Raw genomic sequence first — 115,343 nt, forward strand, 5'->3', positions numbered from 1 at the left:
TATATTTCAGAGCAGCGGCGGCTTCTCCGGGAAGCACGCTGTGAATGGATTTATTGCCCGCCTGCCTGCTATTTTTAGCCGCTTCGTTTCGGCATTTTCTCTACTGCTTCGTACGCTTAATCCTCAGCTTTTACTTTAAATTTAACGTTCTTCGTCGAACGCTAGCGAACTCCTGCAGCGCCCGGCTATTTTTGGCATAGCCCTGTCATTTCCTGCGCTTTCCCGGAAAATAATTCAGTCCGCAGCGTCATTTCCCGGGGTTCTCCGGTAGACCGGGAAGGTGCAGAATTCCTCTGCCAGCAGCGTATTCGGGAAGATCTCCTGCGCTTCCTTCAGCAGCGGAGCGAGCTCCTCCTGCGAAGTGTAACGCGAGCTGAAGTGGGTCAAGATCAGCTCAGCCCCGCCTGCATCCCTTGCCAGCTCCGCAGCCTGCTGTGCAGTGCTGTGATGATATTGATGAGCCATTTCTGCTAGGCCATGGGCAAATGTCGCCTCATGAATAATCAGATCGGCATCCTGCGCCAGCGGCAGTGAGCCCGCACAAGGCCGGGTATCTCCCAGAATAACTACGATACGTCCGCGCTTGGGTGCATGAATCACCTCGGCCGCCCGGATCAGCACGCCTTCATCAGTCGTGATATCCTCGCCTTTTTTTAACCGGCCATATAGCGGTCCCGGCTTCAGTCCATAGCTCTTCAGCAGCTCCGTATTCAGGTTACCCGGACTGTCCTTCTCCGTAACCCGGTAGCCATAGCTGTCAATCCGGTGCTCCAGCAGTCCTGCTTCCACCTTGAAGGTCTCATCCTCAAAAATCAGCCCGCCGCTGTGCTCCACAATCTCCAGCTTATAAGGAATGCGGGACTGGCTGACAGACAGCGATATGTCCAGATATGCCTTGAGCCCGGGAGGTCCGTACACCGTAAGCGGTGAAGTCCCGCCCTGGTAGCCCCTGCTGGAGATGAGTCCGGGCAGGCCAAACAGATGATCACCGTGCAGATGGGTGATAAATAGCTTCTCCAGCTTGCCCAGCCGCAGCGGCGAGCGCAGAACCTGATGCTGTGTCCCTTCCCCGCAGTCGAACATCCAGAAGGTTCGCCGTTCTTCAAGCAGCCGGAGTGCAACCGACGTCACATTGCGCTGCAGCGTCGGCACCCCGGCATTCGTTCCGAGAAAATAGATTTCCATTATGCCCCTCCTCTCTCTCGCCCTGATGTCTTCCTTATTTTTTGTGATCTTGTCTGTTCTTATGACAAGAATTCTACTCTGTTTTTGCTGCAAAAGCATCTTTTGCAGCAAAAAACCTCCCGGTAACGGGAGGTTCCGAAAAGTCGGGGCATAGCCCCTTCTGACCGGTAAGCATGCGGAAGGCTCAGAGCTTCTCCACATTGAAATACTGCGCTTCCGGGTGGGCAAAGACCATCGCCGAGACCGAAGCCTCCGGCTCCATCATGAAGCCCTCGGTAAGCTGCACGCCGATATCCTCAGGCTTCATGAGCTTGAATAACGGCCCCTGATCCTCCAGATCCGGGCAGGCCGGGTAGCCGAAGGATACACGGATGCCCTGGTAACGTGCGCCATGTCTTTGCTTCATAGTCATATCTGCCGGGTCCGGGAATCCCCAGGTATCGCGCATCATATGATGGACACGTTCAGCCAGACCTTCTGCGACCTCAAGAGCGACTGCCTGCAGAGCATGGGAACGGAGATAATCACCCTTATCCTTAAGTTCAGTCGATAATTCACGGACCCCATGGCCCGCAGTAACCACCAGGAAGCCCACATAGTCCATGACTCCGCCCTCCACTGGCTTCAGGAAGTCAGCAAGGCAGAGATACGGCTCCACATTCTGGCGCGGGAAGGTGAAGGTATGCAGCACCTTGGCCTGATCCTGCGGATCATAGATCAGAATGTCATTCCCGCGTGACTGGGCCGGGAAGAACTGGTACATCGCATGCGGGACGATCGTACCTTCGAGCATCGCCTGATGCAGAATATCGTCCACGGTCTCTTTCAATTCTACCGTACGCGGGTCCCGCGCTGCCAATTGCGCCTCTACAGAGCCGCGCAGACCGAGATGATGGCCGAGCAGCATCTGCATATTCACATAAGGAATCACATGTCCCAGCGGATAATTCCGCAGGACATGACGCTCCAGATCAGGCGGGATGAACACCGGGGCATCTGCCGAGATTTTGGAGCGGACTGCGCGCGTAAGTTCGGGAAGCGGCGCTTGCGGAGCGACAGCTACGGCAGCCTCAGCCTCCTCGCGGACTTCCTCCTCAATCTTCACCCGCTCCAGCGGGTTCATCAGTCGGTTGGCGATATCCAGACCGTCCATGGCATCCTTGGCATATAAGACGAGCCCGTCATACTCCGGACGGATTCGGGTCTTGGTGAATTTGCGGGTCAGTGCCGCACCGCCCACCATAATCGGCACATCAATCCCGGCGGACCGCAGATCCTGCGCAGTCAGCACCATCTGCTGCGCCGACTTCACCAGCAGTCCCGACAAGCCGATGGCGTCAGCCTTTTCCTTGCGGAAGGCTTCAATAATATTCTCTGGCGGAACCTTGATCCCCAGATTGACGATCTCATAACCGTTGTTGGAGAGAATAATCTCGACCAGGTTTTTACCGATATCATGCACATCACCCTTGACGGTCGCAAGCATGATTCTCCCCTTAACCGAGGTCTCATCCTTCTGCATGAACTGCTCCAGATGGCTTACTGAGGCCTTCATGACCTCCGCACTCTGGAGCACCTCTGCCACGATTAATTCATTGTTATTGAACAGCCGTCCGACCTCAGACATCCCCGCCATCAGCGGTCCATTAATGATCTCCAGCGGAGGCGAGGTCTTCAGCGCTTCATCCAGATCCGGGATCAGCCCCTCCTTAGTGCCTTCTACCACATAGGAAGCTAGGCGCTCCTCCAGGGAGAGATTGGAGATCTTCTCCTTCTTCTCGACCTTTTTGCCGCGAAAAGCCGCCACGAACGCAGACAAGGTATCGTCATTCGTATTATAGATCAGCTCTTCTGCGAGCTTGCGCTCCTCTTCAGGGATCGATGCGTACCGCTCCACCTTCTCGGTGTTCACAATGGCATAATCCAGACCGGCCTTGGTGCACTCGTACAGGAATACCGAGTTCAGCACCTCGCGGCCGGCTTCCGGCAGACCGAAGGAGACATTACTGATACCGAGAATAGTGTGAACAGCAGGCATAGCCTCCTTAATCAGACGGATGCCGTCAATCGTCTCCTTCGCGGAGCCGATATACTGCTCATCCCCGGTTCCTACAGGGAACACAAGGGTATCGAAGATCAGATCCTCGGGAGCCAGACCGTATTTGTTGACAAGCAGATCGTAGGAACGTCTGGCCACCTCAAGTTTGTCCTTAGCCAGGATGGCCTGACCGGTCTCATCGATAGTGCCAACTACAATCGCTGCTCCGTATTTATGAATCAGTGGCGTGACAAGCTCGAACTTCTCTTCACCATCTTCAAGGTTAATGGAGTTAATGATCGCTTTACCCTGACAATACTGCAAGGCCAGATCAATGACCTTCGGGTCCGTCGTATCGATCATTAACGGCACCTTGACCTTCTTCACCACCAGCTCCAGGAACCGCATGATATCTTCCGTCTCATCCCGGTCCGGGTCCTGCACGCAGACATCAATAACCTGTGCGCCGCTCTTCACCTGGGCACGGGCTATCTCCGAAGCTTCCTCATATTTCCCCTCGACGATTAGACGCTTGAACTTCCGGGAACCGAGGACATTGGTCCGTTCACCGACCATATACGGACGGTTCTCACTCTCCACGTACACCGGCTCTATCCCCGATAAGGCCGGAGGATGCTGGCCGTCCAGCTTACGCGGCGGGTAAGCCGCCATCACTTCAGCCATCGCCCGGATATGATCAGGAGTCGTTCCGCAGCAGCCGCCGGCAATGTTCAGCCAGCCCTTCTCAGCGAAGCCGCCCAGCTTACGGGCCAGAGAATCCGGGGATTCATGATAATTCCCGTTCTCATCCGGCAGACCTGCGTTCGGGTAACAGCTGACGGCCGCTGAAGAGATCGCGGACAGCGAACGGATATGATCCCGCATGAACTCCGGTCCGGTAGCACAGTTCAGTCCGATGGACACCGGCTTCAGATGCTCCAGCGAAATATAGAAGGCTTCTATATTCTGACCGGCAAGTGTAGTTCCCATAGGTTCAATCGTTCCTGAAATCATCACCGGCAGCGTAATTCCGCTCTTCTCGAAGGCGTTACGGATGCCAATGCTTCCAGCCTTCACGTTCAGGGTATCCTGGGATGTCTCCAGGAGCAGCGCGTCCACCTTGCCGTCGATCAGGGCAACCGCCTGTTCTTCATAGCTGTCAATAAGCTCCTTGAAGGTGACTCCACCGGTAACGGAAAGCGTCTTGGTGGTCGGTCCCATAGCTCCTACAACATAACGCGGGCGCTGCGGTGTATCATATTTATCAGCGGCATTACGTGCAAGTCTGGCGGCCGCAAGGTTAATCTCCCGGGCACGGTCCTGAATATCATATTCGGCAAGCACCACTGAAGTGGCACCGAAGGTATTCGTCTCAATCAGATCTGCACCGGCCTCCAGGTATTTCTCATGAATGTCCTGAATAACCTCCGGCCGGGTCAGGACCAGCATTTCATTACAGCCATCCAGGTCATCCCCGCCGAAATCCTCACCGGTGAGCGGCACCTGTTGAATCATGGTACCCATAGCTCCATCCAGTATCAATATGCGCTGCTGCAAGCTCTCAGCAAGTGTGTATTTAGCCACTTTCCATCCCCCCAGTGAAACATTAGAGTAATTTTAGCAGAATAAAGGGATTTCGGAAAGCCTTCCTTTCCACCCTGCATTATTTGTATTTCCATTGATTTCATTTCTTTTAAGGCGCTACCACAAGTTTCTTGCTTGGCATGGAATGCTGCGTCCGGGCAGTCACATGTGAAGTGACATTGAATTCGCCTGCCTCTTCAAAGGTATATTCCCCGACATAAGCCCCTTCTCCAGCACTTTCACCCGTGATTTCAACCTTCCGGGTCTTATCCGCTGCCTCGTTGACTTCGAACATTACTTCTCTCGCATCATCAACCGGTTCACCGTCCTGTGTCACCACAGCCTTGAAGCTAACTGCCGTACCTGCGGTTACTTCCTCCGGGGTCCAGCTCAGCTCCACCTTAATCGGTGACATGGAGGAATTGGCCGCAGCATGCATCTGCATCTCATCTTCCTTATTCCCCGAGCATCCGGCTAGCGTCATCCCCATTATAATGCATATAAGTCCCCTGCGTATCCTTGGCTTCATCATCTGAAGTCCTCCCGGTTCATAGGTAGATTCTTCTTCATCCACGAACATATCCATTCTATATTACAATGAAAGTCAGATCGCTACTCTTCTTATTATACACATTTTATTCAATTTGCCTTAAAGAAGCTGCATGATTCACTCGTGAACATGAGAATAGTCATATCTTTATAAAAAATGCCAATATCCTAAAATAGGATACTGGCCTCATAGAATTCAATTATAGGGAGTCTACCAGCGGCAGAAGCTCCGAGAGATGGCTGATCTGGTAATCCGGCGTAATCTCCGGGTCCGAAGCTTTCGCGTTGCGGTTGATCCAGACCGTGGTCAGTCCGGCAGACAAGCCCCCAAGAATATCTGTCGTAAGCTTATCGCCCACCATTATCCCTTGCTCTGGAGTAATATCCAGCAGTCCGAGCGCATGCTCGAAGATTCCTTTGTCCGGCTTGCCTTTGCCGAAGCTTCCCGAAATCACAATGTGGTCAAAATATGGGGTAAGCTCCGGCACACCATCCAGCTTCTCCTGCTGAAGGGCCGGGCAGCCGTTCGTCAGCAGCAGCAGCTTCACCTTACCGCGCAGCTCGTCCAGCACCTGAAGTGTCTCCTCATAGATATAGGGACGGCCGCGGCGCTCTGCGGCGAACTTGTCAGCCAGCTGTGCAGCCAGCGCTTCATCCTCTACCCCGAGTGAGGCCAGGCCGCGGCGCCAGGATTCCTTACGGTAGACAGGGGCAAGCTGTTCCAGTTGACGGAACTCAGGCTGCTCACCGGCAGTGAAGTTCGCCCACAGCGCTTCATACGGGTTAATACCGATCAGCTTCGTGAACGGATACGTCTCATAGGATTCGTACAGTGTACGGGCTTCCCTGCGAACAGCAGCTTCCAGCTCCCCGGGATCAACGGAATCTCCAGCAGCCTCACAAGCATAGCGGAAGGCTTCTTCCACACTGCGGTCATCCCACAGCAGAGTATCGTCAAGGTCAAATAGTACGGCGGTAATCGGCATTTGTTCTTCCACTCCCTATATGCTGGTCTGTCTTCCTATTCGTGCACAACCTCAATGTTGTTGTTCTTGGCGAACTGCTCCAGGCGTTCCCCCATCGCAGCAGTGTCATATCGGTTAATCAGCTTGGAGAAAATCCACTGCTTGCGCTTACCCTTATACTTAATAGTAACTACACTGCGCGATAAAGTGATCTTCTCAATATCCGCCGCAGCCAGGAAGCGTTCGCGGTTATATTTAATAGTAGAGATACGCGCACGCTCAACCTTAAGGAACGGACGGCGGAAGAACAGCAGCGCAGCAAGCAGGAAGTACAGCACCACACCCAGCCAGTTGGCCAGAATCCCGCTTCCTTTGGCTTCGTCAATTGAGCCGACCACCCAGAACATGATGCCAAGCAGCATCAGTACAACGGGGAATACAATATTGCGGCCTTTGAAAATATCGATGCTTTTCGCGGCAGTCTTAGTGCTGGAAGTGTAAATGGAGTCCTTCCCCTGCTTCTTTCTTTGCTGGTTAATTTGCTTGGTGTTGCGTTGAACCATTCTTTCCCAAGAACGGGCCATGTAAGTTCCCCCTAGTCATCCTGTATTATCTATGAAAAGGCAACAGGCTAATGCTTAAGTCCGTTATTGCCTTCTTCATGCTCCGGATTGTCCACAATTTCGATAGTATCAAGCTGGGCCCGAAAGTTAGTGCGGATATTCCCCAGGTAAATCTCGCGGAGCTTGGCACGTTCAGCCAGTTCCTCTTCATTCAGGCCGCCGTTCTTAGCTTTGCGTGCCAATTCATTGATACGTGCGACCAATTCGTCAATATTCAATACGTTTCCCTCCCTCTAAATTCATTTTAACTTTGCCATGAGAAAAAGAGCTTGTCAAGGTCTACCCCCTGAAAGCTCTCCGAGTCGATCATTAGCATGACACATTCCTTCAATATACAGGTAAAGTCAGAATATCTCCGGCCTTAATGACGCTGTTCTCCAAATGATTACTCTTCATTATTCCTTCTATATATACGGCTGTCTTCATGTCCTCAGGCTTGTTGCTTAACGCAATACTCCATAAGGTATCCCCGCGTTCGACTACAATCCGCTTATCCGGCTTCATCGACGAGACCGAACCGGCAAAAACATTCCCCACCACAGTGAATCCCGAAATAACAAGCATCAGCACCAGGAGAATCTTCATCAGGCTGACCTGACGGAATAGTGATGAGAGCGCAGCGACACTATGAAGAATCGCGTCCTTGATCTTGGTTACATTACTATGAGCAGTTGGATTACCGGGAGCGGACACCTCGATATCCTCATTATTGTAGATGCTGTTGTATGTACTATACTTTAACATGATTATCATCCTCCAAACACATGTTCTTGCTTTCGAAAATAATATAACACGAACATGTGTTTCGATCAATAGTTTTTTCGGAACATTTGTTCTCTTTATTTCCGTTCTCTTATTTCCCTCATTTTAGAACTTATGTTTGTACGAACGGAAGTTCTATGTTATAATTTTCCCAAACATAGTATATGGGGTTGATACCGATGTCAAAGATTTCTAGTCGTCAGCTGGCGATCCTGGAATTTATACGTAATGAAGTCCGCAGCAAGGGTTATCCTCCGTCCGTCCGCGAGATTGGCGAGGCTGTCGGACTGGCCTCCAGCTCCACCGTGCATGGTCACTTGGACCGGCTTGAGAAGAAGGGCCTGATCCGGCGTGACCCAACGAAACCGCGTGCCATTGAATTACTCGGCCAGGAAGATTCAGAGAATGTGCATCAATTCGTCCAGACCGTTACCCGCATCCCGGTAGTGGGTAAGGTTACAGCTGGTGTTCCTATTACAGCTACAGAGAATATTGAGGATTACTTCCCATTACCTGCTCACTACGTAGGCGATAACAAGGTATTTATGCTATCTGTCCTTGGTGACAGTATGGTGGATGCCGGAATTATGAACGGGGATTATGTCATCGTACGCCAGCAGCAGACTGCCGACAATGGCGATATTGTTGTAGCGATGACCGAAGAAGATGAAGCAACTGTCAAGACCTTCTACAAGGAACGGGATCATATCAGGCTGCAGCCGGAGAATCCGGCGTACGAGCCTCTCCGCCTTAACCGCGTTACGATTTTGGGCCGGGTCATCGGATTATTCCGCGATATCCACTAATCTACTCCCCGCTTAACAACAGGCTGCTCCGCACCATGCGAAGCAGCCTGTTTTATGTTCATTTTACTTCGTGTAGTGGCCAAAAAGCTGTATACAAACATTTGTTCGCATTCGGCTTTTTGGCCATTTTTTCTGCGAACCGCTGCATAGCTCCGCACATATCCTGTTACAAAGGAGTGCTGATCTGTATGCCCAATTACCGAATTATCGTCGATCTGTCACAGCGCATGCTGTACCTGCTGGATAATGACGTTGTCACCAGAGGCTTCCCTGTCGGCATCGGCAAAATGTTAACCGTCTCGCCTGTAGGCGAATACACCATCATTAACAAACAGCCCAATCCGGGCGGTCCGTTCGGTGCCTTCTGGATGGGACTGTCCAAGCCGCATTACGGCATCCACGGAACCAATGACCCATCCTCCATCGGCCACATGGTCTCACACGGCTGTATTCGTATGTATAACGCAGATGTTCTGGCTCTAGCCGCCCTCGTTCCCATAGGTACCCGTGTCACCATCCGGGAATAGGAACGTCGCAAAAACCCTTGAGACGCCAGATTGCGTCCCAAGGGTTCCTGTGACTCATATAAATTAGAGCGGATACAGACTACAGCACACTTCTCAACAGACGGATAGCCACCGTATTCAAACGGATGGCCTCGCGGATCGATTCTCTGGCTGCCAGCAGTTCTCTTCTGGCCCGCGAACCTCTAGGCACCCTGCGCAGATTCTCATTGATTTCTTCCAGTCTCTCCAGCAGGATTGCCCGCTGTGTCAGCAGGACATTAATGGCTCTGCGAATCCGGTTACGTTCTCTTTGGCTCATCTTTACACCTCTTTTACACTTGGATAGTATAAGAGATGCCAAGAATGGCTCCAAAGATTGTGTGATTCGGCAGTAATGTTAGTTAGAGCTGCAGGTAGTGGGCAGCGAATCTGCTTACTTCTTGTTCAATCGTACCCGGAATTCAAATTCATCGCGTCTATAAGTCATTCCGGCCAGCACAATGTACTCCGGTGTCCATTTCTGTACAGGTCCGGCATAATCAGCAATCACATGCGGTTTGCCATCAACCAGCTGAACGACGTAGACCTGTACCTGTGCCAGTGCGGCAGCGAATAGATCAGCATCACTGGACAGTACTTTATAAGCCGTATTCAACTTCGTTCCTCCTTGTTCCACAACCATATTAAAGATTCCGTCTCGAATCTATTCAATTATACCGGGTCATGGAACAATATGTAAACCATATTTACAGCTTAATAAACAGGATTTTGAACAATCCGATATACTTCTTCGTGGCCCCGCCATCCCGGGTAAAAAAATTGGTATTCTTAAGGTCCGGTACACTGAATACAGAAAACAAAATGTAGTTATCCCTCACGGTCAAAGACTCAATTAAAGGCTGGGCCACCTGCTTGGTAATTCCGTCGCCTATTTCCTGACCGAGCGTATTTTCCAGATTCTTTACAGAATATTCACTGAATGCTTCCTTTCCCGGATTCGTAACCGCCATCACAATCAGAACAAGGATAAGAACCAGTAACGACTTACCGCCCGATCTCCTGCGGACTCTGCGTGCAGGACTTGGCGTATCATAACGCGAATTCATTCTTTTCCCCCTCAACTACAGAATATATATTATCTCTTGCAGCAAGACCCCCAGCGGATTCAACATCATCCGGTACAAGAACAGCATCCCACCTGTAATTCCACTGGCCCCGACATCAACACTGCTCCAATCCCACACCGGCAGAGCCGGCGCATCCAGCCCATATTGCTCCATAAGCCTAGTTTGGGTCTCCGCTGGCACAGCCACTCCTTCCGCCCCAGCCACCGGACATGTTAGCGCCAGGATGAGCATCAGCGAAAGCATAATCTTATATGTATTCTTCATCATCCGCTCCCATGTCTGCCACTAGAATTCTCTTCTGGTTAAGTATATAGGAGATGGAATAGTATGTAAAATGAATTGATCTGGAGTTATAATTCCTTTATATTATGTTGTAAGGGTTTTGCTCAGTCTTCATCTTCAGTCTCTCCCCCGCACTAAAAATCGGGAGAGTTTTTTTATTTAGGAGGTAAATGTATGAACGGAAATAAGGTTATCCTCATTCTTCTGTCCCTATCCATACTGGGTATACTCCTTTACTTTGGATTAGCTTATGGATTGCTATGGTATATCATCCGGCCCCCGATTCCTCTCGAAGAATAATCTATTAAACCTGGGAGGAAACGTTGAATGGATTTTCGCTTAAGGCAATGCCGCTCATCCAAGGCGTTCTGATCACCGAATATTCGCCAGAGATCCTCGCTACGATTAACCAACTTACAGGCCACTAGGCACATACTACGTTTGGTGGGAGTAGGCGCCTTTTTTTATAAACATACTTCGGAATAACTTATATACTAATGTAGCAGATCTTCCGCCCCCCGTTTGACTTTGAACAATAATCTTAGAACTACACCATCTAAGTAATGTCATCATGTTAAGATCACTTATAATCAAAAAGCACCTCCAAAATATATATTTCATGAGATAAACTTATAGAATCGTGATATTATTTGGAGGTGTACTTATGCGAAATATAGATTATACAAACTATTATTGGCAAGATGATGAAATTAGATTGCGTTCAATAGAGGCTGAGGATTGGGAAAGTATATATTTAACTGCATTCGATACCCCTGCCCGTCGTTTTCTGGAATGTACTATTGAATTGCCGCCTACAATCTCGGGTGCGAAGAAATTCGTTGAAGAGAACGTTGAATTTTCGTCCACTAATGGCCGAATCATGTTTACTATTGAAAATATGAACGGTGAAACGGTAGGTGGTATTAATCTAAACAGCATTGACGAGAGGAATGGTACTTTCAGCATAGGTATTGTAATTGATCATGCCTATCGAGGTAAGGGTTACGGTACCAGGGCAGTGCACATGCTTTTAAAATATGCATTTTTCGAGCGTAGACTTAATAAATTTAATGATTATGTTCTGGACGGAAATAAGGCATCGGCTGCTATGCTTAGAAAAGTAGGATGCGTTCAAGAAGGAGTCCGACGTCAAATTTTCTATATCAATGGTAAATATCATGATTCTATGTTGTTTGGTTTAACAAAGAATGAATATAGGGATCTTCTTCATGAGCAACACCAAAATATATAATCATGCATTAACCTAATCAGAGACGTTCAGTTCCATATACCAACAGCAGTCCGGGATTTATTTCTCGGTAAAAGAAAGCTGTTGGTTTTTTATATTAGAGTGCTCCTTGGCATGACTGTTGTGCTAGCTTTAGGAAGCCTGCTTTTTGGGTATGTCTTCACCACAATCTAACTAACCCTTCGCGGCCGCCAATTGTGTTCGGTTTTTTGTATACATCTTGAATCCCACATACGTAAGAGCACTAGATCCCCGGACAGATGTAAATCATACTCTCTAAAAAATATAAAAAGCCCCCGGCGCGAATAGCGCCAAGGGCTGCTGTATCCTAGTAAAGCGTCATGTACTGATCTCTTTCCCACTCGTGGACCTGGGTGCGGTAGATGTCCCATTCGATTTCCTTCAGCTCGTAGAAGTGGGCCAGGGCGTGTTCGCCGAGGGCTTCTGTGATCACGTGGCTGCGGATCATTTCGTTCAGGGCTTCCTTCAGATCGGCTGGCAGACTTGGGATGCCTTCTTCGATCCGCTCTTCTTCGGACATCACATAGATGTTACGGTCGATAGGAGCCGGAAGATCAAGCTGACGCTTGATTCCATCCAGACCTGCCTTCAGCATAACAGCGAGTGCAAGGTAAGGGTTAGCCGCCGGGTCCGGGTTACGAACCTCAACGCGTGTGCTGAGTCCTCTCGAAGCCGGAATACGGATCATCGGGCTACGGTTACTTGCAGACCAGGCTACATAGCAAGGTGCTTCATAACCAGGCACCAGACGTTTGTAAGAGTTGACAGTCGGGTTAGTGATCGCTGCAAAAGCACGTGCGTGCTTCAGAATCCCGGCCATGTAATAACGGGCAGTCTTGCTAAGGCCCAGCTTATCGCTCTCATCGTAGAACATATTCTCTTTGCCTTTGAACAGGGATTGGTGAGCGTGCATACCAGATCCGTTCATACCGAACAGCGGCTTAGGCATAAAGGTTGCATGCAGGCCGTGATGGCGGGCTACCGTCTTCACGACAAGCTTGAAGGTCTGAATCTGATCCGCTGCCTTGATGGCATCGGCATATTTGAAGTCAATTTCATGCTGGCCGGAAGCCACTTCGTGGTGGGAGGCTTCAATTTCAAAGCCCATCTCTTCCAGTGTCAATACGATTTCGCGGCGGCAGTTCTCCCCAAGATCCATTGGCGCCAGATCGAAATATCCACCCTGGTCATTCAGCTCGGTTGTCGGATTGCCCTTCTCGTCTGTTCTGAACAGGAAGAATTCCGGCTCCGGTCCAACATTCATAGCTGTAAAGCCCATTTCTTCCGCTTCCTGCAGACAACGCTTGAGGATACCACGCGGGTCTCCGGCAAACGGTGTGCCATCCGGCATGTACACATCACAAATCAGACGTGCCACACGGCTGTCAGTCACCCAAGGGAAGATAACCCAGGTGCTCAGGTCCGGATACAGATACATATCGGATTCTTCAATCCGCACATAACCTTCGATGGACGAGCCATCGAACATCATTTTATTGTCGAGTGCTTTTTCAAGCTGGCTTACCGGAATCTCAACATTCTTGATCGTTCCCAGCAAATCGGTGAATTGCAGGCGAATAAACCGGACGTTCTCGTCCTTGGAAATGCGCAGAATATCCTCTTTAGTAAAGCTCACGTTACCCTCTCCCTTTCAACAGCTCTATATTATTTATTAAAAAACCGGGATAGCTCACCTTGGATCAGAGACACTTGTCCCGGTCTTTTACCGGAAACCAGCTCCTGCTTCAGCAGACGGTGAAGCTGCGAATCAGACAACTCTCTACGTCTCACCTCTGTGTCAGGGGTAATAACCGTAGCTTCTTCAGATTCCTTCGAGACAGGATTCATCACCTGCTTAATGCCGGCAATATTAACACCCTTCTCAATCAACGCCTTGATCTCAAGCAGACGTTCCACATCATTAAAAGAGAACAAACGCTGGTTGCCGGAGGTACGCGCAGGTACGATCAGGCTGTGCTGCTCATAATAACGAATTTGTCTGGCGGATAGATCTGTTAACTTCATTACGATTCCAATCGGAAATAATGCCATATTTCTGCGGATTTCATCACCCATGACTCATCCAACCTTCCAATGATCTTTTTCTCATCTCATTGTACATTTCCTTATATGGCGTGTCAATGGTATGTGAGTTTTTCTCACAAGATTTCTTTCACCCATTGTGAGATTAACAGATCAAAGTGTCCGATGCATGGGATTTGGTTCCCCGAAGTATATCACAAAGAGCAATCCGCAGGCAAAATCCGCCCACATAACAGGGCTTTAGTTCCGATGACGAAATAGGTGCTTTGCGGGGGCCTTAAAGGCTTACTGTACATGTTTCATGGCATGTCACGCTTCAACGACCCATTCCCCTTCTCCAGCCGGAGTCTCGAATCCGTTCAGGAAACGGGTCAGAATCTCCTCGGTAATGGTGAATGCCGCATTGGCATCCATCCGCTCGCTTCTTAACAGGAGCCGCCGCCGTAGCTCTTCAGGCTGTACCTTGAGGAAGATCACAGCCCATTTCCCGCCATACTCCCCGATCAGCTGTTTGTAATCATCCCGGCGCTGCCGCTGCCAGAAGCTGAAATCCACCACCACATGACGCTTCGCCTGAACCAGCTGCACCAGCTCTTTGCGCAGCTTGCGTTCCGACTGTTCCTTCAAGGATTCGTACTCCTCCTCAGGATAATCTATCCCGTAGCGGCCATATGTACTCCAGATATCCTCATCGATGGACAGCCGGACGAACCCCTCATGCTCCAGCTTAAGCGCAAAAGTCGTTTTGCCCGAACCCGCTACTCCGCACATCATGACGACTAGTGGAGCCTTGTCCGCACTCCTTTTCTGCAACAATCCCTCGATTGCTTCTGCTTCGTACATCGGCCTCTGCCTCCTATGTGTTCGAGAACTACAGCAGCTTGCGCTCCCTCATGCTCTGAAGAGCCATTAATACCCCGTATTTGACATGAGAATAGGTTAATCCGCCTTGCATGTACCCGATATACGGTGCGCGGATGGGCGCGTCGGCTGACAGCTCCAGGCTTCCGCCCTGGATGAAGGTCCCGGCAGCCATGATGACTGGATGCTCATATCCCGGCATGTCCCAAGGCTCAGGCACGACGTGGCTGTCTACCGCTGCTGCGCGCTGGATACCTTGTACGAAGGCAATCAGATGCTCGGGTCCGTCAAAAGCCACCGCCTGAATCAGATCCGTACGCGGCTCATGCCAGGCAGGCTTGGTGGTGAAGCCGCAGCGCTGGAATACCGCCGCTGCGAAGATACTTCCCTTCACAGCCTGTCCCACCGTATGCGGGGCCATGAACAGGCCTTGATACAGGCCGCGCGTCGTGCCGAGCATCGCTCCTACCTCACCGCCGATTCCAGGGGCAGTCAGACGGTAGGCCGCCAGCTCCACCAGCTCTGCACGGCCGCAGATATAACCGCCAGTCTCGGCGATTCCGCCGCCGGGATTCTTGATCAGCGAACCGGCGACCAGATCAGCGCCAACCTGCGGCGGCTCCAGCGTCTCTGTGAATTCTCCATAACAGTTATCCACGAATACGATCACATCCGGCTTAATGGCTTTTACCCGTGCTGCCATCTCGCCAATCTCAGCGACCGTGAAGGAAGAACGCCAGTCATAGCCGCGCGAACGCTGGATTCCGATGACCTTAGTCTTGTCATTTATTGCTAAGGCGACCTCCTCCCAGTCAACCTTACCCTCTTCTGTCAGCGCTGTCTCCCGGTAGCCGATGCCGAAATCCGCCAGAGAGCCTGTCCCGTCTCCTGGCTTCCCCACCACCTTGTGCAGCGTATCATAGGGGCGCCCTGTAATGTACAGAAGCTCATCTCCGGGCCGCAGCACACCGAACAGAGCGGTAGATATGGTATGAGTTCCTGAAGCGAAATGCGGCCGGACTAGCGCAGCTTCCGCACCGAATACTTCAGCATAGACCAGATCCAGCACCTCACGCCCCCGGTCATTGTAGGCATAACCGGTAGAACCTGCGAAGTGAAAATCACTCACATGCTGACGCTGGAAGGCTTCGATCACCTTCCACTGATTATGATCCACAATCCGGTCCAGCGCCTTGACCGCACCTTCGATTTCTAGCTCTGCAGCTTCCGCCGCTTGTAATAAATCCTCTGCAAATCCTGCCATGTCCCCTTCATCTCTCCTAACATTCTGTATAATGATGCCCCGCTTCCGCAAGTGATGTACAGCCTGATAGGCATCGATTCCTGGAAAACCCGCACAACAAAGCCTGCCTGGATCAATATCCGAAGCAGACTGTTGCTATGCGGGCTATGAATGCTTCCTATCTTAGCGGTTCATGCCAACTCCCAGCGGGTCAGATAAGCCATTATTGCGGCTCCACGAATTCAGCCAGCTTGTAGCTCCATTTATCGTAGTCCTCTTTATTCAGTCGCACGTTATAGAGTACATCGCTTCCGTCATAATCCTGTTCAAGCACCTCGCCCACCCGATAGAGCAGAGAGGACAGATCCCCGCGGTCACCGGGAATGCGGAAGATCAGAGTATCCCCGGCCAGCTGATCGCTGATGATCTCCGTGATCCGTGAGAGGTCCTCCTCATTAAAAGCACTGATCTTCAGGAAGCCCTCACCGGTAGGGAGCATCTCCAGCTGCTCCGGCTGACACAGATCGATTTTGTTGAACAATACGATCTGCGGCTTGCCTGCCGCGCCCAGATCCTGCAGAATACTCTGAACGACCTCCATCTGCTCCTCACGCATCAGAGAAGAGGAATCTACCACATGCAGCACCAGATTGGCTTCATTGACTTCCTCCAGCGTAGCGCGGAAGGAGGCTACTAGATCATGCGGCAGATTCTGAATGAAGCCGACGGTGTCCGTAAGCACGACCTCCTTGCTGCCCGGAAGCTGAAGCACACGCGAGGTCGGGTCAAGGGTAGCGAACAATTGGTTCTCGATGTACACATCGGCATCGGTCAGCTGCTTCAGCAGCGTGGATTTGCCCGCGTTGGTATAGCCTACCAGTGCCACCTGAACCGCACCGCTCTTGCGGCGGTGTTCACGGTGCAGCTCACGGGTCTTGACCACCTCATCCAGCTGGCGCTTCAGCTCGGTAATCCGGTCACGGATATGCCGGCGGTCCGTCTCCAGCTTGCTCTCTCCGGGACCTCTCGTACCAATTCCGCCTCCCTGACGCGACAGATTCTTGCCTTGCCCGGACAGACGCGGCAGCAGATAAGACAGCTGGGCCAGCTCTACCTGGATGATCCCTTCCCGGGTCTTCGCGCGTCCGGCGAAGATATCGAGAATCAGCTGTGTACGGTCAATGATTTTGAGATCTAGCGCCTCTTCCAGATTACGCACCTGCGCCCCGGACAGCTCCTGATCGAAGATCGCGGTATTCGCGCCAAGCCCGTCAGCGGCCATCCGAAGCTCTTCCACCTTACCTTTACCGATAAACCATCTTGAATCCGGGGTCTCCTTATTCTGCCGTAATACATCCAGCACCTCTACCCCGGCGGTCTCTGCTAATTGTACAAGCTCCTGGAGCGAGAGCTCAGGGTCGATCCCGGTGCGTTTGATCTTGTCAGTTACCAGACTGACAAGAATCGCCCGGTCCTGCACTTCTGTCTCTGTGTCATGTGTTGTAGTTGCCATTCATTCCATGCTCCTCATCTATTCTTCCTGGACTATCCTTTTAAATCCTCGGTCCGCAGCGTCATCAGCTCCTGCTTGCCCGGACTTGTACTCTCATACTGGTTCAAGAGCCGCACAGCCTGTGCGCGTACCGCCTTCTCAATACTGTTGCGTACATACCTTGCATTGCTGAAAGCATGCAGACTCTCTGTCTTCTCCATAAGCAAATGCTGCTTGAGTCTGAGTATGGCCTGCGGCATCAAAATATAATCACGGTCCTTGGCCATCAGCTCGGCAATCTGCAGCAGCTGGTCGATGGTATAATCGGGAAATTCAACCTGGATCGGAAACCGCGAGGGCAGACCCGGATTGCTCATCAGAAAATAGTCTATCTCGCCGGAATACCCGGCCAGAATCAGGACAAACTGGCTGCGGTGGTCCTCCATCGATTTCACTAAAGTGTCGATGGCCTCCTTGCCGAAATCCTTGTCTCCGCCGCGGGCCAGACTGTAAGCTTCATCGATGAAGAGAATACCGCCGAGCGCTTTTTTCACCAGATCCCGCGTCTTCTGGGCAGTATGTCCGATATATTCGCCTACCAGATCTGCGCGCTCTACTTCAATCAGATGCCCTTTGCTGAGCACACCCATCCGCTGGAACAGCTTCGCCACAATCCGTGCAACCGTGGTTTTGCCAGTCCCCGGATTGCCCTTGAATACCATATGGTAGGCCTGGCCTCCGGTGGCAAGTCCGGCTTCACTGCGCATCTGGGCCACCTGCAGCAGGGCATAGATCTCGAAGACCAGCTCTTTGATGTTATCCAGACCTACAAGTGCATCCAGCTCCCGGCTCAGCTCCTGGAACAGTCCGCTATGGCTGCCGGGCTTGGGAGCTGCCGTGCCGCCTGCGCTATCAGCCGGCAAGCCGGACACCGGGGCCGGAGCCTGATTATTCAGCACAATGTTAATCTGCCTGGACGGTCTGCGTTCTTCCCGTCCGCTGCTTGCCGCCGCTACATGTCCGTTCACCTAGTTCACCTCATTATACAGGTCTGACTTGCTCTAACCAGTCTATTCCAGTATAAAAGGCGTTATTAGCAGTTTTGGAAATTAGCAGATTTACAGCGACAGCTCCTGCAACTTCCATTTGGTGTAGGCCAGAATCTCGCGGGACTTATACTTAAGCATCGACATCACTTTAGACTCTGTGACGCCAAGCTCCGGGTTCTTGTACCCCAGCTTATGCGCAATTTCCAAGGCGCGGCGGCCATGGAAATCATGGGTAATCACGACGGCTGAAGACAAGCCCTCCTGCTGCATGACTGTCTTGCTGAAGAGCAGGTTCTCGTAAGTGCTGGTAGACTGGTCCTCCAGATAGATCACCTTATCCGGTACTCCATGGGCAACCAGATACCTCTGCATGCCTTCGGCTTCTGTGTACTTATACTCCGGCTGATCCAGCCCTCCAGAGACAACAAAATGGCTGAATGCACCAGACTTGTACAGCTCAAGCGCATAATCCAGCCGTTCCTTCAGCCCGGGACTCGGTTCATCCCCCCACATCGACATCCCCAGAATAACTCCGGCGTCCGCCTTCACCATGGGCGAGGTGGTTGCTGCACTGTTAATTCTGTTAAAAGCTACTCCGCACCAGATGAATCCGGCCACAATCAGTACCAGCAGCGAAACCGCCAGCACCCGCTTTGTACGGTGATGGCGCTTGCGCGACACTTTACGGATCGGGGATGAACCCCGATGATAGACATACCAATCCATGATCTACTTCCTCCTAAATTCTCCGTGATGAAACAATTCGGCACGATGCTTCAGTGAAAGGGAGAAATACGGAAAGGCATGAGCGTCTATCGCACGCAGTATTGCATTGGCTGTTGACCAGGCTAACTGGTAATCACTGTCCGTGATATCTTCCCGCTCCAGCGCTTCCTCCAGCTCATCCTCATCCAGCAAAAACACTTCACCATTCCACAGTACGACAACATCCAGATACAGATCGTCGAACCAGGGAACCCCTTGATCGGTCACACCCTGGACCTTGCAGGTATCAATGTACCACTGCACAATATTTTGCCGTTCATCAAACATGGCCGTCACAATATAGTGGCTGTCCTTGGGAAAATACTGCAGCCATGAATATCCCTTGTCCGCAATGCGGTATGTATGCCTGCCGTAACTCTTCCATAGCGGCTCCTTCAGCCCGTATATAGTGTAGAGTGTGATATAACCGCTGAACTCCCGGGTCTCCACATAGCGGCAGGCAAAATGGCGGCGGGTAATCCTGCGCCAGTTGGCCCGGTCTCCGAATTTACGTTTCATATGAATAACCCTCTTCTGATAATGGTGCATTCAGCTTAACACATTTTGCAGAGACACTCAAAACAAGAAAACCCCGACATCCGGCAATTCTGCATCGCGCAGAGCTCCCGGAGCTGTCAGGGTAATCGTTCATGCTATGAATTTGACTTCAAGTCAGTCTAATGCACATTGCCGGGTCCTTCGACAAAACCGCTGCCCGGATCACTTGCCGGATCGGTTCCGGCATTCGGGTCAGGGATGATTCCGGGATCAACCGTACCGGTTGTCGCCTCCGGTGTCGGTAACGGCTCTGTCGTGGCAGGCGCAGGCGGCGGTGTTATCTCAGGCGGGGATGTGGCGGCTCCGCTGCCGTTATCCCCGCCTTGACCATTGCCGTTATTACCTGGACCGTGATTGCCTGGACCATTATTACCTGATCCGTTATTCCCAGGTCCATTGTCTGGCGGATTGCCGCCGTTCTCTCCAGTTCCGGAATCGCCGCCGTTATCGGGGCTATCCGTAGGCAGATTCGGGTCAGGCGTCATCTCCGGCTCAGGGGTCTGAAGCTCATCCTGAACGGACACCGTTATAGTCTCAGAAGGCTCGCTCTCCTGATCTAGTTCCTGATAATACGCGGTAACATAATACTCGTAAGACAGTCCCGGCATCGCACTGATGTCCCCTATATTAGATGCCATGGTATTCATGAGCGAAGTGAATTCCGCCTCTGACGTCTCGCGGCGGTATATACGGTACTCTACCCCGCTGGCCGCAGCAGGATTCCAGCTCATATTGACCGTCATCGTGGATGGATCATACGCAGCCTGGAAGCCCGTTACCGCCGATACCGCTTCAGGCGTCGGCGTAGCCTCTACCTCTGGAGCAGCGCCCTTCGGTACCGGGAACTGTTTGGCAGGTACACCTTCGAGCGCCTTCTCCATGACCTTGCCCCAGAAGGCAGCGGCCAGCGGACTGCTGTTCTTCAGCAGATGGGTCTTGCTCGGCTTGTCGTAGCCCATCCATACCGCTGCCGTCCATTCCGGCGTATAGCCGACGAACCAGACATCACGGTTCGAGCTGATGCCCTTATATCCGCTTTGTGTTGTACCGGTCTTACCGGCTACCGGACGGTTAATTTTCGCTTTTTTACCTGTACCGTCCTGTACAACACGCTGCATCATCTCTGTCATCTGATAGGCCGTCTGTTCACTCATCACACGGTCTGCCTTGGTGTTCGCCTTGTAGACGGTCTTGTCATCAGCGTCAGCTATAGACTTGATCGAGTATGCCTCCCGCAGTTCTCCCCCGTTAGCAAAGGCACTGTAGGCCTGGGCCATCTCCATCGTGTTCGTTCCCTCACTCATCCCGCCCAGGGCGAGCGACAGGTTCTTGTCTTCATCCTTCAGGTTGATGCCCAGCTTCTTGGCGAACTGGAAGCCGGTATTCACGCCGATCTCATTCAGCAGCCAGACCGCCGGAATATTCTCCGACTTCGTCAGCGCATCGCTCATACTGATCGACTTCGAGTATCCGTGCAGATTGTTCGGACAATATTTGCCGAAGCACTGCTTCTCATTGCTCAGCATGGAATCATTTGTGAATTTGCCGGATTCCAGTGCCGGTGCATAGGATACCAGGGGCTTGAAGGCAGAGCCCGGTGAGCGGCGGCTGCCGTCGATCCGGCTGTAGCCTTTTTTCTCATAATTACGTCCGCCCATCAAGGCTACAACGCTGCCGTTCTCCTGATTCACAATGGTCATCGAGCCTTGTACCAGCTCATCGTCCACACTTTTCTCGAAGTTATCACTGTCGGCAAAAGCATCCTCAATCGTCTCCTGGGCATGCTTATCCATAGTTGTGTAAATCTTATACCCGCCGATGTTGAGATCATCCTCGGTCAGCCCGAATTTGTCCTCAGCCTCACCAATCGCATAATCAATGAATGCCTGGTAGCGCTGCTTCTTCTCAGGCGGCTTGTAGTTATAATCCACAGCCTTCGCCTCGTCCATCTGCTCCTTGGTAATAAGCTTCTGCTCATACATGAGTTGAAGCACTACGCCCCGGCGTTCCTTCGACAGCTCAGGGTTACGCAACGGATTATAGCGGGACGGCCCTTTGGGCATTGCAGCCAGAGTGGCTATTTCCCAAAGCTCAAGTTTATTCAGATCACTTTCCCCGAAATAACGGATGGAAGCGGCCTTAATCCCATAAGTGGTTCCGCCGAACGGAATCCGGTTCAAATACATCGTGATAATACTCTCTTTGGATTCTTGCTTCTCCAGTGCAACGGCAATCGACACCTCGGTCGCCTTACGGAAGAAGGTCTTGTCGCGGTTCAGAAAGATGTTCTTCGCCAGCTGCTGGGTAATTGTACTCCCGCCTTCTACCATACTGCGGGCCGCAATATCCTTAACGGCCGCGCGTCCGATGGACCAGAGGTCCACCCCGTTATGCTCGAAGAATCGTTTATCCTCGGTGGCTACGAATGCTTTAACCAGCATCTGGGGAAGATCCTCATATTCCACCGGATCGCTTTTCTCCAATGACAGCTCGCCGATCAGGTTCCGGTTCCGGTCAAAAATCTGTGTCGGCGGATTGATCGTCAGCTTGTCCCTGTTCTCATCCAGCAGCTTCTGCCCGTTCAGCATGATGAACAAATAACCGCCCAGCGCACAAAAAATAGCTAGCGCAATTGAAAAAAACAAACTCCACAGCACACGTTTTTTGGTTAAGAATCTTTTCTTTTTTTTCTTCGGCTTCCCTTGGGAGCTTGGCGGCTGACTTCCTCTGTTTCTGTTGCCGCCGCTCCGGGTTAACTGGTCTCTGGACATGCTGCCTCCTGACTCCCTTAACGGAAAAAACGTAAATGATGTTCACGAATGAAAAGAACAACCTTCGCAGGTTGCTCTCTCGCACTCTCTATTCAAACGATTTATAAACAAAAAGGTTTCGCTTCAAGACGGTAAAATCTTAATTCTCGTTATTGTTGTCCTGCATCAGTGATACGCTCCGCTGCGGCGTAAATGTGGAGATCGCATGCTTGTACACCATCTGCTGGCGCCCGTCACTGTCGATGACAATGGTGAAGTTGTCGAACGCTTTGATAATTCCCCGGATTTGAAAGCCGTTGGTCAAATATACTGTAGCAGGGATATTCTCTTTGCGCAGCTGGTTCAAGAACGTATCTTGAATATTAATGGACTTGTTCATATGACGTACCCCCAATGGTTCAATTAGATTGTTCAGAAGTATATTCAAGACCTGTAAGAAACTTTCCTGCTATTATACCATTTAATTTTGCAAAATTCTCAGAAAAGTTTTGGCTCTCCAGGACGTCAATCCACTGAATCTCCTTCATGTGGCGAAACCATGACAACTGACGCTTGGCAAACCGGCGGGTATCACGCTTCAGCAGCACCACGGCTTCCTCAAGCGTCATCTCCCCCTCCAGGTAGGCGGCAATTTCCTTATAGCCCAGACCCTGCATAGACACAAGACTCCTGCCGTAGCCTTGATCCAGCAGCCGCTGCACCTCAGGCACGAGGCCCTCCGCCAGCATCTGATCGATTCGCTCTTCAATACGTTTATATAGTATTTTCCGGTCCATTGTCAAACCGATCAGGCATAAATCATATGGAGACTCCTTATTCTGGCCGGCCAGCGAGTCGGATAACGGGACGTTCGTCTGGTGAAAAATCTCCAGCGCGCGGATGATCCGCCTGCGGTCATTGGGATGCAGCCGCTCCGCGCTGGCCGGGTCTACCGCTGCCAGACGGGCATGCAGGGCATCAGCCCCATGCTCCTCGGCGTAGGCCTCCTGCTGCTCGCGGAAAGCCTCGTCAGCCACCGCTTCGGAGAAGCGGAAGCCGTAGCATAACGATTCAATATACAGTCCAGTTCCGCCCACAATAAAAGGCAGCTTGCCTCGCGCACTGATCTCCTCAATCAGCCGTGCTCCCTGCTCCTGGAATTCAGCCGTGGAATAGGCATCCTGCGGATCATGAATATCAATCAGATGATGGGGAATGCCCTTCATCTCGGCAGGCGTGATCTTGGCCGTACCGATATCCATCCCGCGGTAGACCTGCATCGAATCCCCGGAGATGATCTCGGCTCCGTGAGCCTCGGCCAGCTCCAGACTCAGTCTGGTCTTGCCGACCGCTGTCGGACCCAGCAGTACAAGCACTTTGCGTTTCTTCTTAGTTGTCAATGGTAATCACCCCGTACGATGTTTTGGCATTGGCCCGCAGCAGCTCCTTGAAGCCCAGCCGGGTGAACTCTCCGCTCAGCGCCTTCTCCTTCAGCAGCACAGTCTTGCGCGCAACCCTCGTTGCCTCAGCCACGCTATCAGCTGACAATGCAGCCGGATTGGCGAATTGCCGCAGCGGCGAGATCGCCGCCGAATCCGTCAGCGGCACCCGGAACATCGGATCGAAGTATACGATGTCGATGCTCTTGTCGGGCTGGGCCCGCAAATATTCCAGATGGTCCCCGTGCTGCACATCAATACGGCGCAGCGCTTCGTTCACCTTCACCTGGCCAGAGACATACCCGCTCATCCCTTCCAGCAGGAGAGCATACAATGGCAGCGAGCTCTCCAGTGCCGTCACCTTGGAGGTCTCCCCTCCGGTGACTGCGAACAGCAGCGAATCCGCTCCGAGTCCGGCCGTGCAGTCCAGCACGCTGTCGCCGGGGAGCATGCCTGCGGCATCAATCATAGGGTCCGGCTCGCCTCTTAAGATTCTTTTGGCGCGGACAAACCCCATGCTGGGATGGAATTCCATCGGCGGCATTCCCGGCGTAATCAGCCGGACGGCCTCCTGCAGAACCACCAGAATCTGTTCGTCCCCGTAATGCTCCACCAGCTTGCCCATCGAGAATTTCGCTCTCGGAGCATAGGCACAGCCTGTGCGGTCCGCAAGCTCCCGGGCCCGGGCCACCACTTGCGGTATCGGGTCAAAGCCCGTCGTTATAATCATGTTGCCTCCGTTCTGCACTCTATAAATGTACAATATAGCCACTACATAACGCGCTTAAACAGCTTCTCCAGATCATAGGCCGAGAACGACACAACGATCGGGCGTCCATGCGGGCAGGTATAAGGCTGACGGCAGGCCGCGAGCCTGCTGAGGAGCGATTCCACTTCCAGCTCTGTAAGCTTCTGGTTGGCTTTGATCGAAGCCTTGCAGGAGCAGAGAATGGAGGATTTCTCGCGCAGCTTGGCGAGGTCAATCGACCTTTCGCTCAGCACCCACTCTGCCATCTCTTCAATTACCGCCTTTTCGTCCCCTTCCGGGAACCAGTATGGCAGAGAACGTACCAGGAAGGTCTGTCCGCCAAAATGCTCAAGCACGACCCCCGCCTGCTCGAACCAATGCAGCCGTTCGCTAAGCTGCCTGCTCTCCGAAGGCGTGAACTCCAGCGTAATCGGCAGCAAAAGCTCCTGTGAGGCATCTTCAGGCTTGCCGAATTTCTCATAATAAAATTCATAATTCACCCGCTCATGCGCAGCGTGCTGGTCAATCAGGTACAGTCCGCTGTCATTCTGGGCGATAATATAGGTTCCGTGATGCTGGCCGATATAATTCAGCTCGGGAAACTGCGGAAGACCGGAGCCGATCTGCTCCACAGGAGCGTATAGCTCCCCGGCCGCCTGCTGTTGCCCCCGGCCAGCCATAGCTGCCTCTGGGCGGTAGCTTTCGCGGGGACCGGAGGACGGCTGGCGGTATGAACCCTGGGCGGCGTTCCCGCCGCTGTATGCAGCGGCCGTCTCTCTGGCCTGCTGCTGCTCCTGTGCATTGCTGCCGCTATAAGGCCGGGTATTCCCGGGTGCTTGGGCAGCCGTATAAGGGCCTTCTGCGGCTGGAGCGGCAGCGTCCGTTAATGGACCAGCGCTGCCGGAGAACGGAGCGCCGCTCCCTCCGCTGGAAGGCAGCTGGTTGCCCGCTGCGACGCCAGCACCGCCAGGCATTCCCTGGCCGTAGCTGCGCGGATCTGCTGACTTGTCCGCACCGCCCGCTTCCGTACCTTGCTGGATATTGCCCGGAGCTGCGCCTTTGGAGAAGGCGAATTGCTCCTGAATGAATGAGCTGCTGTTCTTGCCGCCGATGATCTCCTTGGTGGGGCGCGGAATCAGGCTCTGGCCCATCAGCAGCGAGCGGAGCTGCTGCTCTATGAATCCGTACAGCTCGGGTTCCTTGCTGAAGCGTACTTCAAGCTTGGCCGGATGCACGTTGACATCCACCAGCGACGGGTGCATCTCCAGCTTCAGGACCAGCAGCGGATAACGGTTAATCGGCAGCAGCGTATGGTAAGCGCGCATGATGGCCGCGTTCAGCCCGTTGCTGCGGATGTAACGTCCCCCGACCAGCGTCGTCACCGCATTGCGGTTCGAGCGTGTCCACTCGGGACGGCTGATATAGCCGGAGATCCGGAAGTCCGGATCTTCCGCCGACACCGGGAGCATAGCCTTGGCGGCTGAGGTGCCATACACAGCGGCAATTACCTGCAGCAGGTCTCCATTGCCCAGCGTATGCAGCAATTGATTGCTGTTATGTTGCAGGGTGAAGGAGATATCCGGATGGGCCAAGGCCATCCGGTACATGGCATCCGAGATATGGCCCAGCTCGGTCTGGATGCTCTTCATATACTTCAGGCGGGCAGGCGTATTATAGAATAACTCCCGTACGGTGAGATCGCTGCCCTTGCCGGAAGCTGCATCTTCATTACGGATGAGCCTTCCGCCCTCGATGTCCAGCACCCGTCCCTTCCCGTCGTCTCCGCTTGCGGTCAGCAGCGTCAGCTTCGATACCGCTGCGATACTCGCCAGCGCTTCTCCACGGAAGCCGAGGCTGGTGATCAGGAAGAGATCACGGCCGCTCGCAATTTTGCTCGTGGCATGGCGGTAGAAGGCGGTCTCGCAATCCTCCGGTTCGATACCCGAGCCGTTATCCTTCACCCGGATGCTCTGCAGTCCCCCCTCTTCCACAGAGACTTCAATACGGGTGCTGCCCGCATCGATCGCGTTCTCGACCAGCTCCTTCACCACAGAAGCAGGACGCTCGACTACCTCCCCGGCAGCAATCTGGTTGGCAATATGCTCATCCAGCACATGAATTTTAGCCATATTCGTTCACCCCGCATGTATTTATTTTATAGATAATATTGAACATTAACGAACTGTAAAAAACGGACTGTAAAAGCCTTATCCGGACAAGTAGAAACGGAATTGCCGTCCTTTGCTGTCCTTTGCGGTCCTTTTAAAGGACGTACCGTATCAGAGAGATAATCATTCTAACGGATGAATAAGATTACCTTCGCGCGAGCACCATGTATGCTGTTTTTCACATACATTCAGGCCGTGTGCCTGCTTGCGAGCACCATGTATGCTGTTTTTCACATATATTCGGGCCGTGTGCCTGCTTGCGAGCACCATGTATGCTGTTTTTCACATATATTCGGGCCGTGTGTCTACTTGCGAGCACAATGTATGCTGTTTTTCACATACATTCAGGCCGTGTGCCTGCTTGCGAGCACAATGTATGTTGTTTTTCACATATATTCGGGCTGTGTGCCTGCTTGCGAGCACAATGTATGCTGTTTTTCACATATATTTGCTACTTATTCCGCTGTAACAGCCAATCGTATTCGGTTTTAAGCACACCTTCAACGGCAGCAGTTCCGCTGAACTACAGCTCCCTTGCCTTAAGCTTCAGCTCATTCAGCAGGCCCATCGCCTGCAGCGGCGTCATGTTCATCAGATCCGCGCCTTGCACGGCGGTGATTAGCTCTTTGAGCAGCGGATTGTCTTTGACGGCAGGTGCCACGGCTCCGCCCTTGCGGTTCTTGCGCGGCTCTTCCTCGCCAAAGATAGACAACTGTACCACTTCATTGTCCTCTTCCTCTACAGGAGAAGCAAGGGATACGGCAGCCTCCCGCTGTCCGGCAGCCATAGAAGCTGCTGCTTCGGAATACGGGTCCGGATGTACTGGAGCTTGCGCGGTGCGTTCAGCCGAATAGGAGTGGCTGCCTGAGGCAGCTCCTTGTCCGGCATCCGGCGTCTGCGCAGCGGTAGCCTGATGCTCCTGTATAACCGTTCCGCCCCCGCTCCGGTTACTGTAACCCGTACCGTAATTCAGCGCTGCGGCGCCCGGCGGAGAAGCCTGTTCAATGCTCTGGAGCAGCCCGTAGGCCCGGTCAATAATTCCTTCTGGCAATCCAGCCAGCCTTGCACAATAGATCCCGTAGCTGCTGTCCGCAGCTCCCGGCACAAGCTTGCGGAGGAAGTTCACCTTGTCGCCGCTCTCCTGGACCGCCATCGAATAATTCCGCAGACCGCTAAGGCTCTGCTCCAGATGGGCCAGCTCATGGAAATGTGTGGAGACCAGTGCCTTGCAGGCAATGGTATCATGCACATATTCGATCACCGCCTGGGCAATCGCCATCCCCTCACTGGTCGAGGTCCCCCGGCCCAGCTCATCGATGATGATCAGGCTGCGGGCGGTGGCTTTCTCGGTCATGACCTGAATGTCGGCCATCTCGACCATGAACGTGCTCTGGCCGCCGATCAGGTCATCCGCTGCACCGATCCGCGTGAATATGCGGTCGATCAGCGCCACCTCGGCGCTGGCTGCAGGCACGAAGCAGCCGATCTGGGCCATGATGCAGATGAGCGCCACCTGGCGCATATACGTGCTTTTGCCGGCCATGTTCGGTCCTGTAATCAGCAAGATATTGCCCTCGTCCTTGCTTAGCGTGCTCCCGTTCGCAATGAATGCCGAATCCTTCAGCACCGCCTCCACAACCGGATGGCGTCCGCCTTCAACCCGCAGATCATAGCTGTCGGACAGCTTGGGCTTCACGAACCGGTGTTCCGCGCTGACGGCTGCGAGGCACTGATACACATCAATCTCTGCCACCTTCTCGGCCAGCGCCTGCAGGCGCGGAACTTGGCTGCTGATCCGCTCGCGCAACTCGGTGAACAGACTGTATTCCAGATCTGTCATCTTATCCTGGGCCTCCAGGATCAGCGCTTCCTTCTCCTTCAGCTCCGGGGTGACATACCGCTCGGCATTAGCCAGTGTCTGCTTGCGCTCATAGCGGCCTTCCGGCAGCGCGGACAGATTGGAGCGGGTGATTTCTATATAATAGCCGAAGACTTTGTTGTAGCCGATCTTGAGGGATTTGATCCCGGTCACCTGGCGTTCCTTCGCTTCAAGCTCGGCAATCCAGCGCTTGCCGCTGCTGCTGGCTTCCCGCAGCTCGTCCAGCCGCTCATGGTAGCCCGCGCGGATGATTCCGCCGTCTCGCACGGACACCGGTGCATCCTCCACAATCGCCCGCTCGATATCCTCACGGAGCTCCGCGCATTCATCCATGGAAGCACCGATCTCCCTTAAGGTGGACGAGCCAGAGGTCAGGCACATCTCCTTCAGCGCAGGAATCTGAGCCAGGGACAGCCTCAGTGCGTTCATATCGCGCCCGTTCGCGCTGCCGAAGGCAATCCGCCCGACCAGCCGCTCCAGATCGTAGATCTCCTTCAGCGCCCCGCGCAGATCCTCGCGGACGATGAACTGGTTATACAGATAATCGACGGCTTCCAGACGGCGCTCAATCGGCGCGCGCTGCAAGAGCGGCTTATCGATCCGGCGGCGCAGCAGGCGGCCGCCCATCGAGGTCTCGGTTCGGTCCAGGAGCCAGAGCAGAGAGCCTTTTTTGGAGCGTTCCCTCACGGTCTCGGTCAGCTCCAGATTCCGCCGGGTGAACGGATCGAGAATCATATAATTCCCCGGCTCGTAAGGCGAAATCTGGGTAAGCTGTCCCAGTGAACGGCGCTGGGTCTCGCTGAAATAGGAGATCAGCAGCGCCAGGGCACGGCCGCGCTCCTTCTCCAGCCGGACCCAGGCCGCTTCGCCGAACTGACGGCGGGCCAGCGCCTCCTCCTGCTTGTCCCACGGCGTATAGACCACAGGCTTGGCCAGCAGGGAAGCTTCACTGCGCAGCTCCTCCAGCAGGGCTGAATCCCCGATAATCTCCGCAGGCTCGTAGATGCCAATCTCATCGCGCAGCCACTCGGTGCTTGAGAGAACCGATGTGACATACAGCTCACCTGTCGTCAAATCGCAGGCGGCCAGCGCCATCATCCCGTCTTCCTCTGTTACGCAGACGAGGTAGTTGTTGCTTTTGTCCGAAATAATCTTACCGTCCATTACCGTACCCGGTGTTACGACCCGGACGATATCACGGCGGACCATCCCTTTAGTCACCGCAGGATCATCCAGCTGCTCGCAGATCGCCACCTTGTAGCCCTTCTCGATCAGTCGCTGTATGTACCCCTCGGCGGCATGATACGGCACTCCGCACATTGGAATCTTCTCACCCACTCCGCCGTCGCGGCCTGTTAATGTAATCTCAAGCTCTTTGGATGCCAAGAGGGCATCCTCGAAGAACATTTCATAGAAATCGCCCAGACGAAAGAAAAGGAAAGCGTCTTTCGCCCCTTCCTTGACTTTGAGATACTGCTGAATCATCGGCGTATAGTTTGCCATCGTCTACCTCCATACCTACTTCATACTGTTCTCTATTATAGCAGAAACTCCGCTCCCCGGGTTACCCCCGGCACGCCCGCAAAGGTTCCTAAAAGTTGGTGGGGGTATTCAGGGGGATTTCGGGTGGGCTGGCGCTTGGGGATTAGGGGTTTGTGAGGAGGAGTGTCAAGTGTGCGTGTGGGAGATGTATGGGTCTGGGGTGGGAGGAATGTGGGGATGTTGGGGCGGGTGTAAAGGGCGGGGTGAGACGGGATGCTGGGGCGGGCGAGGATGTGGAGAGCGTAAGTAACTTGGGGGGATTCGAGTGTTAGGGGCTGAGTGAGGCGGAATGCGGGGCGGGGCAAGGATGTGGGGAGCGTAAGTAACTTGGGGGGATTCGAGTGTTAGGGGCTGAGTGAGGCGGAGTACGGGGCGGGGCAAGGATGTGGGGAGCGTGAGTAACTTGGGGGGATTCGAGTGTAATGTGTATGTGGAAGAATGTTGGTCAATAAAATCAGTATGGGATGTGGGTGAGCAGTAAGAGCGGCTGAGAATGTTTGGTCAGAGTGCGGGCTATATGTGGTGGGAATACAGGTGAAAATACTTGGTCCAGATGCGTATACGCGAGTGCGAGTGCGGAGTGGCAAATGCGGATGCTTGTGTGAGTGCGAAATATGGTGACGGAGGCTCAGGCAAGCATAGTCAGGTATGGTGATGAGAGTTCCTGGCAGGTTTTTTATTCTATTGTAGTTTGTGCATTAGATGGCCCTGTAATTGTCTGAAAAATAGGATCTATTGCACTTCGTACATTAGAAATCCTTAAAAGGAGAGTTTTCGGACCAAATCCCACAAATCTAATGTACGAACTACATCAGAATGGATCTCAGTGCTGGCAAACGGCGATTCTGCTGTAGTAAATACAATCACTCAGATAATCAGCTTTGTTAATCACTTCGTTAATTACTTCAACAGACCCATATAGTTGCGATAGCGGGATTAGAATAGTAAGTTGTATTGGGCGTTAAGCTTAATTGTAATTCATACAACTAAATCGTCCGATATTCCACCAATGCTCCGTTTAGTTGTAGTTTGTACATTTAAAAATCCATCTGTACTCGGGTTCACGCCATTCGGGCAAATTTAGTTGTACAGACTACACTTAGAAGAGAAAAAGCTTCTTTTGGAGTGCGTTTAGTTGTACAGAATACACCTATGGCTGAATGTTCACTTCGAACGAAACTTCATGAATGGGCGCACGTTTGAAGTGAGGATTGGTTGAGTAACTTAGATAATGGAGAGTAAGCCAGAGTAATTGAAGTACTTGAGTACGATTGTTTGTTTAAAAATATAGCCGCCATAGCTACAGCTTCCCACACCTAGCGGTGCAGAAAAGCTGTAACTGGCGGCTATCGGGACTTGACGGGCGGCGGGCTCTATTGATATGCATCCGCCCGCCCGGAAGGTAGCGCCCCGGAGTCCGGCGGGGCGCTCCGTACCCAGGAGCCGCGGATATCCCGCGACTCATCCCAGCTCTGCTGCTCCGCTATGGCGCGCAGCAGCGGATCAATCCACCGGGCGGCGGCTGCGTAGCCGCCCAGTGCGCGCAGCTGCGCCTCCAGGGGAGGCCAGGCTGTGCGCAGAGGAGATTTGCCGCCGCTGTAGAAGGCGGCATGCAGGTCTTCCCGGTCGAGTGGGCGCAGCGGCAGGTCTTCATAATGGCTCACGATCAGGTGAGCCAGACAGACCGCGCCTTTGGCGATGACCGGGGAGACCAGGAAGCTCGGCAGGGTCCGGTACTCGAAGCCGCCATGCGGCTGAGGGCGGAAATCGCCGAGCACGCCATAGCGGGGACGCCGGGCCGCAGCCCGGATGTCCTCCAGCAGGAACAAGGGCAGCGCCAGATAGTTATCTAGCGCGCGCAGGAGCGGCGCACACAGCGTGACGCCGCTGAAGTGCAGGTGGCCGCCGAGGGCCCAGCCCCGCAGCGGCATACCTCCCGCCCGCCAGCAGAGCGAGCGGTCGGCAATGAGCCGGTCCGCCTCGCGTGCGGCGGACATCAGCTGCGCCAGCAGCGCGCGCGGTTCCCCGCGCGGCGCGGGGCGCAGCTCCGCCACCGGGAACACGCCGCGCGTTCCCGGGGGTCCGGCGTCGCAGCCCGCGACGCCGTCCATGGGCAGGTACCGCGACGCCGGCACGACGCGGCCCGAGGATTCCCGGAGCAGCAGGAACTCCGGGTCCATGCCCATGAGCAGCCCCGGCCGGCCCGGCTGCTCACTGTCAAGCATCCGCGCAAGCGCTGCGGATGCTGACCGGTACGGCTCAGGCAGCGCTCCTGCGGGATCAGGCAGCACCGGAGTGATGCCTGTCACCATATACCGCCGCCCGCCCATGGCCCGCAGCTCCACCTCGCCGCTATCCAGTCCCAGGCTATACAGCGCCCGTACCGCAGTGGTCCGCAGAACCCCCACAGACCCCCTCAACTCACTTCTCCCTCCACCTAAACTGCCAAACTCTCCCCCTCCACTCCCATACTCACCCTGCCCCCCAGCTCCTACTCCACCACTCCCATACTCACCCTGCCCTCCAGCTCCTACTCTACCACTCCCACACTCACCCTGCCCTCTAGCTCCTACTCCACCACTCCCATACTCACCCTGCCCCCCAGCTCCTACTCCACCACTCCCATACTCACCCTGCCTTCCAACTCTTCCACCACCACTCCCATATTCACCCTGCCCCCCAGCTCCTACTCCACCACTCCCATATTCACCCTGCCCCCCAGCTCCTACTCCACCACTCCCATACTCACCCTGCCCCCCAGCTCCTACTCCACCACTCCCATACTCACCCTGCCTTCCAACTCTTCCACCACCACTCCCATATTCACCCTGCCCCCCAGCTCCTGCTCCACCACTCCCATAATCACCCTGACCCCCAGCTCCTACTCCACCACTCCCATAATCACCCTGCATTCCAGCTCCTGCTCCACCACTCCCATAATCACCCTGCATCCCAGCTCCTACTCCACCACTCCCATACTCACCCTGTCCCCCAGCCCCTCCCCCACCATTCCCATACTCCTCTTGCCCTCCAACTCCTACCCCACCACTCCCATTCCCGCCTTGCCCTCCAGCTCCTACTCCACCACTCCCATTCTCCCCTTGCTCTCCAACTCTTCCCCTGCCACTCCCACCCCCACCCAACCATCCAGCCCCAAGCCCCCCGCCCATAGCCGCCCCCGCTCCAAGCGGCTGGCAGTCCAGCACGGCCAGATTGAAAATAAGCACGCGGTAATGCTGTCTGTAGCTTGCGGGGTCTTGTCCATCCGAGTGGTTTTGGGTGTCTCTTGTATCTTGTCGCCGCGACCCTCTGCCTATAGAAATGGAGTCGGCCTCAATCCCGCAGCGCCGGAGCCTGCGTTCGATCTGCTCCGGCGCCAGCTGCCGGAATACGTTCAACCCTTCATTCATGTCTAATGCCTCCGCCCATACGAAATTCCTCAGGGCCGTATCCCCTCGCGCACCATCCGGTTACCGGACAATACCCTTTGAGCGATAAGCCGCTGAGGAAGCCTGACCCCCAAATTATCAAATGGAATAACACAATCATCCTTACAAAGACCCTGTCGCACTACACTTGAACATTCGAACGCTGCCCTGTTTAATATTCCTGATGAATGACGCTTCTCCAGCTCCAGCATCCCCCTCCGCTTCATTTCGCCTTGAAGGATACTCAACAGCATGAAGCCTACATCCTTACCATTCAAAAAAAAATTATATTTTAAAAAAAAGAGGGCATTCGCCCTCTACGCCGCTGCCCTCTCATCATATAATGGATCATAACCCACACAGTACTTCAGGCAGCGGCGCATTCCTTCCTAGAGCTCATCATCCAGAGCGTCAGGGTCCATATCATCGTAATCATAGTTCTCGCCTTCAAAATCATAATCCTTGTCTTCCAGATCGTCACTCTGATCACTGACAAACACGCGGAGCTTGGTCTCAGCCACCAGTTCCGCATCGAACTCGCGTTCCACCCGGAGTGTCACACTGCCTCCGCCCGGCGATACCCCGGCTTCCACACAATTGGGTTCCTGCGTTGCCTCCGCAGAGACCTGTGCCGTGGAAGCACGGTGTCTCGGGTCGAGGTACGACAATGGAATAAGCTCCACATAGGAGACCGTTTCCTTGGCAACCTCGGTCTGCTTGTTTTTGTCGTACGAATACCAGATGTTCACATCATAGGTACCGATTACTTCGATTCCGTTCCCGGCGGCAACCGCTTCGTACTGGTGGTTAATGATCCAAGCCCCCAGAATACTAGTCGGATGATGTGGCGGAGTCACGGTATGGGTTGCTGTAGAGAACTTACGACCTTTGCCGCAAATTGCCTTCGTAATGATCTCCCTTGTTTGACGTTTATGGCTTAATGACATCTTTGAACCTCCTCCATACAATCATTCACTATCAAGTGTATGCACGTTCTGGGCATTTGTTGATTGTTAGAGTAGAAATAAATTTGGGTAAGCCCTCAGATGCCGTAACTGAAGCCCTTTGCTTCATTTTATTGCCGGATTTAGTCCATTATGAGTCTCCTGACCTGAAAAAAAACAAAAGTAGCGGCTCCCCCAAACCGGGAAAACCGCTACTTTTTGTTGTGCCAACATCTTAAGCCGGGAAGAGCAGAGGCCCCCTGCTAGGAAAGTACACGTACGATGCCAAGCTGCCGGTGGCGGCTGAGATCGATGAAGTCCTCACCGATGTTCACCAGCGGACGCAGCGGGTCATGGGCCAGAATCATAATGATTTTACCGATCTGCCCGTCCGTCAGGAGCACCTCATTGCCGATCATCGACTGCATCAGCTTATTAATGAACACACTGCAGATATACGGGTCCAGCTTGCCGTAGACGTTCTCGTCCATCTGCTTAAGCACCTCATACAGCGGCGCGGCTGTTCGATAGAACCGATCTGAAGTCATCGCGTGGAAAATATCCGCCACCGCCACGATCTTGCTGAAATCCGTAATCCGGTGGCCAAGCACGCCGAAGGGGTAGCCGCTGCCGTCCATCCGTTCGTGATGCTGCAGCGCCACAAGCGCCTGCATATGATTGGTGCCCACCGTATCGCGAATCATCTCATAGCCATAGGTGGTGTGCTTTTTCATCAGGGCATATTCATCCTCACTCAGCGGACCCGGCTTAGTAAGGATCTCGGCCGGAATCATAATTTTGCCGATATCATGAAGCGTCGCAGCAATCGTCAGCATGCTCAGCTCGTCCGGCTTCAGCTTCAGCCATTTGCCGAGCAGCGTAGAGATGATGCCCACCGCCACATTATGCCTGTATGTATAGTCATCCTTAGTCTGCAGCGCAGACAATATTCCGAAGAAATCATTCTTCTCGCTCACCTGCTGGATGAACGGGATCACTTCATTCCTGAGCTCAATCATCGGCAGACGCTTCGTCTTCGTATAACGCAGCTGCTCAAAAATACTCTCCATCGCCGCCGTACAGTCATCCACAGCCAGCTGATAGAATGCAGCGCTGTCGACCTGGACCACATCCTGCGGCTCCAGAACGATTTTGTGCTGTGTGATCAGGCGGATATGCTCTCCGGTGAGCAGGGTCAATGCCGGCAAGACAAATACACCGCTATGATTAAAAAGGTTCGCTACCAGCTGTTTGCCGATATATTGATCATTGCTGTTATTCATATTCCTCACCTGCCAGACCAAGATTCTTGGGTTTTGGACATCACTTAAGAGACAAGCTCACTTTGGGTGCTTATGTTTCTTATCGTTATTTTACACCGGAATGTGAATACCTGACACCTAAATTACATGGATTCGCTTATGCTTTGCCTTTCGCAGGTTGCTTGTCCTTGGCCGGACGCAGCTCCACCGGGCTCTTATAGCGCTTGGCTATCTTAAGATACAGCGCAAGCTCGCGACATAATTGCAGAATCGCGGAGCGGATCTCGAATTCCTCTCGCGAATCCGGGAGCTCCATCTCCTGGAACTCCTGCTGCAGCTCCTCCAGCAGCCGTTCGGTGCGGCCGGTATATTCCTCAGCCAGCACATCGCCGCTAAGCTGGTCAAACAGCTCTGCCACCATATCCCCATGCGGCAGCTGGCGGTATACCTGCGAGAGCAGCTGCATCATATTCTGGATGGACTCCAGCTGCTCCTTGCGCATATAGAAGTACACGTTCCAGGCCTCATCCGGGTGGATCACATGATTCTCCATTTCCCTGGATGCTGCCATCAGCCCCTTCTGTACAGTCTCACCAGCCCCGATCAGCTCTTGCCCGTCCCAGATATAACCGGGATCACGGAGCGTTCTGGCCATCTGCCGGAAGATCACCGAGAAATAGCCGTCCACCTCCTTGCGGATGCCCGCAATCATCCCGCCGGTCTCCGGCATATAGATGAAGTTCACAAGACCGGCCGAGCCAAGGCCGATAATCAGCAGCTCCACCTGCTGCAGCAGGATATGAACCGTGATATCAGCTTGTCCAAATACGCGGAACACAATTACCGAGCTGGTGACGATCCCTTCCTTGAAGCCGGCTTTGACAATCAGCGGGAAGCCGAACAATACATACAGTCCGAGTACCCAATAATGAAAGCCCAGGGCGAAGAATAGAATACAGCCCAAAAAGAGTCCCACCAATGAGGCGAAGAAGCGCGCCGAAATCGTGCGTAGACTCCTTTTACGGGTCGTTTCCACCCCGAGAATGGCCAGCAGTCCCGCGCTTTGCGCATTAGGGATACCAGCGGCGGCTGCCAGCAGAATAGACAGCAGAGTTGCAGCCGCCGTTTTAATAATACGAAATCCCATGTGAATATCTCTCCTACACCGTTAAGCTTCATCATTCAAATAAAGATATAGTCATGGTACAAGATTTTGCCAAGAGACACAATATGACATGATTCTTACCGCCTCGACAGCAGCAGCTTCTCCACATACACCACCAGCTGGTACATGGCCGTAGCCACAGCCGCAATAATGAGCAGACTCGACATGACCAGGGTGAAGTTGAACACCTGAAAGCCGTAGATGATCAGATACCCCAGCCCTGATTTCGCAACCAGAAATTCACCGACAATAACGCCGACCCAGGACATGCCGACGTTCACCTTGAGGGTGGAGACCACCGCCGGGAACGACGCCGGGAGAATGACTTTGCAGAACTCCTGGCTTTTGGAGGCACCGAAGGAGCGGACCACCTTGACCAGATTCGGGTCTACGCTGCAAAAGCTGTTGTACACTACCAGAGTCGTGATAATCACGGTAATGGATAAGGTGGTAATGACAATGGCGGTGAAGCCTGCCCCGAACATTACAATGAAAATCGGCCCCAACGCTACCTTCGGCATACTGTTGAATACGACCATATAAGGGTCCAGGACAGCGGACAGAAAAGGTGACCACCAGATGACGACCGCCAGCAGCGTCCCGATTAAGGTCCCCAGAATAAAGCCCACCGCGGTCTCGCCTACGGTCATTCCCAGATGCGGCCACAGACTGCCGCTGACCATGTCCTCCCAGATCTGCCCGAAGACCTTCGTCGGATAACTGAACAGCAGCTCATCGATCCAGCCCATTCTGGCCCCGGCTTCCCAGAGCACGAAGAACACCAGCAGGAGACTGCTCCGGACCATCAGCACCTGACTTTTGCGGCGCAGCTTCTTCTTCCTGTAATCCGCATGCTTCTGTTCGAGCCACTGCGCACGGGAAGCCGTCTCACGGGGCTGCGCTTCTATATTCACATTTCTTCCCTCCCTGCCAGCTCCATTTCCTTCCATACCTCGTGAAAAAGCCCGGCGAAGCCCGGCAGGTCCCGCGCATACAGCGGCGGTGTTCTGCGAATCGCTTCCGGAATCTCAAAAATCCTGCGGATTCTGCCCGGATTCGGCTGGAGCAGAATGACCCGGCTGCTGACCGCAATGGCTTCAGACAGGTCATGCGTAACCAGAATCGCCGTGGTTCCCCGGCGCATCAGCGTCTCCGAGACCAGATCCTCCAGCTGCAGCTTAATCTGGTAGTCCAGCGCCGAGAATGGCTCATCGAGTAGCAGCAGGCCGGGGTCGGTAGCCAGTGTCCGCACCAGAGCGACACGCTGGCGCATCCCTCCCGAGAGCTGTGCCGGATAAGCCTGCTCCTTGCCCTCCAGCCCCATATCGGCCAGCAGCTGCAGCGATTTGGCACGCGAGCTTCCGGTGAGCCTTCCGGTCAGCTCCAGCCCGAGCAGCGCGTTATCCTCAATCGTCCTCCAGGGGAAGAGATAGTCCTGCTGGAGCATATAGCCGACCTCCGGCGAAGGTCCTGCGGCCTTACGTCCGCTGAGCAGCACCTCACCTCGTGAAGGCTGCAGCAGCCCGGCGATGATCGACAGAATCGTCGTTTTGCCGCAGCCGCTCGGTCCGACCAGGCTGACGAACTCGCCTTGGCCGACGCTGAGATTCAGATCCTCTATAGCAAGCGAAGCCTCGCGGTCTCCCAGATAGGCGTGCGTGACTTCCTTCAACTCGACTACTGGAAGCATAGTGGTCGGCCTCCTCACTCCTTAATGGTGCTCTCTGCCTGCTCTGCAAAGCTGTTATTAACAATCTTAGCGGCTGGAATCCGTTCCTTCAGCTCACCGGCATGGTCAATGACATCCAGCAGATTATTCCATTCCTTGTCATCAATTACCGGATTCACCGCATAGGTATCCTGTTCCTTATAACGGCTGATGGCAGAGACCACAATGCTCCGGTCAATCTTTTCAAAATACGGCATTACCGCGTCAGCAATCTCCTCAGGACTATGAGCCTTCACCCATAACTGGGCACGCTGGACCGCATTGGTGAATTTCTGCACCGTGTCCTGATTCTTAGTCATGTAGCTCTGCTTGGACATGAATACCGTATACGGCAGATAACCGCTCTCAACCCCGAAGGAAGCGACCACCTGGCCCCGGCCTTCACTCTCGAAGATCGATGCCTGAGGCTCGAACAGCTGCACATAATCCCCGGTCCCGGAAGCAAATGCACCGGCAATATTGGCAAAATCAATGTTCTGGATCAGCGTCAGATCCTTCCCCGCATCAATCCCCTTGCTGCGCAGCGTGAATGCGCCCGCCATCTGCGGCATGCCCCCTTGCCGTTGCCCCAGGAAGGTCGAGCCCTTCACTTTGTCCCATGTAAAATGGCTGTCCGGTGTACGCGCGAATAAGAAGGTTCCATCCCGCTGCGTAAGCTGCGCAAAATTAATTACAGGATCATCCGCCCCCTGCTGGTACACGTAAATGGAGGTCTCCGAACCGACCAGCGCCACATCGATTGCCCCTGAGAGCAGGGCCGTCATGGTTTTATCTCCGCCAGGTATCGTCTGCAGCTCCACATCCAGCCCTTCATCCTTGAAAAAGCCCTGCGATAAGGCCACATATTCAGGCGCATAGAACACGGAACGGGTAACTTCGCCGATCTTCACCTTGACATTAGCGGATTTACTGCCGCAGCCTGCAAGAACAGAGCCAAGCACAAGCATCAACAAGAACGGCAATGACAGTCTTTTGAACCCTTTCATCCTCTCCACTCCTTTCCTCCCGGGTCTTTCGCCCTTGCTCTATGCATATGCGGGAGTCTATGGAAAGGTTAAAGCGCAATATATGAAGCGCTTACATTATAATCGGTTCGTCAACCACGCCCGCTCTATGAATGATCGCAGCGCCGTATTCACGCTGTACCGGACCAGCGAGCCGGACTCGTCAGAATGGGGCGGTGCTTCCGCCGGGGTTATTTTGCAAGAACAATCTTAATAGAGCAGCCATTCCCCAAAAGCATGACACAGCTCCGCCCGGGTCAGCGGGAACGCAATGATATAACCGTCTTCCTGCTCACTGCTGCTGCGCAGAAGCCATCCGCCCGAAGAAGCTTCAATGTAAGAAATCTGCTGCAGGGTCCAGCCTTCCCCATTCCTCGCACATAACCGCAGTTCACCGGACGCTGTCCGGTTCTTAAGCACTTTAGCCAATTCAGCAGAGCTGTCAGGATCACCTGTCTCCGCTTCCAGTGAAGCCGCCAGCACACACAACGTCCATGTTCCGGCCTTCTCATGAATCTCCTCATAACTCCGTCTGGACAGGAATACCGCAGGAGCGGACGGGTTCCGGGGCTGCGCACGCTCGAAGCAATTGAACAGGTAATAGCAGGCACGCTTCATCTCTGCCGGCTCCTTCAGCTCGTAGGCGAAATCATCTTCTTCCGTTAACCCTGTCAGGAGGATCTTATCCTTATGTACTTGCAGGCATACATCCTGTGCATATTCACGCTCATTGAATTTCATTCTGCATATCCGCTTGGAGCCGGAGGCTGTGTGCAGGAGCTCTGCCACCACTCTACGCCGGGTCTCACCCGGGAACAAATACTGTGCCAGACAGATAAAATCTTGTTTATTCACATTCTTTATCCCTTCCTTTTAGGCATACATGTAAGTATAACTGTAAATGAGTGGCTTTCAAAAAAACTGCAAAACTATAAAACTTGCAATCTTTATGTTATCATAAGCTAATTTTAAGGTAAAATTAAGAAACACAGGGTAAGATCAATACCATGAAATACTTTTAGCGAGGTGGTTTTCAAAATGAGAATGCTCATCACTTTTCAAAACAAGCTTGTCCCTGTATATTTCACAACAGAAAACAAACAGCCGACCCAAAAAGTACTTCGACTGCTCAACAGTACGCTTGAACTCAAAATTCAAAAAGGCAAAAACGCCCTGCAGACCTGTTTGAATTCCCTGATCAGTATCGAAATTAAAGGCTCAGAAGCTATATTGCACAGTTACAGTGAAAATGATTCATTGGCCTTATCCCTCTATTAAACAGAGGGATATTTTTTTGCCTGAATAAGTAAATGCTTTGCATAAATATAAAGGTACACAACAAATAAGCACATACCCGCATGTTGAGGGGATGCGCTTAGTTTATAGGATGGTAGGCGCTTAGCAGTAATTATACCGTCACTCAGCCAATCCGGAGGTTCCGGTTCTCCTCTTTCTCCGCCTTTTTAATTCGCAATTTGAACAACTTCACCAGGTTACGCCGGGTATGCTCTTCGTGACAGCTGTCCAGCTTCTTCAGGATGAAACGGTCGATGGACATGTCAATCGCTCCTTTAAATGGGGGCTTAGTCCCGTGATCTGGAGAGGGAATCATTTCCTCTTCTCCTTATATCACCTATATAACCGGACCGCTGATCCCCTAAACTTGTCCTGATGCGCACCTGCACCGCTTGCGAAATTAGTAAAACTACATATGGGCCTTTGAGCGGCAAATTAGGAATCCGTTATAGAAGATATGGTACATTTGCGAAGGATAGCAGCTTCTGTAAGCAGAAAAAAATTTTATCCGACGGATATTTACAAACTAAATATTAAATGCTATATTATCGATAGTTAATATTAAATATATACCTAAGGAGAAATCATAATGTCGAATGTACTGTTTATCAAAGCTAATAACCGCCCAGCCGAGCAATCCGTAAGTGTTCAGCTCTACAACGAATTCCTGTCCAGCTACAAGGAGACTCATCCGCAGGACCAGATCACTGAACTCGACCTGTTCGCTGAACAGCTTCCTTACTACGATAACACACTCATCACTGGCGTATACAAAGCAGCCCAAGGCTTCGAAGCCACTCCTGAAGAAGCAGCAGGCGCTGCACTTGTTAAGAAATATCTGGACCAGTTCCTGGCTGCTGACAAAGTAGTCTTTGCCTTCCCGCTCTGGAACATGACCGTTCCGGCTGTACTGCACACTTATATCGACTACCTGAACCAGGCTGGAACTACCTTCAAGTATACTGCTGAAGGTCCTGTAGGACTGTTGACTGGCAAAAAAGCAGCGGTTCTGAACGCCAGAGGCGGCGTGTACTCCGAAGGCCCGGCAGCAAGTGCTGAAATGGCCGTTAACTTCATCATGGGCAACCTGAACTTCTGGGGCTTCAAGGAAACTACACAGGTAATCATCGAAGGACACAACCAGAACCCGGACAAATCCGCTGACATTATCGCTTCCGGTCTGCAACTGGCTAAGACAGCAGCAGCATCGTTCTAATCTGATCATAAATAGCTTTTTGAAAGTCTCCGTAGGGAGACTTACCGAGAGCATATGAAGAGCTGTCCCAAATGCCATGAAGTGGCTGCTTGGGACAGCTCTTTTTTTGGAGTTAGATCAACGTGAGCACTTGGGTGGACGCTGCGTGAACGGACCGTTGTTACAATCGCTGTGCTCTCCAGATTTTTTTCATTCCCCTTAGCGGTGAAAATCCGGAGACCAAGGCGACCGCTGCCGCTTTTCCACAATCGTTCCGTCCTCTCCACTGTTTAAGCGGGATACGAACTTCTTTAAAAACTTCTCAAAACGCTACGACAGAATATCCCCTTCATTTAACCCACCGGGACAGCCTCTTAACGTTGAGACGGAGTTCTTACGGACAAGACCAGATACCACTGCTATAAAAGTTGCTGAAGCAGGTGGATTTTCTCCACTTGCTATCGAACAAGAGACCTCAAGCTAGAGAGCAGTTGGAAAAATGGCACTTAATCTCCTCCAACTCTTCCCAATCGAGGCTTTTACGGTGTAACAAATGACGTTTATCCAACTAATTTCCTCTATAGCTCCCGAACCACCAAATTAAGATACGTTTTTCCAACTACTCCAGGTGGCGTAGCTCCTGCTTACACAATGCACAGCATCTAGCAAGTTTATTCCGTCATGCAAACTTTCATCCCTATTCCCCTGCCCGCTTCAATGCTTCTACAACGCTCTGGAATTTCATCGCCGCTCAATATTCGTCCAGCACCCGCTGCCAGCTGTTGCCCTTGGCACGGGGCGGGGTGCTTTTGGCGGAGGCGGCGGCTGTCTTGCGCTTCTGTCTCGCTTCCTTGCTGTTCTGGAATTGCAGCTCCTTCTGCGTCTTGTGGTAATTCTGCAGCCGCTTCCCGTCCAGCACACCACTGGCGGCAGCCGCAAGCACGGCGCAGCCTTCCTCCCGTGTATGAGTACAGTCACTGAAGCGGCATTCCGCCGCAAGTGTACTGATCTCACCGAACGCCAGGTCCAGTCCGCCGTCATCCTCCCACAATTGCAGCTCGCGCATTCCCGGAGTATCGACGATGATTCCGCCATCCGGGAGGACGAACAGCTCGCGGTGTGTGGTCGTATGACGTCCGCGGCTGTCCCCTTCCCGCACATCCTGGGTGAGCTGCAGATTCCGGCCGCTGAGCCAGTTGACCATCGTTGATTTGCCGCAGCCGGACGAACCGGTCAGTGCTACCGTCTGGCCGCTGCCAATGTAGGGCTGAAGCTCCTCCCGCCCGTCGCCCAGTAAGGCGCTGACCACATGGACCGGGACACCGGGAGCCGCCTGCTGCATTTCGGCCATTTTCAGCTCCGCATCGGTGCACAGATCTGCCTTGGTCAATAGAATGACGGGATTCGCCCCGCTGTTCCAGGCCATAATCAGATAACGCTCCATCCGCCGTACATTGAAATCATCATTCAGTGCACTGACCAGGAATAAGGTATCCACGTTGGAAGCTACAATCTGCTCCTCCTGAGTCGGGCCCGCCACCTTGCGCGAGATGACGCTGTGACGGGGAAGCACACCATGAATCACAGCATGCGCTCCCCCATCCTGCATCGCCAGGACCACCCAATCGCCTACCGCCGGATACTCGCCGGACCCGCTTAGCGAATGCCGGAACTTGCCTGACAACTCACCCCATATTTCACCTGCTGCAGTAATCACCTTGTATTTACTGCCGAAATCTCCGGCAATCCGGCCCGCTGCATACTCCCTGTCGTCCAGCAGCCGCAGCTTATCTGTCCATTTTCTGTTCCATTCTTCATTCCAGCCGTACTGTTCTAGCTTGATATCGATATTCATGCATTTCCTCCTGAATGGGTTATTATCGTTCTCATACCTCCGCTTATCACATCATCCATGTATCTCCGGGCAGCATTGGCTCGTCACGCCGCACAAAAAAGCCGCCGGAACCCAAAGGTTCCGGCGGCAGAGGCAGACTCGGCCGCGGTCCGGCTTTTGCTGATGTACAGCAAAGAACCGTCCGCTGCGGGCAGAGTCATTCCAGGATAGTGAGTCTGCTCCTCTGCGCGAGAAGAGCAGAATCCACTATCCGGGCGTGATGCAGCAGACCTGCACACGCAAAAAAGCCGCCGGAACCGATACGGTTCCCGGCGGCTCTAGAAGGCATCATAGAGCTTACCTGCGAAGCTGGGGATCAATTATTACTCCACAGCCGCATTTCCCGGAAGACACGTATCCACAACAGTAGCAACCAATCCTGAAACGCTAGTATAAACTGCCATTTGACATCGTCTCCTTCCGAAATAATATGCTGTAATAATATACGGCCCGGATACCGTTTGTCAACAGTGGGCCCTAACTTGCTTAAATAATGCCCCGGAGCTCATCCAGCTCCTGAATGACAGCGAGAGGCTTCACGTTCAGTGATTCATCCCAAGGGTGCTTGCGCTTCAGCCAGATCGTATCCATCCCGCTTCTAGCCGCCCCCCAGATATCATTCACCGGATGATCGCCGATGAATATAGTCTGTTCCGCCGTGGAGCCAAGGCGTTCCAGGGCTAACTTGTATATCTCAGGATCAGGCTTGCTGATCCCGGCTTCGCCCGAAATGACGATCGTGCGGAAGTAGCCGCGGAGTCCAAGCAGATCGATTTTGCCATATTGAATATCCGTGCCGCCGTTCGTGACCAGTCCCAGCGGATATCCCCGGTCCCGGCAATACTCCAGGGTCTCCACCGCATGCTTCATTATCGCCCCGTGGCGGATATAGGTCTCATCATAATAGGCCCGGATGTCCGCAGCGGTCAATGCCTTCTCCCAAGGAAGAACCTCGCTAAGCTCCGCGAAGAACCCGTCCTTATCCCGGTATCCGTCGGCATCTCTGATAATCATATCCTCCACCACCTGCACGGCCTGCCCTTCGCTAAGATGTCCCAGGTGATCCTGCACAAACTTCGTACTGAAGCTGCGGAAGGTCTGATCCCGGTCCATCAGGGTATTGTCCAAATCAAACAGCAACGCTTGTACCTCTCTCATGTCTACGCTCCCCTTCTGTCGTCCATTTCTGCGCCCAACGCACCAGATGCTTATTGTACTACGCTCCCGGGCGCAAAATAAAGACTATTCCGCCAGGAAGGACAACCTCTCCTTCGTCAGAATGGCCTGTATAGGGGGAATCAGGTACGCAGAGCTTTCAGGATTCAAAATGTTCAAAATGCTCTGCCCGGTGCGTAAGCATCATTTCCTCATCGGTAATGTAGAGCGGGAACGGCGGTGTCTCCTTCAGATAACGCTCGGTGGACAGCAGCCGGTAATGAACCTCAGGGAGCCAGGCGTCTTCGAGCAGCGGCAGCTTGCCGGTGTCACTGATATAATTGTCTACCGCCGATTGAACCATGTCGAGGTAGTACGGCACCAGCTTGTCAGATTCTTCAAAAATCTCAAACGTCTCGCTGGACATGTAGAATTTCTGCTGCGGAACTCCGCCTAAATATCGTTTGAGCCGGTTCAGATCAATACTCTTATCTTCCTGAATCAGAGCGGTACGGTTAATGGGAGCGGGCATATCTTCTTCAAATTGCCTTACAGCCTGCTTGATCTGCGGCAAGGTAACGGTCGGATGAACGGGTTGCAAGTTTTTTTTGGCACGTTTGAATATCATACTGAAGGTCTCCTTTCGAAGTTATGTCAGATAACGCTTTCAATTCCATTTTATTCGTTATTTGAACAATTAATCAGCAGTTTCGCACTTGTCATAAAAAATCCCCATTTATTAGATCATTATTTGACATTTTCCCAGTGAGTCCAGAGATCCGGCGGGTTAAGCTCATACTTATCATTCTCCCGGTACATGAACTGGTGCATAATGAACTCGCGGCGGATTGTGGCATAATCATCGTGGAACGGCTTAATGAACTCATTGATCTCTTTCTCCGAATAGACCACACCCGGTTCGAGCTTCTCCACCATATATTGCAGTGCGATTAATTTCTTCTTGTATTGTGCGGGAATCTGGCGCAGGCGTCCGTCTTTGGCAAAAAAATTACGGAGCACCGACTCCTTGAGACTGTGTTCAGGCGACTCTTCCTCCATCTCCTCCACCCCCTTTGCAAAAATAAATTTCAGCGAGGCCTCAGAGCCTGCCTGGATAAACTCGGGATTCAGCTTGAAATATACAGTGTTCTTGTCTCTGCGCTCCAGGATCAGTGCGGCTTCACGCAGCTTGGCTGCATGATGGGTCACCGTAGGCTGTGACAGATTCAGCTTCTCGGCCAAGGCGTGACCGTGAACCTCGCCCCGGGACAGGAGCAGAAGAATACGCAGCCGGGTGGGATCGGATAAAGCTTTGTGATAGGCGACAATTTTGTCTAACTGCAAGCGTGATCACGCTCCTACGGATATTCGTCAGGCAGTCTGGGGGAACTGCCATTTTATAATTTAGATATATATCTAATTATATACCCATCTTGACATCTGATCAATCCCCAATTTGCGGAATTCGCCAGCCATGGCAAAAAACAAAAATATAAGGTACCATTTACTGAATAGAATACTACCTTAGGAGGACATAGATATTATGCTAGACGTTATTATTATCGGCGCCGGTCCCTGCGGACTGTCTGCAGCCATCGAATGCCAGCGCCAAGGGCTCTCCAGCCTGATTGTGGAAAAGAACTTCATTGTCCATTCCATCTACCTGTATCCGACCAACATGCAGTTCTTCAGCACCACCCCGCTGCTTGAGATTGGAGATGTGCCCTTCACCTCTCCGAATGACAAGCCCTACCGCCATGAGGCGCTGGTCTACTACCGCCGTGCGGCCGCGCAGCATCAGCTTGAGATTGCCGCTTATGAAGAAGCGTTGTCCGTTCTGCCGCAGGAGGATGGCAGCTTCGTTGTACATACGGTCAACAAGCGCGGCGAGGAGCAGCAGCGCTACGCTGCGAACGTAGTCATCTCTACCGGTTACTTCGACCAGCCTAATCTGATCGGGATTCCCGGGGAGGAGCTGCCGAAGGTTACGCATTATTTTGGCGAGGCTCATCCCTATTCCGGTATGAAGGTAACTGTAATCGGAGGCAGCAATTCAGCGGTGGATGCCGCGCTGGAGCTGCTGCGGGTAGGCGCCAAGGTGGATATGGTCTACCGGGGAAGCAGCATCTCGGACAATATCAAGCCCTGGGTGCGTCCGATCTTCGAGAGCATGGTGCAGAAGGGGAGCATTACGCTGCATCTGGAATCGCGCGTCACGGAGATCACCCCGGCCTCGGTGCTGGTAACCTCCTCCGTGAATGGGGCTATTACCGAGCTGGACAATGACTTCGTGCTGGCGATGACCGGCTTCCGCCCGAGCAGGGCCCTGCTTACCTCTGCCGGGGTGCAGATGGATGACTCTATGGATAAACCAGCCTTTAACCCCGCTACCATGGAGAGTAATATACCGGGCATCTATGTCGCCGGGGTTATCGCTTCCGGACGGAATGCCAACGAGGTATTCATCGAGAGCGGGCGGGGGCACGGCAAGCTGATTGCCGATCATATTGTGAGTACAAGGCTTACTTAAGAGAAGGAGTGTATCCAAGCTATGGATATAACCTCGTTATTGCTGCTGGGTCTGGCAGCGCTCGGTGTCGTCAGCAGCAACTCGCCGATTACCATTGCCATGGTCGTGCTGCTGCTGATCCGTGTGCTGGGACTTCAGCAGGCTTTTCCCTGGCTGGAGAAATACGGGCTGACCGTCGGCATTATCATCCTGACCATCGGGGTCATGACGCCGCTGGCCAGCGGGAAGATCTCCCTCCAGACCGTCGGACAGTCGTTCCTGCACTGGAAATCCCTGGCCGCCATCGGAGTTGGCGTCCTGGTCGCTTATCTGGGCGGACGCGGAGCCATGCTCATGGGCAGCCAGCCGACCATCGTCGCCGGGCTTCTCATCGGAACCGTCCTTGGCGTGGCTCTGTTCAAAGGCGTTCCCGTGGGACCGCTCATTGCCGCCGGCATCCTGTCGCTGCTGATTGGCCGGATGTAAGCCGGTAGCCACCTCAAGACCAAGGCAAGACGAAACAGGCTGCAAGTCCACCTAAGCGGGTGGACTTGCAGCCTGTTTCTTTTGACTAAGAATAGTATAGCCGTGTTATGCATCCAGCCGCTGAACGTTGAACAGCCGGGCGTAGCTCCCCGCAAGTCCCATCAGCTCCTCATGGGTGCCGCGTTCGGTGATCTCTCCATTCTCCAGCACGATAATCTGGTCGGCATGGGTAATCGTGGACAGCCTGTGGGCCACAATCAGCGTCGTCCGCTCGGATGCAAGCGCCTGTAGCGCCTGCTGGATGAGATGCTCGGACTCCAGATCCAGCGCGGAGGTCGCTTCGTCCAGAATCAGCACCTTGGGATCCTTCAGGAATACCCGTGCAATCGCCACGCGCTGCTTCTGTCCGCCGGACAGCTTCACACCCCGTTCCCCCACTTCGGTATCATAACCTTCAGGCAGCTGCATGATGAAGTCGTGGGCATTCGCAGACACCGCCGCCTTCATCACCTCCTCTTCCCCCGCTTCCGGGTTCCCGAACTTGATATTGTCGCGTACCGAGCCGCTGAACAGGAAATTATCCTGCAGCACCATGCCCACCGTCCGCCGCAGACTCTCCTGGGTCAGCCCGCGGATATCGCGGCCGTCCATGCGCAGACTGCCTTCGCTGATATCATAAAAGCGCGGGATCAGGCTGATCAGCGAGGATTTGCCGCCTCCGCTCATTCCGACAAAAGCCACCGTCTGGCCCGGAGCAATGCTCAGATTAATGTCCCGCAGCACCCACTCATGCTCGTCGTTATACTTGAACCACACATTGTTGAATTCGATCTTTCCGGCTGGCTTCAGCAGCGGCTTCGCGCCCGGAGCATCGACAATATCATAGGGCTCATTCAGCAGCTCCAGGACACGCTCAAGCGATGCCGAGGCTTGGGTCAGCACGGTCGAGGAGTTGATCAGACGGCGCAGCGGCGCATACATCCGGTCCAGATAGCCGAAGAAGGCCACGAAGGTCCCGAGCGTCAGGTTGCCCTGAATGACCTGGTATCCGCCGTACCCGATCACGAGCAGCGGCGCAATATCGGTCAGGGTGTTGATAATCGCGAAGGTGAAGGCGTTCCACCGCGTTTGCGCCAGCGCTTTTTGCAGGAACTTGCCGTTGATCTCCTCGAATTGCCGCTGGTCCACCCGCTCCATCGTAAAGCTGCGGATGACCGCGATCCCCTGAATCCGTTCATGCAGATAGCCCTGAATGACGGCAAGTGCCTGTGACCGGTCTTTGGTCAGCACCTTGAGACGCTTGTACAGCGTATTGACGGCAATCCCATATAGCGGCAAAATGGAAATCGCCACCAGCGTCAGCACCGGATTCAGATAGAGCATGAAGCCCAGCGCGAAGAGCAGGGTGAACATATCCAGCCAGACATTCATCATTCCGACCTCAACCAGGTTCTTCGACTGCTCCACATCGTTAATGAACCGGGAGATGGCCTCGCCCACCTTCGTATTCTGGTAATAACGCAGCGACAGCCGCTGCAGATGCCCGTAGAGCTTATTGCGCATATCGAAGAGGACCTTGCTTGTAATCAGCTGGGCGAAATACTGGCGGTAATACTCCACCGGCCCGCGGACAATCACGAACAGAATCAGGCCCCCGCCGATTACCGTCATCAGCTTCGAGACCCGCTCAGCTATCGTCAGTGCCGGATTACCCAGCAGCTCATCAACTACATATTTGAGAATCATCGGCAGCGTCAGCGGAATGCTGAATTTGACCATCCCGATGATCAGAGTGAGCACAATCCATTTCATATACGGCCGAACAAAGGTATAATAAGATTTCCAAGGTTTCACAGCGTGTCAGGTCCTTTCCAATTCATTCTTCATCAGGGTGCAGTTGACATTTGCGCGCTGCAGTGTTTTATTATTTTTAAACAGTTACGGTTGCAGTACCGAAATTCAGGAGGATAATGATGCCCAGACAATTTGTGACGGAAGCCGTCATGATGGCGATTTACGGCCAGCTTCTCATCCCGCGGAGCCCTGTAGAATATATAGTCCCTTATACCACAATTATGGAGCTTTACGAGCTGCGGGACAGCGATGAGCCGGTGATGAGCCAGGCGGATGATGACAAGCATGTCAGACTCAGAATCCGCGAGCTGATCAACTATTTCGAGGAGCCGCTCAATGCCAAGAAGATCAACCGCTGCCTGAACGTCCCCTGGGCCAAAAGCTCCGGTATCCTCCTCGGCGGACACGCGCAGATCACCATTATCAACAGCGTTGACAATGCCTCCTACGGAGAAGCATTCGATCCGATTGAGACAGAGCTGCTGCTGGCGTCCCAGCGTGAGAAGGTGCCGATTCTGACCGACCAGTTCGAGCTGATCCAGCGCATCATCGAAGGCGGAGTTCCCGTCCAGGTCTATGACATTGATGATTTCGAGTTCGCGATGGAGGAAGAGACCTTCCGCAGCTCGCACTGATCGCGTCACCTGAGCGGCGGGCAGCTTCGCTGGCCTGGTGCGTACAAGCGGAGACGGCCTGGCCGTCCTTTTAAAGGACGGTACCGTTTCAGCGAGGAAATAGAAGGATAAGTTATGGTGTGAATCCTATAAATTCTTATATTTTGGAACAAGCCCTTGCCTGACGGCAAGGGCTTGTTCCACATCCCCGGCAGTGCCGGTATCTGCCATTCGCTCCAGCTCTCCCTTATGCCACCGGCACAGGCTCATACTTATATTCGATGTCATCCTCTGCTTCAGAATAGACAATCGACAGATTGTACCCCTCCATATACCACAGATCCTGCTCCTCCATATAGAAGGTCAAGCCGCCTTCCCCGAACTGCACAGCAGGACGTCCAGGCTGCTCGGTAGCAATGCCCAGCGAGAAACCGGGATGCAGGCCTCCGCCTGAGCTGTACCGGGGGAACAACCGGATATATGCGCCCTCCTGGAGGCTCAGTTCTCTTTTGAACCAGGCGGCTGCTTCCGGACTAATTAATATGTTCATCTCTCCACTCCTCCCCTCTACCCCAATCATACCCAAAAAACTTCAATTCACCAAATTACTGAAGTACTCCTGCCAGATATCCTGCCGCGCCGCAAAATTAAGTTTGACAATTCTTAAAGTGTGATGATAAACTCGGAACATAACGAAACGTCTTCAAGTAATTACCAAAATGAAGAAAGGGTGATCTCGGTGTTGAATATGGATATGGATATGGTATACCTCGCCACTATTGTAGAAAACTATACCCAACTGAATACCGAAGCAGCCCGAGCAGTGGAGAATTCCTGAGGTTCATGCGTATTACGCGTAACGTATGAGAACAGGCTTAACTTATCTCTCACATGTCTCTGTGCTGCTTATAGCACCGTGGACATGATAACCGCAATTAGAGGCGTATCATCCGTTTTCGGATGGTACGCTTTTTCGTGTGCTATGAGGTTATGATCCGCTGCGAAATGTCCGTAAATGTTCCGTTAAACAAGCTAACTTAGTAATTACTTCAAGCACGAAAGGAAGGGATTCACCTTGTTCTCCGTACTCCGAAATCTCGGCTGGTTCTTCCGCCGGGAAAAAAGGCGCTATACTATAGGCCTCATCCTTCTTATTGTGGTAGGTGTGTTAGAACTCCTGCCTCCACGCCTGCTGGGCAACGCCATTGACGAAATCGTCACCGGCGCCATCACTGCAGGTTCACTGATGAAATACATTGGCCTCATCGTACTTATGCTGCTGATCATTTACTGGATCACCTACATATGGATGCATAAGCTGTTCGGGGGTTCGAATCTGGTGGAGCGCCTGCTGCGCTCGCGGTTCATGAATCATCTCATGACGATGACCCCCGCCTTCTTCGAGCGTAACCGCACCGGCGATCTGATGGCCCGCGCCACCAATGATATCCGCGCCGTCTCCGCAACCGTAGGCTTCGGGATGCTCACTCTTGTCGACTCCACCGTATATCTCACGGTCGTCCTGTTCGCCATGGGGTTCCTGGTCAGCTGGAAGCTGACACTGGCCGCGGTCATCCCGCTTCCGATGATTGCGGTAGCCATGGTGTTCTACGGCAAAGCGATCCACGACCGCTACAGTCTGGCGCAGGATGCCTTCGGCGACATGAATGACCAGGTACTGGAATCCGTATCGGGCATCCGCGTCATCCGCGCTTATGTGCAGGAGCGGCACGATGAGAAGCACTTCTCTGACATTACAGATGATGTGTACCGCAAAAATATGGCGGTTGCCCGGGTCGATGCCTTCTTCGAGCCGACGATCCGCTTGTTCGTGGGTCTCAGCTATATCATCGCCCTGACCTACGGAATCTATCTCGTATTCCGCAATCAGATTACGCTGGGCGATCTGGTGTCGTTCAACATGTACCTCGGGATGATTGTGTGGCCGATGTTCGCGATCGGCGAGCTGATTAATATCATGCAGCGCGGCGGCGCTTCACTGGAGCGGATCGACGAGACGCTGAATGCCAAGCCTGATGTCAAGGATGTGCCTCATCCGGTTCCGGTTGACCAGCCGACCACCATCGAGCTGAAGAATGTGACCTTCCGGTATCCGACCTCTACCATCGATAATCTCAGCGGAGTCAGCTTATCCCTCTCCCAAGGCCAGACGCTTGGCGTAGTCGGACGGACCGGCAGCGGAAAATCGACGCTGCTGAAGCAGCTGCTGCATGAATACCCGGCGGGCACAGGCGAAATTCTGATCTCCGGTGTGCCGATCACCCAGATCGCCCTCGACCAGCTTCACAGCTGGATGGGCTATGTGCCGCAGGAGCAGATCCTCTTCTCCAAATCGGTGCGCGAGAATATCCAGTTCGGATACTCTGGGGCCAGCGATGAGCGGATCATGCAGGCGATTACCGCCGCCGCCTTCCAGAATGACCTTGGTACCTTATCTGACGGGCTGGATACAATGGTTGGCGAACGCGGCGTCTCCCTCTCCGGGGGACAGAAACAGCGTGTTTCTATATCGCGCGCCTTCATCTCGAATCCCGATATTTTGATTCTGGATGATGCCCTGTCTGCCGTTGACGCGCGGACAGAAGCGAAGATCATCGAGAACATCCGCGAGGAGCGCAGCGGCAAAACCACGCTCATCTCCACCCACCGCCTCTCGGCGATTGAGCATGCCGATCTGATCGTTGTCCTCGAAGACGGGCATATTACAGAACAGGGTACACACCAGGAGCTGCTGGAGCTGAACGGCTGGTACCGTGAGCAGTTCGACCGCCAGCAGGTCGAGAATAATCTGACGAATGAATAACCCCATACAGGAGGTGTCACCGTTGACACAGAGTACAGGCAAACGTCTGCTGCAATATGCACTGACCGCCAAAAAGACCTTCATCGCCGCCCTTCTGCTCCTGACCATCGGAGTAGCGGCTGAGCTGGCGGGGCCTTTTATCGCCAAGAGCATGATTGACAATCATCTGCTTGCGATTGAGAAGCCCTACTTCCAGACAGCCTTGCCGGAGGATGCTGCAGAATATAACAACACTTATTACAAACGCGGTGACCGCTTTGCCGCAGGTGAAGCCAAGGGCCAGGAGGTCCGCCTGCTTCAGGCGGGCAGAAGCTTCTACTTCATCAATGAAGCGGTACCGAAGGCCGAAGGCGAGCGCAGCTTCGCAGACGGGAAGCTCCAGATCAAATACGGCGAGCAGACGACGGTCTATCCGGCCGTCAAGCTGTCGGCGGGTGATCTGTTTTCCTTTTACAAGCCGGAGCTTCCTGGTATCTATCAGTTAGTCGCTCTATACGCCATGTTCCTTGTGATCTCCATTATTGCTGAGTTCGGCAAAACCTACTGGCTGCAATCTTCTGCCAATCAGGTCATCCGCAAGCTGCGGACCGATGTCTATGCCCATATCCAGCGCCTGCCGGTCTATTTCTTCGATAATCTGCCTGCCGGTAAGGTAGTGTCCCGGGTTACCAACGATACGGAAGCAGTCAAGGATCTCTTCATTGCCGTGTTATCCAACTTCGCTACAGGAATCATTAATATCACCGGTGTCTATGTGGCCCTCTTCCTGCTCGATGTGAAGCTGGGACTGGTCAGCTTGTTCATCGTGCCGATTATTATTCTCTGGATCGTGCTGTACCGCAAAATCGCTACCAAATACAACACGATCATCCGCTCGCGGCTCAGTGAGATTAATGCCATTATCAACGAATCGATTCAGGGGATGTCGATCATCCGTATTTTTCGCCGCCAGAAGCAGAGTAGCGCTGAATTCGAGCAGCTCAATGACGACTATCTGAAATATCAGAACAAAATGCTCAACCTGAACGCCTTCACCTCCCACAACCTGGTGAACTCGCTGCGCAGCCTCTCCTTCGTGCTGGTGCTGTGGTACTTCGGCTTCGGCAGCTTGGACGGGTCGACCTTCGTATCGCTTGGTGTCCTGTATGCCTTCGTCGATGTGCTGGGCCGGATGTTCCAGCCGATTACGGGGATGGTCAACCAGCTGGCAAATCTGGACAGCTCGATGGTCTCTGCAGGCCGCGTGTTCACGCTGATGGATGAGCCGGGAGAGCCGGTCACTGACGGATCGATGCCGCGTTACAAGGGAAATGTCGTGTTCAAGGATGTCTCCTTTGCTTATAAAAAGGACTTCGTCCTGCGCGATATCTCCTTCGAGGCGCGCCCGGGCGAGACCGTCGCCCTTGTGGGCCATACCGGCTCCGGCAAAAGCTCCATCATTAACCTGCTGTTCCGCTTCTATGATCCGCAGCAGGGAAGCATAACGATCGACGGGCAAAAGGTCAAGGATCTGCCGAAGCAATGGCTGCGCAGTCATATGGGCATCGTGCTTCAGGACCCGTACCTCTTCACCGGAACCATTGCCTCCAATGTCAGTCTGGGTGACGAGCGGATCTCTAGAGAGCGTGTCGAACGCGCCTTGCGTGAGGTAGGGGCCGATAAACTGCTGGCTCACCTGCCGCAAGGCTTCGATGAACCGGTCATTGAGAAGGGCAGCACCCTGTCCGCCGGACAGCGGCAGCTGATCTCCTTCGCCAGAGCCTTATCCTTCGATCCGGCGATCCTGATTCTGGATGAAGCAACGTCCAACATCGATACCGAGACTGAGAGCATTATCCAGCAGGCGCTGGAGGTGCTGAAAAAAGGCCGGACCACCTTCATCATCGCCCACCGGCTGTCAACCATCCGTAGTGCGGACCAGATTCTGGTGCTGCACCGGGGCCAGATTGTTGAACGCGGCAACCATGATGAGCTGATGGCGCAGGGCGGCAGGTACTTCCGCATGTATCAGCTTCAGCTGGGTGCGGGAGCCGGGAACGGCTCAGACGAGCCAGCTCCGGAGTCCGGGGGCTCTGCTTCTTCCGCTGTACTCCGGCCATCGCTGGAGCAGATCTAATTCAATTGCTTGAGGACAGCAACTTAGCCTAATGGCGGGCAACCGCATATACCTATCATACATTACAATAAGAACACCCCCTGACGCAGGAAGGCATCAGGGGGTGTCTTTCACTTGATATCAGAACGTTTGTTCTGTATAATGGAGCAATACATATTATGGATGGGGTGAAGATGATGATAACCTACAGTCTTAGCAAGCGGCAAGCCCGGCTGTTCCTGCTGCGCCATCAGCGGCTCGTCCCGGACGGATTGCCCGGCGGCAAGCAGAGCATCTATGACTTCGTCCGGCATGTAGGCTGTATCCAGTATGATCCGCTCAGTATAGCCGGACATAACCACGAGCTGGTGCTTCAGGCGAGAATCCCAGGCTTCGTGCCCGAGATGGCCAATGAGCTGCTATATAAGGACAGACTGCTGATTGACGGCTGGGATAAGAACATGTCGATCTACTGCACAGAGGATTGGCCGTATTTCCAGCGACGCAGGGAAGCTGCTGCCAGGCATCAGCATAACGAGGCCATGGCGGCCATGATTACCCATGTCCGTGCGGAGCTGGATGCACGAGGGCCACTCTCGTCACTGGACCTGGAGAGTACGGAGAAGATCGACTGGTCCTGGGCTCCGGCAAGACTCTCCCGGGCTGCCATGGAGAGCATGTACTTTTGGGGCGAGCTATCCATCCATCACCGGGTGCACACCCGCCGCTATTACGATTATACGGCCAAGCTGCTGCCTCCTGAACTGCTAAGCGCAAGCGATCCTAACGAGACGCTGGAGCAGCATCACGATTGGTATGTGCTGCGCCGGATCGGCAGCATCGGCCTGCAATGGAACCGGTCCGGGGACGGCTGGCTTGGCATCGCTGGCCTGAAGAGCAAGGAACGGACAGCGTCCGTGCAGCGGCTGCTGCAGAAGGACCTGCTCCGCGAGGTACAGGTGGACGGCCTGAAGCTACCGCTATACATCCGCACAGCAGACGTCCCTGAGCTTGAAGCTATATTGCGTCAGGATGATACTGCGGGTGCAAATGAATCCGCAGCCGGGCCGCAGGCTGGTAATGAGGGTGGGACCGGTCATGCCGGAGGAACGGCCTCCTTCGCGGCGGCACTGGCTCCGCTGGACAATCTGTTATGGGATAGAGAGCTGATCCTCCAGCTGTTCGGCTTTCAATATCGCTGGGAGGTCTACAAGCCTGTGCTTGAACGGGAATACGGATACTATGTCCTCCCCCTCCTCTACGGCGACCGCTTCATCGGCCGGCTGGAGCCGGTGATGAACAAGAAGACAGGTGTCCTAACCATCGTCCGCTGGTGGTGGGAGGCCGGAGAGGCGCTTGAACGCTCCATGCTCCCTGCGCTGACCAGGGCCTTCTCCTCGCTGCAACACTCGACCGGAGCCTCAGCGATCCGCTTCGCGCCGGACGTCGTCCAATCCTGCGGACTGCAGGAGCTGGAGGAGGCGCTGTCTGCCACTTCTCTAAAGACAAATTAATTCAATCATCTGAATCATCCTGCGGGCAGAGGATGTAAGAACTTTAGGGGGCCACACAGCTTGTGCCGGTGGACCCCCTCCCCACAATACTCATCCGCCTACTTCAGAGCAACCGGCGTATTCGGGGGCATTAGTGCACCTCATTTGGGGATTTAGCTCGTATCCGACAAATTCAGGGGCACTAGTGCTCTTCATTTGGGGTTTTGGCTCGTATCCCCTGAATTCAGGGGTACTAGTGCTCTTCATTCGCGTGCGTTGCCCCACATCCGCTGAATTCAGGAGCACTTCTACCCCTCACGAATCAGGATCTCCGTCAGCAACATTTCGGCCCACATTCCTCCTCCCCGCTAACACATTGTATTCGGTTTTCCGTATACATCCGGCCCACTCACACCCCCGCCAATACATTGTGTTCGGTTTTCCGCATACATTCGGCCACTCACACCCCCACTTACCCCAATGTGTTCGGTTTTCCGCATACATTCGGCACACTCACCCCCCGCCAATACATTGTGTTCAGTTTTCCGCATACATTCGGCACACTCGCACTCCCACCTCCCCATTGTATTCGGTTTTCCGCATACATCCGGCCCACTATTACGCACAGCTCGTATAACCAAAGAAAACTCCCGCAGTCGCAGTCTTGCTGCGTTAGGGGGAGTCTTCTCGTAAGTTAGCTATATTTTATTGGATGCCTTATTGGATATGCTCTTCCTCAAGGCCAAGCTTGCTGTACATCTCAGTACAATAGCCCTGCAGCTTAATCTCCAACCGGCTCGCCTTGTTCTTGAAGCGTTTCAGTTCACGGATCATATGGGCCCGGCCGGCTGGGGTGAAGGTCTCTTGAATCCGTTCCTTGAAGTAATCATGGACAATATGATTGCGTTCCTTCCATACGGCCTGCAATTGACTCGTCTCTTCCTCAGAGAAGGGGAAGTGATGCTGGATTTCTTTGATGAGTTGGCCGAGTGAATTGCTAAGCTTGCGTTGATACAATTCTGCGATTTCGGCGTCAGTTGGCGTCTTGCCCTGCGACAGCTTCGTCAGCAGCAGCAGATTCGTTAATTGCTGCTCCAGCGCCTGGCAATAGTAGACAGCCAGCCCGAAATAAGCAAATAGCTCTTTGGATTGTTCACTCTCCGGTATTTGTGTATCCTTCATCGTTCCTCCCGTTCTTGATCTGATTATTTGATTTGTGTGTAGATTGAACTTTTCGTTCTATTTTGGAATGGCCGTTGCTGCGGTGAATTTTGGACTTCCGGCCGCTGTTATGTTTGGATTTCCCGATTCAAGCTGTTAGCCGCTGTAGAAATCCAAACATAAAGGCGGACGCTACCGCTCCTACAGTTCCAAATTTCCCCTCCGCCACTTTTTTCAAATTGTAAATCATCAAGTTCAAAGGACACAGCTCAGTTTGTTTTGTTATAGTCCATACGGCCGGTACGGTAAATGTAGAATCCGGCAAGCAATATTATGTACGCCAACGCGTGGGCATAGGCTCCTAGCACGGAGGACACTGGCAGAGTCTCTGCATTCATCATCCTGTCCATGACCGGGTATACCGGGGGCAGGAGAATAGATACAACGGGCCCTGGCACCACTTCAGCCACTTTACCGGCGCTAATAGATAGAATGAGGAGGATCAGCATCATTCCGGCCGCATATCCAGCCCTCGGTACCCACGAGGATTGCAGGTACAAGGAAAGTGTAATCCCTAATAACCCCATTAGAGCATGTCCGGCCAAACCAAGCAAGATCCGCTGAAGTCCAGCAGGTTCATGGAAGCTTCCGGTCAAGACGGGATACATAACAATGATGACATCCAGCAGCAGCGTAAGCAGGACCATTGTAAGCAGCCCCCCCATACTGTAGCGCCGGGCACTGCGGAGCTGAACGATAACCACCTGCTTCTGCACCGCCTGCTCATGATTAAGGAAGCTTAAGCCGAGCCACGCACAGGCTATGAACAGAAAGACTGCCGTAGCCGAGTAGCTGCTCATGACCGGGTTAGGCTTATAGGAATAGAGAATTAATACCGCAATAATTACACCGGCAACCGGTCCGAAGAACCGCTGGGAGACTGTATAACTGTGCAAAAAATAACCGATTAGCCCTTTCACCTGCGTCCACTCCCGCTCTGATCCTTGGGGTCCATCCACTCGGCCAGGTCACTTAATCCCCCGAGAGGCTTTACTGAAACTATGGAACCGCCCGCAGCAAGAATCTGCAGCAGGCAGGTATCTGACATTTTCTGTTCTACAGTCAACCCTGTACACGCTGTACCGGCGAAGTCCGGCTCCGGCAGCACGCGGATGACTCCAGGCAAGGCTTCCAGAGCCCGCTGGGCTTGTCCCGGCGGTGCTGTATAGACGATATCCACTACTGGAGCACTCTTCAGCTTCTCCGCTCCATGAATCGTCCGGAGGGTCTGCCCTTCATGTAATACATATACTGTATCCGCGACAGCTTCGATGATCTGCGGTTCATGAACGGACAAGACGAGTGCCGTCCCCTCCGCCTTCAGCTCCAGCAGTACTTCGATAAGCGTATCTTGTGCGGGCAGATCCAGTCCCGACATGGGCTCGTCAAGCAGCAGCAGCTGCGGCCGGATGAGCAGGCTCTGGATCAGGTTGACCTTCTGCAGCATTCCCTTGGAGAAGCCTGCCAGCTTGTGACTGCGGTAGGCTTCGAGACTGAACAGCTGCAGCAGTTCGTTGATCCGGGACGCCGAAGCCGCTTCGGAGAGTCCGGCAATCCGGCCCATACAGCGCAGATAGTCCTCGGCGGTGAGCTTCAAGCCGGGAAATGCCTCGGGTGCATAACCTGTGGTTATCGCCCGACGGTCACAGGTAAGATCACCGGAGGACAGCTTCAGCAGCCCCGCGAGGATGGATAACAGCGTACTCTTGCCGGACCCGTTACGGCCGATCAGAGCCGTGGCCGTGCCGGGAAGAACTGTCATCGATATTCCGGTCAGTACCGGGCGGCTTCCATAGCGCTTGCTTCCTTCGGTAATTGTAATTAGAGATGTTGCATTCGTGGCTTCCAGGCCTCCTTCCATTCGTGCATGCCTATGGGCCGCATCGAACGGCAGCCTGATTATTCTCTTATGTAACATTCGCCGGAATGGCTTTATTCTCCTTTTTATTTTCCCAGATCCATGAAATTCACATTGAAAAAACCAGAACTGTGCAGAAAAAAATCCGCACCCGCCCTGGTTCCTGTTAAGTATTCGATGCTATATATGTTAGTCCTAAAGGGTGATGTCAGGCGTAGACTTCAACAGCTTCACTGACCCTTCTGCAGGCCATGGCTGCATTGCGGCAGGTATCGATGCAATCCTGGCAATGGTTATGCTTATGACGGCTGCTTGTGTCCGCGCAGCGGTCACAGATGTCAGCACATAATTTGAGGATTTCGGCCACGAACGGGCTTCGGCGGGTCATCGCCTGAATAGCGAAGGAGCAGATGTCTGCGCATTCACGGTCCAGCTGGATGCTCTCCCGCAGATCGGCCAGATCATATTCCTTGAGGCTTGAGACATAGCTATAGTTACAGGCATCCATACATTTAATCAAAGCATTAATGCATTCCTGATATTGAATTCGGGTCATAGCCTTACAACCTCCTGCAATTAGTATAGGGTATGCCTATGTATTAACCTGCAAGAATAAGAACGAACCATTCATAAGGAACTGCAGATTGTTAACTATAGGCTTCGTTTGACCGCTGCGGGTCTGGTCAGCAGACGTCTCTCCAGGCGCAGAAGCTCCCTGCGCAGCTCACCGGAGGAGAAATGCTCACCGATGAATACCGCAACATCCGGCACCTCGCCCTGGGGCGTAATTCTCATGAAATCCGCTTCTCTGTAGGCGTACTGAAACAGAAACCGGCTGGAGGTATCGGTAAAAGTTACGATCCCCTTGGCCCGGTACACATCGCGTGGCAGCTCCTTCACAAACCGTTCGAATTCCTCGCTGTTCACGGGATTCTGGAAATAATGCGTGTAAGCCATCACATGATCATGCGAAGCATGCATCGCCCCTTCAGCGCCGCCCTCCGTATGCTCTCCGCCCTCAGGCCGGTCTTCCCTATGAACGGCTCCCACACTGCCCAGCAGCGCTTCTGGCTCCAGTTCACAGCGTACCGCCGGCAGAATCTCCGCGTACGCATTCCACTTACGCAGCACCTCCGAGATCTCTGCAATCTCTGCGGCTTGAATGCGGTCTGTCTTGTTCAGGATCAGGACGGATGCACAGCGGATCTGCTCCTGCATCAGACGGTAGGTAGCCCCTTGCTGGGAGCGGTACAGCTCCAGCAGATGGGCGGCATCGACGACGGTAATCAGCCCCTTCAGCTCCACCTGCTGATATAGCGAAGTCTCCGTTACTGCATCCACAATCTCCAGCGGGTTGGCTGCGCCTGTAGCCTCGATGATAACTACATCCGGCGATTCTTTTTTGACCAGCGTGGTCAGCTCCGTACTTAAGTCCCCCCTGCTGGTGCAGCAGATACAGCCGCCCAGCATCTCTGCCATCGGCACAGACTGCTCCACCAGCAAGCCGTCCAGATTCACCTCACCCAGCTCGTTCATAATCACGGCCGGCCGGAGGCCCTGATGATTCCAATGATCCAAAAGACGCTGTAGTAATGTGGTCTTGCCGCTGCCGAGAAATCCCGACAAGATATATACTGGTAATGACTGTTCCAAGTTTGCTCTCTCCCTGCCTCAATCGGTTATGGTAGCGAGTGTACTACAATGACCGCCTCTGTGCAAGGCGGCACTGCCAGGTGAGGCATACATCAGCTTCCCCGGAGCTTGTTATTGCCGCTTCCATCCCCTATCATGGGAAATATAAGCTGCACAGCAGTTACAAAAAGGAGCTGGTTCGTATCTCATCCGTCGAAGAACACCGGAGCGAAGCCCCGGATTCAGTCGCTTGCTACATCATAACGGTCTCGGACACCCGGACCATCGATACGGACACCGGAGGGCCGCTGATCCAGAGTCTGCTGGAAGCTGCCGGTTACACCGTGACCGGCCGCACCATCGTCAAGGATGATTATGAAGATATCCGGGAGCTGGTCTACAAAAGCTCCGTTCATTCCGGCATCGAAGCTGTGCTTCTGACCGGAGGGACCGGCATTTCCCCCCGTGACACCACCTATGAGGCCGTAGCCTCTCTGCTAGACAAGTCGCTGCCGGGCTTCGGGGAGATTTTCCGGCTGCTGAGCTTCACCGAAGATATCGGCTCTGCCGCCATGCTCAGCCGGGCCATTGCCGGGACAATCGGCAGTACCGCTGTCTTCTCCATGCCCGGCTCCACCGGTGCAATCAAACTGGCTATGGAACGGCTAATCCTGCCCGAGCTGCGCCATGTCATGCGCGAGATCTACAAACGTTCGTGAGACGCAGCATGGCCGGACACCTATTTTGCCGGAATCTAGACGAATGAACAAGCAGGCTCCTGCATAACGCGTATACTGGCATAAGTCCACTGCGAAGGAGCTGAGTGTAATGAGAAATTGTCCGAAATGTCCTGCTGAAACGGTTACAGATCCCACACAGGTTGTATATGAAGATTACTATCATCCCCAGGTGATCCAGGTGGTCCACCATGTCGAGGTCGTCAGACGCCACCACTGTGTTCCAGTCCCTCACCATATCTACACTTATTCCGTCCGGGATGAAATGTGCGGGCCTACCGCAATGGTGCGCAGCAGAAAAAGATAGTCTAGTCTGCCTCTCCCGTCTATAAGATAGTATATTGTAAAAGACAAAACCGCCGTCTGCGCGTGAAAGATACGCGCAGCGGCGGTTTTGTCTTTTCCGGGAAGTCTATACGATTGGCGGGTCTGTATGAACGTCTGCATCGGGTGCTGTAGCCGCCCAGCGTGTGAAGGTGACCTGAAACCCGGCCCGCGTTGGAGCACACAGGAAGGGTCCCGCCTGGCTGCCAGTCTCATAAGGGAACCGGGCAACGCGGATAGTCCGCCAGGGATGATTCTCTGTTCGCGCTCTGAGGATTACCGCATCCTTCATCCGTGAAGCCCGCAGGGTAATCACTTCGCCCTTCCACTCGGGCACAGGGGACAATGACCAGTCAGAGTAACCATCCGTCACGACTGCACCTATATGGGGAACACCGTCATTCAGCTCAATACCGGCTTTGATCCATTGCTCACCGCTGTGCCATAGCATAATACCTGCCTGGTCGTACAGCTCCGTGAACCCGTCCAGCGCAAAGCTGATCTCTATCGCCTCTGCCTTATCCCAAGGGGCAAGCAGCGCATGACCGTTGTCATGCTGGAAGCCGTACATCGTCTTTTCCCAGTAATCGCTGCCTTCCGCTGCATGGGCCACCAGTTGACCGTCCGCGGTCCTGCTTGACACCGGTTCATTGCTCCATGCTCCATCCTGCCACTCTATGAATCTCATTACAGGTTCACCTCTCCTTGTCGTCTGCTCATCATTCGGTTGATCACTTCAGAGCTTACTATCATCACTATTATATACCCAATCATTGCCGGCGGAAGAATCATGAAGGTGCTCCGCGCCGCCGCCCAGCCCAAGAGCGGAGGCAAAAACGCACCGCCGGTGTAGGCCAAGGCCATCTGATACCCCATAATTTTCTGCGAATGCTCCGCTCCGAACCGGGCGGGCGTCTCATGCAGCATGCAGGGGAAGATCGGTGCCGAGCCGAGGCCAATTAGAATAAAAGCAACCAGTGAATATACCGCCGGAAGCGGCAAGGCCAGCAGCAGCGCACCCGCGAGTGAGATCGCCAGCCCGCCGCGAATCAGCGTACGGTTGCTGAAGCGGAAGGTAATGAAGCCGGTAATCAGCCGCCCGGCCGTGATTCCTCCATAATATAGCGAGACCCATCCGGCGGCCGTTGCCGGGGATACCTCCTTGACGTTCACCAGATAACTGCTGCCCCATAGCCCCACCGTAGCTTCCACTCCGCAATAGAACAGGAAGGTGAGCATCGCCAGCTTCACGCCCGGGATGCGAAGCACCTTGCTGCCCGCTAGGGATGCAGCAGCGGGTAGGGATTCTGCCTGCTCCGGCATCTCCGGAGGCTGCGGTCTGCTGCCCTGGCCCGCCCGCTTCCACAGCGGCAGACTGAAGAACAGTACCACGACTAACGCGAACTGAATCATGCTGACCGCGAAAAATCCCATTCTCCAGGACTCGCCATTCGCAATATAACGCGACATCAGGATGGGCCCCAGCATAGCCCCTATCCCCCAAAAACAGTGCAGCCAGCTCATATGATGCGCTTTGTAATGAGTCGCCACATAATTATTCAACCCTGTATCGATCGAACCGGCCCCCAGACCCAGCGGCAAGGCCAGCAGAGCCACCCACACGACGGAAGAGGAATAAGAGAAGCCAAGCAGGGCCAGAGCGGTTACCGCCACGCTGATAAAAGTGACCATCCCCGTCCCGAGCCGCTTCAGCACCACACTGCTGGCCAAGCTTGAGATAATCGTCCCGGCGACTACTATCATCGACAGCAGTCCGGCCAGCTCGACCGGCGCCCCGAAATCCAGCCGGATAATCGGCCAGGCTGAGCCAAGCATCGAATCCGGCAGTCCCAGGCTGATGAACGCCAGATAAATAATGATTAAGAATACCGTTGCCATGTTACTCCCGCCTAACCTTTCATTGTAGGTGAACTATCCCATCGATAGAGTTGCCAGCTTCTTGGAAGCGACTTTTTTTCATTTGAGTTTCCCCTCGTTACTATATCATGTTACATAATTATTTTATAATATTCTTCCGGGCTAGTTATAGCTGCAAAATAGCCCGGCAGAGTGACTCTGCCGGGCGGGTACTAACTTTAGCTATTGCTTGCTTATGAATGCTAAGACTCCAATAGACATTACACCTTACAAGTCTGGATGCTCATGCTTCGCCTTGAGGCGGCTCCAGCGGCGCTGTACTTCACCCTCGAAGCTGCGCAGGGCCGGTTCATTCTCCGGCTTCAGCAGATGGCGGGTCTTGCCCATCGTCTTCAGCCAGGCGGATACTTCTATCCGTTTGTCCTTATCTTCCGGGTTATAGGTGATATTGGTAATTCCCTGCTCTACTTCATAGAGCGGGAAGAAGCAGGATTCGACAGCCAAGGACACGATATCTGTGCCGTCCTTGTCGTCGCTCATCCAGTTCAGCGGACAGGCAATGAGAATCTTGCCGTAGACCAGACCTTCATTTTGCGCATACCACTGGGCCTTCGCCGCCTTCTTCAGCATATCCTGCGGATAAGCTTCACAGCCGGTAAAGACATAAGGAATATTGGTAGCCGCCATAATCTGCGCTGTATCCTTGTGCTGGGTCACCTTGCCCTGCTGGGTTTTGCCGATGCTTGAGGTGGAAGTCCGGTGTCCGAGCGGTGTCGAATAGGACTGCTGCGCCCCTGTATTCATATATCCTTCGTTATCATATTCCACGATGATCATCTTGTGGCCGCGCAGCGCTGCACCGATCGCAGGTCCCATCCCGATGTCCATCCCGCCGTCGCCGGTAACCATAACGAACGTGAAGTCTTCCTTCAGTCCCAGCCCATCAAGCTCACCGCGGCGTTTGCGTTCCCAGAACATCTCAACCACGCCGGACAGTGTAGCTGCCCCATTCTGGAACAGATTGTGGATGAACGTCGATTTATGGGAGGAATACGGATAGCCGGTAGTCGTTACCATCGCGCAGCCGGTGTGGTAGAGCGCTACGATATCCCCTTCGATCCCTTTGAAGAACAGCTCCAGCCCGGAGAAAATCCCGCAGCCCGGACATGCCCCATGTCCTGGAGACAGACGTCTTGGCTTCTTCATCAGCGAACGTACCGGCGGAACTCTGACACTCAGCTTGCCGGACTCTTCGTTCCGGGTTACCGTGATCAGGCCGGACTTCAGCTTATCGAAATCCATCGGCTTCAACAGGCGCTTCGGCGCATTCTCCGGCGCTCCCGGATTGTGGCCATAGTAATCAAAAGGTACTTCCACACGGTCTGCAACAACAGCATCCATTGCCAGTTGGAAGAAGTGGTGCCCATCCTCGGCATAGAAGTCTTTACCGCCCAGACCGTAGATCCGGCTGATCACCTTAGTCGTTGTGTTGCCATAAGTGAACAGTGCTGCCTTAATCTCGTTCACCATGTTACCGCCGTGTCCGCCGACCGAATCGGCACGGTCACCTACAGTAATGGCTTTGACATGCTTCAGCGCTTCAGCAATCTGCTTCTGCGGGAACGGACGGATCATGTTCGGGGAGATCGCCCCTGCCTTGATTCCCTGCTCACGGAGCTGATCCACTACGTCCTTAATGATCTCCGAAGCCGAGTTCATCAGGAAGACAGCAACATCGGCATCCTCCATCCGGTACTGCTCGATCATCTCATAATGGCGTCCGGTCAGCTCTGCGAATTCCTGGGCGATTTCTTCAAAGACTTCACCCGCATTGTACATCGCAACGGATTGCTGATAGCGGTTGTTGATGTAATCCGGTTCATTCATGTAAGGTCCCACAGTGACCGGATTATTGCGGTCCAGGGTATCGGTGAAGCCTGCAGGCGGTTGTTCGCCAACGAACTTGTGAACATCCTCACGGTGGGCAAAAGCCTGTACCCGGCGCTTCTGGTGCGAAGTGAAGTAACCGTCAGAGGCTACCATCACCGGCAGCCGGACTTTGGCGTGTTCCGCCAGCTTCAGCGCCATCAGGTTCATATCATAGACCATCTGCGGATCACGGCACATCAGGATCGGCCAGCCGGTGTTCAGGGCGAAATACAGATCAGAATGGTCTCCGTGAATATTCAGCGGTCCTGAGATCGAACGGCAGACCAGATTCATGACCATCGGCATCCGCGTACCTGCTTGTACAGGCAATTGCTCCAGCATGAACATGTACCCTTGAGCGCTGGTTGCGTTGAACACACGGCCGCCTGCCGTCGAAGCACCGTAGCAGATCCCGGCGGAGCTGTGCTCGCCGTCGGACGGTACCAGCATAATATCGTGCTGGCCACTGGCTTTCATCGTATCGAGGAACTGAGCCACCTCAGTCGATGGGGAGATCGGGAAATAACCCATGACATGATAGTTAATCTGATGCGCGGCATAGGCCGCCATTTCATTACCGGACTCGTATAGGAATTTCTGCTCCACCTTGGCGGAGCCTAGTTCTTTTTCATAATCAATAGCCACAATGTATTCCACCTTTCTTCCGGGTTTTAGACTGGAGTTACCAGATCGAACTGATGCTTCACGGCATGGCTGTCCGCATAGCCTTCCTGCTCCCTCATGCTGGATAATGCCGAGGTCGGGCAGGCACCGATGCATTTCAGGCAGCCTTTACAGTACTGGTAGTCAATACCGAGCAGGAACATCTGCGAACGGCCCTTGCGGTCCAGGCGCTCTTCCCACACGAAGCATTGGTCAGGACATACCGTGTCACACTGTGCACAGTTGATACAGGACTCAATCTCAAATGCCGGAAGCATACCGGAACGGGAGATGCTGAGATTCTTCAGGAAGCTGCTGCCCGGGTTCGTGATCGTACCGCCCATCGGCTGAGTCTCGTAACCGAGAGCCGAGATATCGGAACGAACATATTCCGGCATGCTGTCGCCGGCAGCCAGCTCGAACTGCATGAATTTCACTTCATTGTAGCCGCGCTCAAAGGTCGTGATGGCCGACTGGACGGCCTGCGGATATTTTTTGCCGAGCGACTTCTCAATGACGCCCTTCATAATATCCGTGTCGAGGAACGGGCAGAGCCGGAATAGTGCCCCCAGCATAGCCATATTGACGCGGTTCTTCTCCTTGAGTGCGATGCTGGTAGCATCGATCACCGCAATCGTGCCGGCCTTCATTTTCAGCAGCTCTCTGAGTTCTTCCGGCGTCTTGGCCGAGTTCACAAGAACGGTGCTGTGTTCATGAATTCCGCTGGTTACATTAACGGTCTTGGCAAGTGCTTCGTGAAATACGCCGACAACATGCGGACGCTCGACCGGTGAAGTATCGCGGATATGGGTATCCATATCACAGAAGCGGATGTGAGCCTTAACCGCAGACCCCTTCTTCTCCGAACCGTACGATGAGAAGCTGACGCCGTTCAGCCCTGCGCCGACCACTCCTGCTTCCGCCAGCATTTTACCTGCCAGGTTCGCGCCCAGGCCTCCAATGGATTCCAGACGAATCTCAAAGAATCCCAGTTCATTTACTATTGGCAATTGTACCACCGACATAACCCCTTTCTTAGTACATCCTTTTGACTTTTTCAACGATTGTAACTTGATTTTGCAAGCCGCGAAGTGACATATCTTGCATTTCCACGCTCAGGAAATCACAGTTCTTTATAGATTTATGCAGGTTTCTTTATACGCGACAGTGCGGTGTTATTTCAATAGAAGGAAAGCTTCCATGAAAACGACAAAATGTGAAGATTCTGTGTAATTCCGCGCTTTCCCAAGCAAACTGTGGATGAGATGTCATCCTTAATTTAGCAATAAAATTAAAAATTAAGATGTTAAAAATATCACAGAAATAATGGGTGACGCACAGTACCGGCAGCATCGTCAATGATCTTCATCCCTTTTAGGACTGTGTTTACTGTAGGGCAAAGTAAATGAATTAGGTCCATTAAAACAGTGGGCAGATTTTAGTCCGCAAGTTATGCAGACATAACTTTCTTCGATACAGTTGATTTATGTACATTTGAACAACGATCCGTCCTTGGAGCGTCCACCCAAGTCCTCGCTTCGATCCCACTTAAAAACAGAGGGCTATCCCATTGGGACAGCCCTATTAAATATTCAGCTCATATTAGAGTACTTCGTATGGGACAAAGTCTGACAGATGTAGACATAATATAAACGTTTCAAGGAAAAACCCATTTATAACCAGAACTGCTAGAGTGATAATCTTCTCCATAATCCCAGAACAAAATGCCTGCGACATCCCCATTGTAATCGGTTTTTCTATCATATCTGGCCCACACGCCTCTGCCGCACCGAATGTGGTCGGTTTTTCGACCATATCCGGCCCACACACCTTTGCCGCACCGAATGTAGTCGGTTTTTCGACCATATCCGGCCCACACACCTCTGCCGCTCCGAATGTGATCGGTTTTTCGACCATATCCGGCTGTTCGGTGAAATCAGCGAAGTCATTCCTATTACTGATCCAGAATATAGTCATCCTGCCGATGCTCCAAGACAATTCCCCTCAACTTTATGCAGAACTTATCCATATCGGACGTAAATCATAATTTCCTCTAGAGTAAAGGGCTGGAGTAACCCAGCCCCTCCTCATCAAACCGTTCGTGAGGTTTTCCCTCATACGGCTTTCCGATGTTTGTCATTCATGGGCATGCAGATTACAATAGCGTTTTTAGTCCGCACTTATTGGCCATATACTTGACCTCCGGGAATGAACTCATCCATCTCCTCCGATTTCTCTTCTTTGCATACCACCGGGTGAATCGCTGCAGAATATACCAATCCAGCTTCGCTAACCTCTTTTGGCTATACTTCGTGTAATAATAATTTCTCCATCCCTGTATCTTGGGATTGAGCCATTCCACTTGTTCCTCAAACGATTTCCAGCGCATGCCGGGTGGTGCTAATCGGTCTTTGACCACGCCCCGGATACGTTCCTCTGCCTTCTTCGTTAGCCACTGCTGTGTGGTATAGTACACCTTCCCTTGAGAGGTTTCTGCTTTCGTTTTTCGGTGGTGCATTCCTAAGAAGTCGAAGCCTTCGTCTCCTGTCCACAGACCTACAATGCGGGTTTTGGTCGGATGTAGCGTGAGTTCCAGACGTTCCATAATGTTGCGGATGAGTTCATACGCATGTTCCGCATCCTTTTTGGTTTTACAGACCACAACGAAGTCGTCTGCATACCTCGTCAGTTCTCCCAGCCCACTTCCGTGTTTCTCCCATAACCGGTCAAAGTAGTTCAAATAGATATTCGCCAGCAGTGGCGAAATCACGCCACCTTGGGGTGTCCCTAAATCGGAGCGCCGTACGTTTCCTTCTTCCATCACTCCCGCATGTAGCCACTTCCGTATCAGCTTCAAGATCCGCCTGTCATTGATACGCATTTGTATTAACTTCATGAGCTTCTCCTGATTGATATTGTCGAAGTAGCCTTGGATATCGATGTCGACTATCCAATTTCCTTTGCGGTTGCAGGCTTTACGAATTCGCTCCAACGCTCCTTTCGCACTTCGTTTCGGACGAAATCCGAAGGAGACTTCTTTAAAATCGGCTTCAAAGATGGGTTCAATCACCAGTTTCGTTGCCATCTGTAGGACTCGGTCACGCACGGTAGGGATGCCTAGCGGTCTTGGCTTCCCGTCTTTCTTTGGGATATAGTGCCGACGTACGGGCTGCGGATGGTAGCTGCCTTCTTTCAGTTCTCGCTCGCATTCCTTGAGGAATCTTGTTTCTCCTTGTTCTTCAATATCTGCGAGCGTTACGGCATCTACTCCCGCAGCTCCCTTATTCGCTTTCACCCGTTTCCAGGCTTCGCATAGCACATCCCACCGGTAGACTTTGTCGTACAAGGCGTGGAATTTACGCTTGTTGTTCTCCTTGGCCGCATGACCTAGCTTTTCTTGGAGTTCTTGAACTTTTTCCTTGGGTGTCGTTAGCCGTTTGGCATTCACTCACTCGTACCTCCTCCAAAAGCGTAAACAAAGCAGGGCTCCTTCCCTCCCTAAGGTTATGTTGTCCTTAGGTTCTTCGGTACTATAAGCCCCTCGGACTCCCTTCCCACAGACGGTTCATTTCGTCTTCTGGACTTATAGAGCGTCTCTTTACGGGTTCCTAAAAAAAAAATTTTTTTTCTTTTTTTTTTCTTTTTTTTTTCTTTTTTTTCTTCCGTGTGGGGGAGGGTCTCCCCAGTTCACTGCATTATCTTTCAATCCATGCCGTTCCCTATACGCCGGAGGATTCTTCACTGCTGTTCCAAGTTCTTTACAGTTTCCTTGGCCTTCGTCTATTGATTCGAGACTCGGCATCCTCTCTTCCCCTTCGCAAGGCCTTTTTGACGGCGCGGCAAGATTCACTTCATGTTGCGGCCTGGATTGTTGCTCGCCCGGTCTCTGACCGGTACTTTTGTCGATGCGCTTTTACACACAGATTTCGCCATGCGCAAGCATCCTAGCTACAAAGGTGGCTTGGTCCCTCCTTTGGTTGGACTTTCACCAACTAGATAATGCGTGCCTCTGGGCACGCAATCAATTAAAAAAGCAGCTTCACCAGTTTACACCGGGAAGCTGCCAGGGAACGCTTAATAGCCCCACCAGTTGCCTGACATGACAATCATCGAGAACAGCTTGATGCTGTCTTCATAGTAATCCTCTGCCGCGCTGTTCGCCGTATGGCTCCACAAGGAGTTCAGCCAGCTCTGGTTGGCGGAGGAGATCATTGCGCTTACGCCGAAGGGGGCATAGAATGCGCCGCTGTTATAGCTGCCGAAAGTGGTTCCGTTCAGCTTATAGCCGTCCTTGATGTTACCCGGCGTATTGCTTGCTTTGGTCTTGATCCAGCTGTTCAGCTGATTCAGCTGGGATAAGGCCCGGTTATCGCCTGTCAGCAGATAATCGGTGGTGATCCGCCACGGGGTGCGGCAGGAATTATAGTTATAGTTGCCGTCGTTGGCATCCTCCAGGAAATTAGCCGCAGCCGGCTTATAGGTATTGCTGGAGTAGACCACGAAGTCCGGCAGCAGGCCGGTGGTTGAGCTGTAGCCGGTGTAGAGGCTGTTGATTAAGGTGTAGGTCTTGTTCGTTACATTCTGCCAGCGGGCATCCCCCGTAGCAGCCTGGAAGGCCTTCAGGTGATTGAGCATGAAGTCTGAAGGGCGGGTAGCCGTATTGTATGAGCCGCTGTTCGCCCAGTCCCCGAGACGGATCGTCCACTGGGTCTGATTAATCTCATTATCCATGATGGCGTTAATCATATTCGTCGCAGCCTGCAGATAGTTGACGGTTCCGCTGCTTCCCCATTGCTTGTGGGCCAGCAGCAGCGAGAAGGCAATATCCATATCTCCGTCGGTTGCGGAGTCTTCCCCTTCGATATTCTGGAAGCTGCTGTTCTGCTTCCAGGACATCAGATAGGGGTTGATGGCGCTTGGATGTGCTGTGTAATAATTGTAGAGTCCGTTGTAGTAGGTCTGTGCGTTACTGTCGTAGCCGGCCATCAGCACGGTGAACAGCATGCCATAGCCATGTGCTTCAGAGACCGTCTCCCCGGCTGAATTATATTTCACATAATATTTGCCTGTTCCGGCAGGCTTAAGATATGCGCCTTTCCAGGCATCCCATTTGGTCTTAACGGCGTTATCCATGACGGTCTGAGTGACATTGTTCGGTTTAATGGTTCCGCTTGTATAGGTGGTGTGCTGCGGGAACGGTTTGTTCACAGCGGCGAAGGCAGACCCGGCAGGCAGGATAAATATGGCCAGACATAGAAGCATCAGACTTTTCCAGTGCAGCTTGCGTTTCCCTTGCTTGTTCATCATCCATTCACTCCTTGTGGTTGGGGTGGATACTTAAGAGAACCCATTGTATTCACAAACGGACAGCTGTAGGAAAAGCTCACCTCCTTACTGGATATTGAGGATGCTGCCTGCCGGACAAAAGTTAAAGCGCTTAAACTTTTGTCCCAAAAAAAATAATCTTCTTCTACCAAAATTGTAAATCGGAACATATTTAATATATTATTCCAGAGAATCTATGTCAATAAGCATATGGTCCTACGTAAGAAGTGCCCGTTATGATAGCAAATAGGAGCCTGCCCAGCGGCCTTCCTCCATTGATGCAGCAACAGCCCCTTCAGCCGAAAGACAATTCATCCGGTTGAAGGGGCTAAGTCAACATCTCTATTCCTGCACTACGGTCCGGTTACTCCACATCGGTAATCATATGCTCTGCAATCAGCTGCTGCTTGCGGTTCCATAGCTGTTCGCTGAGATTCACGCGGAACACTTCCGGGTTCAGCTTGCGCAAGTACTCCGGCCAGAAGAGGTCGAGCTGCTCCTCATGGTAACGGCGGATCTCCGCCAGCTCCGGCAGGGTATAGACCTGGAACCCGTTCACTACAATCGGCTCCAGCATCCGCACCGCGTCGTAACGCTCCACATGCTTCTTCATATAAGGATGCAGCGGGTTGAACAGCTTCAGCCGCACTCCACTGCGGGGTGCTGGCTCATCGGCGGAGCTGATATAATCAGCCAGCGCCTTGCCGTTCTGGCCGATAATGCGGTAGACTTCCTTTTTGCCGGGAGTGGATACCTTCTCGGGATTCGAAGAGATCTTGATCGTGGGGATCATCTCGCCGCTTGGCGCTTCGATCTCGACCAGCTTATAGACGCCGCCCAGCGAAGGCTGATCCGAAGCGGTAATCAGTTGGGTTCCGACCCCCCAGGTGTCGATAGCCGCCCCCTGCGACTTCAGGTTCATGATGGTGTTCTCATCCAGATCATTGGAGGCCACAATCTTCACATACTGCAGCCCGGCTTCATCCAGCATCTCGCGTGCCTTGCGGGACAGATAAGCAAGGTCACCGCTGTCCAGCCGGATGCCGTTCATCCGTTTGCCCTGCGCTTCCAGCTTCTTCGCCGTGTTGATCGCATTCGGCACACCGCTGCGCAGGGTATCGAATGTATCCACCAACAGCGTCACGCCGTCCGGCATTACTCGCGCGTAAGCGTCGAACGCCTCCTGCTCGCTCGGGAAGCTCTGCACCCAGGAATGGGCATGGGTGCCCTTCGTAGGGATGCCGAACTTTTTGCCGGCCAGCATGTTAGAAGTCGCATGGAAGCCGCCAACATAAGCGGCGCGAGCGCCCCAGACTGCGGCATCCGCTTCCTGCGCGCGGCGCGTTCCGAACTCCAGCAGCGTATCATTCGGGGCCACCTGCTTGATCCGTGACGCCTTGGTAGCAATCAGCGTCTGATAGTTCATGAAGTTCAGGATCGCAGTCTCGACAAGCTGCGCCTCCATAATCGTACCCTCGACCCGGATCAGCGGTTCATCCTGGAACACCAGGGCCCCTTCCTTCATGGAATGAAGACTGCCTTGGAAATGGAACTGCAGCAGCTCCTCCAGGAAGGCCGGCGCATAGTTCTCCTCCTGCTCCGACAGGTAGCGGATATCCTCTTCCGTGAACCGCAGCTCGGCAATATACTGGGCGATCCGCTCCAGCCCGGCAAATACAGCGAAGCCGTTGCCGAACGGCAGCTTGCGGAAATAGGCTTCGAACACCGCCCGGCGCTTGTGTGTACCATTCATCCAATGGGCATACATCATATTGATCTGGTATTTGTCTGTATGTAGAGCAAGTTCTCTCCTCAAGTCCTCATCTCCTAGTCATTCCACTGTTGTATTTGGGTTCTGTCTCTGCTGATGTGCTACTTCTCTATAGCGCCCGTGACAACCTTCGCGCCAAGACTGCCGCGGAAGTGTCCAAGCGCCCATACATGACCGTCAGGATTGAAGCTGGCGACGGCATCCTCATGCACCGTAATCCCGAAGCCGTGGTTGTAGGCATCCACTGCCGTATGCAGCACACAGATATCCGAACATACCCCGATCAGGTGCACCTCGGTAATGCCCCGTTCACGCAGCTTCAGCGCAAGATCCGTGCCGCAGAAGGCGCTGTAACGCGTTTTGTCCATCCAGTAGATGGCTTCCCGGTTCGCCTCGTAGACAGCCTTCAGGCTGCCGTACAGCTCACGCCCCTCGCTTCCCCGCAGATTATGCGGCGGAAACAGCTTGGTCTCCGGGTGGTACGGGTCATCCGCTTCATGCAGATCTACAGCCATCACCACATAGTCCCCGCTACGCACGAATTGTTCCGTCAGTTCACTGACTCTGGGCGCAATATCGATGCCGGGCTGGCCGACAGGCAGGTTCCCGTCAACGAAATCATTCGTGAAATCAATTACAATCAGTGCTCTCATGGTAGGATAGCCTCCTAAAAGGTTAATGGGCCTGCACTTCCCGGCAGCTTAAGTATAAATCGATAATAACGGCTCATGGTCCGTGAACATATAGAGCTGTGCCGGGCGCTGGGAGTATTGATTGGAGCTGAGCGGATTCCCCGCTTCATCGCTCACTTCTTTTAATATACCCTGACGGCTGCGTGTTGACGTAATTTTGCGGATAAAATTCGGTTCTTTGAATTCCGGCACCACCGTCTGAATCACCTGGTACAGCTCGCTCAGCGTGAAATGGCGCGGCAGAAACTGCCGGGCAATCGTCGTCTGCAGCATCTGCTGCTGAATCCGCAGGTAGGCATCGGTAATAATATCATGGTGGTCAAAAGCCAGCTCCAGCTCCTCCAGCGCTTCCTGCAGTGTGAACAGGCCAACCTCGCCTGCATCATCCGAGGCCTGCCGCTGCTCCAGCATCCACTCTTCCACCAGTGCAAAGAAGGCATGGCTGATAATCCAGCCGCGCGGATCACGGCCCGGCTGGCTGTAGACGCCGAGATATTCCAAATGCCCGCCGTCCACGCCGGTCTCTTCCTTCAGCTCGCGCGTAGCAGCATCATAGATCGATTCATCCTCCTGGCAAAAGCCGCCAGGCAGGGCCCACATGCCCGCACACGGCCATTTTTTGCGCCGGACCAGCATCACCTTCAGCTCGCGCAGCGGCAGCGTCTTCGTGACGGTCTTCCGCTCGCGCTTGGTCAGTGTAAACATGACAATATCCGCCGGAACGCCATCCGGAGTGCGGTACTTCTTGGCGTTATAGGTTTGTTCCGCGTTCTCAGTCACTATAGATCATCCTTTGCCGCAGCTATTGTTTGTTGTTCGTATCTTTTAATGTACCAAACCTGTCCGCCCAAAATCAACCGGAGCCGGCCCGCTGACTATGTAAAAAGGGACGGATTTACATCCGCCCCCGGGGGATTCTGCATTAATCTCCGCATGTGGAGGGCGGTGCCTCGGTGCCTGCTTCCACATTGATTTTATCAGAAACGGTATCCCTGATCACTGAAATCACCATCTGCAGCAGATAATTGATATCGCTCTGGCTCTGCTGGAACTCGTTCACAACCGGGATGCTGTCGATTTCATCCTGCAGCTCTTCAATCTCACGTTCAATCTTCGCGACCATCGCCTGGTTCTTGAAGCTCTCGAACGCCACGATCTCCTTCTGCTTCTTCTTAATCGTGGCAATGAGTCCCTGCACACGCTCGTGATTCAGAATCTTCTGCTCGGCCTGCTGGAAATGACGGACCTCCTCACTGGTGGAGATGAGTGCAGCCAAGTCCTTCGCCTTGCCCATAATATCCTCCCGTACAATCAAATCGCGGGTATTATGGGTCTGCATACCATATTCATTCAGTCGTGCTTCTTCCTGGCTCATTCTTCTCGCCTCATTTCTCTATAATTAGAGGACCGATGCGGCTTCCGCCTGATAGTCCCCTCTAATGTACCAAGTCTTCGCGCCGGTAATGCTCACCTGCACCAGCGTGCCGATCAGGGAGGACGGGCCTTCAAAATGCACCAGCTTACTGTCACGGGTACGTCCGGCCAGCATCCGGGCATTATTCTTGCTCGTACCTTCCACCAATACCTCCACCCGCCGGCCCAGCATCCGCTCATTCCCCAGACGGCTCTGCTCCTTGATCAGATCATTCAGACGCTGGAGACGCGCGCTCTTAACCTCTGACGGAACATTATCGTCCATCCCGGCTGCAGGAGTCCCTTCGCGCGGAGAATAAATGAAGGTATACGCCATATCATACCCTACTTCGCGCACCAGGGACAGTGTCTCCTCGAACTGCTCCTCCGTCTCACCAGGGAAGCCGACGATAATATCGGTAGTCAGCACCGCATCCGGCACGCCTGCCTTAATCTTACGGACCAGCTCCAGATAGGCTTCACGGGTATATTTGCGGCTCATCCGCTTCAGCACGGCTGTACTTCCCGACTGCACCGGCAAATGGATATGCTCCACCAGATTGCCGCCTTTGCCCAGCACATGAATCAGTTTATCGTCAAAATCACGCGGATGCGAGGTCATGAACCGGATACGCGGAATATCAATCCCCCGCATGTCGTCCATCAGGTCGCCGAAGGTATAATCAATGTCCGTAAAATCCTTGCCGTAGGCGTTCACGTTCTGCCCCAGCAGCGTTACTTCCTTGAAGCCCTGGCGGGCCAGCTCCCGCACCTCGGCAATGACATCCTCCGGACGTCTGCTCCGCTCCTTACCCCGGGTGAACGGCACAATACAGTAGGTACAGAACTTGTCGCAGCCGTACATAATATTCACCCAGGCGCGCAGCCCCTCCCGCTTCTTCGGCAGATTCTCAATGATATCGCCTTCCTTGGACCAGACCTCAATGACCAGCTCACGGCTGAACACCGCTTCCTTAATCAGCTCCGGCAGACGGTGGATGTTATGTGTGCCAAAGATCAAATCCACGAAGCCGTACCGGCTCATGATCCGGTTGACCACGCCCTCCTCCTGGGACATACAGCCGCAGATCCCCAGGAGCAGGCCGGGCTTCTCCAGCTTCAGTGTTTTGAGATGGCCCAGCTCTCCGAATACCTTATCCTCCGCATTCTCGCGGATCGCACATGTATTAAGTAGTATAATATCAGCTTCGCTGCGGTCTTCAGCCGCCCGGTAGCCCAGTTGCTCCAGCATACCCTTCATCGTCTCCGTGTCATGCTCATTCATCTGGCAGCCGTAGGTGGTAATATGATAGCTCTTGCCTGCACCGAAATCTGCCATCTCCGGCGGAATGTCGAAATGATATAGCACTTCAATCTCTTCCTTGCCCCGCCGCTTGCCTTCCTTGTAATCGGGCTGGCTGTTGATCTGCACGTTCCTGCCTTTGATCCGGTAAGTAGTCTTGCCTTCAGTCTCGCTGATGATCTTGGCATCTGTGAAATCGAAATACTGCCCGTAATCCTTGCTCCCCTTTGCCATGCTAAAGTCACATCCTCTGCTGATGTCCCCGTATTTTTAGAGCTTTTCTAGTGTAAAATTATATCATACCGCTCCCAAGATAATCCATTCTCAGAAGCAGGATATCCGCACAGATAGACCTTCTTGCAGTCAGCAGGAAGAGAGGGCAAGTCAGTAGTCCGACTATTGCTTCTTGTATAGCATCAGATTTAAAATAACTTCATTGCTTAGAGCTTCAGTATGAGGCACGCAACTCAGGAGTATCTCCAGCGCAACAAAATCACCCTTCGGGTGGATGAGATTACCTGCGCGCCAGCAAATGTATGTTGTTTTTCTCATACATTCTGAGCCCCTCATATACTTATGCGGCCTCCAGATCATTCAAAGAGTACTTCTCCCCACGCTATCCCCCCTTATCCACAACAGACGGATAATATAATTTCCTATACGACAAAAAAGCCCGGCCTTAAATGTAAGGTCCCGGACTTATTTATTACAACCAGCTTGCCGCCGGACGTCTTAACCCCCAAGCCTATAGATCAAAATTGATGCGTTGGAGTTGATCTGCGTTCCTCCGGCTAAGGTCTGTAAATTGATTGCAGCGGCACTGGAATGGTTCCTTAAAGTGATTACATCGCCGGGGACTACAGAGATAATCACCATCCCGGGGTTAGGCTGTGTTCCCGCCAATGTCATTAAGTTAAGATATAGAGCCAAAAACAAGAAAAAGGCAGGTTATCGAAAAGATAGCCTGCTCTTTTTTTGCACAAAAAAATCTTGACAATCCGTAGAAAACGTGTGGCGAAGCCCCTTGAAAAAACGAGGAGGTTACGCCAATGAATGCTTATGCAAATTCGCTGAAAGACAGACTGACATCTCTCATCCGTGAGATGGCGGCTGCCCCCGCGCCTTACGTCAGAAACCCGGGAAAGGATTTTACCCGAACGAAAAAACTACCCTTTGAAATGGTTATGCAAACCCTGATCTTTATGGGCGGCAACAGCCTCTATAAGGAACTGTTGGAATCGCAGGGCTATGACGTTAACACCGCAACTTCTTCTGCTTTTGTTCAGCAAAGAAATAAAATTTTGCCGTCTGCGGTCGAATCTTTGTTTCACACCTTTACCGCGTCCCATACGGAATTCAAGGATTATCGAGGCTATCGATTATTGGCCATTGACGGTTCCGATCTGCATATTGCAACAGATCCTGCGGACCCGTTGACCTATTCTCAAAGTCAGCCCCACTCGAAAGGCTTTAACCTTCTGCACTTGAACGCTGCTTATGACCTCTGTAACCGGCTTTACGTGGACGCCATCCTTCAACCTCGAAAGCTGCGCAACGAAGGAAGGGCGCTGTCCACGATGGTGGATCGGTCCCCTATTCAGGGGAACGTCATTGTGTTGGCGGATCGAGGATTGGAAAGCTACAATACGTTCGCGCATCTGGAACGGAAAGGATGGAAGTACGTCATACGGGTCAAGGATTTGCATTCGAATGGCATTCTTTCGGGCTTGCACTTGACCTTTGAAGGGGCGTTTGATCAGGAGATTCACCTGACGCTGACTAAAAAACGAACGAAAGCGTTCAGGGATCACCCCGAAATCTATAAAATTCTTCCGGCCACCTCTAGCTTTGATTTTCTGGACATGCAAAAGAACCTGTTTTACCCGATTTCCTTTCGGGTGGTTCGTTTCCTCCTGCCCAGTGGCGATTATGAAACCGTCATTACCAATCTACCGGCTGCTGAATTCTCACCGGATGAACTCCGGGAACTGTATCACCTGCGATGGGGGATTGAGACCTCTTTCCGGGCCTTAAAATACACCATCGGTCTGACCCATTTTCACGCAAAGAAGCAAGAGTCCATTACCCAAGAGATATTCGCAAGAATGATCCTCTACAATTTCGCTGAAATGATTACCTCGCACGTAGTCATTTCCCAAAAGGATAAACGGCACCTCTACCAAGTCAACTTCACGGTGGCCGTTCACGTCTGTAGACATTTCCTGCGCTCCAAGGGCGATGGACCCCCGCCTGATGTGGAAGCTTTGATTCGCAAAAATATTTTGCCGATTCGTCTCACCCGTCCTGGGCAAAGGAATACACGCAGAATACGTAGCAAATCCGCCATTAGCTTCGTCTACAGAGTAGCATAATTCGGTTCGCATGAACATTTTTTTAAGTGGATCTTCCATCCGCTTTGTTTGCTATGCGCTTTTTTCCTTCCTTACACCAAAAACAAACGGCATAGGACGTTTCCCCCATACCGTTTTGGATTCTCTTTATTAATTCCAAACTTATCTTTGAACTTATCTTAATGACATTGGTGTTCCCGCTCCTGAACCATAGACGCTGCCACCTACAGGTGCACCGTTCAGATACAAAGTGAACTGATTCGGTTCCACTGCGGTGACAATGAAGATTACCGCATAATCTCCTGCATTCTCAACATTAATCTGAGCTGTATTAGGGGTATGCGAGAAGCCGACAAGACTCTCATTGCTGTCAAAAGTAACATCTGCTTCCGTAGCCACGGTCTGGGCCCCCGTATTGAAAATATAGGCATAAGATGAGGCCAGTGCGCCTGTCGCTCCGGTGACTCCTGTTGCGCCCGTTGCTCCAGTGGCTCCTGTCACCCCCGTTACTCCCGTAACACCTGTGACACCCGTAACACCTGTGGCACCCGTTGCACCCGTTACTCCCGTGGCTCCCATTACACCCGTCGCACCCGTCGCCCCCGTTACTCCCGTGGCTCCCGTTACCCCCGTCACACCCGTGGCACCCGTTACTCCCGTCGCACCCGTCACACCCGTTACACCCGTCACACCTGTGGCACCCGTTACACCTGTGGCACCCGTTACACCTGTTACTCCCGTGGCTCCCGTTACCCCCGTCGCACCCGTGGCTCCCGTTACTCCCGTCGCACCCGTGGCTCCCGTTACCCCGGTAGCTCCGGTGACTCCTGTTGCCCCTTCTCCCAGCAACTCCTGCGAGACCAGCCGGTGTGCTGTCACCAACTGCCCGCTGGCATTTTGCCCCCATAGGGACACCTGCGCTTCGGAGACTGCCGTTCCTGTCGTGTTGAACACGAATTCAAAAGCATCCAGGTCCGCATAGTAAATTTTGGTAACCACTTGGGAGGGGGCCACACTGATCTCCTCCTGCACATATAAGGTGCGTATGCCGTTCAGGGTATAACCCAAAATAAGAATATCGAAGAATCCGGTTATATTACGGCCGTCTATTTTGAGTGTTACCCTTTGAGTCGGGCGGGTCCCCGTATTGCTTGCAATATTATTCTCAATCGGTCCTGTAGATAAAATTGCCATTTTCCAGCTCCCCTCTCAAGCTAAATCCAGCTATATTAATAGTAGTATTCGAGAGAAAACAGAAGAGTGTTGGCATATTGGCATTATTATTCAAAGATTCACCCGCAAAAAAACACCCCATGCGGGCAGCCATGAGCTGATAGACTTGAAGTCTAACCTAATGGCTTGGCACAGGGTGTTACAGATCAAGCTCTATTGATTAATACAATGTCTTGGTAGACTCCGAGGTGAACGGAATAATCTCGTTAATTTTGCCTGCCTGTACCTTGGCAGGCCAAGCCGGATCGCTGATCAAGGCTCTGCCTACCGCCACCAGATCGAACTCTCCCTTATCCAGCCGGAGCAGCAGCCGCTCAAGGTTGTTATCCTCATTCTTCTCCATAACCGCACTGGTGAATGCGCTGTCCAGGCCGACAGAGCCCACTGTAATCGCCGGTTTGCCCGTAATCTTCTTCGTCCAGCCTGCCAGGTTAAGCTCCGAGCCTGCGAATTCCGGCTCCCAGAACCGCCGGGTCGAGCAGTGGAAGATATCTACCCCAGCATTGCTGAGCGGGGTCAGGAAACGGGCCAGATCCTCCGGCGTCTCCGCCAGCTTAGCGTCATAGGCCCCGCTCTTCCACTGCGAGAAGCGGAGTACGATCGGGAAATCCGGTCCTACCGCACGGCGGCAGGCATCGATTACTTCCACCGCGAAGGTGGTGCGGGCTTCCAGATCGCCGCCGTATTCATCGGTGCGGCGGTTGGTCTTCTCCCAGAAGAACTGGTCGATCAGATAGCCGTGGGCGCCGTGCAGCTCAATGCCGTCGAACCCGATAGCTTTGGCTGCCTTCGCTGCCTTGGCGAAGGCACTGACGATGGCCTGAATCTCGCTCTTAGTCATCGGCTCTGTGACTTGCTCTCCGGCCAGATTCAGCCCGGACGGGCCGATCGGCAGCGCCGAAGCATTAGGCCCCTCACCGATCTTGCGGGCCATGCCGACATGCCAGAGCTGAGGCATAATCTTGCCTCCGGCGGCATGCACCTCACGCACGACTTGCGCCCATCCCTCCAGAGCGTCTTCGCCATGGAAGTTCGGGATATCCTGATGGCTGACCGCCGCCGGATGATCGATGGCTGTGCCTTCGGTAATGATCAGGCCCACCCCACCTTCCGCGCGGCGGCGGTAATACGCCGCCACTTCAGGGCCAGGTACGCCCTCAGGAGAATGCACCCGGGTCATCGGCGCCATCACCACACGGTTACTGAGGGACAAGCCTCCGTATTCAAAAGGTTCAAACAATGCAGCAGCATTCATAATTCACTAGCCTCCATTTCATACGATGATTACTTACTTGATGATTACTTTAAGTAAGCATAGTATGACGGTTCCCGGCGGCAAATGCAAATGACTGCCAGTTCAAGAGATTTGATAAGTCTTATAAGTCCAGCACTCCAGCTTTTGGAGTCACTCGGAAGGCTGCAGCCAGATCTGCCAGCTGCTGATCAGTGATCTTCTGCCGAATCTCTCTTCCGCCGATCAGGTTATAGACAATCGCGGCCTTTTCAATCGTTTCAACCAGTCCGAAGGTGGCATCCATCGTCGCCCCGGTCACAAAGATCCCATGCTGCGGCCAGATGACTACGCGGTACTCCTTCATTTTATCCGCGGTAGCCCGGCCGATCTCGCTGCTCCCCGGCACCATCCAGGGAATGACGCTGACGCCATCCGGGAAGACCACCAGACATTCTGTGCACATCTCCCACAGCGTCTTGGTGAATTTCAGCTCATCCAGATCATGGGTGAAGGTCATGGCAATTACATTTGTTGCATGGGTATGCAGCACAATCCGGTGCGCCGGATCTACCTTCAGCCGTTCGATATGGCTCATAAAGTGGGAAGCCAGCTCACTGGTCGGAACAGCGCCATTACGCAATCCCCATAACACCTCCACACTCTCACCGCTGCTGCTGACACGCAGCACACCCAGATTGGCCTCCGGGTCCTTGATCACATTACGGAAATACTTGCCTGATCCGGTAACGATGAAGTATTTGCCCGCCAGCTCGGCTACAGGGAAGGTAAGGCTGATCGTGCGCAGCGGCTCGCGGATATTGATATACTTGGCTACCTCTTCTTCATCCAGGAGGTAACTGACGTTGCCCCCGTTCAGCTCATCCCAGCCCAGCGACCACATGTGATGGGTAATTTCGGACATTTCCTCGATAAAAGGCGCGGTGACGCCGGATATATACCCTTTGGATTCAATTACGGAAGTACTCATATGCTCTCTCCTTCTATATGCACGCTAAGCGTGCGGGTACTTGTTATTTCAGCAGTCATTGTGATTTCAGTAGCCTGATCTTATCTTAAAGCCAATACATCCTGTTCATAGCGCTTCACTTCAGCCAGCCATTGCTCACGGACCGGGGTCCCCTGCGAAGCGCAGTAGTAATCCCAGACAGCACCGAACGGGTAGGACTTGAATTCTTCCACCAGAGCCAGCCGTGAGGTGTAATCTCCGGCCCGTTCAATGGCCCGAAGCTCCTCTACCGGCTCCAGCATAGCGCGCAGCAGCGCCTTGATCGTATTGCGCGTGCCGATTACCCAAGCCGCCAGGTGATTGATACTGCCGTCGAAGAAGTCCAGCCCGATATGCGTGCGCGGCAGCAGATCCCCGCGAACCAGCTCGCGGGCAATCTCCAGCAGCTCATCGTCCATCGTGACCACATGATCGCTATCCCAGCGGACCGGTCTGCTGACATGCAGCAGCAGCTGCTCGCTGAACATCAGGATGGAGCTGAGCTTGTTCGAGATCACTTCCGTCGGATGGAAATGCCCGGCATCCAGGCAGATTGCCTTGCCGCGTGTAAGGGCGTAGCCCATGTAGAACTCATGTGATCCGACCACGTAGCTCTCCGAGCCGATGCCGAACAGCTTGCTCTCCACGGCATCGATAGTATACTGCGGATCCATCTCCTCGCTGAAGATTTCGTCCAGCGATTCCTTCAGTCGCATGCGCGGTGCCAGCCGGTCCACCGGAGTATCCTTGTAGCCGTCAGGCACCCAGAAATTCGTCACACACGGCTGGCCCAGTTCGCGGCCGAAGTGCTCAGCAATGCTGCGGGAAGCCTTGCAATGCTTAATCCAGAAGCTGCGGATCTCTTCGTCCGCATGGCTCAGGGTGAACCCGTCTGCCGCCTTCGGATGCGAGAAGCAGGTCGGATTGAAATCAAGGCCTAAGCCCTGCTCCTTGGCCCATTCCACCCAATTCTTGAAATGGCGCGGCGCCAGCTCATCCAGATCCACCTGCTCCTTCGTATCGGCATAGATCGCATGCAGATTGACCTTATGCTTGCCGGGAATCAGCGAGAGGGCCTTCTCCAGATCCTGACGCAGCTCATCCGGTGTACCGGCCCGTCCGGGGTAGCTGCCGGTCACGGCAATGCCGCCGCTCAGCTCTTTATCCTTGAACAAAAAGCCCCGTACATCATCGCCCTGCCAGCAGTGCAGCGATACTTTGATCTGCGCCAGCTTCTCCAGTACCTCATCCGTTTGAATTCCATGGGCTGCATATAATTTCTTGGCTTCGTTGTAGTTGTTAATGATGCTCTGATCCATGCTGTTGCCTCCTAATACGTATTGTGAACATCCGCTCCCGGATGAAGCTGCTCCCAGCGGAGCAGCAGCTCCGCCAGCTGAGGAACCGGCTGCGGAAGATAAGACTGAATCGCGAAGGACTGTGAGATGATCTGCCGGGCTTCATGGATATCTGCCATGCGCCCCGCCTCAATCATCTGCACAGCCAGATTACCCAGGGCTGTGGATTCGGTCGGTCCGGCCAGCACCTCCCTGCCGGTAACATCTGCCGTCAGCTGGCACAGCAGCCCATTGTTAGCGCCGCCGCCGACAATCTGCAGCACTTGGGTTAGCTCCCCGGTGAGTTCTTCCAGCTCAGCCAGATGACTGCGGTAGGATAACGCCAGACTGTCAAAGATACAGCGGGCCAGCTCGCCCATAGTCTGCGGCACAGGCTGGCCGCTCTCCAGACAGGCCTGGCGGATCTCCTGAATCATATCGTCCGGGTTCAAAAACCGCGGATGATTGCAGGGAATCAGGCTGCGGAAGCCTGGGCATTCACCGGCCTGCTCTGCGAGTTCCGCGAAGCTAAATCTTCCGCCGTCCAGTCTGCGCACTTCCTGAATCAGCCAGAGGCCCATAATATTCTTCAGGAACCGGTAAGTCCCGTAAGCGCCCCACTCGTTGGTATAATTAGCGGCCATCGCTCTGCTGTTATTGATCGGGTGATCCAGCTCTACTCCCAGCAGAGACCAGGTTCCGCTGCTAAGATAGGCTGATGCACGGTCCTTCTGAGCAGGCACACCGAGTACCGCAGATGCTGTGTCATGCGTAGCCACGCAGATCAGGCGGCATTCCGGCAGATCATACTCCGCGCGCAGCTCCTGCGTAAGGAAGCCGAGATCTTCCCCAGGCTCGGTTAACGGAGCGAGCTGTTCACGCCGCAGACCCAGGAATTCCAGCAGCTCGGCATCGAAATCACGGGCCGCAAGATTCAATAGCTGCGTCGTGGATGCGTTGGTAACCTCGTTCATCTTACGTCCGCCGAGCCGGTAGTAGAGATAATCCGGCACCAGCAGAATCTGATCGGCCGCCTTCAGTTCTTCCCGGTCATGCGCATATAGCTGATACAGCGTATTGAAGGGAAGCTGCTGAATGCCCGTTTTGGCGTAGACCTTCTCGGGCGGAAGGAGCCGCCCGACTTCTTCCATCACCCCGTCGGTCCGGTGGTCACGGTAGGCATAGACCCGGCTTATCTGCTTGCCTTCGGCATCCAGCAGCACATAATCTACCGCCCAGGTATCAATGCCGAGGGTGCATTCGTGAATGCCTCTTAGCTTCGCCTGCTGCAGACCGTTAATAATTTCATTCAATAAATAATCCATATCCCAGAAGCAGGAGCCTTCCTGCTCCGTGAAGCCATTGCTGAAACGGTGAATCTCCTCCAGTTGGAGGCTCCCGTCCACGAGCTGTCCGAGCACCAGCCGTCCGCTGGAGGCGCCGATATCGACGGCGATATGATAGGTCATAGGGAATCTCCTATTCTATGGGGGGTGATTTACAGAATTTTGCGAAATAACGCGATTACTTCATCTTTGGTAGGAATAAAAGGATTACCGGGCGCGCAGGCATCCTTCATGGCGTTCTCAGCCAGCAGATCGAGATCTACTTCCGCTACACCCAGCTCGGACAGCTTGGCAGGAATGCCAACCTCTTTGGACAAGGCCTTGATCGCCTCAATGACGTAATCCGCACATTCCTTGTCGCTGCGTCCTTCAGTCTGCATACCGGCCGCTCTGGCAATTGCTCTGAACTTCTCCGGCACATGCTTGGCATTCTCTTCTTCCACGTAAGGCAGCAGCATTGCATTGCACACGCCGTGCGGCAGATCATACACCCCGCCGAGCTGATGGGCCATGGCATGCACATAGCCTAAGCCTGCATTATTGAAGGCAAGGCCGCCGAGGAAGATCGCATAGACCATCTGCTCACGCGCTTCAATATCCTGTCCGTTCGTTACCGTCCGCGCCAGATTGCCGAAGATCAGCTCCACCGCAGCCAGTGCGGTAGCATCGGTTACCGGATATGCGCCTGGAGTGACCAGCGCTTCAATCGCATGCGTCAGTGCATCCATGCCCGTAGCTGCCGTCAGCGCAGCAGGCTTATCGACCATCAGCTCCGGATCATTCACCGAGAGGGTGGCGATACTGTTCTTGTCTACCATGACCATCTTGATCTTGCGCTCTTCATCTGTAATCACGTAGTTGATCGTCACTTCACTTGAAGTCCCGGCCGTCGTGTTCACCGCGACAATCGGCAGAGATTTATTCTTGGATTTGTGAACGCCTTCATAATCGGCAATATGCCCCCCGTTGGTGGCAACAATGCCGATGGCCTTGGCAGTATCCTGCGGCGAGCCGCCGCCGATGGAGATCAGGTAGTCACATTCGTGCTGCTTCAGGAAGTCTACGCCGTCATGAACATTTTTGCAGGTAGGGTTCGGCTTCACTTCATCATATACCACATACTGAATCCCCGCCTCCTCCAGCACAGCCAGCAGCCTTCCGGCGATTCCGCTCTTCATCAGGAACTTGTCTGTGACCACAAGCGCCTTGTTCAGCTTCAGCTCTTGAATGTACGGGGCGATGTCCTTCAGACAGCCCTTCCCCATCATGTTAATCGACGGCACATAATAGACATGAGTACTCATTGCTTAACCAGCCTCCCGGGCACGTAAATAGTTAATGAACACTGTAAGCGCACATCTCCCTGTTGACCTTCTCATCGTATCGCCGTTAATCTTTGTTGTCAACACTTTAAACACTAAATAAGTTGTTTTTATTTGTTTATTGTTTGTTTTACGGGAAATAAGCAATCATTATTGTGGGTTTCAGAGCAAATCAGGTGAATTGTGTTGTACAACACAGAAATAACAGGCTATATTAAGACTATCAACTCTGGAAAGGTGATACGTATGCTCGCTGCCGAAAGACGCAAAAAAATAATCGACCTTGTCCATCAGGACAAGCGTGTGCTGGTGTCCGATCTGAGCCGGATGTTCGAGGTGACAGAGGAGACGATCCGCAGAGATCTGGAGAAGCTGGAGAAGGATGGCATTGTAAGCCGGACCTACGGCGGAGCCATGTTGAACAGGCATACCAATGAGGACCTGCCTTTTCTGACCCGGGGAGCGCTCAATACGGATATCAAACGCGCAATAGCGATCCAGGCGCTGGATCTGATTAATGACGGGGATACGCTGATGGTCGACCCCAGCTCGACTTCGTTTGAATTCCTGAAGCTGCTGGGTAATAAAAGTAATCTGACGATCATCACCAATTCGATCAACATTCTCCATGAGTTCGCAAGTTCGAGCCACAGCATTATTTCTACAGGCGGCTCACTCCGCCACCGTTCCCTGTCGCTTGTCGGCCCCGTAGCCCATGAGACCATTCAGCGCTACAATGTGGACACCGCCGTAATCAGCTGCAAGGCCCTCGATATGGACCGCGGGGTCACCGATTCCAATGAACCGGAATGTGAGCTGAAGAAATATATGCTGCGCCAGGCACACAAGGTTGTGCTGCTCGCGGACCATACCAAGTTCGACCAGACAGCCTTCGCGAGGCTCGCAGAGCTAAACCGGATCGATGTGCTGATTACCGACCGCAAGCCTTCGGAGGCGTGGCTGAAGCTATTGTCCGAGAAGAATGTGGAAGTGCTGTACTAAGTTCATGGGAAATCATTTTAGGGAGGAGAAATGTTCAAATGGGCAAAAAGAGAAAAACCTTACCCGCCGACTTCGGCGAGCTGGTTAAATCAGGGGATGTCGATCTACTTAAGGCTGTTTTTGAAAAATGTGATTGGGATGCAACCTTGGGATATTACAAAGAACCCGCGCTCAGCATGCGGCAGATTCCGGATGAGCTGGTCCGCTGGCTGGTGGAGCAGGGTGCCGATATTAATGCGAGGGACAAATACCAGCGTACCCCGCTGTATTCCCAGGCTGGAACCTGGTCCGGCAATATTCCATTATTCCTGGAGCTTGGTGCAGAGCTGGAAGCCCTGGATTATCAGAACCAGACCCCGCTGCACGCTGCGGTCAACTATTACCGGACTCAGGCGGTACGGGATCTGGTGGCCCATGGCGCAAATGTCCATGCGGTAAATAAGTCGGGGAACACCCCGCTGTCCAAAGCCTTATTACAATGCCGGAATAGCGATATCGATAGCATGCTGGAAATCTCGCAGATCCTGCTTGATGCCGGAGCGGAGATCACACCGGAGATGAAGGAATCCGTGAGTAAGATCGGCAAAGCATTTGAATTCGCCCGCTCCAATTTCAATAAAGAGCGCTTGAGTGAAACCGCAGCTGCACTCGAATCCCTGTACAAGCTGTTCGATGTGGAGCCTGTAGCAGCGCGGGTGATGCATGACGGCGTTTCCAAGATCGAGGTAAACAGTACAAGATGGCAGGATCAGCACCAAGAGCTATGGGAATTACTAATCCCGGCGTCAGGACATGCGCTCACCGTGCAGGGAGAGGTCATTCGCATCACCGGCCGGATCTCACATGAAATCATGAATAACGGCGGAGGCAACTGGGATGCCGATTTCCGTAAAATGCTGAATGCGCTGCTCCGGCACTTCGCCTCGGGCACACCTCTGGACCCTGCGCACCTCAAGGAAGCGGCGGAATTAGCCGGTTACCTGCGCCATGGCAACGGCAATGATGAGCCGGCCAGATTATGCGAATTGGCCGTGAATTGGGTACTAACCAATCCACAGCCCGTTTCTTTGCCGCAACCGGATTACAAACGCTAAACGGTGAGACATCCAGTGCTTGTCCTGCTCCCTATGAAGAAGCGGCTCCCTTGGAGAGCATAATATTCAGAATGGCCTGGTCTGTGGCGGCAAGCCCCTCCTGGACCAGGGTCTCCATATTCTTGATCGTATCCTCCACCTTCTCGAAGATGACACCGTCATTGAGACCCGCGGAGATATCGTTCATGGCGAGAGTGGCAGACTGAATGGCCGCGTTGGTAGCCGTGGAGATTTTGAGTGCACAGGTTGGCTTGGCACCATCACAGATCATGCCTGAAGTAGAAGCAATCGTATTCTGGATGGAGTGCTTGATCTGCGCCAGCGTCCCGCCCATCAGATAGACAATGCCGCTGCCCGCCCCCACTCCACCGGCAATGCCTGAGCCGCAGAGCGGGGACAGACGGCCAATGTAATGCTTCACATGGATGGTAATCAGATTGCTGAGCGCCATCGCTCTGGCCAGGGTCTCCTCATCCTTGCCGAGTAGCTCGGCCAGGGCAATGACCGGCATGGTACAGGCAATCCCCTGATTGCCGCTGCCCGCCGTCGTCATTACCGGCATGGCACTGCCGTCCATCCGTGCATCGGATGCGGCTGCCGTTGCGGCAATGATCCGGTTCGCCACATCCGCGCCGAACAGATTGAGGGCGGATTGCTGGCTCATTTTCCGGCCCACCTGGAGACCATACTCCCCGCGCAGCCCTTCCTCTGAGATCGCCTTATTCATAACCGCTCCCTCCAGCAGGAAGCGAAGATCCCCGAATGGTGTATTCTGAACGAAGGCATAGATATCTTCGAGTGAGACCGAGTATACCTCGGGGTCCAGACTAAGCGGGTCTCCGCAGTCGGCCTTGTCCATTTTCGGCTCAAGCCGCTGGCCATCCTTCGCCAGATACTGCACATTCGTGTGCTCTTTTACCAGGATCGCTGTGGCGGTATGGTTCTTGCTGTGTACTCTCGCTTCTATATATAGCTTCTCCGGCGTATCCTTCAGCTCAACCTCCAGGAGCTTACGCTCCAGGAGTCCCTCTGCACTTGCCAGCTCCGCCGGGGTCAGCCCGGACAGAATCTCCAGCTTCCGCTCCGAGCGGCGCACCACCGCACCCAGGGCAGCCGCTATCGGCAAGCCCGTCTGGCCTGTACCAGGAATCCCCACACCCATCGCATTCTTGATGATATTGCCGCTGAGGAACAGCTCGATTCCTGTAATCTCTTCCTCAACCAGCTCAGCCGCCAACGAGACGGCATAAGCTACCGCAATCGGTTCGGTGCAGCCTTCTGCCGGCATAATCTCTTTGTGTAATACTTCCAGTAGGTTAACCATCTGTGCATCACCATTCCCTCTGTCTGTCTATCTATGTCTATACCTGTTTCTATATATAGTACATCAGATAGACAATCCGGGGAATCCCCGTTATTACCCATCACCCGCCCAGCTTCACCAGCCGCTTCAGCCCTTCTGTACAAGCCCAGCCGCCCGCCCCCGCCAGAATCGCATTATGACAAAGGTTCAAAGCCAGCTTATACGTCATACTGCCGATAATGATTTCAACCACGATAAACCGTAAAATATCTCTCTTCGTGACCAGATAGACTCTGAATTCCTGATTGCGGGACACCTGCCATCTCCCCCGTCCAATTTCATGTTTCTGTACTTATATGCTTCGGGCGGGTTGTCTGATTCTCTGTGCAGGCACAACAAAGAGCGGTACTTCTCCATTGGTGGGAAAGCACTGCTCCGCCCAAAGCCGAAATAGAAGAGGCTGCCCAAACAGCCATTTCATGGCTTTGGGACAGCCCCCTGATATCACCGCTTCAGCCTAATTGCCGCCTCTTACTTCGACTCCACCGCATGGCCGCCGAATTCGTTACGCAAAGCGGCGACGACTTTGCCGGTGAAGGTGTCGGTCTCCAGCGACCGGTATCGCATGAGCAGAGCCATGGCGATAACCGGAGTCGCTGCCTGGAGGTCGAAGGCGGTCTCCAGCGTCCAGCGTCCCTCCCCGGAGGAATGCATGACGCCCTTGATGTCTTCCAGCTTGGCATCCTTGGAGAAGGCGCGCTCGATCAACTCCATGAGCCAGGAGCGTACGACTGAGCCGTTGTTCCAGACGCGGGCCACCTGCTCGAAGTCGAAGTCATATCCGCTTTTCTCCAGCACCTCGAAGCCCTCACCGATCGCAGCCATCATCCCGTATTCAATGCCGTTATGCACCATCTTGAGGAAATGTCCGCTTCCGGATTTGCCGGCGTACAGATATCCGTTCTCTACCGCAGTATCACGGAACAGTGGTTCAACCACTGCCCACGCTTCCTCATCGCCTCCAACCATATAGCAGGCCCCATTGCGCGCGCCTTCCATTCCGCCGGAGGTTCCTGCATCCAGGAAGTGAATTCCGTGGGCACCCAGCTCCTCATGACGGCGGATCGACTCTTTATAATGAGAGTTCCCGGCTTCAATAATGATATCTCCCTTGGATAATAGCGGCGTCAGTTCAGCAATCACTGAATCTACAAAAGTATGGGGAACCATGATCCAGAGAACGCGCGGGGAATCAAGCCGGCCCGTAAGCTCCTCCAGGCTTGCTGCCCCGGACGCACCGCGTTCGGCCAGTTCCTGCACCGCAGCAGGATTCACATCATACGCTACCACTTCATGGGCATGCTCCAGCAGGTTCTGGCCCAGATTGAAGCCCATTTTGCCAAGTCCGATTAAACCGACTTTCATTACGAATCCCTCCGAATTGTGTAGTCATATATAAGCTAACTCTGTCCGCTTGCTGTTACCGCCGCCGCTTACGCTCCCGGCCGGATGACTTCCGGCTCTATCCCGGCTGTCCGGTGAACGCGTGCAGGCTCTGCATTCTCCGGCTCATCCAGCCACCAGTGGAACTCGCCAAGGAGCTGATCTGCCGCCGCCGGGCCGTTAGATCCGGCAGGATACAGGTGCAGCGGCAGGCTGCCATCTGCTGTTGCTTCGATTATAGGCTGAACCCACTGCCAGGACAACTCTACTTCCTCCCAGTGGGCAAAGAACGTAGCGTCGCCGAGCATAGCATCATAGATCAGATTCTCATAAGCCTCCGGCACATCAGGATTGCCCGGCTCATGCTTAATGCTAACCGGCTCAAGCTTCCCGTGCTGAAGCGGATTCTTGGTATTCAGAGTCAGAGAGATGCCCTCATGCGGGCCAATATCAATCACCAGCAGATTAGGGTCAAGCGGCAGCTTGTTACGGTTCTTGTTATGCACATCATTAAACGGCTCTTTGAATTCTATAACAATCCGCGTGGATTTCTCCTTCATGCGCTTACCTGTACGAATGTAGAACGGCACATCGTTCCACAGCGGATCTTCAATCCATAGGCGTGCTGCAATATACGTCTCATTCTGTGAAGTGGCTGCGATCCCCGGTTCAGCGGTATACGCAGGCACTTGCTGTCCGCGCATCTCCCCCGCTGCATACTGGCCGCGCACTACATGTTGTGATACCTCTTCGGGCAGCAGCGGACGGACGGAACGGATGACATGCCGTTTTTTGCTGCGGACGTCTTCTGGTGTACTGCCCTTCGGAAGCTGCATCGCCATCATCATCAGCAATTGGAGCATATGGTTCTGGAACATGTCACGCAGCGCCCCAGCCTTATCATAGTAACCCGCCCGCTCTTCCACACCCACCGTCTCACTGGCGGTAATCTGGACATTCGCGATATACCGGTTCTGCCACAAGGCCCGCAGCACAGGATTAGAGTATTTCAGCACCTCCAGGTTCTGCACCATCGGCTTGCCGAGGAAGTGATCAATCCGGAAGATTTCCTCCTCTGCAAAAGCTGCACTCAAGCTCTCATTCAGCACACGCGCCGACTGCAGATCCCGTCCGAACGGCTTCTCGATGATCAGACGTTTCCAGCCCTTGGTATTCCCGAGTCCGCTGGCATTGATATTACCGGCAATCTCCCCGAAGAATTCGGGACCGACCGACAGATAGAACATCCGGTTCTGCGGAAGCCCCAGCTCTTCCTCCCGGCGCTGTACATGCCCAAGCAGCTTCACATAATCCTCAGGACGTCCGACATCCAGCACACTATATTCAAAAGCCTGCAGGAAATTCTGCAGCGCCGCTGTATCCTCTAGCGGACGGCGCGAGAAGGTGCGCAGGGAATCCAGCACCTGACGCTGGAACGTCTCGTTAGTGAGCTCCCGTCTGCCCAGCCCAATGACTGAGAGAGGACCGGAAAGCTTGCCATCAGTAAACAGGTTGTATAGAGCGGGGAAGATTTTCCGCTTCGCCAAGTCCCCGGTTGCGCCAAAAAGTACAAATGTAGATGATTCCACTTTCATTCCTCCCGTTATTATCATTTTATTATATAGTTACTTAATATTACTCAGGAACTTTTATAACACACATCATACGACTATAAATTCAATTCGTCAATCTCAATTCGACATTTACGAAAAACAACCGGTGCATGACAAATAACAGACCTTCAACGAGAAGGCCTGCGGGGATTTCCGAACTCATGATCAGAACCATGAAGATACCAGATCATTGATCGGCTTGTAGATGAATATAATCAGCAGCAGCGGGCTGGGAACCTGAATTTTGAGCAGCGTGCATATCGTGGCAGCCATTCCGCCGATCCAGAGCAGAGCCCACACCACACGATCACGCCGCTTCTGCCTGCCCTTCAGGGAGGACAGATCCATGGCTGCACAGCCTGCGGCAATCAGAGCAAACATCAGCACCAGCAGCATACAGGCTCACTCCTTAATATCTTCATAAAATGAATTATCAATCGTACCGATCCGGTTGATCGTCACACTGGCCTCGTAATGGACAGGAAGGGTCTTGAGATAGTCTTCTCCCTTCCGTTCCTTCAGCCTCTCCCATGCCTTGGGGCTCTTACGGTAAATGGATTGCCCGAAGCCGAATATATCCACATTGAACTGCTTGGTGATTCCCTCTACAGCATCCTTCATCCGCTTTACAACCCGGTCCTCCGTCTCCTCTTCCAGTGATTTGATTTTGGCCTCCGTATCCAGCGTATCCGCGCCTTCAACCTCCTGCACATTGCATAGTGTTTCCGCGCTCAAATAGATATGCGGCTCGCCGTCTATGATTTTCACCTTCCGTTTGGTAGTAGAAGTAAGCGCCTCTATAATGATCAGACCTCCGGCTTCGTCTTTGAAGTGTCCCGTATTTTTGGTGACATTATCAGTGACATAATTGAAGCCAACCGTTAGATCATCTTCTATCCAGCCAACCAGCTTATCCTTTTTGAATACAGCAACACTCTCATACTGGAGCTTCGTTCTGGGGTCTGTCTGTTCCACATTGCTTTTCTCACTGCCAGCCTCGGGATCACCCTCCACCTCCACTCCGGTTAACACCGGACTCTCCCCTTGGAGGAGCAGGTCCTCGATGAATTGATCCAATGTGACCGCGACGGTCTTGGATGAAATTTTGTAGGACTTATCCAGGGAACTGAATAATTTAGTCGCCGGCAGCCGGTCCAGCGGGGTCAGCACCTTCAGGACATTCTCGGCGGTCGTCTTCCGTGCAACCATCACATAGAAGTCCATGCGCGGCTCCCGGCTTCTTTTGATCACATCCAGCGTCTTGCCCACTCCTTCCCGCGCCAGCTCTTCTCCGATTACCAGCACCCGGATATGGCCCAGATACGGAGAGCGGGAGCTGATCAGATTGAACTTACGGAGGGATTCATAGACCGTTGGCACTGTAAAATTATACACAACCACGGGAACCCCGCTTCCCCCTGTTCCTCCCGCATTCTGTGAAGAGATCGAAGAGGGTATGACCACCTGCATCGTTATGTTGTAGCCATTCTCCGCTTTATCGAGGCCCATCGCCAGCACAAAAGCCAGTTCATTCAGCTCCTTCCTCTCCCAGCACCCGCTAAGCAATAGTGATAGCAGCAGCAGGGGAAGGCAAGCTGCGACAGCTCTCTTTATTCTGCCAGCCATATCAGGAACCCCCGCGTCTGAATCTGTTCTGGCGGTGCAGATTCTGTGTTCTATTCTCTTGCGGTCTTGTTCTCAGGAACGGCCAGGGGAACCTGAAGAAAGAATCCTTAAGGTCTGCCGGCCTGAAGGGACCCAGCGGACTCATATAAGGAACGCCGAAGGAGCGCAGGCTGACGAGATGCAGCACCACTAGGAATACTCCGCACAATATTCCGTACAGTCCCATGAACCCGGCCAGCGCAATCAGGAAAAACCGGATAATGCGTGCGGCAATGGACATCCCGGCCTCGGGAATCACAAAGCTTGAGATCGCTGTAATCGATACAATGATAACCATCGCCGAGGAGATGAACCCTGCCGCAACCGCCGCTTGCCCGATGACCAGTGTTCCGACAATGGATACAGCCTGACCTACATTCTTAGGAATCCGTACCCCTGCTTCACGCAGAATCTCATAGGTTAATTCCATCATCAGCGCTTCGACAAAAGTCGGAAACGGCACCGTCTCCCGCTGGGCCGCCAGACTGATCACCAGATTGGTCGGGATCATCTCCTGATGATAGGTTGTGATAGCCACATAGAACGCAGGGGCAAACAAGGTGAGAAAAAAAGCCAGAAACCGGATGAACCGCAGCAGGGTAGAGATATCCGCACGCTGATAATAATCCTCCGCCGACTGAAAGAAGGAGACAAATACGGTCGGGGCTAGCAGCACAAAAGGGGTTCCGTCAACCAGGATAGCCACCTTCCCTTCCAGAATCCCCGCCGCGATGGTATCCGGCCGGTCACTGTTATAGATTGTCGGAAAGGGTGTCGCCACCTTGTCCTGAATAAATTCCTCGATATAGCCGCTCTCCAGAATACTGTCCGTATCAATGCTGTTCAGGCGGCGCTTTACCTCCTGCACCAGCTCTTTATTCGCAATATGGCTGAGATACATAATCGAGACACTGGTCTGGGTGACACGGCCGATCTGCATCGTTTCCAGCCACAGCTGACTGTCTTTGATTTTGCGCCGGATTAACGCGGTGTTGGTGCGCAGATTCTCGCTGAACCCCTCCATAGGTCCGCGGACCACAGACTGCGAGCTGGGCTCACTTACCCCGCGGTCTTCCCAGCCGGGCAGCCCGATCCTCAGTGCTGACGCCGTCCCCTCCACCATCAGCATCACGTTGCCGGATAACAGGTCGTGTACGAACTGGGCGTAATCCTGAACCACGGTAAGATCGCCGGCCATTAGCACACGGTTAGTCAAGATTTCTATTTTCTTATCAGGGTCCTGTTCTTCCAGCAGAGCCGAGGTCCGTCCCTCCTGAAGCGAATACAGAATCGAATTATGCAGCAGCTGATTATCTATCAGACCATCAATATAAAAAATAGCCAGCTCCGTATGCTCTCCCAGCTTCAGCTGTTTTCGCACCAGGTCAGTGCTCTCGCCCAGCAGCTTGTACAGCTGTTCATTATTGACCTCCAGCCGGCTGGATAACTTCCCCTCCACCGTACTTTTCATCCGGGCCACTTCTCCTTCCCGTGGACATTCTATTCAGGTTAGTTTGGTAGCATTGCTTGATAATTATTCCTCCAATTCAGACCCGTACTTGATTCACATAATTCTGGAAGGGGATGCCATACTAAGAGGGTTCCGGGTTCATAGGCCCTGGAGGCCACATGTCAAGGAGGGATAGGGATGAGTATTGAAAAAGAGCGGATCAGCACAGCGCAGTTGGTAATCCTGGGTCTTTTCACCTTTATCGGGGATATGGCCCTGGTCTATCCGGCCGCCATGACTTCCGAAGCCCATCAGGATGCCTGGATCGCCGCCCTGATCAGTATACCGCCGGGAATTGCTCTAGTCTTCCTGTTTGTCCTAGTAGCGAATATCAGCCCGAACCAAAATATTATTGAGATCAGCCAGCAGGTGCTGGGGAAATGGCTGGGCAGCGCGGTAGGCGGGTACTATCTGTTCTTCTTCATCATCGCGGCCTCTACGTATGTCCGGGAAATTGAGGATTTCATGTGTACCCAGATCTACGAGGGAACTCCCGGCGGAGTGATCCGGTTCATGAGCATTGTTCTGCTGGTGTACGGTCTGCGCCTGGGGCTTGAGACGGTCGGCAGGGCAGCGCAGGTGTTCTTTCCGCTGTTTGCCTTATTTCTGGTGGCCCTAATGGTGCTCTTATTTCCGCAGGTCCGGCTGGATCGTGTCTATCCCATGCTGACTACACCTTTACCGGATATGCTGCATTCGATCATGATCGGTGTGTTTTACCCGTTCGGGGAGATCTGCGTGTTCTTCATGATCTATCCTTACACCCGTAAGAACAGTAAAATTAACCGTGATATCTTCATCGCGCTCTGCATAGGCTCCGTAGGCCTGAACCTGATTCTGTTCCTCTCGCTGACTGTTCTCGGTGTCTATTTCTCCGAGCATAATTTCTATGCCGCCTATACCCTGGCCCAAAAAATCAATATCGCCAACTTTTTGCAGCGGCTTGAAGCACTTATGGCTACGGCCTGGATTATCACAACCTATTTCAAGACAGCACTCTACTTCTATGCCTTTGTACTCGGAACCGCGCAAATATTCAAGCTGAAAAGCCACCGCCCTCTAATCTTTCCTGTCGCGTTCCTGATCTACGGACTTTCACAGCTCATCTCCAAGGATATCATCTTCTACGTCAAAGAAATCCCCCCCTACTGGGTGGACTGGAATTTAACCTATTCGCTCGCACTACCACTTGTGATCCTCGTAGTATACAAAGTGAGGCAGCGCGCCGCTGCCTCATAAGCTAATCCATAGAGTGAAGCTCCTGTTTTATTGTAGCGCCCTGGTGGGGTCAACGTTATAATAGAAACCATAAAATGTCTTTATTTTGTCATGACAGGAGCGTAAACCAAGGATGAAACAGCTATTCGAGCCTGTTCTGTTTGCGAACCGGCAGTCGCTGATCTGGGACTACCGCATCTATACCGACGATCATTACAAGGGATATTACCACTGGCATCAGTGCTGTGAGATCATGTTCGTACACGGCGGGCAGGGCAGCATTGTTGTGAATCAGCAGATGTATGATATCCGGCCGGGCATGCTTTTCTTTTTCCAGCCGTATCAGCTGCACCGGATTTCTTCGGACGTCTCACCCGAATGCCCGTTCATACGGACGATCTTCTATCTTGACCCCCTGACAGCAGAGCATCTGCTGCAGGGCTTCGCCAAACGTAAAGCGGTGTTCAATGCGTTATGGCAAGGCAGCAATACCTATTGCGGCTTCGATCTTGGTGACCGCCTGGAGACTGTGGAATGGATCTATGGGAATTACAATCAGTGCCGGAGCAAATCATCCGGGGAAGATGCCGAGGATATCACGATGCTGCTTCTGCAGTTGTTAAGCTGTCTCGGAACAGGGGAGCAGTCACTGATTCATACCGGAGAACGGCGGAAGCTCCGCTATTCGGAGCAGATCATGAACTGGATTGAAGCGCATTATCAGGAAGAGGTGAATCTGGAGCAGCTTGCGGAGGAGACTCACCTCTCGAAATCCTATGTCTCGCGGATTTTTCATCAGGAAACAGGCGGCCGCCTGGTCGACTACCTTACCGCCCGTCGTCTCAAGCAGGCCTGCCGGCTGCTCGAGACGACGGACCTGACGGTGGAGCGGATCGGCAGCGCTGTCGGATTCCCGAATCCTTCCTACTTCAACCAGCTGTTCAAGCGGGTACTCGGCCTTTCTCCGCTGCAATACCGAAAGGGAACCTGAGAGCCTACTTGCGAGGAATAGGACAATATAACAACATTTCGTGATATCAAATGACAACTTCCGGTTCGCCAGAGGCGTTATACTGAGGCCATAATCTAATTCAAGTGGAGGCATCAGCGATGACTACAGCTTATTGGCAGGAAGTAATGAACCGTCTGGAACCGAAAGTAAACGGCATGATCAAGCAGCTCGGGACGCGGAGTCCTCATGCTGCGGGAGCAGACGGCAGATTCGATAGTCCCGGGACTGACTGGTGGACCTCCGGCTTCTGGCCGGGAATACTCTGGGTCATGTATGATATGACCGGCAAGGAAGCTTATAAGGATACAGCCTGGCCCTGGGACGAAACGATTGGACAGTGGTTCGCGAAGCCGACCGAAGAGCTGCATCACGATGTCGGCTTTCAATTCCTGGCTACTGCGGTGATCAAGCATACGCTTACAGGTGATGCGGAGGGCTTGCGCCGGGGACTTGAAGCGGCTAACTACCTGGCTGCACGTTATAATCCGGTGGGCCGGTTCATCCGCGCCTGGAACGGGGACAAGCACGGCTGGGTGATCATAGACTGCATGATGAACATCTCGCTGCTCTTCTGGGCCAGCCGGATCACCGGCGATCCGCGCTACAGCCACATTGCTACCCGACATGCGGAGACAGCAATGACCTATGGTGTGCGCGAGGACGGGTCCACCAGGCATATTCTGTCCTTCGATGCAGAGTCCGGCGCTTATATTGAGAACTTCGGCGGACAGGGATATTCCCCTGAATCCTGCTGGAGCCGGGGTTCAGCCTGGGGGCTGTACGGCTTCACGAACACCTGCCGCCACACCGGGGACGTGCGCTTCTTGAATACCGCCAAGCGTATCGCCCATTATTTCATCGCGGCTCTCCCGGAGGATCACGTGCCGCACTGGGACTTCCGGCTTGCAGATGACAAGCGCATATTCAGAGACAGCTCGGCCGCAGCAATCGCCGCCTCTGGCCTGCTGGAACTGGCAGAGCTTGTACCGCCGGGCGAGAAACGCGTGTATGCGGATGCCGCAGAGCGCATACTGCGTTCACTTACAGAGAATTATGCCACCTGGGACCAGCCGGATCATGAAGCCATTCTGCTGCATGGAGCCGCCAGCGGCGATTCGCTCACAGATGTGTCGCTGATCTACGGCGACTACTACTATGTTGAAGCCGTAGCGAAGCTCAACGGCTGGAAGCACCGGTTGTTCTAGTCTGGCTGGCAGCAGGCACAGACAGCTTGCATGGACGCGCGAGCCGAATGTAATCGGAAAACCGATCACACTTGGCAATGTGTGGGCGCGTGAGCCAAATGTAATCGGAAAACCGATCACATTCAGCACTGTGTGGGCGTGTGGGCCCAATGTAATCGGAAAACCGATCACACTTGGCAATGTGTGGGCGCGTGAGCCAAATGTAATCAGAAAACCGATCACATTCAGCACTGCGCAGGCGTGTGGGCCCAATGTAATCGGAAAACCGATCACATTAGGCACTGTGTGGGCGCGTGGGCCCAATGTAATCGGAAAACCGATCACATTCAGCACTGCGCAGGCGTGTGGGCCCAATGTAATCGGAAAACCGATCACATTCAGCACTGTGTGGGCGTGTGGGCACAGTTGTTTTATTCACATAAACTAATTTCGATTCTTTCTTTCCCTCTCCTGATATTGTTACGCTTAAATGTGTTCCACCACTGGAAACCTTTGAGAGGCCTTTAACTTCCCCGTATTTTCTTCCATTTCCTTCGTCGCTGAAAGCACTAATAATATATCACCGACCTTTACAAACAAACAGCGAATCCCCGCCATGGGAGATTCGCTGTTTAAGTCAACACCACCGGACATCCGGCTTCAACTACCTACGCACGTTGCTCCTCCAGCCACAGAATGGCCGTTACCCCGCGCGGGTAATATTTGCTGCCGGTGATCTCGCCGGAGATAATCTGGTCACTCCAGCTCCAGATCGAGAGCTGCGGATGCGTAAGCCAGGCCGTATGGGCCTGATCTGCCGCGCGTCCCTTCTCATCCCATTTCAAGCCGAGAATTTCTCTGGCGATGAACTGGGAGAGATAGATTTTGCTCAGCCAGCTGTTGTTGCTGGTGGAGGAGATTTTCCAGCCGCCGTCCCCGAACAGGCAGACGCCCTCCACAAGCACAGCCTTCAGATGAGTGTCCAGTGCCTCGAGATATTCCCCGAACCGTCCTCCGCGTTCCAAGGCTTCCTTGCAGCCGGTGAAGTAAGGGAATACCAGACCCTCGATCGCCGGGATAATCTTCGAATCATTGCCTTCGCCGATTACAGCCGGAATGTAGCCGCCTTCAGTCACACTCGCCACGATGGTAGCCGCACAGAGCTCAGCTTGCCTGCCGGCCGTCTGGGACAGCTCCGTATTGCCGTTGTCGCGGAAAATCCGCTCCATAGCCAGATAAGCAGCCCAGCATTTTCCCGCCAGATAAATATTGTTGCGCGCCTGGCCCAGGGAGACATCCAGACTGTCATAGGTCGTGATCTCTGCACCGCCCATGGTCCGTGAGCTGTCGAGTGCCATCACACCATTGCGCTTCGCCGGGTCCGGATGATCCCGGTTCAGCATGCTCTGCAGGCAGCTCTCCAGAACGGTAAGGTTGCGCTCCATCCAGCTGCGGTCGCCCGTGTGCTCCACATAGGTCGCCGCAGTAAGAATCCAGTTGACCAATTGCTCGTGGGTCATATGCGAGAAGCAGCCGTCAATGCCGTACAGCTCATAGGAGGAATACCCCGGACGCGACACGGCGTTGGCTACTCCCATATCATGCGTGAAGCTAAGTCCGCCCGGATACTCGGTGCTATCTCCCGGGAAACGGACGGTGTCCACATAACTGAACCGGTCCACGAACATATCCAGCTCATTGCGTACGGTCCACGGGTTCATCTTCAGCTCGTAGAACAGCTGGTCTACCGTAAGATCGAAGGTGTTCATCATCCGGTATTCGCCTTCGTTGACGACCCAGAACGGCTGGCCTTTGTACTCCAAGAGTTCGGTGGAGCCGTAATAGCTGCGGATGGCGTGAGCAAGCATGAAGGTCTGGTCGTCACTTAAGGCTGTTCCCTCCAGCATCCCGTTCGCCTCTTCGGCCTGCTTCTTCAGCGTGTCGAACTGGGATAACGCATATTCAGCAACAGCTTCTACATTGCTGTAATAACGGTTATAGTAATAGCTCGCATCCATTCCTGAAGTCACATAACCGGAGCGGTGGAAGCAGACAGCGAACTGGTACACCTTGCGTTCGCCGGCAGGCACATCCATAATAAGCGCGCCAACCTGACCCAGCCCGAACGTCCAGTTCTCCTCCAGCTCCGCTGCAAGAATATCCTCCATTGTAAAATGCATTGCCGCCTTAACACTTCCCTGCTTCGCGGCAATCGCCAGGAACCGGCCCTGGCCGACACCCGTCAGATCCTCCTTGCCTCCATCGAATCTTCTCAGGGCGCTATACGGGTCATTCCCCTGGAAGCCGAAGAAAGCACGACGCGCAGAGCTGCCCGCTGTGTTATCGACTTCAAGCTCTACCAGCACGGCTGGCAGCAGTACTTCCTTCAGCTCTGCGTCCGAGGCCGTCTCCGGGTCCGGCACCGGCCGGACTGGTGACAGAATGCGGAAGGTCAAATCGCCTGCCTGCCAGCTGTCGGTGGTCAGCCGGAAATCGCGAGTAATCTCGTCTTCCCCGAAGTGAAACAGAAGCTGCGGCTTATCCGGGCTCGGGTCCGGGTTCTCGATGTCGTAGCGCTTGCTTTCATCGTCGCTGCCCTGCTCGTGGAAGGGCAACGTATCGTAACCGCGGCCATCCTTGCGAGCTAGGCCGATATATATGTTCTGTCTCGGCGGCCTGCCGAGTTCGAGGTCAAAGCCGCCGGACGCTCCTTGAAATCCGAGGGTGAAGCTTGAGAATGATCCTATCGGTGAATGATGGGCATTGAAGAATTTGTTCGTTGGCATACAGTATATACACTCCCTCCAGCTATGTCCCGGCAGTGCCGGGCTCTAGCTCTATGTTAGCGCTACCCTCCCCTCAGGCAACAGGCGCAAAGCCGCCAATTATTTGGACAAATCAATCGGACGCAGCGGCCTATGCTATAATAGATCCATCTTTTAACAAAGAAGAGGTTGAACATGAACGTATTAGATCCCGGCACACAGCATTCCATGGACGGACGCATGTCCCCGGATGTTCAAGCTGCCTTCCATCTCTTCGCCGCCCACTGGCGCAAGGTGAATAAGGAATGGCAATATCCGGCACACACTCACCCGATGTTCGAGATCAACATCGTTCTGCAGGGCTCGCAGCACATGGCCATAGGCGGACAATCCTACATCCAGGAGAGCGGCGACATTCTGTTCATCCGCCCCGGTGTGCTGCATTCCAGTCTGGGCGCAGCCGCAGGGGATGAGATGTCTTATTATTGCCTGCACTTCGACATTGACGATCTGGTTCTGCGCCGCTCCTTGATGACGATGGATACCGTCAGTCTAAGCGGAGACACCCCGGAGCTGAAGGCAATCCGTTCCTCCCTGGATGACATCATCCGCTCGACCATTCTCCCGGAGGCCAGTGATGCACAGCGGGGCCGGCTGTTGATGCTGAACGCTTCGCTCCAGTTCTTCGCCGCCCTTACCGGCTGGGTGCTGGCTGCCCTGCCTTCCCCTGCCCGGAGCACCCTGCCGGGAGTGACGGAGAAGACCGTTGCCCTGGCGAATGCCATTGAAGGGCTACTGCAGGAATCCGTCTTCACGGCAGCGGCAACCGGCAGCAGAGCTGGCAGCATCGAGGAGATCGCGGCCAGGCTCGGCTACAGCCCCAACCACTGCAACCGCGCCTTCCGGCAGATCTATGGTCTGCCGCCAAGACAGTATCTCTCCGATCTCATTATCCGCCATGCCAAGCTGCTGCTGCTGGATAACAGTCTGTCTGTAGAGAGCATCGCCTACCGGCTGGGCTACCGCGATGTCTCTCATTTCAGCAAGCAGTTCAAGCGCTGGACCGGCCTGCCCCCCATGGGCTACCGCCAGCTTACGGAGGAGCCGGGCAAGGCAGGCGACGGAGCTCCCCTCCCACACTCAGGGGGAGGTACATCTTAGGAGGAGGTACATAATGAAGATATACCATTTCAAACCAGAATCCGGCAAACCCATAGCAGCCTTTAATTCCGATTTCATCATATCCCGGATTATCCAGACTGAGGGGTTAACACATATCGGCTGCGTATATCTTGGACACCAGGAAGTAATCGGCTTTCATCAGGCGAGCTGTCCGCAGCTGCTGCTCATTATGAACGGTGAAGGGGTTGTGCGCGGAGAGGAAGCTGAATTTACAGCTGTGAGTGCAGGTCAAGCCGTCTTTTGGGAGCAAGGGGAATGGCATGAGACCCGTACGGATTCAGGATTGACTGCGATTATGATTGAAGGTGATTCGCTGAATCCCGCCGCCTACATGACTCTCTAACTGAACATTAAGAGGACTGAGATTCCGCTATATGAGCAAATCAGGTGAAATTCCGGGCTAAGCGGACAGAGAATCCTTTATGCGTCCTAACATGTGTCCTTAGAGGCTCAAAAGTACAAGATAGCGGAATCTCAGTCCGTTTCGGCATTATCAACCTTAATTTTGGCAAAATAAAGGAATCTCAGTCCACTTCAGTTGTAAGCTCACCAAAAGCGCGCATGGAGGGCATGTAAAGCACGAAGCACAAAACAGCGCAGTGCCGGATCGCCAAATCAGCCGCGTGAAGCCGGGAACTCCAGCTGGACCCGATGGTACCATACAACTAGAATCAAGCTGCTATGCAGACGGATTTTTGGTGAAATATCTATTATCCTAATTATAAAAGTTGGTGACCGTATGATCTATCTCATTAAATTCGTATACAGCTTTGTCCTGCCGCCCGGGCTATTCGTCCTGCTGCTGCTGGGCATGGTGGTCTGGCTGTGGAAAAATAACCGCCGTCCCGCAATCGTGCTTCTGGCGGTCACGCTCCTGCTCTATCTGTCGATGACCTCTGCTGTCGCCGACACGCTGATCGGGAGCTTGGAGCGGAAGTACCCTCAGCCTGCTTCCGCTGAGGGGGATGTGATCGTAATCCTCGGCGGCGGGGCCACCTCCGGCACCCCGGATCTGGACGGGCAGGGCAATATGTCCGGTCCGGCAGCGAACCGGCTGCTGGCAGCTGCGCGGCTGTACCGCGAGACCGGCCTGCCGATTATTTTCTCCGGGGGACAGGTATTCGCCGACAGCGGCAATGAAGCGGATATCGCCCGGCGACAGCTCATCGGCCTCGGCATCCCCGCAGAGGATATCCTGCCGGAGAACCGCTCGCTCAATACAGAGCAGAATGCGGTCAACACCGCAAAGCTCATGCAGGAGCATGGCTTCAGCCGTCCCGTTCTGGTGACCTCGGGCTTCCATATGCCACGCAGCATGGTCCAGTTCGGGCATGCCGGACTTACGCCGCAGGCTTTTCCGGTAGATTTCCAGGCCAGCCGTCCTATGTCACTCTATGTAAGCAAATTCACTCCATCCGCCGGAGCCGTCTCCACAACCGGGCTGGCGCTGAAGGAGTATCTGGGGTTAATCGCTGCGAAGCTGCTGCCTTGACCCCTGCAGCTGGCTGCACGCGGCCGCACGCTCATCAAAGAAAGCGAGGTACCTTTAACCAATGAACCCGTACGATGAAGAGAAATTAACCGGCGGAAATGTAAATGAGATCATCCGAAAGGCAGACACCGTCCGCCGTCCTACAGGGAGCTGGAGCACAAGTATTCATGCACTGCTACAGCATTTGGAGCAGCAGAATTTCGCAGGAGCACCCAGATTCCTAGGCGTAGATGAAGCAGGGTGCGAGATTCTATCCTTTCTTCCCGGCGAGGTTCCGGGCAACGCTTATCCTGAGCTGGAGCCGTTCATGTGGTCTGAAGAGACCCTTACGGGCCTGGCGCGCCTGTTACGCAGCTATCATGATGCAACAGAGGGCTTCGTACCGATTAGTATACATACGGAGTGGCAGCTCCCCTATGCCGATTCTGCGGCACATGAAGTGATCTGCCATAATGACGCGGCGCTGTACAACGTGGTGTTTCAGCATGGTTCGCCTGTGGCGCTGATTGATTTCGACATGACCGGTCCAGGCCCGCGCCTATGGGACATTGCCTATACCCTCTACACCTCAGTTCCGCTCGCCGGTTTTGCTCCTGACTATCTGACAGGCTCCACGGTACCTTACCAGGCAGACCTCCATGCAGCAGACCGGCAGCGGCGGATTCAGCTGTTTTTTGAAGCCTATGGACTCCCTGTCCCGGAAGATCTGCACGACTGGTTGACCCGGCGGCTCACGGCTATGTGCGATACGCTGAAGAAGGAGGCTGAGGCGGGCAACCCGGCTTTTGTCCAAATGGTGGAAGAAGGCCACCTGGCCCACTACGAGCGCGAGCTGCAATTCATAGCTGACCATTACAGCGAATGGACTACTGCTTGAAGCAAAAGCCGGAACCCTACACACATAGGAGTTCCGGCTTTATTCGTTACAATTAATCTTTAATCAACTCTGCAAAAACTGCAGACACCTCTTCAGCCAGCAGCTTCGGCTCAAGCTCCATCTGAACGCCGATCCGGCCTGCGCTGACCGCGATTGTCTCAAGCTCCGCCGCACTGCTGTGAATGAACGTAGGGTAAAGCTTCTTCATCCCGACAGGGGAACAGCCCCCGCGGACATATCCCGTGTGCTTCAGCAGGTCCTTGAGCGGCAGCAGCTCAATCTTCTTCACTCCCGCGGCTCTGGCGGCTCTCTTCAGATCCAGCTCCTCAGCAACCGGGATCACATAGACATACGGCTGCGGTCCGCTGTGTGCGATCAGTGTCTTGAATACTACCTCAGGAGGCAGGCCAATCTTCTCAGCAACCGCTGTTCCGTGAATCAGCCCGTCCTCATTGTCGTAGCTATGAATGGTGTAGCTTATCTTCCTTGCATCCAGTATGCGCATGGCATTCGTTTTGTTCATCTGCCGCTCCCCCTAATCCCGGGGATAATTGATTTGCATAATGTCCATGAACGGCACCTTGATAATCTCTTCGTTATTTCTGACATGCACCCTGCCGGTACGCGAATCCATCTCTACAATCACCCCGCGCACCTCTTCTTCCTTCCCCCAGACCGTCAGCAGAATCTCGGAATCCTCCTGCTTCGCCTCTACCAGCTGGTTGCCCAGCTCCTCAAGCACGAATTCGTCGCGGGTGGGACGTTTTGCCACTTTTGCCTTCGCCACACTTTGCCTCCAGTAAGCCATTACAGAATATAGGATCATGCCCGGTGTAAATGCTCGTGTCTATTATACCATGAGAGGAAGCCTGATTTTACACAAATCACGATTATTATTCATGATTCAAAAGCGCTGCCCCCGCGATGCCGGGATGGGTCATTTCATACGGGTCCAGAATCAGGTTCAGCTCTTCCTCGCTAAGCACATTGTACTTCAGACACAAGGCCCGCACCGATTCTCCGGTCAGAATGGCTTCCCTGGCAATCCGCGAGACGACCTCATACCCCAGATGCGGGTTCACGGCGGTAATGATACCGACGCTTCTCTCCACCTCACGCGCAAGCTTCTCCTTGTTGGCTTCAATCCCTGCCAGACAATAGTCGGTGAACACCCGGAAGGAATTGTTCATGATGCTGATCGACTGAATCAGATTGAACACCATCACCGGCTCCATAACGTTCAGCTCCAGTTGACCGGCCTGAGCGGCGAGGCAGATCGTGTGATCATTGCCAATCACCTGAAAAGCCACCTGGTTAATCACCTCGGCCATCACCGGATTCACCTTACCGGGCATGATGGACGATCCCGGCTGGCGGGCCGGCAGCGTAATTTCATTGAAGCCGGAGCGCGGGCCCGAGGCCATCAGGCGCAGATCGTTGGCGATTTTGGACATATTCATCATGCAGACCTTCAGCGAGGCCGAGACTTCGGTATAGGCATCCGTATTCTGCGTAGCATCCACCAGATGCTCGGCGCTGACCAGCGGCAGACCGCTGATCTCAGCCAACAGCTCAACGACCCGTTTGATGTACCGGGGATCGGCGTTCAGTCCGGTACCCACAGCGGTAGCTCCCATATTCACCTCATAGAGATGGCCGCGCGTATGCTCGATCCGCTGAATATCACGCTCCAGCACCCGGCTGTACGCCTCGAATTCCTGTCCCAGACGGATTGGCACCGCATCCTGCAGGTGGGTCCGCCCCATTTTAATGACGGAATCGAATTCAACAGCCTTCTGCAAAAACACACCGTGCATCGTCCGCATCGTGATCAGCAGCTGCTCCAACAGCGATAGCGTGGCAATATGAATCGCCGTCGGAAAAGCATCGTTCGTCGATTGCGCCATATTCACATGAGTGTTCGGACTGAGCTGCAGGTAATCCCCCTTGGCCTTGCCCAGCAGCTCCAGCGCACGGTTCGCAATCACTTCATTGGCATTCATATTCAGCGAGGTGCCCGCGCCGCCTTGAATCGGATCAACGATGAACTGCTCATCCCAGTTCCCCGCAATCACCTCGTCTGCTGCTTGGACAATCACCGCACCCAGGCCCTTATAGAGGCGGCCGATTTCCATGTTGGCGAGCGCAGCGGATTTTTTGACAATCCCCATCGCCTTGATTAATTCATGATGCACACGGTAGCCTGTAATCGGGAAATTCTCCACCGCCCGGAGGGTCTGTATCCCGTAATAGGCCTGATGCTCCACCTGCTTGCTGCCCAAAAAATCCTTCTCCAGCCGATATTCCGTCTCTGTCATCCTGCTCTCCCCCATGTCTTCAGTAGTAGATCCTCTGCTGCAAATTAGTCAACTTATTCTTTCCTTGCAGCGCCAAAGATATTACCTTCATTGCTGCGCCATGCTTAAGGCCTATGCGGGTAGCGCAAAGAACCCGGCAGCCATTGCTGACCCCCGGGCTCTATGTCATTGTAGCTTAAAATTTAAGATAGTTCCAATCCGAAAAAATCCTACTGTCCCCAGGGAGCGAAGTGTCCCGTTTAGACCATATAATGTTCAAATGATACCGGTTTGCCGTTAATCTGCGACTGTATTCCTGTATGCTTATTGTCTATGCTGAGCTGCAGGCGCTCATTCCCGATCCAGGCCGTATACGCTGCCGAGAGGATCTCTCCTTCCGTAAATTCCGGTGCCCGCTGTATAGCGGCTGCGGCAAATTCCTCAAGACTGTGTATCCCCAGCTCCGCCGCCTGATCTGTGCTTAGCGCTTCAACCACGACGGCTCCGGGCATGTTCTTGGACGTTACCTCCAGATAGGATGGCCGCTCCAGCAGTTCATATTCCTGTGATAGATAGACGGCAAAATATACATTGCCCGCATAGCCAAGCAGCGCCTTGGGCTGCCTGATCCATTCGCCTAACGGAAGCACCCCGACGATGGCCTTATCCTCTCCTTCGGGCACCGGGAACAGCGACAGGATCGTGTTCTGATGATACAGCACCTCCATATAAGGACTCTGGTGCCGGGGATCTCCCGGCTGATAGCCTTGACCCGGATGGAAAAAATAAAGCCGGTTCACGCCCGCCGCCGCCGGAATCGGGAGCGAGAAGGCCCAGCGCAGCTGCTCATTGTCGAATTCCTCCACCCGCTCCCACATCCCGCCTGCCGCGTAATCCTTACAGATATAAGCGTAAGAATGCAGCGCCGGCTGGCGCTCCGGGGAACCGGCAACCACCTTCTCGGTCTTCTTGCAGACCTCTACCGGTAAATGGCGGTTCAGGGCAGCGGAACGCGTCTCTTCCGGCGCTTCATAATAGAGGAACCCTGCATATTCGGTGCGCGGCATCTCCTCCGGCAGCGCGAAATCGCCGAACTGGACATAATCATGCAGCAGATTGCCGTCTGCCGGAACATCATGCGGCCAGCCCCGGGAATGCGCGCCCGCCCAGGCCCCTTGAAGGTACCACTGGCTCCGCTCGGTCCACAGGAAGTCCAGCATCTCGCCTAGCCGGTCTTTCACACCGCTGTCCTCTTCCAGCTCCCAGGCGCAGGTGAACGCCTGCACCCAGTGCCAGAACCACGGCAGGCTGCCATACTCCGGCATTCCCTTTGCGCGGATATGCTCCAGCGTCAGCTCCAGACTGTGCCGCCCGTCCTCCCTCAGCAGATCATCCTCGAACAGCCTGCCGAAGATCAGCTTGGCAGCCGTATATTTGGCTTCATGATGGCCGAAGGTCGCTACCTGCTTACGGAAGAAGGCGCTGCGGTAGATATGGCCGAGTGCCGTATGGAACGCCACACGCAGGCCCGCACTGAAGCGGCCGGAAAATTGCCGGTTGAACCAGACCATCAGGCTGCCCATAATCTCCACCGGAAGCTCATGCGGTGCCGCCTCTTCCGGAGTGGGATGCAGCCCCAGCGGCCAATGTCCATACAGGGGGGTCCCCGGCATCCGGTTCTGGAGCTTCACTGTTTCTAATAGGACAGACTCGGCCTTGCGCTTGGCATCCTCCCGGCTGAACGGAAGCTCCAGTGTATCATCCACCGCAGCGGCAAACAGATAAGACGCATAATAGAAATTGTTCCGCACATCATCATGGAACCAGAGTCCGCTGTACAGCAGCGGGCGGCGCTCCGCCTCCACCGCGATCGCGGATATAATCTGCCGCTGACGTATTTTAGAAGTCGTCTGTTGCTGAGGCATATCTGCCATCTCGTTCACCCTCCGTAGGTATGAATTTCATATTTTTAATCCTGAATAAATCCCATGTACTCCAGCTCTATTGTGCACGCTTTCAGTTCAGATGGCAATCTTATCGCTGAACAAATAAACTAAAATAAACGTACTAAAAAAGATTATGCTTGATAAATGAACGTAAATGGATTAAGTTGTACCTATACGAACGAAAATATGTTTTCTAAGGAGACTGAATATTCGATGGAAAGACGTTTTGCATCACATCCGAATGAAGTGAAGCAGTTTGACACTGAGCGCCTGCGCAAGGAGTTCCATATCCCGGTTATCTTTGCACCAGACGAGCTGAAGCTTGTCCTGACCCATGAAGACCGCATGATCGTTGGCGGAGCGAATCCGGTAAACGGCGAGGTGGCTCTGACTACGGACCTCAAGGAGCTTGGCGTAACTTACTTCCTGGAACGCCGCGAGCTGGGAATCATCAATGTCGGCGGCCCGGGTTCGGTTGTTGTAGACGGTACTGAATATGAGGTTGATTTCAAGGAATGCCTGTATGTGGGCCAAGGCTCGAAGGATGTTATTTTCAAGAGTGCGGACAGCGCTAAGCCGGCAAAATTCTATCTGAATTCCGCTCCGGCACACCAGTCTTACCCGACTACGAAGACTACGCTGGCTGAATCCGAATCTGGAGCCATGGGCGGTCTGGAGAATTCCAACGAACGGACGATTCACCGCTTCATCCACACGAACGGCGTGCAGAGCGCACAGCTTGTAATGGGGATGACTCAGCTGAAGCCGGGCAGCATGTGGAACACCATGCCATCCCACACCCATCCGCGCCGGATGGAAGCCTACTTCTATTTCGATCTGCCGGACGATTCCATCGTCTTCCACCTGATGGGCGAGCCGACCGAGACCCGCCACATCGTAATGCACAATGAACAGGCTATCATCTCGCCAAGCTGGTCCATTCACAGCGGTGTCGGTACGCATAACTATACCTTCATCTGGAGCATGGCCGGAGACAACAAGCGGTATGATGATATGGACCCCGTAGGGATGAAAGAATTACAATAGTAGCAAATCAACTACGGAAAGATGAGGCAGGCGGATGAACCCGATACGGCGGCACGAGATGATTATGGAAGTTATGCTGAACCAGAAGGATGTAACGGTGAACGAATTGAGCGATAAGCTCCAGGTCACCGGCAAAACGATCCGCGAGGACTTAAGCAAGCTGGAGGAGCAGGGACTGATTATGCGCGTCCACGGCGGTGCCGTGCTGGCACAGAGCGATCAGTTCGGCATTCTGCCCCTGCGCAATCCGCTGGATAAATACGCCGAGGAGAAGACGGAGATTGCCCGGCGTGCGCTGGCGCATATCGTTCCGGATGACATCATTGCCCTGGACGGCGGAAGCACAACGCTTGAGATTGCCCGGCGGCTTACGAATATACCTCTTACGGTCATTACCAATGATGTCTACATCATCAGTGAGCTGGTCCAGAGAGATAACATCCGTCTGGTCGTACCCGGCGGCTACCGTGTCCGCAATATGCTGGCCGGTCCCGAAGCCGTGTCCTATGTACAGAAGCTTAATATTCAAAAAGCCTTTCTCTCGGCCACAGCCGTTCATATTGAACACGGCCTGTCCATCTATACCGGCGATCTTATAGATTTCAAACAGGCGTTAGTCTCCACGGCCCGTCAGGTGTTCGCCGCTTGCGATCATCACAAGTTCGGACAGACCGCGCTGCGCACCTTCGCCTCCCTGCAGGAGGTCGATGTGCTGCTGACAGACAGCGGGCTTGCCCCGGAGACCGCCGAGCTGTTCCACAAGGCCGGTGTCAACATTGAATGCGGCTAATTTCACAATTCAAATCGCTCAAAGGAGAGAATAATCATATGTCATCTTTATTCAGCTTGGCAGGTAAGACAGCAATCGTAACAGGCGCAGCGCAAGGTCTTGGACAAGGCATTGCCATCGCCTTCGCAGAAGCCGGTGCAGACGTAGTCTCCGTATCACTTAATTCCAGTGACGAGACTGTAGCAGCCTGTGAAGCTTTTGGCGTCAAAGCACTGAGTATCGCCACAGACCTCAGCGACCATTCCAAGCTTCAAGGCATGTTCGACGAAGCCGTTGCCTTCACCGGCAAAGTGGATATCCTCGTCAACTGTGCAGGCATGATCCGCCGTACTCCGGCCAAGGACCACAGTGAGAAAGACTGGTTCGATGTCATTAACCTCAACCAGAACACAGTCTTCCTGTTGTCGCAGATTGCCGGACGTCACTTCTTGGAACGGGGGAGCGGTAAAATCATCAACATCGCCTCCATGCTCTCCTATCAGGGCGGCATCAACGTGCCGGGCTACACCGCAAGCAAGCATGCCGTAGCCGGTCTGACCAAAGCCTTCGCCAATGAATGGGCAGGCTCGGGCCTTAACATCAACGCGATTGCTCCGGGCTACATGGCTACCGAGAACACCGCTCCGATCCGTGCGGACCAGAGCCGCTCCGACTCCATCCTTGAGCGTATTCCAGCCGGACGCTGGGGAACTGCCGATGATGTGAAGGGCCCTGCCGTATTCCTGGCCTCCGCAGCATCCGACTACCTGAACGGCCACATTCTGAATGTGGATGGCGGCTGGTTGGCTAGATAAGGAACCCATACAACGAACCCCCGGTTGCTTCTTATGAAGCATGGCCGGGGGTTTTGTATGTTCCTTATAGTCTGCTCATGAGCTGAGGACGGGTTATGTTGTCCGAAATTCTTTTTAGACAGATCAGATTGCCAATTACAAGAACCGCCAGATAGATCAAGGACCCCATTAGCATGTTCGGAGCCAAGTAGATGATCGCTAATACCGGGAACACAAACAGAACCGACAGCAGGCTTGTCACATATAAGCTCTGACGCGGAGTTCTGAGCCGCAAAGCAAGAATAGCTGCTATGAACATCATGGCGATGGATGAGAGCAGACTAACGGGGAACAGCAGGATAAGCTGCGCAGCCGTATAGCCTTGGATAGAGACAAGCTCAGGACTGATCAGTGCTGCAATAGTTACACCCGCCAGCGTCAGCACAGATGAGAGGATCAGCATGACCGCCGATACAAGCATTGGAATCATACATTTGGCCAGAAAGACCGGCCGGATCTGCAGAGGTGTAGACAATAAGGCTTCCCCTGTCTTATATACTTTCTCCCCGCCTACGGAGTACGCTATTAAGTTGGTCGGCACTCTCGGTATCAATAGCACGGTTAGCAGGACGGCATAACTCAGGTCAAGTGTTCCCGTAAAATACAGCAGCAGACACACCATAGCAACCGGCGAGAAGCACAGAAATCCAAAGCTCAGGAGCATCCTTTTTAAGGTCATTAGCACCTTCCATTCCAATCTTAAAACCATGCCAAACTGAGATCTCGGCAGAGCTAATGATATACGCCGCTGATGCGCTCTCTCCGGCTTTTTGAGGGTTATAGGCTGGAAGAAATCCGGCTGCTTCATCCTCCAGATCTTCGCTGCGAACCTCGAAATAACCCAAAGGTAAATCAATGCACAGATACAGCTTATAATCAGCGCCGATAACAAGTCCACGGTTCCTATAACCGATAGACAAATGACAAACAGAAAGCTCAGAGGATAAGCCATTAGCGACACCCGCTGGTTGGCAGCCCGCAAATCCCCTGATGTAGAGGAAGCATACACCCCGCCCATGCATATTGCACTATAATTCAATGCAGCCACTACCATGATGCACATCCATTGCCAAGGAATCAACGCTGCTCCGCCGCCGGCAAGATAGCTCGTGAACCCAGAGCAGAGGACGGTTATAGTGAAGTAGCCCAGACCAAATAAGAAGCAGAATTCAAACTTCCTCCAGAGTATGCTTTTTCCATGGATGGGACTCGATAGGAGTGTCTCCAAAGTGCGGTGCTCCCGTTCTCCTGCGATGCTGTCAGATAACATGGGTCTCAGTAAGATTGCCGTAAGTAGTGCTGCGGTGGTTAAGG

At 53.5% G+C, this 115,343-nt stretch carries 104 protein-coding genes and 1 pseudogene; 26 read left to right on the forward strand and 79 right to left on the reverse strand.

What is annotated here, in order from left to right:
* Positions 1–234: 234 nt before the first annotated feature.
* The 7 genes from rnz to MKY86_RS16390 all read right to left on the reverse strand — a co-directional run bounded on the left by rnz (position 235) and on the right by MKY86_RS16390 (position 7,688).
* A complete protein-coding gene (gene rnz, locus MKY86_RS16360) occupies positions 235–1,185 on the reverse strand; it encodes a ribonuclease Z (RefSeq protein WP_076079343.1) in 951 nt (316 codons plus the stop codon).
* 184 nt (positions 1,186–1,369) lie between these two features.
* A complete protein-coding gene (gene metH / locus MKY86_RS16365; RefSeq protein ID WP_445669934.1) occupies positions 1,370–4,747 on the reverse strand; it encodes a methionine synthase in 3,378 nt (1,125 codons plus the stop codon).
* A gap of 169 nt (positions 4,748–4,916) precedes the next feature.
* A complete protein-coding gene (locus tag MKY86_RS16370; RefSeq protein ID WP_076079370.1) occupies positions 4,917–5,339 on the reverse strand; it encodes a FixH family protein in 423 nt (140 codons plus the stop codon).
* Between the two features lie 217 nt (positions 5,340–5,556).
* Positions 5,557–6,342: an HAD family hydrolase gene (locus MKY86_RS16375; RefSeq protein WP_076079345.1), complete on the reverse strand. Its 786-nt coding sequence runs from the start codon at positions 6,340–6,342 to the stop codon at positions 5,557–5,559.
* A 35-nt stretch (positions 6,343–6,377) separates the two neighbouring features.
* Entirely contained in the window at positions 6,378–6,905 is a 528-nt protein-coding gene (locus MKY86_RS16380; protein ID WP_036726420.1) for a hypothetical protein, read from the reverse strand.
* Positions 6,906–6,952: 47 nt separating this feature from the next.
* On the reverse strand, positions 6,953–7,162 hold the full coding sequence (locus MKY86_RS16385; RefSeq protein WP_036695465.1) for a DUF896 domain-containing protein: 210 nt from the start codon (positions 7,160–7,162) through the stop codon (positions 6,953–6,955).
* Positions 7,163–7,271: 109 nt separating this feature from the next.
* On the reverse strand, positions 7,272–7,688 hold the full coding sequence (locus MKY86_RS16390; protein WP_076079346.1) for a LysM peptidoglycan-binding domain-containing protein: 417 nt from the start codon (positions 7,686–7,688) through the stop codon (positions 7,272–7,274).
* Between the two features lie 197 nt (positions 7,689–7,885).
* Here MKY86_RS16390 and lexA point away from each other — a divergent pair, with 197 nt between their 5' ends.
* Positions 7,886–8,512: a transcriptional repressor LexA gene (lexA, locus tag MKY86_RS16395; protein WP_036695466.1), complete on the forward strand. Its 627-nt coding sequence runs from the start codon at positions 7,886–7,888 to the stop codon at positions 8,510–8,512.
* Positions 8,513–8,700: 188 nt separating this feature from the next.
* Positions 8,701–9,039, forward strand: coding sequence for a L,D-transpeptidase (locus MKY86_RS16400; protein ID WP_076079347.1), 339 nt, complete (start codon positions 8,701–8,703; stop codon positions 9,037–9,039).
* Positions 9,040–9,118: 79 nt separating this feature from the next.
* Here MKY86_RS16400 and MKY86_RS16405 read toward each other — a convergent pair whose 3' ends face one another.
* The 4 genes from MKY86_RS16405 to MKY86_RS16420 form a co-directional block, all read right to left on the reverse strand.
* Positions 9,119–9,337, reverse strand: a complete 219-nt coding sequence (locus MKY86_RS16405) for a hypothetical protein (RefSeq protein ID WP_036726416.1) — start codon at positions 9,335–9,337, stop codon at positions 9,119–9,121.
* Between the two features lie 114 nt (positions 9,338–9,451).
* Complete coding sequence (locus tag MKY86_RS16410; RefSeq protein ID WP_036695469.1) at positions 9,452–9,673, reverse strand: hypothetical protein; 222 nt, start codon at positions 9,671–9,673, stop codon at positions 9,452–9,454.
* A gap of 91 nt (positions 9,674–9,764) precedes the next feature.
* Entirely contained in the window at positions 9,765–10,124 is a 360-nt protein-coding gene (locus tag MKY86_RS16415) for a hypothetical protein (RefSeq protein WP_076079348.1), read from the reverse strand.
* Between the two features lie 15 nt (positions 10,125–10,139).
* Positions 10,140–10,409, reverse strand: a complete 270-nt coding sequence (locus tag MKY86_RS16420) for a hypothetical protein (RefSeq protein WP_076079349.1) — start codon at positions 10,407–10,409, stop codon at positions 10,140–10,142.
* A 682-nt stretch (positions 10,410–11,091) separates the two neighbouring features.
* Here MKY86_RS16420 and MKY86_RS16425 point away from each other — a divergent pair.
* Positions 11,092–11,679, forward strand: coding sequence for a GNAT family N-acetyltransferase (locus MKY86_RS16425; protein ID WP_076079350.1), 588 nt, complete (start codon positions 11,092–11,094; stop codon positions 11,677–11,679).
* Between the two features lie 325 nt (positions 11,680–12,004).
* On the opposite strand, the gene glnA is transcribed toward MKY86_RS16425, so the two are convergent.
* From glnA to MKY86_RS16535, 22 genes are all read right to left on the reverse strand, one after another.
* Complete coding sequence (gene glnA, locus MKY86_RS16430) at positions 12,005–13,333, reverse strand: type I glutamate--ammonia ligase (RefSeq protein WP_036724635.1); 1,329 nt, start codon at positions 13,331–13,333, stop codon at positions 12,005–12,007.
* 29 nt (positions 13,334–13,362) lie between these two features.
* Positions 13,363–13,773, reverse strand: coding sequence for a MerR family transcriptional regulator (locus tag MKY86_RS16435; protein WP_019910684.1), 411 nt, complete (start codon positions 13,771–13,773; stop codon positions 13,363–13,365).
* A gap of 276 nt (positions 13,774–14,049) precedes the next feature.
* Positions 14,050–14,583, reverse strand: coding sequence for an AAA family ATPase (locus tag MKY86_RS16440; RefSeq protein WP_076079351.1), 534 nt, complete (start codon positions 14,581–14,583; stop codon positions 14,050–14,052).
* 28 nt (positions 14,584–14,611) lie between these two features.
* A complete protein-coding gene (locus tag MKY86_RS16445) occupies positions 14,612–15,865 on the reverse strand; it encodes a methionine gamma-lyase family protein (protein ID WP_076079352.1) in 1,254 nt (417 codons plus the stop codon).
* A 202-nt stretch (positions 15,866–16,067) separates the two neighbouring features.
* On the reverse strand, positions 16,068–17,357 hold the full coding sequence (gene hflX / locus MKY86_RS16450) for a GTPase HflX (RefSeq protein ID WP_076079353.1): 1,290 nt from the start codon (positions 17,355–17,357) through the stop codon (positions 16,068–16,070).
* Positions 17,358–17,389: 32 nt separating this feature from the next.
* Positions 17,390–18,364, reverse strand: a complete 975-nt coding sequence (locus MKY86_RS16455; RefSeq protein ID WP_076079354.1) for an AAA family ATPase — start codon at positions 18,362–18,364, stop codon at positions 17,390–17,392.
* Positions 18,365–18,454: 90 nt separating this feature from the next.
* Entirely contained in the window at positions 18,455–19,111 is a 657-nt protein-coding gene (locus MKY86_RS16460) for a YdcF family protein (RefSeq protein ID WP_076079355.1), read from the reverse strand.
* Between the two features lie 3 nt (positions 19,112–19,114).
* Positions 19,115–19,669 (reverse strand): DUF402 domain-containing protein, encoded by a 555-nt coding sequence (locus tag MKY86_RS16465; protein ID WP_076079356.1) that lies wholly within the window; start codon positions 19,667–19,669, stop codon positions 19,115–19,117.
* A gap of 158 nt (positions 19,670–19,827) precedes the next feature.
* Positions 19,828–22,479 carry a transglycosylase domain-containing protein gene (locus tag MKY86_RS16470; RefSeq protein ID WP_076079357.1) on the reverse strand — a complete coding sequence of 884 codons (2,652 nt, stop codon included), beginning with the start codon at positions 22,477–22,479 and terminating at the stop codon, positions 19,828–19,830.
* A gap of 139 nt (positions 22,480–22,618) precedes the next feature.
* Positions 22,619–22,858, reverse strand: coding sequence for an RNA chaperone Hfq (gene hfq, locus MKY86_RS16475; protein WP_036695479.1), 240 nt, complete (start codon positions 22,856–22,858; stop codon positions 22,619–22,621).
* Positions 22,859–22,877: 19 nt separating this feature from the next.
* Positions 22,878–23,858, reverse strand: a complete 981-nt coding sequence (gene miaA / locus MKY86_RS16480; RefSeq protein ID WP_076079358.1) for a tRNA (adenosine(37)-N6)-dimethylallyltransferase MiaA — start codon at positions 23,856–23,858, stop codon at positions 22,878–22,880.
* Positions 23,848–24,627 carry a class I SAM-dependent methyltransferase gene (locus MKY86_RS16485; RefSeq protein ID WP_076079359.1) on the reverse strand — a complete coding sequence of 260 codons (780 nt, stop codon included), beginning with the start codon at positions 24,625–24,627 and terminating at the stop codon, positions 23,848–23,850. Before MKY86_RS16485 ends, miaA begins: the two co-directional genes overlap by 11 nt.
* Positions 24,628–24,668: 41 nt before the next feature.
* Positions 24,669–26,774, reverse strand: coding sequence for a DNA mismatch repair endonuclease MutL (mutL, locus tag MKY86_RS16490; protein WP_076079360.1), 2,106 nt, complete (start codon positions 26,772–26,774; stop codon positions 24,669–24,671).
* A 562-nt stretch (positions 26,775–27,336) separates the two neighbouring features.
* Positions 27,337–30,195, reverse strand: coding sequence for a DNA mismatch repair protein MutS (mutS, locus tag MKY86_RS16495; protein WP_076079361.1), 2,859 nt, complete (start codon positions 30,193–30,195; stop codon positions 27,337–27,339).
* Positions 30,196–31,607: 1,412 nt separating this feature from the next.
* Entirely contained in the window at positions 31,608–33,644 is a 2,037-nt protein-coding gene (locus MKY86_RS16500) for a putative amidoligase domain-containing protein (protein WP_340827222.1), read from the reverse strand.
* 407 nt (positions 33,645–34,051) lie between these two features.
* Entirely contained in the window at positions 34,052–34,609 is a 558-nt protein-coding gene (locus MKY86_RS16505) for an outer spore coat protein CotE (protein WP_076085230.1), read from the reverse strand.
* Between the two features lie 260 nt (positions 34,610–34,869).
* Positions 34,870–35,889 (reverse strand): HD-GYP domain-containing protein, encoded by a 1,020-nt coding sequence (locus MKY86_RS16510; RefSeq protein ID WP_036699042.1) that lies wholly within the window; start codon positions 35,887–35,889, stop codon positions 34,870–34,872.
* Positions 35,890–36,025: 136 nt separating this feature from the next.
* Complete coding sequence (locus MKY86_RS16515) at positions 36,026–37,015, reverse strand: aromatic acid exporter family protein (RefSeq protein ID WP_076085227.1); 990 nt, start codon at positions 37,013–37,015, stop codon at positions 36,026–36,028.
* 95 nt (positions 37,016–37,110) lie between these two features.
* On the reverse strand, positions 37,111–37,947 hold the full coding sequence (locus MKY86_RS16520; RefSeq protein ID WP_340827227.1) for an ABC transporter permease: 837 nt from the start codon (positions 37,945–37,947) through the stop codon (positions 37,111–37,113).
* Positions 37,944–38,723, reverse strand: coding sequence for an ABC transporter ATP-binding protein (locus tag MKY86_RS16525; RefSeq protein ID WP_076085221.1), 780 nt, complete (start codon positions 38,721–38,723; stop codon positions 37,944–37,946). The genes MKY86_RS16520 and MKY86_RS16525 overlap by 4 nt, the downstream gene beginning before the upstream one ends.
* Before the next feature lie 14 nt (positions 38,724–38,737).
* Positions 38,738–39,748, reverse strand: coding sequence for an ABC transporter substrate-binding protein (locus MKY86_RS16530; protein WP_076085218.1), 1,011 nt, complete (start codon positions 39,746–39,748; stop codon positions 38,738–38,740).
* A 228-nt stretch (positions 39,749–39,976) separates the two neighbouring features.
* Positions 39,977–40,621, reverse strand: a complete 645-nt coding sequence (locus tag MKY86_RS16535; protein ID WP_076085215.1) for a hypothetical protein — start codon at positions 40,619–40,621, stop codon at positions 39,977–39,979.
* A gap of 183 nt (positions 40,622–40,804) precedes the next feature.
* Here MKY86_RS16535 and MKY86_RS16540 point away from each other — a divergent pair, with 183 nt between their 5' ends.
* A complete protein-coding gene (locus tag MKY86_RS16540; RefSeq protein ID WP_036699054.1) occupies positions 40,805–41,044 on the forward strand; it encodes a hypothetical protein in 240 nt (79 codons plus the stop codon).
* Between the two features lie 142 nt (positions 41,045–41,186).
* On the opposite strand, the gene MKY86_RS16545 is transcribed toward MKY86_RS16540, so the two are convergent.
* Positions 41,187–41,324, reverse strand: coding sequence for a hypothetical protein (locus MKY86_RS16545; RefSeq protein WP_179090468.1), 138 nt, complete (start codon positions 41,322–41,324; stop codon positions 41,187–41,189).
* Between the two features lie 327 nt (positions 41,325–41,651).
* Here MKY86_RS16545 and MKY86_RS16550 point away from each other — a divergent pair, with 327 nt between their 5' ends.
* Complete coding sequence (locus tag MKY86_RS16550; protein WP_036699056.1) at positions 41,652–42,278, forward strand: FMN-dependent NADH-azoreductase; 627 nt, start codon at positions 41,652–41,654, stop codon at positions 42,276–42,278.
* Positions 42,279–43,008: 730 nt separating this feature from the next.
* On the opposite strand, the gene rsgA is transcribed toward MKY86_RS16550, so the two are convergent.
* The 4 genes from rsgA to MKY86_RS16570 all read right to left on the reverse strand — a co-directional run bounded on the left by rsgA (position 43,009) and on the right by MKY86_RS16570 (position 46,650).
* Entirely contained in the window at positions 43,009–44,100 is a 1,092-nt protein-coding gene (gene rsgA / locus MKY86_RS16555) for a ribosome small subunit-dependent GTPase A (protein ID WP_076085244.1), read from the reverse strand.
* Between the two features lie 537 nt (positions 44,101–44,637).
* Positions 44,638–45,309: an HAD family hydrolase gene (locus tag MKY86_RS16560; RefSeq protein ID WP_076085212.1), complete on the reverse strand. Its 672-nt coding sequence runs from the start codon at positions 45,307–45,309 to the stop codon at positions 44,638–44,640.
* A gap of 157 nt (positions 45,310–45,466) precedes the next feature.
* Positions 45,467–45,934 (reverse strand): DUF3939 domain-containing protein, encoded by a 468-nt coding sequence (locus tag MKY86_RS16565; protein ID WP_076085209.1) that lies wholly within the window; start codon positions 45,932–45,934, stop codon positions 45,467–45,469.
* Between the two features lie 119 nt (positions 45,935–46,053).
* Positions 46,054–46,650: a DUF2087 domain-containing protein gene (locus MKY86_RS16570; RefSeq protein WP_076085206.1), complete on the reverse strand. Its 597-nt coding sequence runs from the start codon at positions 46,648–46,650 to the stop codon at positions 46,054–46,056.
* A gap of 199 nt (positions 46,651–46,849) precedes the next feature.
* On the opposite strand from MKY86_RS16570, the gene MKY86_RS16575 reads away from it, so the two are divergent.
* A complete protein-coding gene (locus tag MKY86_RS16575) occupies positions 46,850–47,836 on the forward strand; it encodes a YpdA family putative bacillithiol disulfide reductase (protein WP_076085203.1) in 987 nt (328 codons plus the stop codon).
* A gap of 21 nt (positions 47,837–47,857) precedes the next feature.
* Positions 47,858–48,301, forward strand: coding sequence for a DUF441 domain-containing protein (locus MKY86_RS16580; RefSeq protein WP_076085200.1), 444 nt, complete (start codon positions 47,858–47,860; stop codon positions 48,299–48,301).
* 105 nt (positions 48,302–48,406) lie between these two features.
* Here MKY86_RS16580 and MKY86_RS16585 read toward each other — a convergent pair whose 3' ends face one another.
* Positions 48,407–50,155: an ABC transporter ATP-binding protein gene (locus MKY86_RS16585; protein WP_076085197.1), complete on the reverse strand. Its 1,749-nt coding sequence runs from the start codon at positions 50,153–50,155 to the stop codon at positions 48,407–48,409.
* A 119-nt stretch (positions 50,156–50,274) separates the two neighbouring features.
* On the opposite strand from MKY86_RS16585, the gene MKY86_RS16590 reads away from it, so the two are divergent.
* The gene (locus MKY86_RS16590; protein ID WP_076085194.1) at positions 50,275–50,790 is read left to right on the forward strand and encodes an ADP-heptose synthase; all 516 of its coding nucleotides are present in this window, start codon (positions 50,275–50,277) and stop codon (positions 50,788–50,790) included.
* Between the two features lie 226 nt (positions 50,791–51,016).
* Here MKY86_RS16590 and MKY86_RS16595 read toward each other — a convergent pair whose 3' ends face one another.
* Positions 51,017–51,319 (reverse strand): HesB/YadR/YfhF family protein, encoded by a 303-nt coding sequence (locus MKY86_RS16595; protein ID WP_036724585.1) that lies wholly within the window; start codon positions 51,317–51,319, stop codon positions 51,017–51,019.
* Positions 51,320–51,844: 525 nt separating this feature from the next.
* Here MKY86_RS16595 and MKY86_RS16600 point away from each other — a divergent pair.
* From MKY86_RS16600 to MKY86_RS16610, 3 genes are all read left to right on the forward strand, one after another.
* Positions 51,845–53,593, forward strand: a complete 1,749-nt coding sequence (locus MKY86_RS16600) for an ABC transporter ATP-binding protein (RefSeq protein ID WP_076085191.1) — start codon at positions 51,845–51,847, stop codon at positions 53,591–53,593.
* Positions 53,594–53,615: 22 nt separating this feature from the next.
* Complete coding sequence (locus MKY86_RS16605) at positions 53,616–55,709, forward strand: ABC transporter ATP-binding protein (protein WP_340827234.1); 2,094 nt, start codon at positions 53,616–53,618, stop codon at positions 55,707–55,709.
* 158 nt (positions 55,710–55,867) lie between these two features.
* Positions 55,868–57,202: a winged helix DNA-binding domain-containing protein gene (locus tag MKY86_RS16610; protein ID WP_340827236.1), complete on the forward strand. Its 1,335-nt coding sequence runs from the start codon at positions 55,868–55,870 to the stop codon at positions 57,200–57,202.
* Positions 57,203–57,898: 696 nt separating this feature from the next.
* Here MKY86_RS16610 and MKY86_RS16615 read toward each other — a convergent pair.
* The 5 genes from MKY86_RS16615 to MKY86_RS16635 all read right to left on the reverse strand — a co-directional run bounded on the left by MKY86_RS16615 (position 57,899) and on the right by MKY86_RS16635 (position 61,913).
* Positions 57,899–58,363 carry a hypothetical protein gene (locus MKY86_RS16615; RefSeq protein WP_036724577.1) on the reverse strand — a complete coding sequence of 155 codons (465 nt, stop codon included), beginning with the start codon at positions 58,361–58,363 and terminating at the stop codon, positions 57,899–57,901.
* 248 nt (positions 58,364–58,611) lie between these two features.
* Positions 58,612–59,322 carry a hypothetical protein gene (locus MKY86_RS16620; protein WP_076085185.1) on the reverse strand — a complete coding sequence of 237 codons (711 nt, stop codon included), beginning with the start codon at positions 59,320–59,322 and terminating at the stop codon, positions 58,612–58,614.
* On the reverse strand, positions 59,319–60,263 hold the full coding sequence (locus MKY86_RS16625; RefSeq protein WP_340827237.1) for an ABC transporter ATP-binding protein: 945 nt from the start codon (positions 60,261–60,263) through the stop codon (positions 59,319–59,321). The genes MKY86_RS16620 and MKY86_RS16625 overlap by 4 nt, the downstream gene beginning before the upstream one ends.
* A gap of 205 nt (positions 60,264–60,468) precedes the next feature.
* On the reverse strand, positions 60,469–60,816 hold the full coding sequence (locus MKY86_RS16630) for a four-helix bundle copper-binding protein (RefSeq protein WP_036699084.1): 348 nt from the start codon (positions 60,814–60,816) through the stop codon (positions 60,469–60,471).
* Positions 60,817–60,911: 95 nt separating this feature from the next.
* The gene (locus MKY86_RS16635) at positions 60,912–61,913 is read right to left on the reverse strand and encodes a CobW family GTP-binding protein (protein WP_076085179.1); all 1,002 of its coding nucleotides are present in this window, start codon (positions 61,911–61,913) and stop codon (positions 60,912–60,914) included.
* A 182-nt stretch (positions 61,914–62,095) separates the two neighbouring features.
* Here MKY86_RS16635 and MKY86_RS16640 point away from each other — a divergent pair, with 182 nt between their 5' ends.
* Both MKY86_RS16640 and MKY86_RS16645 read left to right on the forward strand, forming a co-directional pair.
* The gene (locus tag MKY86_RS16640; RefSeq protein ID WP_143803890.1) at positions 62,096–62,611 is read left to right on the forward strand and encodes a molybdopterin-binding protein; all 516 of its coding nucleotides are present in this window, start codon (positions 62,096–62,098) and stop codon (positions 62,609–62,611) included.
* 109 nt (positions 62,612–62,720) lie between these two features.
* Positions 62,721–62,936, forward strand: coding sequence for a hypothetical protein (locus MKY86_RS16645; RefSeq protein ID WP_076085176.1), 216 nt, complete (start codon positions 62,721–62,723; stop codon positions 62,934–62,936).
* A gap of 105 nt (positions 62,937–63,041) precedes the next feature.
* On the opposite strand, the gene MKY86_RS16650 is transcribed toward MKY86_RS16645, so the two are convergent.
* The 14 genes and pseudogenes from MKY86_RS16650 to MKY86_RS16715 all read right to left on the reverse strand — a co-directional run.
* Positions 63,042–63,641, reverse strand: a complete 600-nt coding sequence (locus MKY86_RS16650) for a DUF1349 domain-containing protein (RefSeq protein WP_076085173.1) — start codon at positions 63,639–63,641, stop codon at positions 63,042–63,044.
* Positions 63,641–64,852, reverse strand: a complete 1,212-nt coding sequence (locus MKY86_RS16655) for an MFS transporter (protein ID WP_076085170.1) — start codon at positions 64,850–64,852, stop codon at positions 63,641–63,643. Before MKY86_RS16655 ends, MKY86_RS16650 begins: the two co-directional genes overlap by 1 nt.
* A 246-nt stretch (positions 64,853–65,098) precedes the next feature.
* On the reverse strand, positions 65,099–67,405 hold the full coding sequence (locus MKY86_RS16660) for a thiamine pyrophosphate-dependent enzyme (protein WP_076085167.1): 2,307 nt from the start codon (positions 67,403–67,405) through the stop codon (positions 65,099–65,101).
* Between the two features lie 26 nt (positions 67,406–67,431).
* Complete coding sequence (locus tag MKY86_RS16665; RefSeq protein ID WP_076085236.1) at positions 67,432–68,442, reverse strand: 2-oxoacid:acceptor oxidoreductase family protein; 1,011 nt, start codon at positions 68,440–68,442, stop codon at positions 67,432–67,434.
* A gap of 583 nt (positions 68,443–69,025) precedes the next feature.
* A complete protein-coding gene (locus MKY86_RS16670; protein WP_143803888.1) occupies positions 69,026–69,400 on the reverse strand; it encodes a hypothetical protein in 375 nt (124 codons plus the stop codon).
* 178 nt (positions 69,401–69,578) lie between these two features.
* Complete coding sequence (ltrA, locus tag MKY86_RS16675) at positions 69,579–70,871, reverse strand: group II intron reverse transcriptase/maturase (RefSeq protein WP_340827242.1); 1,293 nt, start codon at positions 70,869–70,871, stop codon at positions 69,579–69,581.
* Between the two features lie 150 nt (positions 70,872–71,021).
* Positions 71,022–71,225, reverse strand: coding sequence for a hypothetical protein (locus MKY86_RS16680; RefSeq protein WP_340825766.1), 204 nt, complete (start codon positions 71,223–71,225; stop codon positions 71,022–71,024).
* Between the two features lie 272 nt (positions 71,226–71,497).
* Positions 71,498–72,730, reverse strand: coding sequence for a glycosyl hydrolase family 8 (locus tag MKY86_RS16685; protein WP_340827244.1), 1,233 nt, complete (start codon positions 72,728–72,730; stop codon positions 71,498–71,500).
* Between the two features lie 382 nt (positions 72,731–73,112).
* Complete coding sequence (locus MKY86_RS16690; RefSeq protein WP_036724857.1) at positions 73,113–74,564, reverse strand: nicotinate phosphoribosyltransferase; 1,452 nt, start codon at positions 74,562–74,564, stop codon at positions 73,113–73,115.
* A 56-nt stretch (positions 74,565–74,620) separates the two neighbouring features.
* The gene (locus MKY86_RS16695; protein ID WP_076086826.1) at positions 74,621–75,172 is read right to left on the reverse strand and encodes a cysteine hydrolase family protein; all 552 of its coding nucleotides are present in this window, start codon (positions 75,170–75,172) and stop codon (positions 74,621–74,623) included.
* A 48-nt stretch (positions 75,173–75,220) separates the two neighbouring features.
* Positions 75,221–75,991, reverse strand: coding sequence for an NUDIX domain-containing protein (locus MKY86_RS16700; RefSeq protein ID WP_036699096.1), 771 nt, complete (start codon positions 75,989–75,991; stop codon positions 75,221–75,223).
* Between the two features lie 142 nt (positions 75,992–76,133).
* A complete protein-coding gene (locus tag MKY86_RS16705; RefSeq protein ID WP_076086829.1) occupies positions 76,134–76,586 on the reverse strand; it encodes a RicAFT regulatory complex protein RicA family protein in 453 nt (150 codons plus the stop codon).
* Positions 76,587–76,610: 24 nt separating this feature from the next.
* Positions 76,611–78,161 carry a tRNA (N6-isopentenyl adenosine(37)-C2)-methylthiotransferase MiaB gene (gene miaB, locus MKY86_RS16710; protein ID WP_076086832.1) on the reverse strand — a complete coding sequence of 517 codons (1,551 nt, stop codon included), beginning with the start codon at positions 78,159–78,161 and terminating at the stop codon, positions 76,611–76,613.
* Between the two features lie 498 nt (positions 78,162–78,659).
* Positions 78,660–78,827: pseudogene (locus MKY86_RS16715) on the reverse strand (BclA C-terminal domain-containing protein); the annotation flags it as partial.
* A gap of 149 nt (positions 78,828–78,976) precedes the next feature.
* On the opposite strand from MKY86_RS16715, the gene MKY86_RS16720 reads away from it, so the two are divergent.
* Entirely contained in the window at positions 78,977–80,299 is a 1,323-nt protein-coding gene (locus tag MKY86_RS16720; RefSeq protein WP_076086935.1) for an IS4 family transposase, read from the forward strand.
* A gap of 153 nt (positions 80,300–80,452) precedes the next feature.
* Here the strand turns inward: MKY86_RS16720 and MKY86_RS16725 are convergent, their stop codons facing one another.
* From MKY86_RS16725 to MKY86_RS16750, 6 genes are all read right to left on the reverse strand, one after another.
* Positions 80,453–81,472, reverse strand: a complete 1,020-nt coding sequence (locus MKY86_RS16725; RefSeq protein WP_076078783.1) for a hypothetical protein — start codon at positions 81,470–81,472, stop codon at positions 80,453–80,455.
* Between the two features lie 199 nt (positions 81,473–81,671).
* Positions 81,672–82,766 (reverse strand): NADH:flavin oxidoreductase, encoded by a 1,095-nt coding sequence (locus MKY86_RS16730; protein WP_076078782.1) that lies wholly within the window; start codon positions 82,764–82,766, stop codon positions 81,672–81,674.
* A gap of 121 nt (positions 82,767–82,887) precedes the next feature.
* A complete protein-coding gene (gene rhaD / locus MKY86_RS16735) occupies positions 82,888–83,733 on the reverse strand; it encodes a rhamnulose-1-phosphate aldolase (protein WP_076078780.1) in 846 nt (281 codons plus the stop codon).
* An 80-nt stretch (positions 83,734–83,813) separates the two neighbouring features.
* On the reverse strand, positions 83,814–85,070 hold the full coding sequence (gene rhaA / locus MKY86_RS16740) for an L-rhamnose isomerase (RefSeq protein WP_076078779.1): 1,257 nt from the start codon (positions 85,068–85,070) through the stop codon (positions 83,814–83,816).
* A gap of 11 nt (positions 85,071–85,081) precedes the next feature.
* Positions 85,082–86,557, reverse strand: a complete 1,476-nt coding sequence (gene rhaB / locus MKY86_RS16745) for a rhamnulokinase (protein WP_076078777.1) — start codon at positions 86,555–86,557, stop codon at positions 85,082–85,084.
* A 29-nt stretch (positions 86,558–86,586) separates the two neighbouring features.
* Positions 86,587–87,738 carry an iron-containing alcohol dehydrogenase gene (locus tag MKY86_RS16750; protein ID WP_076078776.1) on the reverse strand — a complete coding sequence of 384 codons (1,152 nt, stop codon included), beginning with the start codon at positions 87,736–87,738 and terminating at the stop codon, positions 86,587–86,589.
* Between the two features lie 264 nt (positions 87,739–88,002).
* Between MKY86_RS16750 and MKY86_RS16755 the strand changes: the two genes are divergently transcribed.
* Together MKY86_RS16755 and MKY86_RS16760 are read left to right on the forward strand one after the other, a co-directional pair.
* The gene (locus MKY86_RS16755; protein ID WP_076078806.1) at positions 88,003–88,758 is read left to right on the forward strand and encodes a DeoR/GlpR family DNA-binding transcription regulator; all 756 of its coding nucleotides are present in this window, start codon (positions 88,003–88,005) and stop codon (positions 88,756–88,758) included.
* 38 nt (positions 88,759–88,796) lie between these two features.
* The gene (locus MKY86_RS16760; RefSeq protein WP_076078768.1) at positions 88,797–89,852 is read left to right on the forward strand and encodes an ankyrin repeat domain-containing protein; all 1,056 of its coding nucleotides are present in this window, start codon (positions 88,797–88,799) and stop codon (positions 89,850–89,852) included.
* Between the two features lie 31 nt (positions 89,853–89,883).
* On the opposite strand, the gene MKY86_RS16765 is transcribed toward MKY86_RS16760, so the two are convergent.
* The 7 genes from MKY86_RS16765 to MKY86_RS16795 form a co-directional block, all read right to left on the reverse strand.
* Complete coding sequence (locus MKY86_RS16765; RefSeq protein ID WP_076078767.1) at positions 89,884–91,176, reverse strand: L-cysteine desulfidase family protein; 1,293 nt, start codon at positions 91,174–91,176, stop codon at positions 89,884–89,886.
* A gap of 100 nt (positions 91,177–91,276) precedes the next feature.
* Positions 91,277–91,471 (reverse strand): hypothetical protein, encoded by a 195-nt coding sequence (locus MKY86_RS16770; RefSeq protein ID WP_076078765.1) that lies wholly within the window; start codon positions 91,469–91,471, stop codon positions 91,277–91,279.
* A 215-nt stretch (positions 91,472–91,686) separates the two neighbouring features.
* Positions 91,687–92,580: a phosphogluconate dehydrogenase (NAD(+)-dependent, decarboxylating) gene (gene gnd / locus MKY86_RS16775; protein WP_076078758.1), complete on the reverse strand. Its 894-nt coding sequence runs from the start codon at positions 92,578–92,580 to the stop codon at positions 91,687–91,689.
* Between the two features lie 68 nt (positions 92,581–92,648).
* A complete protein-coding gene (gene zwf, locus MKY86_RS16780; protein ID WP_076078756.1) occupies positions 92,649–94,187 on the reverse strand; it encodes a glucose-6-phosphate dehydrogenase in 1,539 nt (512 codons plus the stop codon).
* Positions 94,188–94,376: 189 nt separating this feature from the next.
* Complete coding sequence (locus MKY86_RS16785) at positions 94,377–94,607, reverse strand: hypothetical protein (RefSeq protein ID WP_340827250.1); 231 nt, start codon at positions 94,605–94,607, stop codon at positions 94,377–94,379.
* A gap of 6 nt (positions 94,608–94,613) precedes the next feature.
* Entirely contained in the window at positions 94,614–95,837 is a 1,224-nt protein-coding gene (locus MKY86_RS16790; protein WP_076078755.1) for a Ger(x)C family spore germination protein, read from the reverse strand.
* A 1-nt stretch (position 95,838) separates the two neighbouring features.
* Positions 95,839–97,347, reverse strand: a complete 1,509-nt coding sequence (locus tag MKY86_RS16795; RefSeq protein WP_076078747.1) for a spore germination protein — start codon at positions 97,345–97,347, stop codon at positions 95,839–95,841.
* A gap of 177 nt (positions 97,348–97,524) precedes the next feature.
* On the opposite strand from MKY86_RS16795, the gene MKY86_RS16800 reads away from it, so the two are divergent.
* From MKY86_RS16800 to MKY86_RS16810, 3 genes are all read left to right on the forward strand, one after another.
* Positions 97,525–98,625, forward strand: a complete 1,101-nt coding sequence (locus MKY86_RS16800) for a GerAB/ArcD/ProY family transporter (RefSeq protein ID WP_076078745.1) — start codon at positions 97,525–97,527, stop codon at positions 98,623–98,625.
* Positions 98,626–98,737: 112 nt separating this feature from the next.
* Positions 98,738–99,595, forward strand: coding sequence for an AraC family transcriptional regulator (locus tag MKY86_RS16805; RefSeq protein WP_076078744.1), 858 nt, complete (start codon positions 98,738–98,740; stop codon positions 99,593–99,595).
* A gap of 119 nt (positions 99,596–99,714) precedes the next feature.
* On the forward strand, positions 99,715–100,821 hold the full coding sequence (locus MKY86_RS16810) for a glycoside hydrolase family 88 protein (protein WP_076078742.1): 1,107 nt from the start codon (positions 99,715–99,717) through the stop codon (positions 100,819–100,821).
* A gap of 647 nt (positions 100,822–101,468) precedes the next feature.
* Here MKY86_RS16810 and MKY86_RS16815 read toward each other — a convergent pair.
* Positions 101,469–103,586, reverse strand: a complete 2,118-nt coding sequence (locus MKY86_RS16815) for a glycoside hydrolase family 52 protein (protein WP_076078741.1) — start codon at positions 103,584–103,586, stop codon at positions 101,469–101,471.
* Between the two features lie 174 nt (positions 103,587–103,760).
* On the opposite strand from MKY86_RS16815, the gene MKY86_RS16820 reads away from it, so the two are divergent.
* The 4 genes from MKY86_RS16820 (at position 103,761) to MKY86_RS16835 (ending at position 107,116) form a co-directional block, all read left to right on the forward strand.
* On the forward strand, positions 103,761–104,726 hold the full coding sequence (locus MKY86_RS16820) for a helix-turn-helix domain-containing protein (RefSeq protein WP_076078739.1): 966 nt from the start codon (positions 103,761–103,763) through the stop codon (positions 104,724–104,726).
* Between the two features lie 13 nt (positions 104,727–104,739).
* Complete coding sequence (locus MKY86_RS16825; RefSeq protein WP_076078737.1) at positions 104,740–105,090, forward strand: cupin; 351 nt, start codon at positions 104,740–104,742, stop codon at positions 105,088–105,090.
* A gap of 396 nt (positions 105,091–105,486) precedes the next feature.
* Complete coding sequence (locus MKY86_RS16830; RefSeq protein ID WP_076078736.1) at positions 105,487–106,239, forward strand: YdcF family protein; 753 nt, start codon at positions 105,487–105,489, stop codon at positions 106,237–106,239.
* Positions 106,240–106,300: 61 nt separating this feature from the next.
* The gene (locus MKY86_RS16835; RefSeq protein WP_076078734.1) at positions 106,301–107,116 is read left to right on the forward strand and encodes a phosphotransferase; all 816 of its coding nucleotides are present in this window, start codon (positions 106,301–106,303) and stop codon (positions 107,114–107,116) included.
* A gap of 52 nt (positions 107,117–107,168) precedes the next feature.
* On the opposite strand, the gene ybaK is transcribed toward MKY86_RS16835, so the two are convergent.
* From ybaK to MKY86_RS16855, 4 genes are all read right to left on the reverse strand, one after another.
* Positions 107,169–107,639, reverse strand: a complete 471-nt coding sequence (gene ybaK / locus MKY86_RS16840; RefSeq protein WP_076078733.1) for a Cys-tRNA(Pro) deacylase — start codon at positions 107,637–107,639, stop codon at positions 107,169–107,171.
* 12 nt (positions 107,640–107,651) lie between these two features.
* Entirely contained in the window at positions 107,652–107,924 is a 273-nt protein-coding gene (locus tag MKY86_RS16845; protein ID WP_268748447.1) for a YolD-like family protein, read from the reverse strand.
* Between the two features lie 85 nt (positions 107,925–108,009).
* The gene (gene aspA, locus MKY86_RS16850) at positions 108,010–109,434 is read right to left on the reverse strand and encodes an aspartate ammonia-lyase (RefSeq protein ID WP_076078731.1); all 1,425 of its coding nucleotides are present in this window, start codon (positions 109,432–109,434) and stop codon (positions 108,010–108,012) included.
* Between the two features lie 239 nt (positions 109,435–109,673).
* A complete protein-coding gene (locus MKY86_RS16855) occupies positions 109,674–111,347 on the reverse strand; it encodes a hypothetical protein (protein ID WP_076078730.1) in 1,674 nt (557 codons plus the stop codon).
* A gap of 225 nt (positions 111,348–111,572) precedes the next feature.
* On the opposite strand from MKY86_RS16855, the gene kduI reads away from it, so the two are divergent.
* The 3 genes from kduI to kduD are packed head-to-tail and all read left to right on the forward strand — an operon-like array spanning position 111,573 to position 113,990.
* A complete protein-coding gene (kduI, locus tag MKY86_RS16860; protein WP_076078728.1) occupies positions 111,573–112,406 on the forward strand; it encodes a 5-dehydro-4-deoxy-D-glucuronate isomerase in 834 nt (277 codons plus the stop codon).
* Positions 112,407–112,440: 34 nt separating this feature from the next.
* Positions 112,441–113,196, forward strand: coding sequence for a DeoR/GlpR family DNA-binding transcription regulator (locus tag MKY86_RS16865; protein WP_076078727.1), 756 nt, complete (start codon positions 112,441–112,443; stop codon positions 113,194–113,196).
* Between the two features lie 38 nt (positions 113,197–113,234).
* Positions 113,235–113,990 carry a 2-dehydro-3-deoxy-D-gluconate 5-dehydrogenase KduD gene (gene kduD, locus MKY86_RS16870; protein WP_036724808.1) on the forward strand — a complete coding sequence of 252 codons (756 nt, stop codon included), beginning with the start codon at positions 113,235–113,237 and terminating at the stop codon, positions 113,988–113,990.
* 64 nt (positions 113,991–114,054) lie between these two features.
* On the opposite strand, the gene MKY86_RS16875 is transcribed toward kduD, so the two are convergent.
* The gene (locus MKY86_RS16875; RefSeq protein ID WP_340827255.1) at positions 114,055–114,504 is read right to left on the reverse strand and encodes a hypothetical protein; all 450 of its coding nucleotides are present in this window, start codon (positions 114,502–114,504) and stop codon (positions 114,055–114,057) included.
* Between the two features lie 109 nt (positions 114,505–114,613).
* Complete coding sequence (locus MKY86_RS16880) at positions 114,614–114,949, reverse strand: hypothetical protein (protein ID WP_340827256.1); 336 nt, start codon at positions 114,947–114,949, stop codon at positions 114,614–114,616.
* Between the last annotated feature and the right edge of the window lie 394 nt (positions 114,950–115,343).

This window comes from Paenibacillus sp. FSL R7-0333, from assembly GCF_038000365.1.
GTDB lineage: Bacteria > Bacillota > Bacilli > Paenibacillales > Paenibacillaceae > Paenibacillus_AQ > Paenibacillus_AQ silagei.

What these genes read in the sequence shown, in the direction of transcription:
- rnz (WP_076079343.1), bottom strand. Translation starts at nt 1,185, where the DNA reads ATGGAAATCTATTTTCTCGGAACGAATGCCGGGGTGCCGACGCTGCAG.
- metH (WP_445669934.1), bottom strand. Translation starts at nt 4,747, where the DNA reads ATGGGTACCATGATTCAACAGGTGCCGCTCACCGGTGAGGATTTCGGC.
- MKY86_RS16370 (WP_076079370.1), bottom strand. Translation starts at nt 5,339, where the DNA reads ATGATGAAGCCAAGGATACGCAGGGGACTTATATGCATTATAATGGGG.
- MKY86_RS16375 (WP_076079345.1), bottom strand. Translation starts at nt 6,342, where the DNA reads ATGCCGATTACCGCCGTACTATTTGACCTTGACGATACTCTGCTGTGG.
- MKY86_RS16380 (WP_036726420.1), bottom strand. Translation starts at nt 6,905, where the DNA reads ATGGCCCGTTCTTGGGAAAGAATGGTTCAACGCAACACCAAGCAAATT.
- MKY86_RS16390 (WP_076079346.1), bottom strand. Translation starts at nt 7,688, where the DNA reads ATGTTAAAGTATAGTACATACAACAGCATCTACAATAATGAGGATATC.
- lexA (WP_036695466.1), top strand. Translation starts at nt 7,886, where the DNA reads ATGTCAAAGATTTCTAGTCGTCAGCTGGCGATCCTGGAATTTATACGT.
- MKY86_RS16400 (WP_076079347.1), top strand. Translation starts at nt 8,701, where the DNA reads ATGCCCAATTACCGAATTATCGTCGATCTGTCACAGCGCATGCTGTAC.
- MKY86_RS16405 (WP_036726416.1), bottom strand. Translation starts at nt 9,337, where the DNA reads ATGAGCCAAAGAGAACGTAACCGGATTCGCAGAGCCATTAATGTCCTG.
- MKY86_RS16415 (WP_076079348.1), bottom strand. Translation starts at nt 10,124, where the DNA reads ATGAATTCGCGTTATGATACGCCAAGTCCTGCACGCAGAGTCCGCAGG.
- MKY86_RS16420 (WP_076079349.1), bottom strand. Translation starts at nt 10,409, where the DNA reads ATGAAGAATACATATAAGATTATGCTTTCGCTGATGCTCATCCTGGCG.
- MKY86_RS16425 (WP_076079350.1), top strand. Translation starts at nt 11,092, where the DNA reads ATGCGAAATATAGATTATACAAACTATTATTGGCAAGATGATGAAATT.
- MKY86_RS16435 (WP_019910684.1), bottom strand. Translation starts at nt 13,773, where the DNA reads ATGGGTGATGAAATCCGCAGAAATATGGCATTATTTCCGATTGGAATC.
- MKY86_RS16440 (WP_076079351.1), bottom strand. Translation starts at nt 14,583, where the DNA reads ATGTACGAAGCAGAAGCAATCGAGGGATTGTTGCAGAAAAGGAGTGCG.
- MKY86_RS16445 (WP_076079352.1), bottom strand. Translation starts at nt 15,865, where the DNA reads ATGGCAGGATTTGCAGAGGATTTATTACAAGCGGCGGAAGCTGCAGAG.
- hflX (WP_076079353.1), bottom strand. Translation starts at nt 17,357, where the DNA reads ATGGCAACTACAACACATGACACAGAGACAGAAGTGCAGGACCGGGCG.
- MKY86_RS16460 (WP_076079355.1), bottom strand. Translation starts at nt 19,111, where the DNA reads ATGGATTGGTATGTCTATCATCGGGGTTCATCCCCGATCCGTAAAGTG.
- MKY86_RS16465 (WP_076079356.1), bottom strand. Translation starts at nt 19,669, where the DNA reads ATGAAACGTAAATTCGGAGACCGGGCCAACTGGCGCAGGATTACCCGC.
- MKY86_RS16470 (WP_076079357.1), bottom strand. Translation starts at nt 22,479, where the DNA reads ATGTCCAGAGACCAGTTAACCCGGAGCGGCGGCAACAGAAACAGAGGA.
- hfq (WP_036695479.1), bottom strand. Translation starts at nt 22,858, where the DNA reads ATGAACAAGTCCATTAATATTCAAGATACGTTCTTGAACCAGCTGCGC.
- MKY86_RS16485 (WP_076079359.1), bottom strand. Translation starts at nt 24,627, where the DNA reads ATGATTATAACGACGGGCTTTGACCCGATACCGCAAGTGGTGGCCCGG.
- mutL (WP_076079360.1), bottom strand. Translation starts at nt 26,774, where the DNA reads ATGGCTAAAATTCATGTGCTGGATGAGCATATTGCCAACCAGATTGCT.
- mutS (WP_076079361.1), bottom strand. Translation starts at nt 30,195, where the DNA reads ATGGCAAACTATACGCCGATGATTCAGCAGTATCTCAAAGTCAAGGAA.
- MKY86_RS16500 (WP_340827222.1), bottom strand. Translation starts at nt 33,644, where the DNA reads ATGAATGAAGGGTTGAACGTATTCCGGCAGCTGGCGCCGGAGCAGATC.
- MKY86_RS16505 (WP_076085230.1), bottom strand. Translation starts at nt 34,609, where the DNA reads ATGTCATTAAGCCATAAACGTCAAACAAGGGAGATCATTACGAAGGCA.
- MKY86_RS16510 (WP_036699042.1), bottom strand. Translation starts at nt 35,889, where the DNA reads ATGAATAACAGCAATGATCAATATATCGGCAAACAGCTGGTAGCGAAC.
- MKY86_RS16515 (WP_076085227.1), bottom strand. Translation starts at nt 37,015, where the DNA reads ATGGGATTTCGTATTATTAAAACGGCGGCTGCAACTCTGCTGTCTATT.
- MKY86_RS16525 (WP_076085221.1), bottom strand. Translation starts at nt 38,723, where the DNA reads ATGCTTCCAGTAGTCGAGTTGAAGGAAGTCACGCACGCCTATCTGGGA.
- MKY86_RS16530 (WP_076085218.1), bottom strand. Translation starts at nt 39,748, where the DNA reads ATGAAAGGGTTCAAAAGACTGTCATTGCCGTTCTTGTTGATGCTTGTG.
- MKY86_RS16540 (WP_036699054.1), top strand. Translation starts at nt 40,805, where the DNA reads ATGAGAATGCTCATCACTTTTCAAAACAAGCTTGTCCCTGTATATTTC.
- MKY86_RS16545 (WP_179090468.1), bottom strand. Translation starts at nt 41,324, where the DNA reads ATGTCCATCGACCGTTTCATCCTGAAGAAGCTGGACAGCTGTCACGAA.
- MKY86_RS16550 (WP_036699056.1), top strand. Translation starts at nt 41,652, where the DNA reads ATGTCGAATGTACTGTTTATCAAAGCTAATAACCGCCCAGCCGAGCAA.
- MKY86_RS16560 (WP_076085212.1), bottom strand. Translation starts at nt 45,309, where the DNA reads ATGAGAGAGGTACAAGCGTTGCTGTTTGATTTGGACAATACCCTGATG.
- MKY86_RS16565 (WP_076085209.1), bottom strand. Translation starts at nt 45,934, where the DNA reads ATGATATTCAAACGTGCCAAAAAAAACTTGCAACCCGTTCATCCGACC.
- MKY86_RS16575 (WP_076085203.1), top strand. Translation starts at nt 46,850, where the DNA reads ATGCTAGACGTTATTATTATCGGCGCCGGTCCCTGCGGACTGTCTGCA.
- MKY86_RS16580 (WP_076085200.1), top strand. Translation starts at nt 47,858, where the DNA reads ATGGATATAACCTCGTTATTGCTGCTGGGTCTGGCAGCGCTCGGTGTC.
- MKY86_RS16590 (WP_076085194.1), top strand. Translation starts at nt 50,275, where the DNA reads ATGCCCAGACAATTTGTGACGGAAGCCGTCATGATGGCGATTTACGGC.
- MKY86_RS16595 (WP_036724585.1), bottom strand. Translation starts at nt 51,319, where the DNA reads ATGAACATATTAATTAGTCCGGAAGCAGCCGCCTGGTTCAAAAGAGAA.
- MKY86_RS16610 (WP_340827236.1), top strand. Translation starts at nt 55,868, where the DNA reads ATGGATGGGGTGAAGATGATGATAACCTACAGTCTTAGCAAGCGGCAA.
- MKY86_RS16615 (WP_036724577.1), bottom strand. Translation starts at nt 58,363, where the DNA reads ATGAAGGATACACAAATACCGGAGAGTGAACAATCCAAAGAGCTATTT.
- MKY86_RS16625 (WP_340827237.1), bottom strand. Translation starts at nt 60,263, where the DNA reads ATGGAAGGAGGCCTGGAAGCCACGAATGCAACATCTCTAATTACAATT.
- MKY86_RS16630 (WP_036699084.1), bottom strand. Translation starts at nt 60,816, where the DNA reads ATGACCCGAATTCAATATCAGGAATGCATTAATGCTTTGATTAAATGT.
- MKY86_RS16645 (WP_076085176.1), top strand. Translation starts at nt 62,721, where the DNA reads ATGAGAAATTGTCCGAAATGTCCTGCTGAAACGGTTACAGATCCCACA.
- MKY86_RS16650 (WP_076085173.1), bottom strand. Translation starts at nt 63,641, where the DNA reads ATGAGATTCATAGAGTGGCAGGATGGAGCATGGAGCAATGAACCGGTG.
- MKY86_RS16655 (WP_076085170.1), bottom strand. Translation starts at nt 64,852, where the DNA reads ATGGCAACGGTATTCTTAATCATTATTTATCTGGCGTTCATCAGCCTG.
- MKY86_RS16670 (WP_143803888.1), bottom strand. Translation starts at nt 69,400, where the DNA reads ATGACTATATTCTGGATCAGTAATAGGAATGACTTCGCTGATTTCACC.
- MKY86_RS16680 (WP_340825766.1), bottom strand. Translation starts at nt 71,225, where the DNA reads ATGCCGAGTCTCGAATCAATAGACGAAGGCCAAGGAAACTGTAAAGAA.
- MKY86_RS16685 (WP_340827244.1), bottom strand. Translation starts at nt 72,730, where the DNA reads ATGATGAACAAGCAAGGGAAACGCAAGCTGCACTGGAAAAGTCTGATG.
- MKY86_RS16695 (WP_076086826.1), bottom strand. Translation starts at nt 75,172, where the DNA reads ATGAGAGCACTGATTGTAATTGATTTCACGAATGATTTCGTTGACGGG.
- MKY86_RS16705 (WP_076086829.1), bottom strand. Translation starts at nt 76,586, where the DNA reads ATGAGCCAGGAAGAAGCACGACTGAATGAATATGGTATGCAGACCCAT.
- miaB (WP_076086832.1), bottom strand. Translation starts at nt 78,161, where the DNA reads ATGGCAAAGGGGAGCAAGGATTACGGGCAGTATTTCGATTTCACAGAT.
- MKY86_RS16720 (WP_076086935.1), top strand. Translation starts at nt 78,977, where the DNA reads ATGAATGCTTATGCAAATTCGCTGAAAGACAGACTGACATCTCTCATC.
- MKY86_RS16725 (WP_076078783.1), bottom strand. Translation starts at nt 81,472, where the DNA reads ATGGCAATTTTATCTACAGGACCGATTGAGAATAATATTGCAAGCAAT.
- MKY86_RS16730 (WP_076078782.1), bottom strand. Translation starts at nt 82,766, where the DNA reads ATGAATGCTGCTGCATTGTTTGAACCTTTTGAATACGGAGGCTTGTCC.
- rhaD (WP_076078780.1), bottom strand. Translation starts at nt 83,733, where the DNA reads ATGAGTACTTCCGTAATTGAATCCAAAGGGTATATATCCGGCGTCACC.
- rhaA (WP_076078779.1), bottom strand. Translation starts at nt 85,070, where the DNA reads ATGGATCAGAGCATCATTAACAACTACAACGAAGCCAAGAAATTATAT.
- rhaB (WP_076078777.1), bottom strand. Translation starts at nt 86,557, where the DNA reads ATGACCTATCATATCGCCGTCGATATCGGCGCCTCCAGCGGACGGCTG.
- MKY86_RS16750 (WP_076078776.1), bottom strand. Translation starts at nt 87,738, where the DNA reads ATGAGTACTCATGTCTATTATGTGCCGTCGATTAACATGATGGGGAAG.
- MKY86_RS16755 (WP_076078806.1), top strand. Translation starts at nt 88,003, where the DNA reads ATGCTCGCTGCCGAAAGACGCAAAAAAATAATCGACCTTGTCCATCAG.
- MKY86_RS16760 (WP_076078768.1), top strand. Translation starts at nt 88,797, where the DNA reads ATGGGCAAAAAGAGAAAAACCTTACCCGCCGACTTCGGCGAGCTGGTT.
- MKY86_RS16765 (WP_076078767.1), bottom strand. Translation starts at nt 91,176, where the DNA reads ATGGTTAACCTACTGGAAGTATTACACAAAGAGATTATGCCGGCAGAA.
- gnd (WP_076078758.1), bottom strand. Translation starts at nt 92,580, where the DNA reads ATGAAAGTCGGTTTAATCGGACTTGGCAAAATGGGCTTCAATCTGGGC.
- MKY86_RS16785 (WP_340827250.1), bottom strand. Translation starts at nt 94,607, where the DNA reads ATGCTGCTGGTGCTGATGTTTGCTCTGATTGCCGCAGGCTGTGCAGCC.
- MKY86_RS16790 (WP_076078755.1), bottom strand. Translation starts at nt 95,837, where the DNA reads ATGGCTGGCAGAATAAAGAGAGCTGTCGCAGCTTGCCTTCCCCTGCTG.
- MKY86_RS16795 (WP_076078747.1), bottom strand. Translation starts at nt 97,347, where the DNA reads ATGAAAAGTACGGTGGAGGGGAAGTTATCCAGCCGGCTGGAGGTCAAT.
- MKY86_RS16800 (WP_076078745.1), top strand. Translation starts at nt 97,525, where the DNA reads ATGAGTATTGAAAAAGAGCGGATCAGCACAGCGCAGTTGGTAATCCTG.
- MKY86_RS16805 (WP_076078744.1), top strand. Translation starts at nt 98,738, where the DNA reads ATGAAACAGCTATTCGAGCCTGTTCTGTTTGCGAACCGGCAGTCGCTG.
- MKY86_RS16810 (WP_076078742.1), top strand. Translation starts at nt 99,715, where the DNA reads ATGACTACAGCTTATTGGCAGGAAGTAATGAACCGTCTGGAACCGAAA.
- MKY86_RS16815 (WP_076078741.1), bottom strand. Translation starts at nt 103,586, where the DNA reads ATGCCAACGAACAAATTCTTCAATGCCCATCATTCACCGATAGGATCA.
- MKY86_RS16820 (WP_076078739.1), top strand. Translation starts at nt 103,761, where the DNA reads ATGAACGTATTAGATCCCGGCACACAGCATTCCATGGACGGACGCATG.
- MKY86_RS16825 (WP_076078737.1), top strand. Translation starts at nt 104,740, where the DNA reads ATGAAGATATACCATTTCAAACCAGAATCCGGCAAACCCATAGCAGCC.
- MKY86_RS16830 (WP_076078736.1), top strand. Translation starts at nt 105,487, where the DNA reads ATGATCTATCTCATTAAATTCGTATACAGCTTTGTCCTGCCGCCCGGG.
- MKY86_RS16835 (WP_076078734.1), top strand. Translation starts at nt 106,301, where the DNA reads ATGAACCCGTACGATGAAGAGAAATTAACCGGCGGAAATGTAAATGAG.
- ybaK (WP_076078733.1), bottom strand. Translation starts at nt 107,639, where the DNA reads ATGAACAAAACGAATGCCATGCGCATACTGGATGCAAGGAAGATAAGC.
- MKY86_RS16845 (WP_268748447.1), bottom strand. Translation starts at nt 107,924, where the DNA reads ATGGCTTACTGGAGGCAAAGTGTGGCGAAGGCAAAAGTGGCAAAACGT.
- aspA (WP_076078731.1), bottom strand. Translation starts at nt 109,434, where the DNA reads ATGACAGAGACGGAATATCGGCTGGAGAAGGATTTTTTGGGCAGCAAG.
- MKY86_RS16855 (WP_076078730.1), bottom strand. Translation starts at nt 111,347, where the DNA reads ATGGCAGATATGCCTCAGCAACAGACGACTTCTAAAATACGTCAGCGG.
- kduI (WP_076078728.1), top strand. Translation starts at nt 111,573, where the DNA reads ATGGAAAGACGTTTTGCATCACATCCGAATGAAGTGAAGCAGTTTGAC.
- MKY86_RS16865 (WP_076078727.1), top strand. Translation starts at nt 112,441, where the DNA reads ATGAACCCGATACGGCGGCACGAGATGATTATGGAAGTTATGCTGAAC.
- kduD (WP_036724808.1), top strand. Translation starts at nt 113,235, where the DNA reads ATGTCATCTTTATTCAGCTTGGCAGGTAAGACAGCAATCGTAACAGGC.